This window comes from Kinneretia sp. DJ1R-11 (genome assembly GCF_025717595.1).
In the GTDB taxonomy this organism is placed as follows: domain Bacteria; phylum Pseudomonadota; class Gammaproteobacteria; order Burkholderiales; family Burkholderiaceae_C; genus Paucibacter_A.
Genome location: NZ_JAJIRR010000012.1, coordinates 55,660 through 169,228 on the forward strand (window position 1 = coordinate 55,660; position 113,569 = coordinate 169,228).

A 113,569-nucleotide genomic window follows, 5' to 3' on the forward strand; every position below is an offset into this window, starting at 1 on the left:
CGGATGGGTGACGGTGACCACCAGCATGGCTTGGAAGAGGTCAGGGAAGCGCGTGCACAAGGCCTTGATGCGTTTGAGCGCCTGGGCCGGCGAGCTGCGGTGGCCGGGGGCAATCCATTTCACCTCGTCGTTGGCCTCGACCAGCTCGGCTTCGAGGATGCGGATCCGGGTCAACAGGTATTCGCAGTCGCGCGCGGCCATGGCCTGCAGTTCCGCTTCGTCGTCGCTTTCGGCGTGGGGGTAGCGCTCTTGCACCATGCGCGCGAGCGCTGCCTCAAGCTCGGACAAGGTGGGGGCAGGGGCTTCAGCCATGGCGGGACCTGGGAAAGCGGCACGAAGCCAGGGTTTCGGCTGCGGCGCTCAGAACTTGAGGCTTGCGCCGTCCCGTGACGGTTTTTCGACCGGCCCGCCCGGGCTTGTCCTAGGGTGCAAGGCGCGGCCGGGCTGGTCACAATGCCCGGCTCTGTCTTGTCATGCAGTCCCTCCACAAGCCAGCCTGCTTCGCCACACTGCACACGACACGGACCCCGTATGAGCACTCAAGACAGTTTCCTGAACCGGCGCGGCTTTGTCGCCGGGTCCCTGAGCTTGGGGGCTGCCTTGGCCCAGGCTGCTGAACCGGTCGCGTCTGTGACGCCCTTGCCTCCTGGCCGCCTCGACGCCCTCGATCTGCAAGGCGTTCAGCAAGGTCTGACCAGCGGTCAGCTGAGCGCTGAAAGCCTGACCCGCCATTACCTGCGCCGCATCAATGCGCTGGATCGCCAGGGGCCGCAGCTGCGTTCGGTGATCGAGCTCAACCCGCAGGCGCTGGCGCAGGCGATCGAGCTGGATCGCGAACGCCGCGACAAGCGCCGCGGCCCGCGCGGTCCGCTGCACGGCGTGCCGGTGCTGCTCAAGGACAATATCGCCACCGCCGACGCCATGAGCACCACGGCCGGCTCGCTGGCGCTGGCCGGTCTGCATGCCAGCCGCGATGCCTTTCTGGTCACGCGCCTGCGCGCCGCCGGTGCCGTCATCCTCGGCAAGACCAATCTCAGCGAATGGGCCAATATCCGTTCGAGCCGCTCGACCAGCGGCTGGAGCAGCCGCGGCGGCCAGACCCGTCACCCCCATGTGCTGGCGCGCAACCCCAGTGGCTCCAGCTCCGGCTCGGCCGTGGCCATGGCGGCCGGCCTGTGTGCCCTGGCGGTGGGCACCGAGACCGACGGCTCCATCATTTCACCGGCCAGCATCTGCGGCATCGTCGGCCTCAAGCCCACCGTGGGCTTGGTCAGCCGCAGCGGCGTCATACCCATCTCGGCCAGCCAGGACACGGCCGGCCCCATGACCCGATATGTGCGCGATGCCGCTGCCTTGCTGCAGGTCCTGGCAGCGCCCGACACTGAGGACCGCGCCACCGCCGCCGCGCCCAAGCCAGCCGATTACCTCACCGGCTTGCGCAAGGAGGCCCTGCGCGGTGCCCGCATCGGCGTGCTGCGCGGCGCCCAGCCGCCCCAGCCCCAGGTCAATACCTTGTTCGACGCGGCCCTGGCCGTGCTCAAGGCCCAGGGGGCAGTGCTCATCGATCAGGACCTCAAGATCCCGCACCAGGAGAAGTACGGCGACAGCGAAATGACCGTGCTGATGCACGAGTTGAAGGTCGGCCTGGCCGAATACCTGGCCGCCTACCAGCCCGATGCGCCGGTCAAGGACCTGGCCGGCCTGATCGCCTGGAACCAGGCCCATGCCAAGACCGTCATGCCCTTCTTCGATCAGGAGTTGTTCGAGATGTCCCAGGCCACTCAGGGCCTGGACAGAGAGGTCTACCGCAAGGCGGTCGAAAACAACCTGCGCTACGCCCGCAAGGAAGGCTTGGACGCCATGTTCGCCGAGCACCAGCTCGACGCTGTGGTGGCGCCCTCGGGCAATCTGGCCTGGCTCACCGATCCCTTGCTGGGCGATCACTTCACCGCGGGTGGTTTCACCTCGCCCTTTGCCGTGGCCGGTTACCCGCATCTGACGGTGCCCATGGGCTTGGTGGGCGAGCTACCGGCTGGTATTTCTTTCGGCGGCCTGGCCTGGCAGGAAGCCAAGCTGTTGGCCTACGGCTATGCCTATGAGCAGGCCAGTCTCAAGCGGGCGGCGCCGAAGTTTTTGAGCAAGGTCTGAACACGGGCCGCTTGGCACCATAGGAAAAGCCCGGCGTGACCGGGCTTTTTTGCGCTGGTTCGCAGGCTCAGCCTTCGCGCAAGCATGCGCTCAGGCCTGAACGAGGCACAGGATGCTGCGCAGGCAGGTGAGGCTGATCGCTATCGGCCATCGCGCAAGCATGCGCTCTGGCACTGAACGAGGCACAGGATGCTGCGCAGGCAGGGTGCTCTGTCCACATCAGCCTTCGCGCAAGCATGCGCTCAGGCCTGAACGAGGCACAGGATGCTGCGCAGGCAGCATCCTGTGTCCACGTTCAGTCCTCGTTGTTGAAGACGNCATCCTGTGTCCACGTTCAGTCCTCGTTGTTGAAGACGAGCTTGACTTCGTGGTGCTGCTTTTCGCCGCTGGCTTCGAAGCGCCAGTCCATCAAGGCGTTGGTGACCGAACGGTCGAAGATCTTACGCGGTTGCGCTTCCAGGATGTCCACGCCGGTGACCTTGCCGTCGCCGTCGATGGCCATCTTGGCGGTCACGGTGCCGCGGGTGATGGATTGCTTCTCGGCTTCACGCGGGAACTCCGGCGGCACCTTCTTGACGATCTTGGGTGCAGCGTGGGCGCTCAGGGCCAGTGCCACGGTGGCGGCGAACAGGCCGGCAGCGCGCAGCAGGGAAAAGGAGGCGGCGGGAGTGCGGGTGTACTTCATGGTGCGGGTCTCGACTGCTTGTGACAAAGGGATGTGGGGCAAAAAAAACGGACGGGAAACTGGAAGGTGATCAGGCCGGCACGGCGCGGAAGAAACCGACGGCGTCGAGCAGGCGTGAGGAGCTGGTCTTGAGCGCGTCGGTCGAGCGACCGAGCTCATCGACCAAGGTTGTGTTCTGCTGGGTGGTGCGGTCCAGTTCGTTCATGGCGTTGTTGACCACGCCGACACCGGCTGCCTGCTCCTGGGCCGAGTGCGAGATTTCTTCGATCAGCTGACCCATATTGTTGACTTCGTCGACGACGCTGCGGATGGTGACGCCGGCGTTGTTGACCAGGGCGGTGCCGTTCTCGACCTTGACGGACGATTCCTGGATCAGCACCTTGATTTCCTTGGCCGCGGCGGCCGAGCGCGACGCCAGGGCGCGCACTTCGGAGGCTACGACCGCGAAGCCGCGGCCATGCTCGCCGGCACGCGCCGCTTCCACGGCAGCGTTCAGGGCCAGGATGTTGGTCTGGAAGGCAATGCCGTCGATGACGCCGATGATGTCGCCGATCTTGCGCGAGCTGGCGCTGATTTCTTCCATGGTGTCGACCACCTTGGCGACCACTGCGCCGCCAGCCGAGGCCGATTGACGCGCCTTGGTGGCGATGCTGGCTGCGCGACGGGTCAGGTCGCTGGCGCCGTTCAGGTTGGCGGCGATTTCTTCCACCGAGGCCGCTGTGTTTTGCAGGCTGGCGGCCGAGCGGGCCGTGCGGTCCGACAAATTGACATTGCTGTCGGCAATGTCCGAGGAGTTCTGTGCCACTTCACCGGCCGCGTCGCTGACGCTGCTGACCACGCCGGTCAGTGCGGCCTGCATATCCTGCATGGCGCGCAGCATCTGGCTCAATTCGTCATGGCCTTCAGCGTGGATGGCCAGTGTCAGGTCGCCGGCGCTGATGGCTTCGGCTGCGGCTTGGGCACGGCGCGCCGGCAGGACGATGGAGCGGGCAATCACCAGGCCGCCACCAACGCCGATCACCACCGCCACCAGCACCAAGACACCGGTCAGAAGCACGGCATTGCGCGCCATCTCGCCACCGGAGATGGCCAGGTCTCGGGCGCTCTCGAACTGCAGCTCGACCAGGCCCTTGAGGCCTTCTTGGTAGGCTTGCTGAGCCGGGCGCACATCGGTGATCAGGCTTTCACGCGCCTCGTCCGGACTGCCGTCCTTCTGGATCTTCTGGAACTTGGCCACAGCGCCGACAAAGGCGGTCTTGTGCTCACGAACCTGGCGCACTAGGTCTTTTTCCTTGTCGCCGACCAGGCGAGCTTCGACGTCGTTGATCTGCTTGTCGCTCTCGGCCAGGGCGGCTTCGATGGCGGCCTTCTGCTTCTTGATCTGGCGGGCTTCGTCGAGCAGCAGCAGGTCGCGCGAGGCACGGGCGATCACATTGACTTGTTCCTCAAGCGCATTGGCCGAGGCGATCTTGACCAGGCTGGAGTTGGCCGTGAGGTCCAAGTCCTTGGCGAGGCGGTTGGCCGTGTTGGCGCCGTAGCTGCCGATCGCGATCAGCAGAAGAATCAGGAGGCCGTAGCTCACGGCCAGACGCTGGCTGATGCGCAGCTGGGTCAGAAAATTCATCGATGAATCCCTCGTCAAGAACTGCTTGTTGTGGTGGCTGCTGCGCCGGTCCGGCGTGCTGCTGCGGCCGGGCACCCCGGCGGGGCGCTTGCGATGCCTGTGACGCTATCGGCGCCACACACTGAGTTCTTGATGCTGGATTCCATGGATTCCTGAGCGGCCTGTGACATATGTCGCAGTGGCGGCCCGGCGTCCATGAACAGGACGGTTCGGGGTGGGCCGCACGACAAACTGCGGACGCCAGTCTGCCTTCGCCACGCGCTTTTGGCGCAGAGGCGAAGACCGATCGTGTGAACGATTTCGCGCCGCAGCCCGGCGGCATCCCCGGTTCAGGGGCTTGCTGTCGGAGCAAGGGCAGCGAGGCAGTTTCAATCAGGCGGCGGTGCGGAACTGCCTCATATTGGCAGCCAGGCCATGGGCCTGGCCGTGCAGGGCCGCAGAAGCCGCCGTCGACTGCTCCACCAGGGCGGCGTTCTGGCTGGTCATCTCCTCCAGCGCTTGCATGGCGTGCTCGACATGGTCCAGATGGCCCCCCTGTTCCGAAGCACTGGCCTGCAAATGTTCCATCAGGTCGCGGACTTGGAAGACACCTTCGATGATCTCGTTCATCTGTTGTCCGGCGCCTTGGGCGCGGGCCGAGCCGGCTTCGGCCTTGCGCACCGAGGCCGTGATCAGGCTGTTGATTTCTTGGGCAGCGTGGCTGCTGCTCTGGGCCAACTGCCGCACCTCGGCGGCCACGACGGCGAAGCCCTTGCCCTGTTCGCCTGCGCGTGCGGCCTCGATGGCGGCGTTCAAAGCCAGAATATTGGTTTGGCGAGCGATGCCGTCGATCACGCCGGTGATCTCACCGATCTGTTGGGCGGCACTGCGAATCTCGGCCATGTCCTGAACCATCTGCTGCACCGCGCTGCCGCCTGCCGAGGCCTGCTCCGCCGTGGCCGCACTCAGGCGTGCGGCCTGGGCGGCGCTGCCCTGGGTCTGCCGCAGGCTGGCGGCCATGGCGCTCATGCGCTGGCTGGTGGCTTGCAGGCGTGCGGCCGAGCTTTCGGTGCGGCGGGACAGGTCCTGATTGCCGCTGGAGATTTGCGTGGACGTGATGCTGACGCTGTCCACGCCCTGGCGGACGGCCTCCACCATATCGCGCAGGCGCGCTGTCATGGTGCTCAAAGCAGCGTTCATGCGGCCCAGTTCGGTGCGCTGTTCTGCGCCCGTGCGTGCCGGGCTGCTCAGGTCGCCGCGCGCCACGGCCGCGGCGAGATGGACCACATCGCCGAGAGGCCGCGTGATGGAGCGCGTCACCCGCCATCCCAGCAGGCCTGCGGCCGCAACGAGTGCGGCGATCAGCATCAAGAGCTGGCGCCGGCTCTTTAGATACGTCTCATTGGCAAGCCGTGCTTCGGCCTGTGCGGCCTTCAGGTTCAAGTCGGCGAGTTGCAGCAGCAGGCCGCGCGCATCCTCAAAGCGGCGCGCGCCCTCACTGGTGATCAGGTCGATGGCCGCCGAACCGGCACCCACTTGAACAAAGGCTTGCACGCCTTGACGCAAAGTGCTGTAGTGACGCAGCGCCTGGACGGTATCCTTGAACAGCGCATCTTCTTCGGGACTGTGCAGCTGGGCCTCGTAGCGGCCGCTGATCTGCTTCAGTTCTTGATCAACGGCGTCGATCTGGCTCGCCACGGTCGCCACGTGCTCGCGCTCGCTCATGGCCATCAGATAGTCCAGCGAATGACGCCGGGTTGCCAGTTCGGCCAGGCGCAAGCTGTCGGAAACGCCTTGCAGATGGACAGCGCTGATGTTCTGTGCGCTGCTGTCGATCTGTTGCTGGCGCATGATTGAGAATGCACCGAGAAGCGCCAGGGCCGCGGCCAGCAAGCCGAAAGACAGGCTCAGCCTGCGTGCAATGGACCACTCGGTCCGTAACATCCGGGACGCCAGAGGCGAGAACAAGGCCAGAGCCCGTCGAGAAAACATGCCAACTCCAAAATCTGCAGGAACCATGGGCCGGCAGTCTGTAAGTGCTGTGTGACGAGGGCGTTACTGGATCCGTTCCGGGCTGCCAATGCCGCGCGGCCGCGTGAACAATTGCCGCTTCAAATCAATCCACGCGCTGATCCTTGCTCTGCAGCACGTCGACTGGCCGGACATCGGGCGCGCCCAGCGGCTTGTTGCCCCAGGCATTGCGCACAAAGCTGGCCAGTGCCGCTTGCTCGCTGTCATCGAGCAGGCCGGCAAAAGGCGGCATGCCGAAGGGGCGCGGGTTGCCTGCCGTCGAGGGGGCGAAGCCACCGCGCTGGATGATGCGCAGCAGATTGACCGGGCTGGGCATCAGCAGCGCGCGGTTGCCGGTCAGTGCCGGGTAGATGCCGGCCACGCCCTGACCTTGTTCGCCGTGGCAGCTGGCGCAATGGTCGGCATAGAGTTGCGCGCCTTGCTCGCGTAGCTTCAACTCCACACGGCGCTCGGGCACTGCGGCGGGCTTGCTGCGTTGGGGTAGGGCCTGCAAATAGACGGCCATGGCGGCCAGATCGGCGTCACTGAGGTGCTGGGTGCTGCCGCGGATCACCTCGCTCATGGGCCCGAGCGCGCTGGCCTGATCGTTGCGGCCGCTTTTCAGCCATTGCTGCAGGGCCGGCGCGCTCCAGCTGGCGACGCTGCCTTCCGCTGCATCGTGAAGCGAGGGCGCGTACCAGCCCAATGCATCGAGCATGCTGCCGGAGAAGTCGTTCAGGCCGGCGGTGGCGCCGAGGCTGTTGCGGCTGGCGTGGCAGGCATTGCAGTGGCCCAGGCCCTGGCTCAGGTAGGCGCCACGGTTCCATTCGGCCGTGCGCTGCGCATCGGGCTGGAACACGGCCGGTCGGAAGTACAGCGCCCGCCAGACCGCCAACGCGGCCTGCGTGTTGTAGGGGAAGCGCAGCTCATGCTCGCGCCGCGGCTGGGCCACGGCGGGCAGGCTTTGCAGGTAGGCGAACAGCGCATCGGCGTCCTGGCGCGTGACCAGGGCGTAGTTGTCGTAGGGGAAGGCGGGCGTCAGCAAGCGGCCGTCGCGGCCGCGGCCGTTGTGCAGGGCGGCCCAGAATTCATCGGCGCTCCAGCGGCCCAGGCCGGTCTCGGCATCGGGCGTGAGGTTGGACGTGAAGACGCTGCCGAAAGGCGTGGGGATGGCGCGGCCGCCGGCGTACTCGGCGCCGCCACGGGCGGTGTGGCAGCCCATGCAGTTGCCGGCGCGGGCCAGGTAGGCGCCGCGCTCGACCAGGGCCGGGCTCGATTGGAACGGTGTGCTGCGCGGCGCGCTTTCGTCCAGGTGGTTGAGGCGCTGCACCGCCAGGGCGGCGAGCAGCAGGCCGGCGCCGAGCGCGCCAAGGAGTTTGGTGCGGAGCTTCATTTACTTCAGCCCCCCGCATTCCATGGGCAGGGTCGCCGGCAGGCTTTCGGCCGGGCGGGCGCCGGCGGGCATGGGCTGGCCGGCCAGCCAGTGCGAGATGGCGTTGATCTCTTCTTCCTTGAGCTGCTTGGCGATCGAGGCCATGCAGTCGGGCGCGACGGCGCGGCGCTGGCCGCTGCGCCAGGCGCCGAGCTGGCCGTTGAGATAGTCGCGCGGCAGGCTCAGCAGGCCGGGGATGAAGGGCTGGACGCCGGTCAGCTGCTGGCCGTGGCATTGCACACAGGCCGGCAGCTTGCGCGCCGGGTCGCCCTTCAGCACCAGCTCCTGGCCGCGGCTCAGGGCCGCAGCCGGCAGGGCCGGGGTTTGCGGTGGCGGGTAGGGCAGGTGCAAGTTGGCGAAGTAGCCCGCCAGCTCGTTCAGGTAGGCATCGCTCAAGGGGTCGACCAGATCGCTCATCAAGCCGTAGTGGCGCCGGCCATCGCGGAAGTTGAGCAACTGCTTGTAGAGGTAGCCCTGCGGCTTGCCGGCCAGGCGCGGGTAGTAGCCGTCGGCCGCGGCGCGGCCCTGCTGGCCATGGCACTGGGTGCAGGCCAGGGCGCGCTGGGCGATGCTGTCTTCGACCATGGCTGGAGCCGCTCCGGCGAGAGGAAACCAGGCCAGGCTCAGAATCATGGCAAACGAGCGCAGCTTACGCATAGGAGCGGGCACCAAAGATGGCCGAACCGATGCGCACCATCGTCGCGCCTTCCAGCACGGCCGCTTCCAGATCGGCGCTCATGCCCATGGACAAGGTGTCCAGGCCGCCGAACAGGGTCAGGTCTTGACGCTTCAAGTCGGCCAGCAGCTCGGCCAGGGCGCGGTGCGGCTGGCGCTGGGCTTCAAAGTCTGCGGCCGCCTCCGGCACGGCCATCAGGCCGCGCAGACGCAGGCGCGGCAGGGCGGCAACCGTGCGGGCCAAGGCGGGCAACTCAGCCGGGGCGATGCCGCTCTTGCTGGCCTCGCTGCTGATATTGATTTGCAAGCAAATGTTCAGCGGCGGCAGCGTGGGCGGTCGCTGCTCCGAGAGGCGCTGTGCGGTCTTGAGCCGGTCCACGCTGTGCACCCAGTCGAAGGCCTCGGCGACCGGCCGGGTCTTGTTGCTCTGCAAAGGGCCGATCAGGTGCCAGGCCAGCTGTGATCGGAGGTCTGCGAGCTCGGCGATCTTGTCCAAGCCTTCTTGCACATAGTTTTCGCCGAAGGCGCGCTCGCCCGCGGCATGGGCCTCGCGCACCGCCGCCGCCGGGAAGGTCTTGCTGACGACCAGCAGGCTCACGCTATGCTGCGCGCGCCCCGCACGCTCGCAGGCCGCAGCGATGCGACGGTGCTGTTCTTGTATGTTGTTCGCTATCGTCGCCATAATGGCCCAGGCTCTTTCTCACAATCATGGACATCACTCAACTGCTCGCATTTTCGGTCAAGAACAAGGCCTCCGACTTGCACCTCTCGGCCGGCCTGCCACCGATGATTCGCGTGCATGGGGATGTGCGCCGCATCAATGTCGAAGCCTTGGAGCACCGCCAGGTGCACGACATGGTCTACGACATCATGAACGACTCGCAGCGCAAGATCTACGAAGAGTCGCTGGAAGTGGACTTCTCGTTTGAGATCCAGGGCCTGGCGCGTTTCCGGGTCAACGCCTTCAACCAGAACCGCGGCGCGGGTGCCGTGTTCCGGACCATTCCGAGCAAGATCCTCTCGCTGGAGCAGCTCAACGCACCCAAGATCTTCGCCGAGCTGGCCCTGCGCCCGCGCGGCCTGGTGCTGGTGACCGGCCCCACGGGGTCGGGCAAGTCCACCACCCTGGCCGGCATGGTCAACCACCTCAACGAGAACGAGTACGGTCACATCCTGACCATCGAGGACCCGATCGAGTTCGTCCACGAGTCCAAGAAGAGCCTGATCAACCAGCGTGAGGTCGGCCCGCACACCATGAGCTTTGCGAATGCGCTGAAGTCGGCGCTGCGCGAAGACCCGGACGCGGTGCTGGTCGGTGAAATGCGCGACTTGGAAACCATCCGCCTGGCCCTGACCGCCGCAGAAACCGGTCACTTGGTCTTCGGTACCTTGCACACCTCGTCCGCTGCCAAGACCGTGGACCGTATCGTCGACGTCTTCCCGGCGGCCGAAAAAGAAATGGTGCGGGCCATGGTTTCCGAATCCCTGGTGGCCGTGATCTCGCAAAGCCTGTGCAAGCTGAAGGACGGCTCGGGCCGGGTGGCGGCGCACGAAATCATGCTGGGCACTTCGGCCATCCGCAATCTGATCCGCGAGAACAAGGTCGCGCAGATGTACTCGGCCATTCAGACCGGCAATGCGGTTGGCATGCAAACGCTGGACCAGAACCTGACCGATTTGGTCCGCCGCAACATCATTGCGCCGGCCGAGGCGCGGGCCAAGGCCAAGTTCCCGGAGAACTTTCCGGGCTAAAGCCCGGAAAGTTCGACGTGACTCATGTGGCGGCAGCCATGTGAGTGACAGCAAAACTTCCCTGGCTGATCTCGGCACCGGCGGCGCACCAGCCTGCTACATTGCCGGCGGTCAAATCAAGCAGACGGTTAGGACGACTCATTCATGGAACGCGATCAGGCCTCGAAATTCATCAACGATCTGCTGCGCCTGATGGTCTCGCGCAAGGGCTCGGACCTGTTTCTGACGGCCGACTTCCCACCCGCCATCAAGGTCGATGGCAAGGTCACCAAGGTCTCGCCCCAGCCCCTGAGCGGCCAGCACACCTTGCAGCTGGCGCGTTCCATCATGAACGACAAGCAGGCGGCCGAGTTCGAGCGCAGCAAGGAATGCAATTTCGCCATTTCGCCGCAGGGCATCGGCCGCTTCCGGGCCAATGCCTTTTTGCAGCAGGGCTCGGTCGGCCTGGTGCTGCGCACGATCCCGGCCGAGCTGCCGACCATCGCCTCGCTCGATCTGCCCAAGGTCTTGCGCGAGGTGGTGCAGTTCAAGCGCGGTCTGGTGATCGTGGTCGGCGCCACCGGTTCGGGCAAGAGCACCTCGCTGGCGGCCATGATCGATGAGCGCAACCAGACCACCTACGGCCACATCATCACCATCGAAGACCCGATCGAGTTCGTGCACCCGCACAAGAACTGCATCGTCACCCAGCGTGAGGTCGGCATCGACACCGACACCTGGGAATCGGCGCTGAAGAACTCGCTGCGCCAGGCGCCCGATGTCATCTTGATGGGCGAGCTGCGCGACCGCGAGACCATGGAGCACGCCGTGGCCTTTGCCGAAACCGGCCACCTTTGCATGGCCACCTTGCACGCCAACAGCGCCAACCAGGCGCTGGACCGCATCATCAACTTCTTCCCCGAAGAGCGCCGCAGCCAGCTGCTGATGGACCTCTCGCTCAATCTGCGCGCCCTGGTGTCTCAGCGCCTGTTGCCGCGCCGCGAGGGCAAGGGCCGGGTGGCGGCGGTCGAGATCTTGCTCAACACGCCACTGGTGTCGGACTTGATCTTCAAGGGCGAGGTCGGCGAGATCAAGGAGATCATGAAGCGCTCGCGTGAGCAGGGCATGCAGACCTTCGACCAGGCCTTGTTCGATCTCTATGAGAGCGGCAAGGTCACGTACGAAGACGCGCTGCGCAATGCCGATTCGGTCAACGACCTGCGCCTGCAGATCAAGCTCAACAGCGAGCGTGCGCGCTCCGGCGATCTGAGCACCGGCACCGAGCACTTCACCATTCTCTGAAGCCGCGGCTGCGGCCCAGCCCAGCCCTGGTTTAGAGTGGTGGCATGAATGCAGCCACTCACCTACCCACCGGCGCCGCCGCGCGCGCCTACGACGCCATCCCCTCGCAGCCCGTGGCCTTTCTAGGCCTGGGTGTGATGGGCTATCCCATGGCCGGCCATCTGGCTCGTGCCGGACACCAGCTCACGGTCTATAACCGCACGGCCAGCAAGGCCCAGGCTTGGGCCGCGCAAGAGGGCGGCCGCGCCGCTGCCACACCGCGCGAGGCAGCGCAGGGCGCGCACATCGTGTTCGCCTGCGTGGGCAATGACGAGGATTTGCGCTCGGTGGTGCTGGGCGAGCATGGTGCGTTCGCCGGCATGGCACCGGGCGCGATTTTTGTGGACCACACCACGGCTTCGGCCGAGGTCGCGCGCGAGCTGCATGCCGAGGCGCGCCGCCTGGGCCTGCACTTCATCGACGCACCCGTCTCAGGCGGCCAAGCGGGTGCGGTCAATGGCGCTTTGACGGTGATGTGCGGCGGCGATGCCGCGCCTTTCGAGCAGATCTGCCCGGTGACCCTGGCCATGGCCAAGGCGGTCACGCGGGTGGGTGAGTCGGGAGCCGGTCAGCTGGCCAAGATGGTCAACCAGATTTGCATTGCCGGCTTGGTTCAAGGTCTGGCCGAGGCGATTGCCTTTGGCGACAAGGCCGGCCTGGACATGAAGCAGGTGCTCGAGGTCATCGGCAAGGGCGCTGCCCAGAGCTGGCAGATGGACAACCGCGGCAAGACCATGGTCGACGGCAAGTTTGATTTTGGCTTTGCCGTCGACTGGATGCGTAAGGACCTGGGCCTGGTGCTCGACGAGGCGCGCCGCAATGGCGCCCGACTGCCGGTGACGGCGGTGGTCGACCAGTTCTACGCCGATGTGCAGGCCGCTGGTGGCGGCCGGCTGGACACGTCCAGCCTGATTCAGCGCTTGAAGTGAGAGCCTGGCGGCACACCCGCGCCGCCCCGATATTGCTTTACTTGCTCTGCGGCTCGACGCGCTTGGGCGTCAGGCGAGCCAGCTCTTCTTCGCTGATGATCTCGAAGGCGCGCACCACCTTCTGTGTGCCGCTGACGCCGCGGGCAATCTCCACGGCGCGGTTGGCCTCGCGTTCGGAGACGCGGCCCATCATGTAGACGCTGCCGCGCTCGACCACCACATAGAAGGCGTTCGAGATCAGGTCACGTGCATCGACCAAGCTGAGCTTGATCTTGCTGGCCAGCGTGACGTCGCTGGCGCGGCTGCTCAGGGAGCTGTTGCCCAGCACGGCGGTTTCATTGAGCACATGGCGCACGTTTTCGACCTCGCCCGCGATCTTCTCGACGCGGGCGCGCTCGGCTTCGCTGGCGACCTCACCGGTCAGCAGCACCATGCGGTTGTAGGCATTGACATTGACATGGCCTTTGTCGCCGACCTGCTCCCGGATGCGCGCAGCCGCTTTGAACTCGATGCCCTCGTCTTCCACCTGGGTGCCCGAGGTGCGGCGGTCGGTGGCGACGAAGGCGCCGCCCATCATGGCGCCTCCCAACACCAATGGGGCGCAGGCCGAGCTGACAAAGGCGGCGCCCAAGGCGAGCAGCAAGACGCTGGTACGGGCAGAGCGTTTCGGAAGCAGTTTCATGGCAGTGGAGTCCGGTGAGATGTGAATGGGTGCTGGCCTGATTACTCGCCCGCACCCAGCAGCTGCAGGTCGACGGCGTCACACAGGCAGTGCGCGAGCAGGCGCTGCGCTTCCGCAACACGGGCGGCGCGGCTGTGGGGCACGCGGATCTGCACATCGGTGTCCTGAAGCAGGGCGCGCATGGGGTCATTGCCTCCACCGGTGAGGGCGATCACGCTCATCTCCTGCGCGTGGGCGGCCTCCAGCACGGGGGCCCAACGGTTCTGCAAGTCAGCCTGCGCTTCGAACAGCAGCAGCAGGTCACCGGGGTGGCCGTGGGTCTGCACCTGCCGGGTCAGCGCTTCTTCGGCGTTGCTGCCATGGGCTTGGGCATCGAGGGCCCAAGCGGCCAGGCCGGGGCGTTCCTGCTCGAAGCGGCCGACCAGCAGGGCCGCCATATAACTGGCATCCAGGGCGGACAGGCCTTGGCCGCAGCAGAGCACGCGGCCACCGCTGGTAATGCCTTCGATCAGCATTTGCGCGGCGTCGGCCAGGGGGCGCGACAGGTTCTCGGCCACCTGGTACAGCAGGTCGGCGCTTTCGAAGAACTGGGTTTGTATTCTTTGCTCTAGCATGTGGCGGGATCATAAGCGAGTGCAGGCAAACCCTGGTTCCACGGTCGCGGCTCCCTTCGGGTGCTGCCATCTGCACCCGTCGGCAGCAGCGGAGGATCAGGCTCAGGCGGAATCGACATCGAAGGCGGCCACCAGCCATTCGATCTGATCGCCGTCGATCGCCACCACATCAAAGCGGCAGGGCGGTGGGCTGGCATGCCGCAGCAGGTAATGCTGGGCCGCGTAAATCAGCCGGGCCTGCTTGCGGCTGCCGACGCTGGCGGCCGCGCCGCCATGCCCGAGTCCGGCTCGGGTGCGAACTTCCACGAAGACCAGGGTGCCGTCGCGGGCGCGCAGAATCAGGTCGACCTCGCCGGCGCGGGCGCTGCGCCCGGCCGCGACCCGATAATTGCGCTCCAGCAGTTGCAGGCCCCGGGCCTGCAGATGGCGCAGGGCCGCATCTTCGCCGGCCTGGCCCAGGCTCTGCCGTGCCGTTGGCGCGCCTGTTTTGGATTCGCTCGCACTTTTCGGAGAAGCCCACTTGAACATCGATGCCTCCCTGCTCCTGCAGGCGGCTGCTGCCGCCGCGGGTGGTCAGCAGTATCCTGCAGCCACACTGTATGTGGTGGCCACACCCATCGGCAATCTGGCGGACATCAGCCTGCGTGCCGTGCATGTGCTGGGTCTGGTCGATGCGGTGGCCTGCGAGGACACAAGGGTCAGCGCCGGCCTGCTGCGCCATCTGGGTCTGCACAAGCCCTTGATCAAGCTGCACCAGCACAACGAGCATGAGGCCAGCGCAGACCTGCTGGCACGGCTGCAGCAGGGCGAGCGCATCGCCTACATCAGCGACGCCGGCACCCCTGCCATCTCAGACCCCGGCGCGGTCTTGGTCGCGGCCGTGGCAGCTGCGGGCCTGCGCGTGCTGCCCTTGCCTGGGGCCAGCAGCACGGTGACCGCGCTCAGCGTGGCAGGTGACACGGCGGCCGAGGGTTTTGAGTTTGCGGGCTTTCTGCCCACCAAGACCGCCGAGCGGCGCAACGCCCTGCAGGCCTTGACCGGCAGCCGGCGCAGTCAAGTGCTGTTCGAGGCACCGCATCGCATTGAAGCGCTGCTGGCTTTGCTGGCCGAGCTTTGCCCCGAGCAGACTGTGACGGTCTGCCGCGAGTTGACCAAGCAATTCGAGACTGTGCACACGGCGCCGGCGGCCAGCCTGCCGGCCTGGCTGGCTGCCGATGCGCAGCGCGAGCGCGGCGAGTTCGTGCTGGTGCTGCATGCCGTGCGTGCCAACCAGGCCGCGGCCGATGAGCTGCCGGCCGAGACCTTGCGCACCCTGGACTTGCTCCTGCGCGAGCTGCCGCTCAAGCAAGCGGTCAGCTTGGCGGCCGAACTCAGCGGTGCCTCGCGCAACCGCCTTTACGACCTGGCCCTGGAGAAGAAAAACAAAGCCCAGGACTGAGCTGTGCGTCCCGGGCTGAATTCAGGCGCCGGCGCTCATTGACCGTTCGCCGTTTTGTCGTTGTGCTTGGCGCGGTGGATCGCCTCGCTCTTGCGGTCTTGCATGCGATGCAGCTGGCGTCGCTCATGGCGGGTGACCGTGCCATCGGCCTTGGCCTGAGCTTCGGCTTGCTGAACTGCCGCCTGGCCTCGTTCCAGGCGCTGCGTTTCCTGCGCACTCAGGGCGCCCGAGGCCGCACCTTGGGCAATGCGGGCCTGCTGTCGGGCCTCGCGCTGGTCGACCCTTGGCGTGGTTGGGCTTGTTTGTGCTTGCGCTGCGCTGGCGAGGCAGCCCAGCAGGGCGGCGCCGATCAGAGACCATTGGATCTTGCGAAGCGTGGCTGCTGCGTTCATGTCGACCTTCTTTCTGGCCCTGGGGGGCCGGGGTTGTGGGTGTGATCAAGCGGCTGCATCGTGCGCCTGATTGAGTCCACAACGGCGTTGCAGCGCCCGGCGGCGACAGCTCGCTTGTAAAGATCGGTGAAGCCTGCGGCCCCTGGGTTCAGACCTCGCGCCGGAGCCGCTGGGCCGCCGAGTTTTGCTTTGGTGTCACTGGCTGCAGTTGGCCGGCACGGGCGAGACCGAAGGGCGGCATGTTGACGTAGATGCTTTCGTGCGCGTCGGCGCGCACAGCATAAGTTTCGTGCCAGATGCCGACCGTGCCGTCGGTGCCGATGGCCTTGTTGAAGGCGGCCCAGGCCGGCAGATGCTGAGATTGGCGGTCCTTGGCATAGGCCAGCAGCTGCTCCATGGAGCGCCAGTACTGCACGCCGATCACCGTGCGCCCGAACCACATCTCCGCGTGCAGCAGGCCGCGTTCGGGTTGTTGGCGCAGCTCGTTCAGCATGCGCGGCATGGCCGCAACCACCGGCCACCATTTGTGCACCCACAAAGGCTTGTTGAGGCGAAGGCCGATCAGGAAGATGACGAAGTCACCGTCAATCTGGGCGGTCATTCTTTGGCGATGGATCATGGGTTTGTCTGAGTGATGGGGCGGGAGTGAGCTCAGTGTCGGCGGCCGGCTTCGCTTTCGGAACTGGCTATATTGCGGGCCGGGTATTCAGATTTGAATTGGAGGCCGCATGGCTCTGGACTGGTCCCAAGTGCAGATATTTCTGACCCTGGCAGAAGCGGGTTCCTTGAACCGTGCGGCGCCGCTCTTGGGCCTGAGCCAGCCAACGCTGGGTCGGCAGCTGGTGGCACTCGAGGAATCGTTGGGCCGCTTGCTGTTCGAACGGCACAGCCGGGGCCTCAGCCTGACCGAAGCGGGCCAGGCCTTGCTGCCGGCCGCGCGGCGCATGCGCGAAGGCGCACAGGAGCTGGCCCTGGCCCTGGCCGCACGCGATCAATCTCTGGCCGGCACCGTGCGCCTGACCGCCAGCGACATCGTCAGCACTTATTTCCTGCCACCGGTGCTGAGCGAACTGCGTCAGCGCTACCCTGAGGTGCAGATCGAGTTGGTGGTCAGCAACGAGCAGGAAGACTTGCAGCAGCGCAGCGCCGACATCGCCCTGCGCATGGTGCGGCCCGAGCAGGACATGCTGGTGGCGCGCAAGCTCAGCGAATGGCCGGTTGGGGTGTTTGCCCATCGCGACTACATTGCGCGCCGAGGGTTGCCGCAGATGAACACCGTCCTGGAACATGATTGGCTGGGCTATGACCGCTCCGACCGCATGTTGCTCGGTTTTGCCGCTGCCGGCACGCCGGTGCAGGCCAGCTTCTTCGGCCTGCGCTGCGACAACCAGGTGGTGCTGTGGGAGTTGATGCGCGCTGGCATGGGCTTGGCGGTTGGGGCACTCGCGCTGGGCGAGCGTGAGCCGCAAGTGCAGCAGGTTTTGCCGGAATTGGCGATTGAGCCCCTGGCGATGTGGTTAACGGCCCACCGCGAGTTGCGCGACACGCCGCGCCTGCGCCTGATTTTCGATGCCCTAGCGACCGCCTTCGCCCGACCCGTTTGAGCGCTACCAGGGGCTTCTGGCACGCCGCCCCTGCGCGGCCGCGCCCGCTCCTACAATGGCCCGCATGATCTCGCGCGAACCCACTCTTGCCCGCCTGGTAGCAGCCCGCAGCCAATTGCTGGAGCCTTACGGCCTCAGCGAACATGTTCTGAGCAAGGCCTTGCGCCTGATCACCGAACACCGGGTTGACGATGCCGACCTGTATTTCCAGACCACCCGTGCCGAGGGCTGGAGCCTGGAGGAGGGCATCGTCAAGAGCGGCTCCTTCAGCATTGACCAAGGCGTGGGCGTGCGTGCCGTCGCCGGCGAGAAGACTGCGTTTGCCTACTCCGACGATATTTCCGAAGCGGCCCTGATGGACGCCGCCCTGACCGTGCGCAGCATCGCCGCCGCCGGCCAGAGCCGTCGCGTCAAGGTGCCCAGCGTCGGCACGGTGGCGCCGAGCCGCTCGCTTTACGGCGCGGCTGATCCGATTGCCAGCCTGGACAGCACCGAAAAGGTGGCCCTGCTGGAGCGCGCCGAGCGCATGGCCCGGGCCAAGGACCCGCGCGTGGCCCAGGTCATGGCCGGCTTGGCCGCCGAACATGATGTGGTGCTGGTGGCGCGCGCCGACGGCACCCTGGCCGCCGATGTGCGCCCTCTGGTGCGCTTGTCAGTCACCGTGATCGCCGAAAGCAATGGCCGTCGCGAGGTCGGCAGCGGTGGTGGTGGCGGCCGTTTCGGCCTGGCCTATTTCACCGACGAGATGATCGCCAGCTATGTCGACCAGGCGGTCAATGCCGCCCTGACGAATCTGGAATCGCGCCCCGCTCCGGCCGGCGAGATGACCGTGGTGCTGGGCCCGGGCTGGCCTGGCGTGCTGCTGCACGAGGCCATCGGCCACGGCCTGGAAGGTGACTTCAACCGCAAGGGCTCCAGCGCTTTTGCCGGCCGCATCGGCCAGCGCGTCGCCGCAAAGGGCGTGACGGTGCTGGACGATGGCACCATCCCCGACCGCCGCGGTTCGCTCAATGTCGACGACGAGGGCTGCGCCTCGCAGCGCAATGTGCTGATCGAGGACGGCATCCTCAAGGGCTATATCCACGACGCCATGAGCGCCCGCCTGACCAAGGTCGCGGCTACCGGCAATGGTCGCCGCGAAAGCTACGCCCATGTGCCTATGCCGCGCATGACCAACACCTATATGTTGGGCGGCGACAAGGACCCCAAGGAAATCATCGCCAGCATCAAGAAGGGTCTGTACGCCAGCAACTTCGGCGGTGGCCAGGTGGATATCACATCGGGCAAGTTTGTCTTCTCGGCCAGCGAAGCCTTCTGGGTGGAAAACGGCCAGATCCAGTACCCGGTCAAGGGCGCGACCATCATTGGTAACGGTCCAGATGCACTGACCCGCGTCACCATGATCGGCAACGATATGCAGCTGGATACGGGCGTGGGCGTCTGTGGCAAGGAAGGCCAGAGCGTGCCCGTGGGTGTGGGCCAGCCGACCCTGCGCATCGAGGGCATGACGGTGGGCGGAACGGCCTGAGCGCTGTTGTGCGCAGACCTCAATGCCTGAATCTGCGCTGAACGCTTGTCAAAAACTGCGTGCTACATTCCAGCTCATGCACTCGCCGAAGACTTATTTCTTTAGCTTTTTTTGGTTCTCCAACCGCACCGGCGGCCGAGAGGCGAGAGCGTAAGCAAGCAACACCAAGCACAGCGCACAAATCTCTAGAAACCGCCGGGTCCACCACCCGGCGGTTTTTTTTCGTCCCTGGCGCGCTGCCCTGATTTCAGAACACGGAAAGTGAGAGTCATGCCCATGAATGCCAAGTCCGCCAAACCGGAAATTCAGGCTGAACGCTGGTACTCGCAAGAGGACAAGACCAGCGCGACCGATGACGAGCGCATCGTCGACATCACGCCGCTGCCGCCGCCGGAGCATCTGATCCGCTTCTTCCCCATTCGCGGCACGCCGATGGAGCAGCTGATCGCCGGCACGCGCCAGAGCATCCGCAAGATCATGAAGCGCAAGGACGACCGGCTGCTGGTCATCATCGGCCCCTGCTCCATCCACGACCCGGCTGCGGCGCTGGAATACGCGCGCCGCCTGCTGGTCGAGCGCGAGAAGTACGCCGACACGCTGGAGATCGTGATGCGCGTCTACTTCGAGAAGCCGCGTACCACGGTGGGCTGGAAGGGCTTGATCAACGACCCCTACCTCGACGAGAGCTACCGCATCGACGAGGGCCTGCGCATCGCCCGCCAACTGCTGCTGGAGATCAACCGCCTGGGTGTGCCGGCCGGCTCGGAATTCCTGGACGTGATCTCGCCCCAGTACATCGGCGATCTGATCTCCTGGGGCGCGATCGGCGCGCGCACGACCGAGAGCCAGGTGCACCGCGAGCTGGCCTCGGGTCTCTCAGCACCGATCGGTTTCAAGAACGGCACCGACGGCAATATCAAGATCGCCACCGACGCCATCCAGGCAGCCGCCCGCGGCCACCACTTCCTCTCGGTGCACAAGAACGGCCAGGTCGCCATCGTCGAGACCAAGGGCAACAAGGACTGCCATGTGATCTTGCGCGGTGGCAAGGCGCCCAACTACGACGCCGAGAACGTGGCCGCCGCCTGCAAGGACCTGGCGGCCTCCAAGCTGGACACCACGCTGATGGTGGACTGCTCGCATGCCAACAGCTCCAAGCAGCACCTGCGCCAGCTCGAGGTGGCGCGCGATGTGGCGGCGCAGATCCGCGCCGGCAGCCAGAGCATCTTCGGCGTGATGGTGGAAAGCCATCTGCACGACGGCGCCCAAAAATTCACACCGGGCAAGGACGATGCCCGCAAGCTGGAGTACGGCAAGAGCATCACCGACGCCTGCTTGGGTTGGGACGATTCCATCGAGGTGCTGGAGGTGCTCAGTGCGGCGGTCAAGGCGGCGCGGACTTGAGGGCTGTGACCTTGGAGCGTGTTCTGAGCCAGAATCAGACCGTCCCAGCCCCGAAAGGCCCGCGATGCGCAGTGAAGTGAAGGTCGTGTTCAGCCCGCTCCAGCAGTTCGATCTGGTGGTGGATGCCGAGGAAGTCTTGAGCTTCGAGGCCGCCCGCAAGTGGCTGGACGAGCAGTACGTCAAGAACGAGTGCGAGCCCATGCGTGGCTCGGGCAAGGTCTTGCTGGCCGACAAAATCCTGGGTGTGGCCGCCGCCGTGGGGCCAGCCGCTTTCGGCGATCCGGCCTGGGCGTTGGACTACGCGCGTGCCACCAGCGGCGCCCTGAGCAAGGCCTTGCTCAGGGTCGATGTGGCCAAGCGGACCTTGTCTTACTGAGCCAGGCCTTTCAGGCCTGAAGCTGAGGTGCGGGCAGCTGCCAACCGAGCTGCAGCGAAGCCAGGCGCAGCGCCGCCACCACCAGCATGCCGCTGAAGAAGGCCAGTTGGCGCGGCAGGCCCAGTGCCCGCAGCAGAAGGTAGGCGGCAATGCCGCCGATGGCGGCGCTGGCGTAGATGTCCCGGCGCAGCAGCAGGGGCACCTGACCGGTCAGCAGATCGCGCAGCACGCCGCCGCCGCTTGCGGTGATGGTGCCCAGCAGCACGACGACCAGGCGTGGCTTGCCGGCCTCTTCGGCAATCTCGGCGCCGCACAGGGCGAACAGGGCCAGGCCCAGGGTGTCGGCTATCACGAGAGCCACATGGCCGCTGGCCAGGGCCTGGCTCCAGTGGCTGGCGGCCAAGGCGGTCAGCAGGGCCGTCATGCCGATCACCTTGATGTAGCGCGTGTCCGTCATCCAGAAGATCGGGTGGCGGCCCAGCAGCAGGTCGCGCAGCGTGCCGCCGCCGATGGCGGTGATGGCGGCCAGCACCAGCACACCGAACAGGTCCAGGCCGGCTTGCATGGCGGCCAGGGCGCCGCTGAGTGCGAACACGGCCACGCCGGCCAGGTCCATCCAGTAGAGGATGGCTCGAGCTTTCGGGGTCAAGTTTTCAGGGTCGGCTGCGCTCATGGGGGGATTCTCTCAGCCTGCTTGGCAGTGGCCGGCCAAAGTCGTGCCGTCCAAATCTTGGCTGCCAGCTCTTGAAGCGTCCGCAGCTGGCCCCACATCCGGCTCACCCGCGCGCGGTGAGTGATCGCCCGCGCCCTTGATTCTTGTTATTCAGGACACGCGCAACGCCATGACACAAAAGCAAACCCATGCCTTCCAGGCCGAGGTCAAGCAGATCCTGCACCTCGTCACCCATTCGCTGTACTCCAACAAGGAAATCTTCCTGCGCGAGCTGGTGTCCAACGCTTCGGACGCCTGCGACAAGCTGCGTTTCGAAGCGCTGGACAAGGCCGAGTTGTTCGAGGACACGCCGAACCTGGAAGTTCGGGTCTCCTTCGACGAAGCTGCACGCACGATCACCATCAGCGACAACGGCATCGGCATGAGCGAGGAAGAGGCGATCGCCCACCTCGGCACCATTGCCAAGAGCGGCACGCGCGAGTTCATGGCCAAGCTCGAAGGCGAGCAGAAGAAAGATGCCAACCTGATCGGCCAGTTTGGCGTCGGCTTCTATTCGGGCTTCATCGTTGCCGACCGCATCACCGTGGAAACCCGTCGCGCTGGGTTGTCGGCGGAAGCGGGCGTTCGCTGGACTTCGGAAGGTACCGGCGACTACGAAGTCGAGACCATCACCAAGCCTGGCCGCGGCACCGATGTCGTCCTGCATCTGCGCGAGGGCGAGGATGAGTTCCTCAAGACTTGGCGCCTAAAGTCGGTCATCAGCAAGTACTCCGACCACATTTCCCTGCCCATCCTGATGAAGAAGGAAGAGTGGGACGCCGAGGCCGCCAAACAGGTGCTCAAGGACGAATGGGAGTCGGTCAACAAGGCCTCGGCCCTGTGGTCGCGCTCCAAGAGCGAAGTCACGCAGGAGCAGTACGAGGAGTTCTACAAGCAGATCAGCTACGACACCGAAGCGCCGCTGGCCCATACCCACAACCGCGTGGAAGGCCGCAGCGAGTACACCCAGCTGCTCTACATCCCCAAGAAGGCGCCGTTTGATCTGTGGAACCGCGACAAGCGCGGTGGCGTCAAGCTCTACGTCAAGCGCGTCTTCATCATGGACGATGCCGAGGCGCTGATGCCGGTCTACCTGCGCTTCGTCAAGGGCGTGATCGACTCGGCCGACCTGCCGCTCAACGTCAGCCGTGAGCTGCTGCAGGAAAGCCGCGATGTGAAGGCCATTCGCGAGGGCTCGACCAAGCGCGTGCTGGGCATGCTGGAATCGCTGGCCGACAGCGAGGACGCGGCCGATCGCGCCAAGTACGCCGACTTCTGGAAGGACTTCGGCCAGGTGCTCAAGGAAGGCGTCGGCGAAGACCATCAAAACCAGGAACGTCTGGCCAAGCTGCTGCGCTTCGCTTCGACCCAGGCCGACGAGGGCGTGTCCCTGGTCGACTACCTGAAGCGCGCCAAGGAAGACCAGGATGCGATTTACTACATCACCGCCGACAGCTTGAGCGCCGCCAAGAACAGCCCGCAGCTGGAGATCTTCCGCAAGAAGGGCATCGAGGTGTTATTGCTGACCGACCGCGTGGACGAGTGGATGCTCTCCCACCTGTTCGAGTTCGAAGGCAAGCCGCTGCAATCGGTGGCCAAGGGCGCCATCGACCTGGGCAAGCTGCAGGACGAGGACGAGAAGAAGAAGGCCGAGGAAGCGGCTGCAGATCTCAAGCCCTTGCTGGACCGTCTGAAAGAAGCGCTGAAGGAGCGCGCCAAGGACGTGCGCGTTTCCACCCGTCTGGTCGACTCGCCCGCCTGTATCGTGGTGGAAGAGGGCGATATGAGCGGCCACCTAGCTCGCTTGCTCAAGCAAGCCGGCCAGGCTGCGCCGAGCTCGCTGCCGACGCTGGAGATCAATGCCGAGCATGCCCTGATCAAGAAATTGGACGGTGCCGCTCAGTTCGACGATTTGGCCCAGGTGATCTTCGACCAGGCGGTTCTGGCCGAAGGCGGTCATCTGGAAGACCCGGCGGCTTATGTGCGTCGCGTCAACGCCATGCTGCTGGGCTGATTGTTCAACGGCTCGCAGCAAGAAAAAAGCCCGCCAATTGGCGGGCTTTTTCATGGCGATGGAGTCGTGCTCAAGCCGAGCGGCGACGGCCAGCGCAAACGCCCAGCAAGGCCAGGGCCACCAGCGACAGCGTCGCGGGCTCCGGCACTTGGTTTGACACCGGAGCGGCGCCAGTCATGGAAATCGAGTCGACAGCAAAGTCGTTGCCATAGCCCCAGTCGAGCCAGCCGCCGCCTTGGTAGTAGCCCGACAGCTGGTACTCGTTCTTCAGTGTGATCTGAGCCGTTGTGGCAGCGCCAGAATTCCAGCTCAAGCTGATCAGGTTCCAGCCGCCTGTGGCAGCCTTGACGATGCCACCGACATTGCTGCCGTTGATCTGCGCCTGGATGGGCACGTTGTAGGGTGCATAGCCTGCGTAGTCGTCCTGCACGTAGAACTGGAGCGTGTAATCGCTGTTGGCGGCAATGTCGAAGACGGAGCTGATGAAGAAGCGATGGTCGGGTTCCGGGCCAGTGCGGGTGCTCAGGTTGAAGTAGGCGCCACTCTGCCCGCCGGAGCCGACAACGCAATTGCCTTGGCCTTGGCAATTCGACCAATACGCATCGCCGCGGGTCCAGCCGTTGAAGCCGTTGTCAAAGCCTTCGCTATAGACAACGCCGGCTTGTGCGGCAGAGGTGAAGAGGCCACCAACGAAGGCCAGGGTCAGGGCGCTGAAGAGTTTTTTGGTTTGCATAAATTGCTCATTCAAAGAAGTGTTGACCAGAACCCAACAGCACAGCGCCATGTTCGGCGCAGCGGCTGGCCGCTGGCTCGACACGGCCTCCGTTCCATGGGGAGAAGGCAACATTCCGTTACAAGTTCCGTGCCAACTTGATACAGCTCAATGAATCAAGGAGTTAGGGCCGCGACCTTGTCGGGCTGCAGAAATCTGTAAAGCTGACCGACAAATTCGTGATCCCAGGTGGTCCATGTGCGGCGCAGTTCCCTAGCGAAAACCCTCGTCGAACTGCACATCGCCCTCGTCGCGGAAGTCATCCACCGGCCGTTCGTCCTTGGGCGTCATCGCCTCCAGTTGCTCGCCGAGCTTGGCGACCTGGTCGTGCCAGTAGTTGGACGTGCCGAACCAGGGGAAGGCCAGTGGGAAGGCCGGGTCGTTCCAGCGTTTGGCCAGCCAAGCGCTGTGGTGGATCATGCGCAAGGTGCGCAAGGGTTCGATCAGGCGCAGCTCGCGGCGGTCGAATTCGGCCACCGTCTCATAACCTTCCAGCACCCAGGACAGCTGCTGGCGCGCCGCCACCTCATCGCCGGACAAGAGCATCCACAGGTCCTGCACGGCCGGGCCGGTGACGGCATCGTCGAGGTCCACGAAATGGGGGCCGTGGTCGGGTGTCCAGAGGATGTTGCCGGGGTGGCAGTCGCCGTGCAGGCGCAGCAGTTCCAAGTCAGGGATGTTGTCGAAGGTGGTCTGGATGCGGCTCAGGCAGGCTTGCACCATGGCATCCCAAGCGGGAAAGACTTCGATGGGCACGCAGTCCAGCGCTACGAGCAGATCACGTGCCATGCGGCCTGGTTCAGCGCCGGCCCAGCGCAGGCGATGCTCGAATGGGCGCTGGCGGCCCACCGTGTGCAGCCGGGCCAGCAGACGGCCGATCCAGCGCAGCACCTCTGGGTCTTCCAGCTCAGGTGCGCGCCCGCCCTGGCGCGGCGTGACGGCAAAGCGCTGGTCGCCGAAATGGGCCAAGGTGGGCGGCTCGCCCGCCAGTTGCAGCTGCGCCTTGACGTCCTGCAGTGCCCAGGGCGCGGCCACCGGCACCTCGGCCTCGGCCAGTTCGCGAGCGAACTGGTGTTCCTCCAGAATTTGCGCGTCGCTCCAGCGGCCCGGCCGGTAGAACTTGGCCACGGCAATGCGGCCGTCCTCCAGATGCAGTTGCAGCACCCGGTTCTCGTAGGAGTTCAGCTGCAGCATGCGGCCATCGCCGTACAAGCCGGCGGCATCCAGCGCGTCCAGCATGAATTCGGGGGTCAGGGAGCCGAAGCTGCGATCCAGATCTGGGTTCATGGGCGGGAGAAAGAAAAACGGCGCCGGACCTTGTTCGGTCCAGCGCCGCAGTATCGCTTGGGCGGGTGAGAGGGGCCGGCTTCAGCGTGGCAGGCGGCCGCCGTAGCGCGGCGAGTCGACCACGTGGCCGACGATGTCGTTGGGGGCTTCGTCCGGATACTGCGCGTCGGCGTTCAGGGGCTCGCCGAAAGGGACGGAATTCTGGAATGCGCTTCCGCCGCTGCGGTGCCCTTGCGCGGGGCTGTGGCGCGGTGGGGTGTCCACCATGCCGTTGTTGTCGAAGCGGCTGTCCGGGGCAAAGAAGGAGTCGTGGAAGACGGCCGAGTCCTGCCACAAGCCTTTGCGGCTGGGGCGACGCGCCGTGCCGCCCTGCAAGCCGGGGCGCGAGGGCGAGACACTGCCCGGCATGGGTGCTGCTTGTGGGCCACGCGAATTGCTGTTGCTGAAGGGCACCAGCAACTGCAACTCTGCCGCGCTGGGCAGATTGTCGATGGCGCAGCGCAGATAGCGCACGCGGCAGGCGCCCAGCACCGATTGCTTGATCTGCAGGCCTCGGCCGGAGATGCCGCGTTCGCTGTCCAGATCCACGGCAGCGAGCACGCGGCCGTTGGGGCTGCAAATCGCAAAGGTGACGTTGATGGCGCCCAGTAGGTCGAACCAGTAGCGTACTTCCTGGGCCTCGGTCGGCTGGCAAAAACGCACCAGCGGCAACTTGGACAGGATCACGTGGTGGGGCAGGGCTTCCTTGAGCAGGCGATAGACGCGCCGCTCATCGCTGCTGAACACCGGGCGAGCAGTCAGCGACCATTCGGTCGGCAAGGGCTTGGTCGGAGGGGCGGAGCGCCTCAGCACCCACAAGAGCGCTACGGCCAGCAGGCCGAAGCCCGAGGCGATCGCGATGATCCACGGAATGGTGCTTTGCATGGCCCTCGACAGCCCATTTGGGTTTGAATTTGCGCCTGTGTTCAGGTGCTTATTACCCGAATGTAGCGCAAGACCATGACATGTAACTGGGTGTATCCCCTGGTTCCGGGGGTACCTGAATCCGGGGTGGTCGAGACTGAAAGCACGCCGAGTTTTTAGCTTTCTTTTGCTTCCTGCGACGGGCTAGATATGAAGGGCGCTGCGGCCGAGTTCAGAGCTTGGCGCTCTTGCCTGCCTCGCCGAGCTTGGACTTGACCTCGGCCACGCCGTCAATGATGTCGCCGATGACGCGGACATGGCGCTTGAACTGGAAGTCGAGTTCGGCCAGATGGCGCTCGATCGCTTCATCCACATGCGAAGACACGGTGTCGGGAGGCAGGCGCAGCCAAGCTTCCGATTCGGAGCCGTCGCGTTCGACTGTGGCGCCGGCATTGCGGGCGATCTTGAGCATGGCCGCGTTTTCGCTCAAAGCGTGAATGAACAAGGTGTCGATGCCGCGGTTGCGTGCATGCAGGGCCGCACATTCGAAGAGGCGAGCACCAAAGCCGCGACCGCGCACTTGCCCCAGCACCGAAACACCGAATTCGGCCATCGCGGCCTTGCCTGCGCGCTGCGGCCGCGGCGCGTAGGCGAGGTGGGCCATGGCGACCAATTCAAGGCGTCGGTTGAAGATGCCCAGCACTTCGTCACGTTCGAAATCCAGGGACATGGCGTAGCGGCTGATCTGCTCGTCGGCAGCCGGGTAGCCGAAACGCAAATAGCGGTCGCGCTCTGCCAGGGTCAGCAGGTGCTGGGCAATGCGGTGGCGGTGGCGGCGCGCCAACGAGCGAATCGGCACCCAGTTGGACATGCGTCGGAAGGCCGCCACCGGGTTCCAGGCCGACGCTTCTTCGGCGGCCGGTGCGGTCTTCAGATCCTTGGCGCTGCTTTCAACATCGGGCTTCATGGTGGGACCCTGGGGCCGTACGTAATAACCCGGATGGTAACCCGTCATCTGATACGGCGTTGCGCCTTGAGCGGCCGATCTTCCTTTCCAAATCAGATGAGTTCCTGCTACACTCGCGGGCTTCCCCTGATTTGGCTGTGGGGAAGAAACCCATGCGCCTTGTGTGAGAGGTCGCGAGATGGGGCGGCGAGCGGTGCAAACCGATGCGCAGGCCTTGTCCCGATAAGCGGCACCGAATGCGGCGGGTGTGGGTATGAATCAGCCATCCGACCGCCGGGCAGAGATTCTGCCGGGCATTCGAAAGAAACTCATGAAGACCTTCAGCGCCAAGCCGGCAGAAGTGACGCACGAGTGGTTTGTGATTGACGCCACCGACAAGGTGCTCGGACGTGTTGCCAGCGAAGTGGCACTCCGTTTGCGCGGCAAGCACAAGGCCATTTACACGCCTCACGTGGACACCGGCGATTTCATCGTCATCATCAACGCAGAAAAGCTGCGCGTCACTGGCAATAAGGCCAATGACAAGGTGTACTACCGTCACTCGGGTTTCCCGGGCGGCATCTACGCCACCAAGTTCAAGGACATGCAAGCCAAGCACCCGGGCCGCGCCCTGGAAAAGGCTGTCAAGGGCATGCTGCCCAAGGGTCCTCTGGGCTACGCCATGGTGAAGAAGCTGAAGGTCTATGCCGGTGACACCCACCCGCATGCCGCTCAGCAGCCTAAGCCTCTCGAAATCTAAGGAGCGGTGATGATCGGAAACTGGAACTACGGTACAGGCCGCCGCAAGTCGTCGGTCGCACGTGTCTTCATCAAGAAGGGCACGGGCCAGATCGTCGTCAATGGCAAGGCCATCGGCGATTATTTCGGCCGTCAAACCTCGATCATGATCGCCAAGCAGCCTCTGCTGTTGACGAACCATGGCGAGACCTTCGACATCAAGGTCAACGTCCACGGTGGCGGTGAGTCGGGTCAAGCCGGTGCTCTGCGCCACGGCATCACCCGCGCTCTGATCGACTATGACGCGACTCTGAAGTCCGAACTGAGCCGCGCTGGCTTCGTCACGCGTGATGCGCGTGAAGTCGAGCGTAAGAAGGTCGGCCTGCACGGCGCGCGTCGTCGGAAGCAGTTCAGCAAGCGCTGATCGATCTTCCTGGTGGGTGGTCTTCACGGACCGCTCACCGCCACTCAGGGCCGCTTTTCAGCGGCCTTGTTTGTTTGTAGGCCCCGGTTCGGTCTCGGTATTGCCAGCACCTGGCATGGGGTCTTGCCGCAAGGTGGGCGTTCTCGCCTGCATTTGCATGGACAATGCCGGCATAACGCCAACATCAGGAATACACATGAGCGCAGTGCTTGAAAATCCCGCCATCGGTGCCGACGAGATGCCCGTGCCGCTGGTCTTCACCGACAGCGCGGCCGACAAGGTGCGCGATCTGGTGGCCGAAGAAGGCAACCCCGAGCTGAAGCTGCGCGTGTTTGTGCAAGGCGGTGGCTGCTCGGGCTTCCAGTACGGTTTCACCTTCGATGAAGCCGTCAACGAAGACGACACCCAGATGAACAAGAACGGCGTGACGCTCTTGATCGACGCCATGAGCTTGCAGTACCTGGCCGGCGCCGAGATCGACTACAAGGAAGATCTGCAAGGTGCGCAGTTCGTGATCAAGAACCCGAACGCGACCACCACCTGCGGCTGCGGCTCGAGCTTCTCGGTCTGACCGACGCTCACGCGCGCTGCGTAAGAAAGCCGCCCTTGAGGCGGCTTTTTCATGGGCGCTTGCCTGTCTTCAGGCGGGGTGCAGCGCGCCCAGAATACGCGGCCCGGCTGCACCGGTGACGGCCGATAGATTGCCAGGCAGGCCGCGCACAAAGCGCATGGCCAGCCATGCGAAGGCGGCGGCCTCGACCTGCATGACTGGCAGGCCGGCCACGTCGCTGCTCGCCACCTCGGACTCGGGCAACAGTGCTTGCAGGCGCCGCATCAGTTGGCTGTTCAGTGCCCCGCCGCCGCAGACCAGCAGGCGGTTCAAGACTTGCTTCTGACCACGAAGGCTGTCAGCGACGGCCCGCGCGCTCAGTTCCAGCAAGGTCGCTTGCACATCCTCGGCTCGAGGGGTGGTCACCAAGCCAGTCAGGTGATGCTGCAGCCAAGCGCGGTGAAACAGGTCGCGCCCGGTGCTGCGCGGCGGTGGCTTGGCAAAGAATGGCTCGGCCAGCAAAGTCTGTAGCAGCTCAGGCAAGACCTGGCCCTGAGCGGCCCAGGCGCCATCGGCGTCGTAGTCCAGTCCGCGCTGCTCGCTGATCCAGGCATCCATCAGGCAGTTGCCGGGCCCGCAGTCAAAGCCGAGCGTCCGCTCGTCGGCCAGCAAGAGACTGATATTGCTGATGCCGCCGATATTGAGTACGCCGAGGCTTTCACCCGTGCGGCCGAACACGGCGCGGTGGAAGGCGGGCACCAGGGGTGCACCTTGGCCGCCGGCCGCCACATCGCGGCTGCGCAGGTCGCAGACCACGGCAATGCCGCTCTGCTCGGCCAGCAGGGCACCGTTGAGCAGCTGGCTGGTATAGCCGATGCCATCGAACTCGCCGGGGCGGTGGCGCACGGTCTGGCCATGCGCGCCGATCGCCTGGATATCGCTGGGGCGCAGTCCACATTGCTCCAGCAACTGGGCCACCAGATCGGCGTAGCTGCGGGCGAGGCCATTGGCTGCCAGGGCGGCGCGATGGAGCTCGTCGGGGCCGCTTTGATTCAGGCTCAGCAGCTCTTCGCGCAAGGCCTTGGCAAAGGGCTGGTGGGCATGGCCCAGCACCTGCATGGCGCCGGCTTCGGAAAAACGAGCCAAAACGGCATCGACCCCGTCCAGCGAGGTGCCGGACATCAGGCCGATGAAGAGCTCACTCATGGGGTGAGGTCCGGGAGCGGCCTGCTGGGAGTGGCGCGGGCAAAACGCGGATTCAGTCGGCGCCCAGCACGCCGGATTCCATGCTTTGTGCCACGGTCAGCTGAGTCTTCACGCTGGCCACGGTTTGCTGGAACTGGTTGCGCGCGTAATTGGGCAAGGTCACGGCTTCGGATGCGCGGGCAATGACGCGTGGGTCCTGGTGGGCACCCTTGACCCGGAACTCAAAGTGCAGATGAGGGCCGGTCGCCCAGCCGGTCGCACCGACGGCGCCGACGCGCTGCCCTTGCTCGATGCGCTGGCCTTTCTTCACGTCGATGCGGCTCAGGTGGGCATAGACGGTGGTGCGATCGCCGTTGTGGCGGATGTGGACCACGTTGCCGAAGCCATTCTGCCAACCGGCAAATTCGACATGGCCATCACCGACCGTGCGCACTGGCGTTCCAGTCGGGGCACCGTAGTCGACGCCGAGGTGACGCCGCCAAGTTTGATGAATCGGGTGGAAGCGCATCGCGAAGCCGGATGTCACGCGCGAGAACTCCATGGGGCTGGCCAAGAAGGCGCGGCGCTTGCTCTGGCCGTCGAAGGCGTAGAAGTTGCCCTTGCCGGTGGCGCTGTCCTTGAACCAGACCGCGGTGTGGCTGCGGCCGTTGTTGACGAACTCACCAGCGATGACGCGACCCGCGGCGCCATTCCAAGTGATGGGTTCGCCATCGGCGGTCAGGCTCTCGTAGACGATGGAGAAGCGGTCGCCCTTGCGCAGTTCGCGGTGGAAGTCGATTTCGCCCGAGAACATATCGGCCATCTGGGTGGCGATGGCGTCAGGAATGCGGGCTTCGTCGGTGGCGGCGAACAGCGAGCTGTTGATGGTGCCGCTGCCGAGGCGGACCTGTGCCTGCAGCGGCGCGGTTTCGATCTTGGCACTGAACTGGCCTTCAGCACTGCGGCTGATGCTCAGGCGGCTGAAGTGGCTGCTTTGCTGATCCGCGGATTCGGCTGGAAATCGTGCCACCAGAGTCTGGACCACGCCCGAGGCGTCAGCGGTCAGCTGCACCATCTTGCCGGCACGGCCTTGCAGCAGGCGCTTGGCCACGGGGTCTTTGCGCAGAAATTCAGCGGCGGCCGGGTCGAAGGCGCCCAGGCGCTTGAACAGGCTTTCGACCGTGTCGCTGCTGCGGGTCAGCTCATTGCGGCTGAGCGCGATCGAGTGGCTGGCCAAGGCGCTGAGTTGGCTTTCCAGGTCGTCGATCTGAATGGCTTCAGTCAGGGTGCGTTGCGGCAAGTCAGCCGCATTGGGCGCCAGCGGGGCGATACCAAAGGCGGTGATTGCAAAGCCGCTGAGCAAAGTGACCACGGCACCGGTCAGGGCTCGCGGGTGCCGCGCGGCAAAGGCCTCGGCTCGCGCCAGAGCCAGCTTCACGTCAATCGTCCGGAGTTTCACGCTGTACGGTTCCCAGGGTCTTCTTGTTGGGGTCAGCATCGCGGATTCACGGTGCTGCCGAAAGAATGTGGTGCCAGGCGCCTGTGGGCCCGTCCACTAGAATCAGCCGCTGTGTCGCCCCCTCCTCAAGGGTGTGCCGTCACAAAACCAGGCGCGAGTATAACGAGCCCATCCTTGCGTCAACGCCACGAAAACCCGATTAATCAGGGCTTTACCCAGGCCCCAGCCGCCCTCATGTCCGAACCGCGAACAAACGCCACGCCCGCTGCCAAGACGCAGTTCCCAGTCACCGATCCCGTGCGCGAGGCCCTGGCGGTCTCCCTGCGAGGCTGTGATGAGCTGCTGCCCGAGTCCGACTGGGTTCAAAAACTGGCCCGCTCCGAGGCCACCGGCGTGCCGCTGCGCATCAAGCTGGGCCTGGATCCGACGGCGCCCGACATCCACATCGGCCACACCGTGGTGCTCAACAAGATGCGCCAGCTGCAGGATCTAGGTCACCAGGTGATTTTCCTGATCGGCGACTTCACCTCCATGATCGGCGACCCATCTGGCCGCAACGCCACCCGCCCGCCGCTGACGGCCGAGCAGATCAAGGCCAATGCCGAGACCTACTACGCCCAGGCCAAGTTGGTGCTGGACGAAAGCAAGACCGAGATCCGCTACAACTCCGAGTGGAGCGACCCGCTGGGCGCGCGCGGCATGATCCAGCTGGCGGCCAAGTACACCGTGGCCCGCATGATGGAGCGTGACGATTTCACCAAGCGTTTCGCAGCGCAGACGCCGATCTCGGTGCATGAGTTCCTCTATCCGCTGATGCAGGGTTACGACTCGGTGGCGCTGAAGAGCGATCTGGAACTCGGCGGCACCGACCAGAAGTTCAATCTTCTGATGGGCCGTCATCTGCAGCAGGAGTATGGCCAGGAGCCGCAGTGCATCCTGACCATGCCGCTTCTGGAAGGCCTGGACGGCGTTGAGAAGATGTCCAAGTCCAAGAACAACTATGTGGGCATCAGCGAGCCGGCCAACTCCATGTTCGCCAAGATCCTGTCCATCAGCGATGAGCAGATGTGGAAGTGGTTCAAGCTGCTGAGCTTCAAGAGCTTGGCCGAGATCGCCGCCCTGCAGGGCGAGATCAACGCAGGCCGCAATCCCAAGGAAGCGAAAGTGTTGCTGGCCAAGGAGCTGACGGCGCGCTTTCACAGCGCCGCGGCGGCCGAAGCGGCCGAGGCCGATTTCAACAACCGCGCCAAGGGCGGCATCCCGGATGAGATCCCCGAGGTCAGCCTCAGCGGCGCGCCCCTGGGCTTGGCCAATGTGTTGAAGTCGGCTGGCCTGGTGGCTTCGAACAGCGAAGGCATGCGCATGATCGAGCAAGGCGGTGTGCGCATCGACGGCGCCGTGGTCAGCGACAAGGGCTTGAAGCTGGAGGCCGGCACCGTGGTCGTGCAAGTGGGCAAGCGCAAGTTCGCGCGCGTCAGCTTGGCCTGAGTTTTTAAACCCAGCTCCAAGCAAAAACGGGAGGCCCGGTGATGAACCGGGCCTCCCGTTTGACTTCCAGCGGCGCGTCAAGCGCGCCTGCCGCGTCTTTCCCTACTTCAGGCTCACCGGCCGCGGGTAGGCGCCCGGCTTGGGCTCGGCGCGCGGCTTTTCGGCCATGGCCTTGTTGAGCGTGGCAATCGCGGCGTCCAGCTGGGCATCACCGCCCAGGAAGCTGGCGCGCGGCGGGTTGTCCACCTCCAGGTCGGGCTTGACGCCGATGCCTTCCACCAGGAAGCGGCCATCGGGTGCGATCTGGCCGGTCTCGGCCGCACGCATCATGCCGTTGTCGATCAGGCGGTTCTGGTCGGACAACCACACGCCCGCACCCGAGGTGGTGGTGCCGATCAGCGGGCCCAGGCCCAGGCGCTTGAAGCCCTCAGCGAAAGTCTCGCCGTCTGAATAGGTGCCTTCGTTCTGCAACACCACGACCTGGCCGCGGAAGGTCTGCTGCATGTTCGAGCGCACCGGTGCGCCGGCCGGCGAGCGCGGCTGCCAGTAGGCCCAGGCGCGGCGCAGCAGCTTCTCCAGCACCCAGCTGTCGATGCTGCCGCCGCCATTGAAGCGCACATCGATGATCAGGCCTTCGCGGTCCACATGGGTGTAGAACTCGCGGGCGAAATCGGCGATGTCGGCCGGGCCCATGGCGCGCAGATGCACATAGCCGATGCGGCCGTTGGACGCCTTCTCCACCGCCTGCGCACGGCCGAAACGCCAGTCGGCATAACGCAGCTGTTGCTCGCGCTGGCGCGCCACCGGCGTGACGATGCGCTGCAGTTCGGGCCCGCCATTGGCCGGCTTGATCTGCAACAGCACCTGCTTGCCGGCCTGGCCGCGCAGCAGCTCCACCTCATGCGCCACTTCATTGGCCTTGCGACCGTTGATGTGGGTGATCAGGTCGCCGTCTTTGAGGCCCAGCTCGGCGCGGGCCAAGGGGCCCAACTCGCTGGGCAGCTCGGGGTCAGCGCGGTAGATGCGTTCGATGCGCAGTCCTTCAGAGGTTCGGTTCAGCTGCGCGCCGAGTCCAGCCAGGCCGGGCTCTTCGGGCGCCTGGCGCTGATCGCCGGCATTGACCTGGCTGTGCAGGGCGCCCAGCTCACCGACCATCTGTGCCATCAGCTCGGCCAGCTCGGCGCGGTCGCTGACACGTTCGACCAGGGGCTCGTACTTGGCACGCATGGCGGGCCAGTCCACACCATGCATGGCCTTGTCGTAGAAGTAGTCGCGGTGCATGCGCCAGCCGTCGGCAAACATCTGGCGCCACTCGGCGCGCGGGTCGGTGGCGATCTGCCAATCGCTCCAACGCACCTGGAACTTGGCGAGTTCCGTCGGCAGCTTGGCACCGGCCTCGCTGAGGATCAGCTCAGGTGCCGTGCCGGGCGCGCCATTGCGTACCACCAGCATTTTCTTGCCATCGGCGCTGAGCTCAACGCTGCGCACATCGCTGGCCACGGTTTCGATGTTGCCGCCTTGGTTGTCGATGGCTGCGGTCTTGAGCACCGATTTGCGCTCACCGCCGGTGATTTCGGCGTCGAGGAACCAGAGGCGCTTGCCGTCGGTGGTCAGGCCGCTGTAGTTGCCGGCGGGCAGGGGCAGTTCGTAGAGCCGCTCACGCAAGCCTGCGAACTGGATGGCGGGCTTGGGCTTGGGTTCGGGTTTCAGCTCTGGCTTCAGCTCGGGCTTGGCGGGATCGGACTTGCCATCGGCCTTGTTGGCGTCGGCGCGTTGTTCGGGTTTCAGCTCCGGCTTGACTTCGGGTTTGGGCTCCGGCGGCTCCAGCTCGTCCTTGGGCGCGAAGGGGAAGCGCAGGCCCGGCTGCAAGGCCAGGGCAAAGAGCTTGCTGCTGCGGTCGAAGTAGGGGCCCATATTGCGGTCGCCCCAGGGCGAGCCGCGGCCGGTGACGGCGAACTGGCGGTTGGAGACGAAGTACAGCCAGCGGCCGTCCGGCGAGAAGGCCGGCGACTCGCTGTCATAACGCTCGCTGCTGACGGTGTGGACCTTGTTGTCGGCCAGGTTGAAAAGCTGCAGCTGATCGCGGTTGCCGTCGACCAGGGCTTGAGTGAAGGCCAGGCTGCGGCTGTCTGGCGCCCAAGTCAGGTTGGCGATGCTGGCGCTGCGGGTGTCGCGCGTGATCAGGCGGCTGTTGTTGCCCTTGAGGTCGCTCAAGTACAGATGACCCTCCTTGTCGCTGTGGGCCAGGTAGCGGCCGTCCGGCGACAGGGCCATGTCCTTGCGCTGAGCGCGGGCGTCGCGGGTGATTTGCTCGGGCTTGCCCAGGCCGTTGGCGGCAAAGCGCCAGACCTCACGTTCACCACTGAAATCGCAGAGCGCCAGCACCTGCTTGCTGTCGGCGCTGAACAAGCCCTTCAGGCAACGGCCATCGGGCGCTTGCGGCAGTTCGGCGCGGCGCAGCTGGCCCAGGCCTTGAGTGGCCAGGCGGCCGCGGCTGGCCAGCAGCACGCGCTCGCCGCTCGGTGCCAGGGCCACATCGGTGAGAAAGTCCTGCGGCTTCTTGACCCAGCGCTGGCGCTGCAGTTCGAAGTCGCCGCTGAGCTGGATGGCGATGGGTTTGGCCGCAGCGTGGGCGGAGCCGGCGTTCAGGTCGATGCGGTAGAGGTCAGCCCCGAGGGCGTAGACCGCCACGCCTCCGTCCACCGAGGCGTGGCGGATGTCCCAGCCTTTGTATGCCGTGTGCTGGCGCAGCTCCTGTCCTTGGGCGTTGACCGACCAGAGATTGACCGTGCCGTCGCGGTCCGAGAGGAAGGCAATGCGCTCGCCCGACGCCGTGCGGTAAGGCATGGGCAGGCGGTCATTGGCGCCCTCGGCAAACAACGGTCGGGCTTCGGCCGTGCTGCTCAGGTCCAGGGTCCAGAGTCGGGCCAGGGCGCCGCCGCGGTACTGCCGGGCGTTGTCGCCACGCAGGCCGTTGCGGGTGAAGAAGAGTTGGCGGCCGTCGCTGCTGATGGCGCCGTCGCTGGCCTGGGCCACGGGCAGGGCACGGCGCGCTTGCGTGACCGGGTCCACGGCATAGAGCTGGGTCACCGGCTGGCCCGTTTGCGAGGGGCCGGAGTAGATCACCTCGCCCAGGGCGCTGAAGCCCCAGACTCGCTGGCCGGCATTGCCTTCCCAGCTCAGGCGCTGCGGCAGGCCGCCTTGCACCGGCATCAAGTAGATATCGCCCGGGCCGTCGTACTGGGCGGTGTAGGCCAGCCAGCGGCCGTCGCGCGAGAGCACGGGTGAGCCTTCCTGGCCGGGGTGGGTGCTCAGGCGCTCGGCGCGGCCGCCCTGGGCATTGACACGCCAGAGGTCGCCCTCGGCCACAAAGACCAGCGAGTCACCCTGCAAGGCCGGCTGGCGGAAGAAGCCTGGGTTTGGGGCGCCTGGGCTGGCGGCCCCCGTGCTCAAGGCGGCGCAGCTCAGGGCTGCGGCCAGGGTCAGGCGGTGCAGCCGAAGCGGAAAGCGTGGGTTCATGCGCGTGAGGCTCGGGTCGCGAGCGCTGAAAGTGAGCGCCGATTATCTTGGCCGCTCGCACGCTCCATGCCCCGTAGAAGCCCCGCTTTGTGCGCAGAGCGCTTGCCCGATCAAGGGTTGGCGATGCCGGCGCTGACATGGCCGGCTGGCACATGAGCGGCGGCGCTGGCGATGTGGCCGGCCTGGTCGTCGAAGAAAAAGTCGGGTTCGAACTCGCGCAGGAACTCGCCCTTGGCCAGGCCGCCCAGGAACATGGCCTCGTCCACCTCGATGCGCCAGTCCATCAGGGTGCGGATGGCGCGCTCATGGGCCGGTGCGCTGCGCGCGGTGACCAGGGCGGTGCGCACCTTCATGCCGCCGCCGCCCTCCTGTTGCAGCCGGTGCAGGGCCTGCAGTACCGGTTTGAAGGGCCCGGCGGGCAAAGGGGTGTTGGCATGGGTGATCTCGTGGCTCTGGAAGGCGTCCAGGCCCTCGCGCTGGAACACCTGCTCGGCCTCGTCGGAGAACAGCACAGCGTCGCCGTCGAAGGCAATGCGCAGCTCATGCGGGTGGGCGCTGGAGGCATGGGCCGAAAGCGGCAGCACGCGTGCTGCGGCCACGCCGGCCTGAAGGGCGCTGCGCACATCGGCCTCATTGGCCGAGAGAAAGAGCTGGGCCTTGAGCGGGCGCAGATAGCGCCATGGCGATTCGCCGCGCGTGAACACGCCGCGCTGGATGTTGAGACCGTAGTGTTCGGCCGAACGGAACACGCGCATGCCCGAGATCGGGTCATTGCGTGAGAGCACCACCACCTCAACCTTGGGTGCGCCATCGGCATTGAAGGCCAGCAGCTTGCGAACCAGGGAGAAGGCCACGCCGGGCTTGGCCGGCTGGTCCAGGCGCGTCTGCTGCAAGGCCATGTAGTCGCGGTCGTTGCCGGCCTCGAAGCGCTGGTTCTCTTCTTCGAAATCGAACAAAGCCCGCGAGGAGATCGCCACCACCAGCTGTCCGTCGAGATTGGCCGGCATGTTTTCGCCTACTTCCTTGTTTACTTCACAAAGCTGTTCATCTGGATGATGGGTAGCAGCACCGCCATCACGATCACCAGCACGACCGCACCCATGCCGACGATGAGCAAGGGCTCCAGCAAGGTCGCCAGGGCCAGGGCGCGACGCTGCACTTCAACGCTGAGCTGCTTGGCGGCACGCTCCAGCATTTGCGGCAGCTGGCCGGTCTGCTCGCCCAGACGGGCGAACATGGCCAGGATGCCGGGGAAGCGTTTCTTGCCGGCCAGGGCCGAGCCGACCGGTGCGCCCTCGCGCACCTGCACCAGGGCATCGAGCGCATCGGCGCGCATGGCATGGTTGGACAAGGTTTCGGCCGCGGCCTGCAAGGCCTTCAGGATGGGCACGCCCGAGCCGGCCAACATGGCCAGGGTGCCGGCAAAACGGGCCGCGTTGTAGCCGCGGGCCAGTCGGCCCAGCAGCGGCACCTTCAGAAAAGCGGCGTCGAAGCGCAGGCGGAAGGCCGGGCGCTTGAGGGCCCAGGACAGGCTCGTGCCGCTGCCGATGGCCACCAACACCATCAGCCAGCCCCACTCACGCACGAAGTCACTGGTGGCCAGCATGGCCACGGTCAGCCAGGGCAGGGCGCGCTTGGAACTGGTGAAGGTGGCGGCGATCTGCGGCACCACATAGGTCACCAGGAAGATGATGATCATGAAGGCGATCAGCGAGACGATGGTCGGGTAGGCCATGGCGCCAATCAGCTTGGCCTTCAGGTCCTGGCGCTCTTCCAGATCGTCGGCCAGTTTCTCCAGCACGGGGCCCAGGGCGCCGCTTTGCTCACCGGCCGCCACCACGCCGCGGTAGACCTCGTCGAACTCACGCGGTGCCGTGCCCAGGGCGCGGGCAAAGCTGGCGCCGGCATTGACCTCGGCCTTGAGCTGCGAGAGCAGCTCACGCTGGCGCGGGTCCTCGCATTCATCGGCCAGGGCCGTCAGCGCCCGCTCCAGCGGCAGGCCCGAGCCGACCAGGCCGGCCAGCTGGCGCGTCCAGACGGCCAGCGCGGTGGTGCTGAAGACGCGGCGCGCAAAGCGGCTGCCGCCGTCCTGGCCCTGCTGCTGCACCGGCTCCAGGTTCAGCGGCACCAGGTTCTGGGCGCGCAGTTGGGCACGCGCGGCGCGCGGGTTGTCGGCCTCGATCAGGCCGCTGCTCGAGCGGCCGGCCGGGTTCAGGGCTTCGTATTTGTAGGCGGGCATGGTGGGCGGCGCGACACCGGGCTCAGGATTCGCGTGTCACGCGCAGCACTTCTTCGACCGAGGTGATGCCCGCGTCGATCAGGCGCTGGCCGTCCTCGCGCATGGAGCGCAGGCCGGCTGCATGGGCAGCAGCCTGAAGCTCACTCTCTGCGGCGCGCTGGTGCATCAGGTGCCGCACGGCTTCGTCGGCCACCATCAACTCATAGACGCCGGTGCGACCCTTGTAGCCGGTGCGGCTGCAGGCTTCGCAGCCGACGGGGTGGTAGCGCCCCTCGCCATCCTGACGTTTGCAGACGGGGCAGAGCTTGCGCACGAGGCGCTGGGCCAGCACGCCGAGCAGGCTGGAGCTGAGCAGGAAGGGCTCGACGCCCATATCGGTCAGTCGAGTGACGGCGCTAGGGGCGTCATTGGTGTGCAAGGTGGCCAGCACCAGGTGGCCGGTCAGCGAGGCCTGGATGGCAATCTGCGCGGTCTCGTAATCGCGGATTTCGCCGATCATGATCACGTCCGGGTCCTGGCGCAGGATGGCGCGCAGGGCCTTGGCAAAGGTCAGGTCGATCTTGGCATTGACCTGGGTCTGGCCGACGCCGGCCAGCTCGTACTCGATCGGGTCTTCCACCGTCAGCACATTGGTGGTGCTGGTGTCCACGGTCTGCAAGGAGGCGTAAAGGCTGGTGGTCTTGCCCGAACCGGTGGGCCCGGTGACCAGCACGATGCCGTGCGGCTGCTGCACCAGGCGCTTGAAAGCGTCCAGCACATCGCCGCTCATGCCCAGGCCTTCGAGCGTGAACTTCGATTCGGTCTTGTCCAGCAGGCGCAGCACGGCGCGCTCGCCGTGGGCGCTGGGCAGGGTGGAAACGCGCACATCGATGGCGCGGCCGCCGATGCGCAAGGAAATGCGGCCGTCCTGCGGCAGGCGCTTTTCGGCAATGTCCAGCTCGGCCATGATCTTCAGGCGCGAGATCAGGGCCGCGTGCAGGCCGCGGTTGGGCTGCACCACCTCGCGCAGCGTGCCGTCGACACGGAAGCGCACCGAGCTGGCACGTTCGTAGGGCTCGATGTGGATGTCGCTGGCGCCGTCCTTGGCCGCCTGCGTCAGCAAGGCATTGAGCATGCGAATGATGGGCGCGTCATTGGCCGCTTCCAGCAGGTCTTCCACCGCAGGCAGGTCCTGCATCATGCGGCTCAGGTCCACCGCGCTCTCGACCTCGCCGATCACCACGGCCGCGCTCGATTCGCTGCCGGCATAAGCGGCATTGATGCGCTCGGCCAGGCTGCTGGCGGCCTCTTGTTCGAAGCGGTCGATCAGGTAGAGGCGCTGCACCTCGGACAGAGTGGCCAGGCTGACCTCGGCCGGCGCCCAGAGCACGAGGCTGGCGCCGTCGTCCTCCAGCAGCACCGAATTGGCCTTGGCGTAGGCGTAAGGCAGGGGATGGCGCATGGCGCTCACTGGCCCACCTTGTCCGTGGCGCCCGCTGGCGGTTTGGCCGTGCCGATGGGAGCGGTGGGGTTGGCCGGCAGCAGCGGCGTGCCGGTGTCGGGCAGGGCGAACTTGGGCTCGGGTTTGACCGATTCCTGCAGGGTGCGGAAATGGTCGTAGCGGTCGAGTGTGATGCGGTCGGCCGCTTCCTGGCTGCGCATGATGACCGGGCGCAGGAACACCATCAGATTGGTCTTGACCCGGCTGCGGCCGGTGTTCTTGAACAGATTGCCGATCAGGGGCAGGCTGCCCAGGCCGGGCACGCGGCCCTCGCTGTCGGCGAACTCGTCCTTGAGCAGGCCGCCCAGCACCAGGATCTGGCCATCGTCCACCGAGACCGTGGTCTCGATCGAGCTCTTCTCGGTCGAGGGGCCGCTGCTGTCGGCCTTGGTGGTCGGGTCGACCGAGGAGTTTTCCTGGAACACCGTCATGCGCACCGTGCCGCCCTCGCCGATCTGGCTGCGGATGCGCAAGGTGATGCCCACATCCTTGCGGTCATAGGTCTGGAAGGGGTTGACCGCGCCGGTGCTGCTGCCACTGCCGGTGTTGGTGTAGGAGCCGGTCACGAAGGGCACCGAGCGGCCGACCACGATCTTGGCTTCTTCGTTGTCCAGGGCGACCAGATTGGGCGTGGACAGCACATTGGCGCCGGCCTCGGTCTCCAAGAAATTGGCGATCGCGCCCAAGGTGTAGCGCTCGCCGAATTTTTTGAGCAAGCCGATATTGAAGCCGGTCGGCGCATCTTTGATGACGCTGGCAATAGCGGTGGTGCCGCCGTAGAGCGCGGCCGAGCCCTGGATGATGTTGCCCGGGCCGGTGCCGAAATTGGTGCCGGCGCCCGTGATGCTGCTGTCGCCTTTGTTGCCGAACAGGTTCTGCCACTGCACGCCGAAATTGCCGCTCTTGCTGGCGTCGACTTTGACGATCAGGGTTTCGACATAGATCTGCGCGCGCCGGCCGTCGAGCTGCTCGACGACCTGGCGGATCTGGCGATACAGCGGTTCGGCGGCCGTGATGATCAAGGCATTGGTCGAGGGGTCGGCCTGCACAAAGCCGCCGGTCGAGGGGCCGGCCGAGGCGCTGACCGGGGTGGTCGCTGCTGCCGAGGCGCCGCTACCGCTGGTGCTGCTGTTGTTGCCTGAGCCAGCGCCGCTTTGCTGCAGTCCGCTGAAATTGCCCGCACCCAAGCCGCCGGCGCCGCTCTGGCCTGCTCCCGAGCTGCTGCCGGAAGCGCCGCCGGCATTGCTATTGGCCGAGAAGGCGGCGCGCAGCACCGTGGCCAGCTTGGTGGCGTCGGCGTTCTTCAAGTAGATGACGCGGATATTGCCGGCCGGGCTGTTGTCCAGCGAAGGCTGGTCCAGCTTGGCGATGATGCTCTTGGTGTAGGCCAGGCGCATCGGATTGGCGGCGCGCACGATCAGGGCATTGCTGCGTGGGTCGACCACCACATTGACGCTGCCGCTGCCGCCTTGGCCGGGCACCGCTGCGGCGGCATTACCGGCTTCGGTCAGGCGCAGCACCAAGGGTGCCAGGTCGGCGGCGACCGCATGCTTGAGCGGCACCAGCTCGATGTCGGTGGCGCCGGCCGTGTCCATGGCGGCGATGATGCGGCCCAGGCGCTGCAGGTTGTCGGCGTAGTCGGTGATGACCAGGCTGTTGTTGCCCGGGTTGGCGTTGATGGTGTTGTTGGGGCTGATCAGCGGGCGCAGCACCGCCACCAGGTTGTTGGCGTTCTCGAAGTTGAGGCGGTAGACCTGGGTCAGGATCTGGTCACCTCGCTCCTTGCTGCTGTCCACGGCCACCGAACCGGCCTGCAGCTTGGCGTCGGCCTCGGGCACGACTTTCCACAGGCCAGCGCTCTCCACCACGGTGAAACCCAGGCCGCGCAGGGCGGCCAGGTAGTTGAGGTAAGCCTCGCGCGGCGTCACCGGCTGCTCGCTGTAGACCGTGACCTGGCCCTTGACGCGCGGGTCGATGATGAACTGGCGGTTCATCATCACGCCCATGGCGCGGGTCACCGCCTCGATGTCGGCGTTGACGAAGTTCAGAGTCACCGGCGTCGGTGCCTTGACGGCCGGGCCGCTGCCGCGCGGCTTGTTGCTGGCGGCCGGGCTCAGGGCAGGCGTGGCCAGCAGGGCCAGGGCCAGCAGGGAGACGCCCGCTTGCTGTCGCCGAGGCGCGATGGGCGCCCGCTTGTCGTCGTTCATGCTCATCCGATCGAAAAGACGGAACGGGCGCCTTGGCGCCGTCCGATGATGTTCAGGAGGTTGTTCAAGGCGGCTTCCCGGCCGGGCGCGGCGGACGCTTCCAGGGTGAAGCGCGGCTTGCCGGCCGTCAGCGTGCCCTGGCCATTCAGCATCAGGGCGCCTTCCAGGGTGCTCAGATTCATCTGGCTGACGTTGCCGACGTCGCCGGTCTGGCCCGGGCTGGCGGGCATCGCCAGCAGGGAAAAACGGTAACTGCCCAGCGGCGCGAGTGTCGAGACGCGGGAAGACAAATTGAGCAGGTCCAGGTCCAGTTGTCCGAATTGGCGCCACTGCCCGCCCAGCCACTCCAGGCGCAGATCGCGTGCGCTCAAGCGCAGCGAGCCGCCCAGCTGCAAAGTGTTCCAAGGCGTGCCCAGGCCCGAGAGCAGGCCCGCCGGCAGACGTGCCAGCCATTCGCCGCTGTTGGCCACGGCCAGCTCGAAGCGGCCCCAGCCCGGGCGCAGCAAGAGTTGCAGCTGGCCATTCAGGCAACAGTCCTGGCGGGCATTGAGCGCCAGGCCCAGGCCTTTGAAACCCAGGGTCCAGCTCAGGCGGCCGGGCAGGATGGCGGCGTCACGGCTGCCCGCACCACCGCTGAGCACCAGCACGCCGCTGCCATTCCAGATGCTGCCGCGGCTGTCGGTGATCAGCACATGTTCATTGCTGGCCGTGGCCAGGCCGCGTGCCAACCAGCTGGCCGGCGCAAAGGCCACGAGGGCAATGCCAGCGCCCAGCAGGGCGCCGGCCACGCTCCAGCGCCGTGGCAGGCTCTGGCGGGCACGCTGCCCCAGGTCTTCGGTGGGCAGGTCCTGCCAGTGACTCGGCGCACCCAGGCTGGACCCGGTCGCGTCGCCGGGGCGCTTGCTTCGCCCGAAACGAAGCGGATTCATGGGGCCGAGCCTCCTTGCAGGCCGAGCACGATGCTGCCGCTGAAGCCCTGCGGGCCGCGCTGCAGCTTGGCCTCCAGAGGGCGGGCACGGGCGGCGCTGCGCGCTTCGCCCAGCCAAGCCTGCAAGGCCTCGCTGCTGACGCCGTTCAGGGTCAGCACGGCGCGGTCGCCGCTGAGCTGCAAGCGGGCCGCCGGGCCCAGGTGTTCGCTGGCTGCCTGCAGGGCTTGGGCGGCTTGGGCGGCGGGCACGGCCGGGGCGGCGCGCAAGGTTTGCGCTTCCTGCGCCAGGGCCTGCATGTCCTGCAGCTGACGCTCCAGGCTTTCCGCCTGGGCCGGAGCCTGGCTCAGTGTGCGCCAGGCCGGCTGAATCGCCACGAACCAGAGCAAGGCCAGACCCAGCAGCAGGGCGATCAGCTGCGCGGCCTTGCGCTCGCGCTCGCCCATCTGCTGCCACTGCGCTTGCGCCTGAGCTTGCAGGCCGGCCCAGGGTGTCGGTTTCTTGTCGATGCTCATGTCTTGGGCCCGGGCGAGGCCAGGGCGGAAAGGGCGTTGCGGACCGCAGGCGCATCGGCGGGCAGGCGGCTCAGGGTCAGCTGGCCTTCGCTGCTTTCCAGCTGCCAGCCTTCGCTGCGCAGCTGGCTGCGGAATTGCTGGATCTGCGCCTCGCTCCAGCCGGCGCTGGACAGTTGCAGGCGGCCGGCTTCGAAGCTCAGGCTGTCGGCCGGGCCGCGGTCTTGGGGCCAGGCGGTGGCGGCCGCAGCCAGCAGGGTTTCCAGATCCTTGTCGCCGCTGCGGCCGGCGCTGGCGCGCAGGCCGTCGATTTCACGCTGCATCTGTGTCGGCGCGTCCAGCACCGCACGCACATGCGGGAAGGTCTGGGTCAGGGTCTGGGTGATGGCAGCGCGCCGGGCCTTGAGCTGGGCGTTTTGCTGCCAGGCGGCCAGGTTCATGCCCAGCAGCTGCACGGCCACGAGGCCGGCAAGGCCAATGCGCACCGGGCGCCACTGGCGACGCATCAGGCCGCGCGAGAGCTGGCGCAGGGCGCGGATGCCGCGGGTGCGCGGCGCCAGTTCGAATTGGCGCAGATTCCAGGGGCAGTCGATCACGCTCAGCGCGCGCTGGGCGCGGCTCAGCGGCGTGACCGCCGTGCCCAGCCAATGTTCGGCCGCTGCCGCCACCTCGGGTGCGGCATGCCACTGCGAGCTCTGCACCAGGGGCGCCGGGAAGAGCTGGCGCGTCAGGCTGCCCTCCAGCGGCAGATTGCTGACCCCCTCGGGGTGGCTCCAGCGCAGGGCCACCGGGCTGAATTCCTGGCCGGTGCTGTAGAAATAGCCGCGCGGCGGGCTGCCGGGCCAGCTCAGGGGGCAGACTCGGTCGACCACGATCTGCGCCGCTTCCAGCGCCGCCAGCTGCGCTTGCAGCCAGGCACGCGAGCAGACGGCGACCCAGGCGCTATCGCCGCCCTGGGCTTCGGCTTCGATGGCAAAGTGCAGGCTCTCGGCGTCGTCGAGCAAGCTGTCTTCCAGCAGGCCGGCCAGGGCGCTGCGCATCTGCCGGCCGGCGCGCGGCAGGCTGACGCGCTGCCAGGCCACGTCGGACTCGGCCGGAATGGCGATCACCAGGTCGGCGTGCGGCAGTTGGGTGGCCGGCAGGCTGCCTTGCGCGCTCAGCTCGCGTCCGTCGGCACTCAGCACATAGTCGATGTCGGCTGCGGCCTCGCCGCCACGGCCGAGACCGGTCGCTCGGCCCAGGCCGTCGACGGTCGGGGCAGGGCGGCCTTGGGCATGCAGGCGGCTGCGCGGGGGCAGGAACAGGAGCAGAGTACTCATGGAGACGGGGGAAGCGGGCGCATTCTAGGTGGCGTATTTTGCGGGATCATGTGGAATCAATCAGTTAGCGCTTCTCTCTATGAAACGCCGGGCCCGGGCGACCTCGCGCGGCGCTTCACTTCCGGGTTTCCTGCAGCTGGTTGACGCGTTGGCGCTCGATCACCAGCATTTCCAAATTGCGCCTTTGTACCAGGGCGCGTTCCTCCATGACCCGTTCGTCCAGGCGCAGCCGGCCCTTGATGATGAAGAAGGCCGACTTCACATCGGCCCGCTCCGCGCTCAGATTGGCGTTGCTCGGGAAGTAGCTGGCCGCGTCTTGCAGCTTGCGCAAAGGCTGGGTCTGGCGTGCGCGCACCAGGCGCTCGGCCGAGGCCAGGTCCATGCCGTCATAGAGTGCGGCGATGACCTCGCGTGGCGCGGTGTTGAGGTTGACCGGCGTGGCCTGGGGCAGCAGGGTCAGCACCGGGCGCAGGCGTTCGATGGTTTCGGGCGTCAGGCCGAACCAGGCCAGCTGGTCGAGATTGCGCGGTGGTAGCGGTGGGTTTTTGTTGTCGGCCGCGTTGGCCTGGCTCTTGCTGCCGTCCTTGCTGTCGGCGGACTGGCGCAGCTTGCGGATCAGGGTCTGTGCACTGCCGGGCGGCGCGCCGACGCTGTCGCACAGACGCTCCAGCACCCTTTGCTCGAGTGCAGGGACCTCGGTGCCGCCGAGCAGATTGCGAAGGTTGTACTGCGCCTGGGCATCCTGCAGGCTGCCTGATAGAAAAGCCTCGGGCCCGCTGTCTTCTTTGTTGTCGGCATCGGCGGCCAGAAAGGTGGACAGGCGCGCTTCGGCCAGGGGCACGGCCCAGACCTCGCCGAGGTGGTCGACCGGCTCATTGAGGTTGGCGCGCGCATCCTCGCGCAAGATCAGGCGTGCCCAGTCGAGCACGCCTTGCAGGATCCAGGCGGACTGCGCCCGGGCCCGCTCGGCCGCCTCGATCTGCACCGCCCGGTATTGGCGCCAGACCATGGCCGAAGCCAGGCTGGCCACCAGGGTGACGATCAGCATGGCGGTCAGCAAGGCTGCGCCTGCTTGTCCGCGGGGCCGGCGTTTGATCATGATTGCGGCCCGAGGATGATCTGGCGCGTCAAGCTGCCGTTGAAGCCGCTGTCGGGTGAGAACTGCAACACCATGCGCACGCCGCTGGGCAAGATGGCTCGCCTCGGGCCGCTGCCGTCCTTGTCGTTCGATCCCTGGCCCTGGCCTTGCCCCTGCCCATCTGCGCCCTTGCCGGGGCCGGATGCCCCTGGCCCTGGCGGCGGCGGGATGTTGTCGCTGCCATTGCTGACATCGTCGCTGGACTGGGCATTGCTCCAGCCATTGCCTCGGTAGAAATAGAGCTGCCAGGCACTGATCCCCTCGAGCGTGCTCAGCTGGCCGCGGTCCTGGGCTTGCAGACGCAGGCTGCGTTCATAGGTTTGCCCCAGCTCATTCGCGCCCTGCTGCAGCGGGCCTTCCCAGCGCAGCAGCCGCCCCTCGCGCAGGCTCCAGACCACCACCTGCAGGCCCTGTGGCTGTTGGCGTGTCAGGCGCAGCGAGGCGCCGTCAAAGGCAATCGCCGGCACGCTGCCGCTGTCCTGCACGGCGCGCAGGTCGCTGTCCCATTGCGCCATCACGGTCTGCAAGCGGGCGCTGTGGTCCAGGTGGGCCTGGGCCACTTCCCGGCTCTTCAGCAAGCCATTGATGCCGCTCCAGGCCATCACGGTCATCAGGCTCATGATCAGCAGGGCCACCATGACTTCGATCAGGGTGAAACCGGTCGGCGTGTGGCGGCCGATGCGCATCAGAAGCGCCCCATGATGGTGGAGAGCGTCAGCAGGGTGCGCTCGCCGTCGCCGCTGATCAAGGCATCGACGCGGCGGAAGTTCGGGTTGGGCGTGGGCCGGACGACCATGCGGCCGCGGTAGGCCTGGCCGAACTGTTCGCAGCTGAAGTCGCTGTCGCCGATGCCGGGGAATTGTTTGCCCAGGCGCAACTCGGTCAGCTGGTTCTCGGCGCACCATTGAGCGGCGCTCATTTCGCGCAGGCGACTGGCGTTGTCGGTCAGCGAGCCCGCGGCCTTGACCCCGGCTGCCAGGGTGATGGCGACGATCACCAAAGCGACCATCACCTCGATCAAGGTGAAGCCGCGCGGTGCTGCTTTCAGGCCTGTGCGCCTCATGGCGCCGGCACCGGGCTGACGCTGAAGGGGGCCAGGCCGTCGGTGCTCAGTTGCAGGCGTTGGTTTCCCAGGCGCAGCTGGACTTGCTGGGCGCCAATCATGGGCTCGGGCCCCAGGCGCACGCTGCGCGCATTGCTGATCTCTGCGATCACGCCCTCGGCCAGCCATCGCCTGGGCAGCTGGATGCGTTCGGGCAGGCCCTGAAAGCGGAAGTGGTCGCGGGCATTTTGTTGCAGAGGCAGCCATTGCACGTCGAGGCCGGCGCTGCGGCTCTCGGCCCTGGCGGTCTCGAACAAGGCGACCAGGCGTTCGGCCTCGCGTTCGAGCTGGGCTTCGGCTGGGTCACGCATGGCCATGCTGATGGCGGCCGAGGCGATCGCCACCATGGCCACCACCACCAGCAGCTCGATCAGTGTGAAGCCGCGCTGCGCTTGCAAGCGCTTATTGCCAGGAACCGAGGTCGGCGTCATTGCCTTCGCCACCCGGGCGGCCGTCGGCACCGAAGCTGTAGATGTCGATCTCGTTTTTCACGCCGGGGTTGGCGTACTGGTAGGGGTTCTTCCAGGGATCGAGCGGCAGCTTGTCGATGTAGGGCTTCCAGTTGGCGGGCGGCGTGCCGGTGGTGGGCTTGCGCACCAGGGCTTCGAGGCCTTGTTCGCCGCTGGGGTAACGGCCGTTGTCGATCTTGTAGAGCTTGAGTTGCTGCATCAGGTCGTTGATGGTGGCGCGGGCGGCCGTGACCTTGGCTTCATGCAGGCGGTCCATCACATTGGGCACGATCAGGGCCCCCATCAGCCCGATGATGAGGAACACGACCATGATCTCGATCAGGGTGAAGCCCCGGGCGAGGCGGCGAGAGTTCGTTGTATTCATGTGAACGTGACGGGCTGCGTGGTGAAGAAGGGTTAGCACCGGGGCCGGGGGCCGCGGATCAGCAAAGCGCATGAATCATAATCTCCCCATGCTTGCACGAATGATGGCTTTTTTGGTGTGGGGTTTGCTGGCTTGCAGCGTCGTCTATTGGCTGATCCAGCTGATGGCCCGGCCTGTGGCGGCGCCTCTCCATGCCCAGGCGGTGCTCGAGCAGCGCAGCGGTACGGCCGATCTGACGCGCTTGTTCGGTGCCGCGCCTGTGGCCGCGCCCGAAGTCGCCTTGCCCGCAGACAGCCGTTTCAGCCTGCTTGGGGTGGTGGCGCCCAGGAATCTGCAGGCCAGTCAGGCGGGCGAAGGCGTGGCCTTGATTGCTGTTGACGGCGTGCCGCGCACCGTACGCATCGGCGCGGTGTTGGATGGTGAGCTGCGCTTGCTGTCGGTTCAGGGCAATTCCGCGCAGTTGGGTCGCGATGGCGTGGTCAGCATGACACTCAATTTGGCGCCTCCGCTGCCGGCTGCCACCGGTTCCTTGCCCCCTGCGGCCAATTCGCCGACCGTGCTCGGGGGCCAGCCCATGTTGCAGGGTGAACCGGCCCAAGCGCCATTCCGTCCCGCTCTGCCGCCCGGCCAGCCGCCGGCACCCGGTGGCCTGGACTCCAACGCCCTGCCTACGCGCTGAGGCGCGGCTCGCTGCCGCTGTCACGGTAGGCGCCGCTGAGCGAATCGAAGCCGCTGCCTGTGTTCGGGCCGCGCGGCTCGGCGAGATCGTGCAGATCGGTCAACAAGGCGGCGGCGCTGCGAATCATGGGCCAGGCCAAGGCGGCTCCGGTGCCGTCGGCGCTGTCCATGCCCAGCTCCAGCAAGGCCGAAGCGTGGAAGGTGGCCAGGGCTTCGTCCAGGCCGCGGTGCACATGGCTGCGGCAGAACACGGCGTAGTCGGTCACCGGCGCAGCAATCTTGGCGGCCAGCTTGAGCGCGGCGCAGGCGGTGATGCCGTCGATGATGATCAGATGGCGTTTGGATGCGGCCACCAGCATGGCACCCACCATCACGGCAAGCTCGAAGCCACCGAATGCGGCCAGCACTTCCATCGGGTCGCTGACTTCACGGTGGCGCGCTTGCGCCGCCTGCAGCACGCCGAGGATGTGGGCGAGCTCGTCCTGACGCATATCGGGGCCGGACAGCACGAAATCGCGCACCGGCTGGTCCATCAAGCGCGACAGCACCAGGGCGGCGCTCTCCGCTGAGCCCTGACCCATGCCGGCACAGGCCAGCACATTGCCCGGCAGGTTGTCCGAGATTTCCATGCCCACCCGGACCCCGGCATGGGCTTGCTCCAGCGTCATGGCCGGGCCGGTGCGGGTGTTGCGGGTGCCGTGGGCGATCTTGCGCGCCATCAGACGGGCATGCGGCGCCAAGGATTCGGCGATGCCGCAGTCGACCACGGCCAGTTGCAGGCCTTGCAGGCGGGCAAACACTGAAACCGGCAGGCGGTTCTGCAGGGCGAGCTGGGCCTGCTCACGCGTGCTGCGGCCCCATTGCTGGCCGATGCGGTCCACCACCAGGCCATGGTCGGCGGCGAACAAGGCCAGTACCGGGTCGCGGAAGCGCGGGGTCAGTGAGTTCTGCACCAGACCCAGGCGCACCGCCAAAGGCTCCAGCTCGCCCAGGCCGCCGGCGATGGCGGCATGCCGGTCGACGCGGTCGCGCAAGGCCTTTTCCAGTTCTGGGTTGGCGGTCGGCGAGATCAGGGACTGGTGCAGGGACATGGGAGTTGGTCAGCTCACCCTGAGCGGGTGCGGGCGGCTGCATTGTCGTGCCTGCGAGGTCTGCTGCCATCCGCACTTGCCCTGCGGCAGGCGGGGCAGTGCGGTGGCGCTGCGTCAGCGCAGGAAAAGTTGATAGACCGGGTTGTTGCTTTCGTCTTCGAAAGGGTAGTTCAGCGAGTTCAGAAAGTCGCGCAGCGCCGCATTGTCACCGCGTGGCACCTGGATGCCGACCAGGATGCGTCCGTAGTCGGCGCCCTGGTTGCGGTAATGGAAGAGGCTGATATTCCAGTCCGGGTGCATGCTGGACAGGAAGCGCATCAGCGCGCCCGGCCGCTCGGGAAAGATGAAGCGGTAAAGGCGTTCGTTGCGCGCGAGCTCGGAGCGGCCGCCCACCATATGGCGCAAATGCTGCTTGGCCAGCTCGTTGTCGGTCAGGTCCAGGGCCTGGAAGCCGCCCTTGGCAAAGGCGCGTGCCAGCTTGGCTGCTTCCTCTCGCTTCTGGGTGGCCACGCCAACTAGGATGTGGGCCTGGGTTGAATCGGAGATGCGGTAATTGAATTCGGTGACGCTGCGCGGTCCCAGCAGTTCGCAGAAACGCTTGAAGCTGCCGCGTTCCTCGGGAATGGTGACGGCAAACAGCGCCTCGCGGTGCTCGCCGACCTCGGCCCGCTCGGCGACGAAGCGCAAGCGGTCGAAGTTCATATTGGCGCCGCAGGTGATGGCGATGAAGGTCTGGCCCTTGCAAGCGTGCTCGGCCGTGTACTGCTTGACCGCCGCGACGCCCAGTGCGCCAGCGGGCTCCAGAATGCTGCGCGTGTCTTCGAATACATCCTTGATGGCGGCGCAGACGGCGTCGGTGTCCACCAGCACAAAGTCATCGACCAGGGCCCGTGTGATGCGGAAGGTCTCTTCGCCGACCAGCTTCACGGCCGTGCCATCGGAGAACAGGCCGACATCGTTCAGCAGCACCCGCTTGCCGGCCCGCACCGAGCGGACCATGGCGTCCGAGTCCTTGGTCTGCACGCCGATCACCTTGATCTCGGGGCGCACCGCCTTGATATAGGCGGCCACGCCGGAGATCAGCCCGCCGCCGCCGATGGCCACAAAGATGGCGTCGATCGGGCCGGGATGCTGGCGCAGCAGCTCCATGGCGATGGTGCCTTGGCCGGCAATCACATCAGGGTCGTCAAAGGGGTGGACAAAGCTCAGACCTTGGGCTTTTTCCAGTTCCAGCGCGTGGCCATAGGCGTCGGTGAAGCTGTCCCCGAAGAGCACCACTTCGCCGCCGTGGCTTTGCACCGCGTCGATCTTGACCTTGGGCGTGGTCACCGGCATCACGATCACGGCCCGGCAGCCCAGCTTCTTGGCCGACATGGCCACACCTTGGGCATGGTTGCCAGCTGAGGCGCAGATCACGCCCTGGGCCAGCTGTGCGGCGCTCAGATGGGCCATCTTGTTGTAGGCGCCGCGCAGCTTGAAGCTGAACACCGGCTGCTCATCCTCGCGCTTCAGCAGCACCTTGTTGCCCAGGCGCTTGCTCAGGCTTTTGGCTGCTGTTAGCGAGGTCTCTTTGGCGATCTCGTAGACGCGGGCGTTGAGAATGCGCTGCAGATAGCTGTTGTCGGAGGGAGTCAGGTCGGGCATGCCGGCCGCAGCCACGGTCTTGGCGACGGGTTTGCGGGTGTGGCGGGTGCCACTCTTGAGCGTGCGGGCGGGGCCGGCCATGGGGTCTCCGATACAGATCTGTTGCGGCGCAACATGATAAGCCAGGCTTGTATGGGGCCGATTCCAGCTCGGCTTGGCGCAGTTTTGGCCAAAAAAAACCCGAGCTTTTGCAAGCTCGGGTTGAATCCACCATGGAGGCGGTGGAGGAGACAAACGGTGCGAAGTTGCGGGCTGCTAGGGTTTTGACGCCGGCTGGCTGCGCGCAGAAGGTTCGCTTGGCTAGAATTTTAGCTGCTGCAATTGCTGCGGTGCAATATTTTGTCGGTTTAAATTAGTCCAAGAGCTCTAGTGCCAAGCGGCCAGGGCTCATCACTTTCGTTTGGAGCACGCGCGATGGAATGCACGATCAACTGGATGGGCGCCGAGGGTATGGCGTTTGTCGCCCAAACCGGCAGTGGTCATTTGCTGACCATGGATGGCGCGCCGCAAGGTGGGGGTCACAATTTGGCCCCTCGGCCGATGGAAACTGTCCTGGCTGGCACCGGCGGCTGCACGGCTTACGACGTGGTCTTGATTCTCAAACGGGGCCGGCATGATGTGCGTGGCTGCCAGGTCCAACTCAAGGCTGAACGCGCCGAAACCGACCCCAAGGTCTTCACGTCCATCCACATGCATTTCCTGGTCACTGGCCGAGGTCTCAAGCAGGATGTGGTGGAACGGGCGGTCGCGCTGTCACATGAAAAATACTGTTCGGCCAGCATCATGCTGGGCAAGACTGCGGCCATGACGACTTCGGTCGAGCTGATCGAAGGCTGAGTGTGACGTTGGCGCCGGCTGTTTTCAGATCCGGTGCGCGGTGCTTGTCATCAGTCGAGCCGCGAAGCGCATGAGCGACTTGACCGGTGCCGGCAAAGACTGGGCCCCGGCGGCCTCGGCCTCGGCGGCGTGGCGCGCCTCTTCCAATTTCATCTGTGCCACGATGGCCCGCGAGGGCAGGTCGGCTTCCGGCAGGCGTTGCAGGTGCGAGGCCAGATGCTGCTCGACTTGACGTTCGGTCTCCACGACAAAGCCCAGGCTGACCCGGTCGCCGATGAGGCCGGCCATGCTGCCGATGGCAAAGGCGCCGCCGTACCACAGCGGGCACAGGTGGCTTTTGTGGCTACCCAACTCATCGAGCCGCTGCTGCGTCCATGCCAAGTGGTCAACCTCTTCTTGAGCTGCAGCCTTGAAATGCTGGCGCAGTTCCGGGTCGCGGCTGAACAGGGCTTGTGATTGGTAAAGCGCCTGAGCGCAAACTTCGCCCACATGGTTCACCCGCATCAGAGCTCCGGAAAGTCGGGCCTGTTCCGCGCTGAGTTGCACCGGATCGCAGGACCTGGCCGGTGATGGGCGGGCGGCAGCCGGGGCGGCGAAGACGGTGCGAAGACCGTGGTCGATGCTCGTCAGCACTCGGTCCAAAGGGCTGAGTCGGGATGCGGCGATGTGTGGGCGTGTCATGGGCGGGCTGTGAGCTTGAGCTTGAGCTTGAGCTTGAAGTTTAGGTGCCTCAATGTGAAGTTTCGTCGCCTGAGCCCAGAGGGGGCGATCCATAGGGTTTATGAATGGTTTGTGAACAAGCTTTCTCGTTGTATGTCAACAACGCAAACCCTGAATATGACAATGGAAGGTGTTCTGCCGCCTCATTCGTCTTGTGTAATACGGCAACTTCCGCTGCAGGGGGTTGGCGCAGCGGGCTTGTCGGGAATGGTCAGGCAGCGATGTCGGAGTTTCCGGTCCCACACGGGGAGGTCGGCTCAAGCTGATCTGGAGGCGTCTTTTTGGCAGGGCCCAACTTTCGTGGATGAGCCCTTACATATTTTTTGTGGAGTATCGAATGAAGAAATCTATCGTTGCACTGGCAGTTCTGGGTTCGTTCGCGAGCGTCGCTGCTGCCCAATCGTCGGTCACCCTGTTCGGCGTGGCTGATGCTGCAGCTCGCTACAACAAGGCCGCCGGCAAGACCGTCAAGTCGCTGATTTCCGGTGGCAACACCACCAGCCGTCTGGGCGTGCGCGGTACGGAAGACCTCGGCGGCGGCCTGAAAGTGTCGTTCTGGCTGGAAGGTCAGGTCGACTACGACCAAGGCACCGCTGCTGCAGCATTCTGGGGTCGCCGTTCGACCATCAGCCTGACCGGTGAGTTCGGTGAAGTGCGCGTGGGCCGCTTCAAGTCTGCAGCACGCCTGCACATTGAAGACTTCGATCCCGCTTCGACCACCGGTCTGGGTGATATCACCAAGGTTTACAGTGCTCTGGGAAGCGGAGTCGACCTGTCGCGCTTCAGCAATCAAGTGACCTACATCCTGCCCTCGAACCTGGGTGGTTTCTACGGCGTTGGTGAAGTGGCTGCTGGCGAAGGCGTGGATTCCGGCAAGCAATTTGGCGGCCGTGCAGGCTACAAGGCTGGCCCCTTGCACGTCAGCGTTGCCCTGTCGAACGCCGGTGCGACCAAGAAGTACAAGGTCACCAGCGTCGGCGGTTCTTACGATCTGTCGGTTGCCAAGCTGAACGCTCTGTACACGACCAACAAGTTCGGCACCGCCGAGCAAAAGATCTTGACCCTGGCTGCCACCGCTCCGGTCGGTGCAGGTCTGGTTTGGGGTTCGTGGACAAAGTCGGATGCCAACACCGCAGCCGAAGCCATCTCTGGCGTGGGCGACGCCACCCTGCTGGCCGGTGGTTACATCTACAACCTGTCCAAGCGCACGGCTCTGTACACCACCGTGTCCAAGATCGAGAACAAGGGCAAGGCCCGTTTTTCTCTGGCCAACTCGCCTGCCGTCGCCAACGGCGGTGGTTCGGGTGGTTTCGACGTCGGTATCCGTCACAGCTTCTGATCGATATCGCACAGGCTTTCGGGCCTTGTCTGCAAAAGCCGCCTTCGGGCGGCTTTTTTCATTCTTGCACCTGCCTGACGGAGGGCGGGAGGGTTTGCGCCTGTAGGAGTGCCGCAACAATAGGGTCGCTCCTCGAAGTCCATTCGCACAGAATGGTTGAGTCGACACAAGACGTTCACAACAAGGAGACAACGATGAAAAAGACTGCTGTGGTCCTGGGCCTGCTGGCCGCTTTCACGTCCGCGAGCTGGGCACAGTCCAGCGTCAGCTTGTATGGCATCTTGGATGTCGGCGTGCGCTACACGAGCAACTCAGGACTGAGCGCAGCCACCAAGGGTGACTCCTTGTCGCAGGTGATCCCCGGCGGCATGTCCAACAGCCGCCTTGGTGTCAATGTCACTGAGGATATGGGTGGTGGACTCAAGGCCATCGCCAACTTGGAGCATCGGCTCAATTCCGACACTGGCACACAAACTGCGGCCGAATTCTGGCGTCAATCGTGGGTAGGTTTGGAGTCCAAAGAATATGGCCGCTTGACCCTGGGCCGCCAGTACAACGTCTTGTTCGATGTCTACACGAGCACCTTCTCGTCGTACAAGTATTCTCCGTACATCGAGATTTTCCGACCTGAAACCGTCATGGCCATGGCTGGACGCCAAAGCAATATGGTCAAGTACTTGGCCGAATCGGGCCCCTTCCGGGGTGAAGTGCAGGTCGGTGCCGGGGAAGGCACCAGCCCGGACAAGACATTTGGCGCCATGCTGCGCTATTCCAAGGACGAACTGGCCTTTGGCGCCGGCGTGCTGGACGTCAAGGACACGGCCGGGCGCAATGTGCGTGGCTTGACCGTGGGTGCTGCCTACACGGCCGGCCCCTTGTACGTCAACCTGTCCTGGGGGCAGAACAAATTTGACCTGGGTACGGATGTGCTCCAGGCTGCCTACACCAACAACTACACCATCAGCCCTTCTAGCCGCCTCAATGCAGCCGGGCTGGACGTGAAGAAGCGTGACATGCTGGCACTTGGATTCACCTACCAGTTCAGCAAGGAGCTGAACCTCGGTCTGCAGGGCTGGTATGCCAAGCAAACCCACCATCGCCGCGCTGGCAGCAGCAAAGCTGGTTTTGCTGCCGCGGTGGCTGACTATGCCTTGTCCAAGCGTACAGATCTCTACGCAGAGGCTGACTACTCCAAGCTTGGAGGTGCTGTCAGTTTTGACAACACGGCCAAGAACCGGGTCGGCCTGACGACCGGCATTCGTCACCGTTTCTGAGGCAAATCCATGTTTGAATCCAGGCCGCCGTGTGCGGCCTTTTTTTATTTGCGTTCAGGCATTTTGGAATGACCACTTCTTTGCACTGCCGTTCATGGGTTTTGTCCGCTTGCCTGCTCTTGCTCCTGGCGGCTTGTGCCAGCCCGCCTGCGCCGCAGTCGCTCATGCCTGAACATTTGTCAGCCTGGTCGGCGCGCTCCCTTCCGGGCAAGCGATTGACTGACTATTCCTTCGTGCAGCGCGGCGGTCGTGCCTGTGTGCTCGGTCAAGCCAAGCAGTCGGTCAGTCTCTGGCGCCGGCCGTTGGACCTTGCCGCTGCTCAGGTGGAGCAGCTTCGATTTGATGTCTGGATCGGTGATCATGCGCAGCAGGCCACGGTGACGGCGGCCGAGACTGATGACGCACCGGCACGCATTCTGCTGGGCTTCGACGGCGACGAGGGGCGCCTGTCCATGGCCAATCGCATGCAGTTCGAACTGGTGCGCACCTTGACTGGGGAGGCACCTCCATTCGCCACGCTGATGTATGTCTGGGATGCAACAGCGCCACCGGAGACCTTGGTGGTCAGTGCGCGCAGCGACCGCATCCGCAAGATCGTTGTGGGCTCAGGTCGCAAGGGGTTGCCTGCCTGGCATCAGATCCAGCGTGATGTGCAGGCCGACTACCAGCGTGCGTTTGGTGAAGCGCCCGGGCGCCTGGTTTCACTGGCCCTGATGACCGATGCCGACAACACCCGCAGCCGCGCTGAGGCCTGCTATGGCGAAATTCTGATGCTCGACGATGAGGCGCGGCCTTTGGAGGGTAGCTTGCGCTTTTGAGGCGATTGCTTGGCGCGCATCGGGACTTTCCCGTTTGTGGTCGAGCGTGCTCTTCGCCATCATGGCGCGGGCTTCACTGCCGCCGAGAAGGCGGCTGGCAGCCTATTGGATTCAATCACTGAACGAGCCGAGCCCTAGGAGGCCCGGACGCGGCTGATTCGTGCATGGGGGTGAGCCGAGCGCTTGACCGTGTCGGGGTCAGCATTCGTAGCGGCAGACTTCCCTCAGATCCGACATGCTAGTTTTCATTCTTCGCCGCCTGGTCCAGTCATTGATCGTGATGCTCACGGTGGCCTGCGTGTCCTTCATGCTGTTTCAGTATGTGGGCGACCCCGTCACCAATCTGCTGGGCCAGGATGCCACACAGGAGCAGCGCGAGTCCTTGCGCCGCGATCTGGGCCTGGATGCGCCTTTCCCGGTGCAGTTCGCCCGATTCGTCGGCAATGCGGTTCAAGGTGAGTTCGGTTTGAGCTTGCGTCAAGGGCGCAAGGTCTCGGACCTTATCGCCGAACGTCTGCCGGCCACGCTGGAGTTGGCTTTGGTGGCGGGGTTGATTGCCCTGGGTGTGGGCATTCCACTCGGCGTCTACGCGGCCTTGCGGCGGGGCAAGGCGAGCTCGCAGCTCTTGATGATGCTGTCGCTGCTGGGCGTTTCCCTGCCGACCTTTCTCATCGGCATCCTGCTGATCCTGGTGTTCGCGGTCTGGCTGAAGTGGCTGCCCAGCTTTGGCCGCGGTGACGTCGTCGCCTTTGGCAGTTGGACCACGGGCTTGTTGACCGTCGATGGCCTGCGCCATGTGCTCTTGCCTGCCATCACGCTGTCGGTGTTTCAGCTGACCCTGATCATGCGCTTGGTGCGCTCTGAGATGCTGGAGGTGCTGCGCACCGACTACATCAAGTTCGCTCGCGCACGCGGCCTGAGCAACCGGGCGGTGTACTTCGGCCATGCCTTGAAGAACACCTTGGTGCCTGTGATCACCATCACCGGCCTGCAACTGGGCCAGCTGATTGCTTTTGCCATCATCACTGAGACGGTGTTCCAGTGGCCGGGCATGGGCCTGCTCTTCATCCAGGCGGTGCAGTTCGCCGACATCCCGGTCATGGCCGCCTATCTGTGCCTGATCTCCTTCATTTTCGTCAGCATCAACCTGCTGGTGGATTTGCTGTATTTCGCGGTCGACCCGCGTTTGCGCACGCAGGGCAAGGCCCATTGAGTCGCTTGAATCTGCCAAGCTGCCCCGACCCTGATTCCAGAGAAGCATCGAACCGATGAGCCACCCTTCAAGCCCGCCCGTGCCCGCCGCACCGAATGCGCTGCAGCGCTTTTTCGACGGCGACGTTTGGCATTCCTTTCGCAGTTCGCCGGTGGCTATGCTGGCCGCCGTGATCGCGCTGATTTGTATCTTCTGCGCGGTGTTTGCCGAGTTCGTTGCACCCCATAACCCTTTCGATTTGGCTTCGTTGGAGCTGATGGACTCGCGCCTGCCGCCGGCCTGGATGGAGGGGGGCAGCAGCAAGTACCTGCTCGGTACCGACGATCAGGGGCGGGATATCCTCTCGGCCCTCATGTACGGCGCCCGCATCTCGTTGTTCGTGGGCCTGGCTTCCGTGTTCTTGAGCATGGTGCTCGGGGTCGGTCTGGGCTTGCTGGCGGGCTTTGTCGGCGGCCGGATTGACGCTCTGATCATGCGCGTCTGCGATGTCATGCTGTCCTTCCCGTCCATTCTGATCGCCCTGCTGATAGACGGGGTTGGTCGCGCCATGTTCCCAAACGCACACGACACTTTGGCTTTTTTGGTGTTGATCCTGGCGATCTCGCTGACGGGCTGGGTGCAGTACGCCCGCACGGTGCGCGGCACCACCATGGTCGAGCGCAACAAGGAGTATGTGCAGGCGGCGCGCGTGATCGGTGTCACGCCGCTGCGCATCATGCGCCGCCATGTGCTGCCCAATGTGCTGGGCCCGGTGTTAGTGCTGGCCACCATTCAGGTGGCCTCGGCCATCATCACCGAGGCGACCCTGTCTTTCCTCGGTGTCGGCGTGCCGCCCACCAGCCCCTCACTGGGCACCTTGATCCGTGTGGGCAACGACTTTCTGTTCTCTGGCGAATGGTGGATCACCATCTGGCCCGGCGCCATGCTGGTGCTGATTGCCTTGTCGGTGAACCTGCTCGGGGACTGGTTGCGCGATGCGCTCAATCCCCGCCTGCGTTGAATTGCAAACTTTCCTGCCCATGAGCACACCTTTGCTTGAGGTCCGCCATCTGCGGGTCGAATTCCCCACCCGGCGCGGCACTTTGCTGGCGCTGGACGACATCAATTTCGACATCGCGCCGGGAGAGATCCTTGGCGTGGTGGGCGAGTCGGGCGCCGGCAAATCGCTGACCGGCGCAGCCATCATCGGCTTGCTGGATCCACCGGGGCGCATCGCTTCAGGCGAAATCCTGCTGGAGGGGCGGCGCATCGACAACCTGCCCTACGAGCAGATGCGCAAGATCCGCGGTCGTCAGATTGGCGCGATCTTTCAGGACCCGCTGACCTCGCTGAACCCGCTCTACACCGTCGGGCAGCAGCTGATCGAAACCATCACCACCCATCTGGACCTGAGCCAAGCTCAGGCCCGCGCCCGCGCCATCGAGTTGCTGGAGCAGACCGGCATTCCGGCTGCAGCGGAGCGCATCGACCAGTACCCGCACCAGTTCTCGGGCGGCATGCGCCAGCGCGTGGTGATCGCCCTGGCCTTGGCCGCCAGCCCGAAGCTGATCGTCGCCGACGAGCCGACCACGGCGCTCGATGTCTCCATCCAGGCGCAGATCATTGCCCTGCTCAAACGCATCTGCAAAGAGCAGGGCGCGGCGGTGATGCTGGTCACCCATGATATGGGTGTGATTGCCGAGACCTGCGACCGCGTGGCCGTGCTTTACGCTGGACGCGTCGCCGAGATCGGCCCAGTGCACGATGTCATCCACAAGCCGGCCCACCCCTACACGGCCGGCCTGATGGGTTCCATCCCGGCCATGGACGAGGACCGCGAGCGTCTGCTGCAAATCGATGGTGCCATGCCGCGGCTCAATGCCATCCCGACTGGATGTGCTTACAACCCACGCTGCCCTCGAGTCTTCGAGCGCTGCCGCAAGGAGCGGCCCGAGCTGGTCCGTGTCGGCGCGGGGCGTGCTGCGTGCTGGTTGCATGCGATGGCGTCCGAGTCCGAACTGGAGGGTACGCGATGAGCCGGCCCCTGGTGGAGGTCAAGGACCTCGCGAAGATCTTCGATGTGTCGCCGCCCTGGTTGAATCGGGTGGTGGAGCGCAAGCAGCGCCAGTTTGTCCATGCTGTGGACGGCGTGAGCTTTTCCATTGAACGCGGCAAGACTCTGGCTCTGGTTGGAGAGTCGGGCTGCGGCAAGAGCACGGTCGCGCGCCTGCTGGTGGGTTTGTATGAGCCGACCCGCGGCAGCGTCGAGTTCGACGGGGCGGACACCGCCAAGACCTTGGCGTCCAGCGGCGCCCTGGCCTTGCGTCGGCGCATGCAGATGATTTTTCAGGACCCCTATGCGTCGCTGAACCCGCGCTGGAAAGTGCAGGACATCATCGCCGAGCCCCTGCGTGAGCATGGATTGATTGTTGGTCTGGAGGCTCAGCGTGCTCGTGTGGCTGAGTTGTTGCAATCGGTGGGTTTGACGGCAGCCGACCGCGAGAAGTTCCCGCACCAGTTTTCCGGTGGTCAGCGTCAGCGTATATCGATTGCTCGAGCCTTGGCCACGCAGCCGGAATTCCTGGTCTGTGACGAGCCGACCTCGGCCCTGGATGTGTCCGTTCAAGCCCAGGTCTTGAACATCATGAAGGACCTGCAGCGCGCGCGCGGGCTGACCTATCTCTTTATTTCCCACAACCTGGCCGTGGTCCGTCATGTCTCCGATCAGGTCGGTGTGATGTATCTGGGGCGGCTGGTCGAGCTGGCGGACAAGGCTGATTTGTTTGCGCGACCACGGCACCCGTATACCCGCATGCTGCTGGATGCGATTCCAGACATTCACATGAGCGGTCGTTCACGCACCCCCGTACAGGGCGAGGTGCCCAACCCACTGAACCCGCCCAGTGGCTGCAGCTTCCATCCGCGTTGCCCCCATTCCGGCCCGCGCTGCAAGGCCGAACGACCGGCCTTGCTGGAGATCAAGGGTGTCCGCGTGGCCTGCCACGCGGTGGAGGAAGGCCGGGTCTGAATGTCGCCGCGTAGCAGCGCCCTGGATGCTCAACGCATCAGGGGCGCGCGGCGCTGGCAGCTGGCGCTGCAGCCTTGCCTGTTGTTGGCTTGGGCTGATGGAGCGGACCTTTTTGGCCGCAGGCGCTGAGCAGGCTCAAGCTGAAGCACAGCGCGAGCGCAGTGCGGCGGCGGCCCAAAGACCTTGGCGGGTGAGCGGTGCCGGCCTGCGGGCCTACACTGCGGACTTCCTTGTTGTTTGCTTTCATGGCCGCAGTTTATCGCCGCGTGCCGTCAGCTCTTGCCATCATGTCGCAGCCGTCCGCCCCCTCGTCCTCCCTTGTTCCCGCCGCTACACCGCTCAGCGACGCAGAGTACCAAGCGTGCACCCGCCGTGTGCTGGACCAAGTCGAGGCGACCGTGGACGCCTGGCTGGACGCCGACTTCATTGACATCGACAGCCACCGCAGCGGCGGCCTCTTGGAGCTCAGCTTTCCCGGCGGCAGCAAGATCATTTTGAACACCCAGGCGCCGCTGCAGGAGTTATGGCTGGCCGCGCGAGCCGGGGGCTTCCATTTTCGACACGTGGACAGTCAATGGCTGGACACGCGCAGCGGCGTTGAGTTCCATCAACTGTTGTCAGAGCTGGCCAGCGCCCAGGGCGGTAAGTCACTGCAATTCAAGGAGTCCTGACGGTACCCTTTGGGCGTCGCCAGTAAGGCCTAGCGCTTGAACAGATCCAGGATGCTCTTCTTCTCGTCTTCGCTGGCGGCGCCCGGCAGCTTGCCTTCAGACTGAGTCAGCTCGCGCACGCCGGCCGCGCCGGAATACTCGTCGTAGTACCACTCACCGTTGCGATTGACCACGCCTTCAGGTGCCGTCATTTCGCTGACTGCCACGCCTTTCAGTGCCTGGTTCATGTACTCGATCCAAATCGGCAAGGACAGACCACCGCCGGTTTCCCGGTCGCCCAGCTTTTTGGGCTGGTCGTAGCCCATCCACACCACGGCCACCACCTCCTGCTGATAGCCGGCGAACCAGGCGTCCATGGAGTCATTGGTGGTGCCGGTCTTGCCGTAGATGTCAGGTCGCTTGAGTTGGGCCTGCGCCTTGGCCGCGGTGCCACTGCGTGTCACTTCTTGCAGTAGGCTGGTCATCAGGAAGGCGTTGCGCGCCTCGATCACGCGGCTGTCTTCGCCCAGGTCCAGCTGGGGCGCTTCGTAGAGCAAGCGGCCTTTGTTGTCAGTGAGCTTGGCGATCAGCTGCGGCGTGATGCGGTGGCCGCCGTTGGCGAACACGGCGTAGCCTTGCGCCATTTGCATCGGCGTCACCGAACCGGCGCCCAGGGCCATGGTCAAGTAGGCGGGGTGTTTCTCGGCCTCGAAGCCAAAGCGGGTGATCCAATCCTGCGCGTAATTCACGCCAATGGAATTGAGCACCCGGATCGACACCATGTTTTTGGACTTGGCCAGGGCCTTGCGCAAGGGCAGGGGGCCGTCGAAGGTGCCGTCGTAGTTCTTCGGCTCCCAAGGCTGGCTGCCAGTGGTGGATGCGTCGAAGAACAGCGGTGCGTCATTGACGACGGTGCTGGGTGTGAAGCCCTTTTCCAGCGCCGCCGAGTAGATGAAGGGCTTGAAGCTGGAGCCAGGTTGGCGCCAGGCCTGAGTCACGTGGTTGAACTTGTTCTTGGCATAGTCAAAGCCGCCGACCATGGCCCGCACACGGCCGTTACGCGGGTCGAGCGAGACGAAAGCGCCTTCCACCACGGGCAGCTGGGTGATAGTCCATTCTTCCTGGCTCGGCTTGTTTGCGATCGGCGCCTTCACCACGCGGATGATGGCGCCGCGACGGACGCGGGTCTTGGGGTTGCCGTTCTCGGCCAAACCCGATGTGGCCGGCCTCAAGCCCTCGCCAGTGATGGTGACGGTTTCACCGCTCTGCAATGCGGCTACCACCTTCTTTGGGCTGGCTTCCAGCACCACGGCGGCCAGTAGTTCGTCATTGGCCGGGTGGTCGTTCAGGGCTTCGGCAACGCGGCTGTCCAGCTCGGCCGGGTTTGCGGGCAGATCGGCGTAGGCCTCCGGGCCCCGGTAGACCTGGCGCCGCTCAAAGTTGAGGATGCCGCGGCGCAGTGCTCGGTAGGCCACGTTTTGCTCTTCAGCTTTGAGCGTCAGATAAACATTGAGACCGCGCGTGTAGGCTTCTTCGCCGTATTGGCTGTAGATCAACTGGCGCGCCGCTTCGGTCACAAACTCGGCATGGCTGGGCGTTTCATTGGCTGGGCGCAGGCGCAGCTTCTGTGCCTTGGCGCTGTCGCGTTGCTCTTCAGTGATGTAGCCGTTCTCCAACATTCGCTCGATGATGTACTGCTGGCGTATGGTGGCCCGTCGTGGGTTGTTGATCGGGTTGTAGGCGGATGGAGCTTTGGGCAGTCCGGCCAGCATGGCCGCCTCGGCAATCGTGAGGTCCTGAATCGGCTTGCTGAAATAGACCTCGCTGGCGGCGGCGAAACCATAGGCGCGATGCCCCAGAAAGATCTGGTTCATATAGATCTCGAGGATCTGCTCCTTGCTCAGCGCGTTTTCGATCTTCAGTGCCAGCAAAATCTCGTAGATCTTGCGGGTCAATGTCTTCTCGGTCGATAGGTAGAAATTGCGCGCCACCTGCATGGTGATGGTGGAAGCGCCTTGGCTGCGCGACTCTGTGAAGTTGGCCAGGCCGGCGCGTATCACGCCGAGATAGTCCACGCCACCGTGTTGGTAGAAGCGCGCATCTTCGATCGCCAGCACGGCGTCCTGCATAACCTTGGGAATTTCCTTGATGGGCAGGAAGTTGCGTCTTTCGTCGCCAAATTCGGCCAAAAGTGTGCCGTCATTGGACAGTACGCGCAGCGGCAACTTGGGACGGTAATCGGTCAGGCCGCTGATGTCGGGCAAGTTTGGGTAGGCAGTGGCCAGGGCCATGGCCACCAGCATCAGCACCGCAAAAGTCCCTGCTGCGGCCAAGCCGAGCAGCCAAGTCAGGACCTTGAGCAAGACATGGGCGGCTGGCTTGCTCGCGGTTTGCCGAGTCTCAGATGTGGGCTGCTGCGGGGAGTTCTTCTTGGCGTCGCTCATGGGCCTCCGGATGGGTCGGCGCATTATAGGAAGGGTCGGTTCGAGCCGCGGACTTCGGTGAATCCAGTTTTCGCGCGCAAATGAATCGGAGGTTTTGCCTGCTTGTCCGGCTCTGGCCCCCAGCTTTTGGGCGAGAGAATTAGGCGGAACAGATTCCTGCGATTGGCTTGCAGGCCATAGAAAAGGCGAGTTTCTCGGTGTTTTTCGGGGCATCCAGACCGACTGCGCCCGTGTATGTTACGCAACGAGCTGTTACCAGCTGTGACCGCTTTTCATTGGGCGATCAACACCTTTGCTGCTAGCATTCAAGTAACTTATTAACAGTCCGGCGCACAAACGTTGGGGGATTCGCGTCATGGGCATACTTGACGTTTTATTGGGTCGAAAGCATCCGCCGATGATTGGCCTCGATATCAGTTCGTCGAGTGTCAAGTTGGTCGAGCTGGGCCAAAGTGCCAGTGGTGAACTGGTGTTGGAGAGATTTGCTACTGAGTCTTTCGAGAAGGGCTGGATCACTGACGGCCAGATCGAGAAATTCGACGAAGTGGCAGATGCGGTGCGGCGCGTGGTGGCGCGCAGTGGTAGCCGTACCCGAGATGCGGTGTTGGCGATGCCGCAGTCGGCCGTCATTACCAAGAAAATCATGTTGCCAGCTGGGCTGCGCGACGAGGAACTGGAGATCCAGGTCGAGGCTGAAGCGAATCAGTACATTCCCTTCTCGCTTGATGAGGTGAGCCTGGATTTCTGCGTGATCGGGCCCAGTCCTACGTCGGTAGGTGATGTTGAGGTCCTGATCGCCGCCTCGCGCAAGGATCGCGTGCAAGATCGCCAGGGCTTGGCTGAAGCGGCCGGTTTGCGTCCTGTTGTCTTGGACATTGAGTCGCACGCCTCGCGCATGGCCATGGGTCGCTTGATCGCCAACCTGCCGAATGCAGGCAAGGACGCGCTGGTGGCTTTGTTCGAGATTGGTGCGGACACGACCAGCCTCAAGGTGCTCCGCGATGACGAGATGCTTTACGACCGCGATCAGGCCTTTGGTGGCTCGCAGCTGACCCAGCTGATCTCACGTCAATACGGCTTCTCTTTCGAGGAGGCTGAGCAGAAGAAATTGTCGAACGACCTGCCCGAAGACTTTGAGGTCGCGGTGCTCAATCCTTTTGTGGACAGCCTGTCTCAGGAAATCGGCCGTGCTTTGCAGTATTTCTTCACCAGCACGCCGCACCACAAGGTGCACTACGTGATGCTTGCGGGTGGTACGGCCACCTTGCCGGGTCTGAAGGAGCGCGTGACTGAGTTGACCGGCTTTGCCTGCATGGTTGTCAACCCATTCGAGAATATGGAGCTGGGTTCTTCGGTGCGCGAGCAGAAGCTGCGCCGTGAAGCGCCGGCCTATTTGACCGCTTGTGGCCTGGCGATGCGGAGGTTCTACCAGTGATCTTGATCAATCTGCTTCCCCATAGGGAAGAGAAGCGCAAGCGCCGGAAGAGTGCATTTTTTGCCGGCTTGGGTTTGTCTGCTTTGGTTGGTGTCGGTCTCTTGATGGCTGGCTATGCCTTGTATCAGCATCTGAGTGCTGAGCAGCGCAGTCGCAATCAATACCTGAATGACCAGATCGCTAAGCTCGATGAACAGATCAAGGACATCGCCAATTTGAAGTCTGAGCTCGAGTCGCTGAAATCGCGTCAACGGGCAGTGGAAGATCTTCAGAGTGATCGCAACACACCGGTGCAATTGCTCAATGAGTTGGCCAGATATACGCCGGAGGGCGTGTATCTGACGGCGATACGGCAGTCCGACAAGGTGGTGACCATTAGTGGCATTGCCCAGACTCAGGAGCGCGTTTCGGAGTTCATTCGCAACACTTCCCGAAGTTCAGAGTGGCTGGAGCGACCTGATTTGGTGGAGATCAAGGCGACCAATTTAAGCACCAGCGGCAGAGATCAAAAGCGCCTGAATGAGTTTTCCATGAAGGTGTCAATAAAGGAACCGGTCCGTGAAGCCGCGCCCGGCATCCCGAACAAGCCCGCTGCGGCCCCCAAGTCCTGAAGGCAAGCATGGCCAGTACGTCTTTGAATCTCAAATTTGACCCCAATGCCTGGGCGGCAGAGATTGCGGACCAGTTTCGCGGTCTGAATCCGAATGAGCCGGGTCAATGGCCTTGGCTTCCCAAGCTGACTGCTTTTGTGGGCGTCACGGTCCTAGTGTTGGTTTTGGGCTGGGTGTTCGCACTGTCCGACGAGCAGGCGCACCTCGATGCGGAGGTGGCCAAGGAGCCTGGTTTGCGCCAGGACTACACTGCCAAGTTGGCCCAGGCTGTCAATTTGCCGGAGTTGCGCAAGCAGAAGAGCCAGGTCGAGGAGTATGTGACCCAGTTGGAGAAGCAACTGCCTGGCAAGGCCGAGATGGATGCCTTGTTGTCCGATATCAATCAGGCGGGTGTGGGGCGCGGTTTGCAGTTTGAGTTGTTCCGGCCGGGCCAGGTGCTGGTCAAAGACTACTATGCAGAGCAGCCGATCTCCTTGCGCGTCTCGGGGCGCTATCACGACATCGGCGCATTCGCGGCTGATGTGTCCAACCTTTCGCGAATTGTTACCTTGCACAACCTGAATGTGCTCGCGCCAACGGGCAAGGAATTGGGCAGCGGCACTTTGAGCATGGAGGCCACTGCGCGCACTTACCGCTACCTGGATACGCTGGAAGTGGCAGAGCAGAAGAAGTTGGCGGCCAAGACCGCAGGTGGAGCGAAGAAATGAGCGCTCGAATGAAGCAAGGTCTGGGAACTGCTCATCAAGCTTTCCGTCGCGTCGCCATTTTCGTAGTCGGTCTGGGCCTGGTGGCTTGTTCAGCCGACATGAATGAGCTCCAGCAATGGATGGAGCAGCAACGCAAGGACGCCAGGGCCAATATCGTACCCTTGGTGCCGCCCAAGAAGTTCCTGCCTCAACCCTATGAGGCCAGTTTGGGGGTCGAGCCCTTCAGCCCGCAAAAGCTCAGTGTGGCGGTGAAGCAGGAGGCTTCCTTGCCAAACTCCTTGCTGGCGGCCGAGATGAAGCGGCCAAGGCAGCCATTGGAGGCCTATCCGCTGGACAGCATGTCCATGGTCGGCAGCATCACGCGCCAGAATCAGCGCTATGCCTTGCTGCGGGTGGACAACCTGCTCTATCAGGTTAAGGGCGGTGATTACCTGGGTTTGAATTTTGGACGGGTGATGAAGATCAGCGAAACCGAAATCGGATTGCGAGAAGTCGTCCAGGACGCTGCGGGCGAGTGGATTGAGCGCACCAGTACCCTCCAGCTGCAGGAGAAGGGACGATGAAAAATTTCCAGGAGACATCGAGGATGAGCCATTGGCGCAAATGGGCTACGGCCTCGGCCTTCGTTCTGACGGCGCTGGCCATGGTCGCGCCTGCCCGGGCTCAGACTGCCATCCGCTCCATCAACAGCACCCAGCAATCGGGTGTGGAGGTGGTGCGTATCGAGTTGAGCCAGCCGCTGACGGAGATTCCGCGCGGTTTCACCGTTCAGACTCCGCCGCGCATTGCCATCGACCTGCCGGGTGTGGTCAACGCTGTCGGTCGCTCGGTGGTGGAAATCAATCAGGGCAACCTGCGCTCGGCCAATATCGCCCAGGCCGGCGAGCGTTCGCGGGTGGTGCTGAACCTGCGCACGCCTTCGGGCTACCGCGCCGAGTTGCAGGACAACGCCCTGCTACTGATTCTTGAGACTGCAGCAGCAGCGCCTCAGGCTGCCAATGAGCCGGTGCATTTCTCGCAAAGTCTCAATGCTGAGGCGCAAGCAATTCGTGACATTGACTTCCGGCGCGGCCAGGACAACTCCGGCCGGGTGATCGTCAATTTGCCGAGCAACCAGGTGGGCGTGGACATCCAGCAGCAAGGTCAGAACTTGGTGGTGGAGTTCCTTCGCTCGACCTTGCCGGAAGGCCTGCGTCGCAAGCTCGACGTCGCCGACTTCGGCAGTCCAGTGCAGTCTGTGGTGACCACCCAGAACGGCGACCGGGTCCGCATGGTCATTGAGCCCAAAGGTGCCTGGGAGCACAGTGCATATCAGAGTGACAACCAGTTTGTGCTCGAGGTGCGCCACCAGAAGCAGGACCCCAACAAACTGACCACCGGCCCTGGCTATGCTGGCGACAAGTTGTCCTTGAACTTCCAGAACATCGAGGTTCGGGCCCTGTTGCAGGTGATCGCCGATTTCACCAACTTCAATGTGGTGACTAGCGATACCGTGACTGGCAGTGTCACCCTGCGCCTCAAGGACGTGCCATGGGATCAGGCCCTGGACATCATCATGCAAGCCAAGGGCTTAGGTCTGCGCAAGTCCGGCAATGTGCTGTGGATTGCACCTAAGGACGAGCTCTCCGCCAAGGAGAAGCTTGATCTGGAGGCCAAGGCTCAGATCGCGAATTTGGAACCGGTTCGCACCCAGTCGATCCAGCTGAATTACACCAAGGCGGAGGAAGTCGCCAAGGGATTGAGTGGCCAGAATGCAAGTAGTGGTGGTGGCGGCGGCGGTGGCGCACAGAATCCTGCGCGAATCCTTTCGCCCCGCGGCAGTGTGATCTTCGAGTCGCGCACCAACCAGTTGTTCGTGACCGACATTCCGTCCAAGTTGGAGGAGATCTTGGCCATGATCGCCAAGATCGATATTCCGGTGCGCCAAGTTTTGATTGAAGCTCGTATCGTTGAGGCTGACGACAAATTCGGTCGCTCCTTGGGTGTCAAGTTGGGCAGCGCCGACCTGCGTGGCCTCAACGGTGGGATTCCGGGTTACTCGGTTGGCGGCAACAACTACCTGACCTTGGGCGGTAGCCTGAACGGTATTGCCGGACAGACATTGCAGCCAGGCGGCAGTGTGGGCGTGGACGGCGGAGGTCGTTTCAATACTCAGTTTGTCAATTTGCCGGCCAATGTTTCCTCGGACAGCTTCGGTGGCTCTAACGTCGCTAACTTCGCCTTGTCACTGTTCAATGCCAGTGCCAACCGTTTCTTGAATCTGGAACTTTCCGCATTGGAGGCAGATGGCAAAGGAAAGATCGTCTCCAGCCCTCGCGTTATTACGGCCGACCAGGTCAAAGCCTTGATCGAGCAAGGTGAAGAGTTGCCCTACCAGGTGGCCACATCCAGCGGCGCGACCTCGATTCAGTTCAAGAAGGCCGTGTTGAAGTTGGAAGTTACGCCGCAGATCACGCCGGAAGGCAATGTGATTCTGGATGTGGACGTGAACAAGGATAGCCGCGGCACGCTGACGCCTCAAGGTTATGCGATCAACAACAAGCATGTGAAGACCATGGTTCTGGTCGAGAACGGTGGCACGGTGGTAATCGGCGGCATCTTCACCCAGGATGAACGCGAGAGCGAGTCCAAAGTGCCGGTGCTAGGCGACATTCCCTACCTCGGGAATTTGTTCAAGAGCAAGAGCCGTACTACCAGTAAGACCGAGCTCTTGATTTTCCTGACCCCCAAGGTGGTCAGCGACAGGGCCACGGTGCGCTGAAGCACAAGCGATATCGGGAGAGGCCGTGCGTTCGAACGAGCGGCAATGCAGGAGTTTGCAGAAATGAATACATCGACGGTTTTCGGGTGCTTGTCATGGCGCCGGATGGCAGGCGGGGCTACGGCCTTGTTCTTAGCAGTGACCTTGGCGGCTTGTGGCGGTGGTGGTGGTGATTCCGGGAAGTCTGTGTTTGACCCGGGCACGGGCACAACACCGACCACGCCAAGCACGTTGACAGACCTTGCCATCGTTGCTGACAAGACGGCGGTGCCGAACTCTGGCCTGGAAAATGTGACGTTTACGATAACAGCGTTGACCACTGGTAATGCTGCGTTGACCGGCGTGGAGACGCCGATCACTGTGGAAGTGGATAGTGGGGCCATCGTCACCCCGTCTGCCAAGGTCACAGGCAAGGAGAACGGCAAGATCACTGCCGTGGTTCAAATTACCGACAAGACCAGCCGCACTGTTAAGCTGACGGTGAGTTCGGGAACGATCAAGAAGACCGCTAGCTTTGATGTTGTGGACAGCCTCACGGGTAGCAAAGTAGCCGATCTGCGCATGGTGCTCGATAAAGTGACCATACCCAATGACGGCACCCAAGCGATGAAGTTGACGGTCACCTCTGTCGACGCGTCCAACAGTGCCATCGGCGGCTCGCCGGTCAGTTTGGCGCTGCTTGATTCTTCGGTGGGCGGCTCGGTGGTCAATGCCTTCGGCAAGACCTCGACCGATTCAACCTCGGGGCAGCTGACTGCGGATGTCAGTTTGATCACGAAGAAGGTTAATCGTTCGATCACGGTGCAAGCTACCAGCGGCACCGTGGTGCGCACCATCACTTTTGATGTGATCGAGGCTGTCTCTGTGATTCCCAAGGCCAGCGATTTGACCATGTCATTGAGTCGCACCACTGTTGGCAACTCGGGTACTGAGCCTGTCGATGTGGTGGTGACGGCAGTTGACAGCCTACGCAACGCTGTCAGCGGCATCAAGGTTACCTTCACCGTGGATAGCAATGCCATCTTGGTGCCCGGCAATTTGACTACGGACTCTTCGGGTCAAGCCAAGGCCTCGGTGCTGGTTGGAGCCGATCATTCGAATCGAACCGTTACGGTGACAGCCACCAGCGATGCGCTGGTGCGTCGCGCCTCCTTCAAGGTGACGGGTGCCAAATTGCAGGCTCAACTCCTGCCGGCCACTTTGCGCAACGGTGATATCGGTGCCGTTGAATACACTTTGACGGACGTAACAGGTAATCCGATGCCCGATGTGGCAGTGACAGTGGATAGCAGCCAAGGGCTGCCAGTTGCTTGTGTAGGGAAACCTGGCCCAGCTCCCAGCATTACTGATTTGAAGGGCAAGTATTCGTTTTGCTACAAAGCGACTGGCAGTGGCCCGACTTTGATCAGTGGTTCTGCTGGCGGTGCATCGGTGAGCAGCACCGTGCAGATCGATGCAACCGTGTCCGATGTGCCGGCCGCTATCACGATTGGTTCCGCGACCTTCACGGCATCGCCCGGCGTCGTGGCCGTCAATTCAGTGGGCAGCACCGAGAACCGAGCCGAGTTGCGCCTGCTTTTCCGCAGTGACAAGAATGAGCCCATTCCCAATGTTCGCGCTCGCATCGGCTTCGGCAGCAACAATTCTGGAACTGACGGCGATATCAGCTCAGGCAAGGATAAGGTCATCATTTCAGATGCTACCGGCGTCGCGGTCACCAGCTTCGTTTCAGGCCAACGACCCAGCCCGACTGATCAGGTCAAGGTGAATGCCTGTTTCTCTAAGACCGACACGGTCGAGGCCATCAAAGATTGTCCGGCGGATCGTCTGCGCACAATATCCTTGACGGTGGTGGAACAGCCGGTGTCGGTTTCCATTGGTACCAATTCAGTGATTGGCACCGGTATTAACAAGTTGACCTACTACCAAGAATTCACTGTTTTGGTGGTTGATTCGGCGGGTAATCCTAAGGCCGACGTACAAGTCGGTCCTTTGATTGACCTTGTTTCTTTCCAGAAGGGCGAGTGGGTTTGGGATGCCGGTCTGAAGTTGTGGTTGAAGAACAGTGATGCCAAAGGGCGGGTGGCCTATGTTTGCATCAACGAAGACAGCTCCGCTGGCATCGGATTTAGAAATGGAACCATTGAGACGTTCTCCGAGGATCGCAATGGCAACGGGATTTTGGATTTCGGGGAGGACTCGAACGGCAATGGTGTGCTTGATATTGGGGTTTCCGAAGACGTCAATGGCAACAAACAGTTGGACCCGCGCAAGTCAGATGTTTCTGTGACGATGGTGGGATCCACGAAAACGGACCTCAACGGTTTGGCCGTGCTTCGTATCGAGTATCCCCAGAGCTATGGAAGTTGGGTTGAGTATGCGCTCCGCGTCAGTGCATCAGGCGTTGTGAGCCCCCCGGCATTCTTTGGACGCGTCGCTAAGGAAGGGGATACGCTCCAAACCCTGACTGGCGTTGCGAAAGTTGTCGGTGTGCCAATCGATGCTGTGAAGAACGAGGCGGATCCGCCATTCCGTTTCAGCCCTTACGGCATCAATGTAGGGCCGAATTTCTGTAGCACCGCGAATTAAGTGCCTCTCTTGGCATGGCTCAGCTTTTAGTCGCTCTCGTCGGCATGCCCGGCGGTGGCAAGTCCACCGTCGGACGCCAGTTGGCTCGCCAGCTGGGCATGCGCTTCGTCGACACGGATGCAGAAATCGAAGCGCGGATCGGAGAGCCGATCCGCGTTTTTTTTGAACGTTCGGGCGAAGCTGCGTTTCGCGATATCGAAAGCCAGGTTCTGGCCGAGCTGCTGACCCGCGGCGGCGAGCTGGTCTTGGCCACTGGCGGCGGCATTGTGCTCCGTGACGCCAACCGGCAGCTCTTGCACGACGCCGCCACGGTTCTGTACTTGCGATCGACGCCGGAGGAGCTGTTTCGTCGCCTGCGCCACGACACCCAACGGCCTTTGCTGCAGGTGCGTGATCCTTTGCAGAAGTTGCGTGAGCTCTATGTTCAGCGCAACCCGCTCTATCGCAGCTGCGCGCACTATGTGCTCGAGACGGGTCGACCTTCGGTTCACGGCCTCGTCAATATGGCTTTGATGCAGCTGGAACTGGCGGGTGTGATCGATCCCTCCCGGGTTGCTGCCACCGTAGGCGCCGAACCCTGCTGAGCCAAGTCGGCCCCTAGGGCCAGCCACCGTACACTTGGCAGATGACTGTTTCGGCCCCTCTTCATTCCGCTGTCCAGTGCGTTTCGATTGCACTTGACCAACGCAGCTACGACATCCATATCGGCCCAGGCTTGCTGAGCTTGGCGGTTTCCTGGCAAGGTCTGCCCAAAGCATCTTGTGCGCTGATCGTCAGCAATGAGGTCGTGGCGCCGCTGTATTTGCAGCGCTTGCAAGCCCAGCTCAGTGCCCACTATGCGCGGGTCGAGTTCGTGCAACTGCCCGATGGCGAGCTGCACAAGGACTGGGCCAGCCTCAATCACATTTTTGATCACTTGCTGGCACGCGCCGCGGACCGCAAGACGGTTTTGTTCGCGCTCGGCGGTGGTGTGATCGGCGATATGACCGGTTTCGCAGCAGCCATCTATATGCGCGGCGTGCCCTTCGTGCAGGTTCCGACGACTCTGCTGGCTCAGGTGGACTCCTCGGTGGGTGGCAAGACGGCTATCAATCATCCGCTAGGCAAGAACATGATCGGGGCCTTCTACCAGCCCGAGCGTGTGATCGCCGATCTGGATACCTTGGATACCTTGCCGCAGCGTGAGCTGGCGGCCGGCCTGGCCGAAGTCATCAAGTACGGGCCGATTGCCGATGGTGATTTTCTGTCCTGGATCGAAGCCAATCTGGATGCCCTACTGGCGCGCGACAAGTCAGCGTTGGCCTACGCCGTGAAACGCTGCTGTGAGATCAAGGCCTGGGTGGTGGGCCAGGATGAACGCGAGCAAGGTCTGCGGGCCATTCTCAATTTCGGCCACACCTTCGGCCATGCCATCGAGACCGGCATGGGCTACGGGCAATGGCTGCACGGCGAGGCCGTCGGCTGTGGCATGGTCATGGCGGCCGATCTGTCGGTGCGGAAGGGCTTGATGCCCGCAGCTTTTCTGCCCCGCTTGCGCGAGCTGATCGAACGTGCAGGTTTGCCGGTGCGCGCGCCGCGCTTGGGAGCCGAGCGCTATCTGGAGCTGATGCGCGTGGACAAAAAGGCCGAGGCTGGCGAAATTCGCTTTGTGCTGATCGAAGCCTTGGGTCGGGCCGGCATGCATGGCGCGCCGGATGCGCTGGTGGCTGAAGTGCTCGCTGCCCATTGCGAGTGAGTCCGTCATCCCGGCCCAGTCGCTGAACGCCAAAGTCAACCTAGGAACTCAGCGCACCATGCCACTCGCCCCTTACGCCTGCGACCCTGCAAACAGTCGTGGCCGGCGCCATCCGGAGGCGGCGGCGCCGACCCGCAGCGAGTACCAGCGCGACCGCGATCGCATCATCCACAGCACTGCGTTTCGTCGCTTGGTCTACAAGACCCAGGTCTTCATGAACCATGAGGGCGATCTGTTCCGCACGCGGCTCACACATTCCCTGGAAGTGGCCCAGTTGGGGCGCTCCATGGGGCGAAGCCTGGGGCTGGATGAAGACTTGATCGAAGCGATCGCGCTGGCGCACGATCTGGGTCACACGCCTTTTGGTCATGCGGGGCAGGACGTGCTGGACGACTGCATGAAGGCCCACGGCGGCTTTGAGCACAATCTGCAGTCGCTGCGCGTGGTGGACAAGCTGGAATTGCGTTACCCCGCTTTCGACGGGCTCAACCTCAGTTTCGAGACCCGCGAAGGCATCTTGAAGCATTGCGCGCGCCGCAATGCAGAGCTGCTGGAGGTGGCCGAGCCCGACGGCGTCGCCAGAAGATTCCTACACGGTGGGCAGCCGAGCTTGGAAGCGCAGCTCTGCAACTTGGCCGACGAGGTCGCCTACAACGCCCATGACGTCGATGACGGTGTGCGCTCCGGCCTGCTGACTCTTGAGCAACTGGAGGAAGTGCCCTTGGTGCACTTCTATTTGCGTGAGGCCTTGGTGGAGTATCCGGACCTGGACAGCAAGCGCCTGCTGTTCGAAACGATACGGCGCATGCTCTCGGCTCAGGTCTACGACATCATCGATGCCACTCGGCTTGCCTTGGCGGAAGGCGAGGGCATTGGCAATCTGGCTGCCGTGCGCTCAGCTCCACCGCTGATTCGGTTCAGCCCGGAGATGCGCAAGGCAAGCACCGAGCTCAAGCGCTTCTTGTTTGCCAAGCTCTATCGCCACAGCCAAGTCCAGCAAACCCGACTGCGGGCTGAGCAGGTCTTGCGCGACTTGTTTCGTATCTACACCAGCGAATCGGCGCAGCTTCCGCCCGATTTTGCCGGCTCCACCGACGCTCCACGCGCATGCGCCGATTACATCGCTGGCATGACAGACCGCTTCGCCTTGCGCGAACACCAACGTTTGACGGGCCAGACTCTGTTCTGAGTTGCCTGCGGCGTGGAGCGGGCTCGGTAAAAGGACGGCAGCACCAACTGATGCCATCAATGGATGATTTCTGTCGCCAGTCGCTGTGAAGCCGCTCAAAATAGGGTCAGTGTCATTTAACTCGCCGTTTTTGGAGCAATCACCATGGCTCGCCTCCCACGCTTGCTGCTGCCCGGTCAGCCTCACCATCTGATGTTGCGCGGCAACAACCGCCAGCCCATCGTTCACGCCGATGCGGACCGGCAGCAAGTCTTGGAGTTCCTGCGCGATGGCGCGCGCCAGTACAGAGTTGCCATCCATGCTTATGCGCTGATGGACAACCATTTGCATCTGGTGGCTACGCCTGAAGACGAGCAGGGCATCAGCAAGATGATGCAGTCTCTGGGCCGCCGCTATGTTGCATGGTTCAACCACAAGTACGGGCGGACCGGAACCTTGTGGGAAGGGCGCTTCCGTGCCACGGTCATCGACAGCGAACGCTACTTTCTGGCTTGCATGCGCTATGTCGAACTGAACCCGGTGCGCGCCGGGCTCTGCGCCCTGCCGGAAGACTTTCCTTGGTCAAGTTGCGCCAGTCACCTTGGACGGCGCAGCGATGCTTTGCTCAGCGAGCACCTCCTGTACTGGACCCTTGGCAACACGCCCTTCGAGAGGGAAATGGCCTATCGCGAACTGTTGATGGAAGGTTGCACGGAAGCCGAGCGCCTAAGCATCACTCAGGCCACGCTGAAGGGCTGGCCATTGGGTTCCAGTGGCTTCCTCCGTGCTCTGGCGGATCAAACGCAGCGCCGCGTGCAGCCGCAAGCCCGAGGTAGGCCGCGAAAGCTGGACGTTACAAGCGAACCATCTGCGCCTTCAATCATCTCGAAAAATTACTCTGACCCTATTTAATTGAGCGGCGATCAGTTGATTAGATATAAACAGACTCTGACCCTAATTCTTTTTGCTTGAGGCTTTTGCTGCAGCGCATTAATCTCCGTCTCCGTAACTGAATTACGTCGGAGAGTGCCATGAGCCAGAACGCAGCAGACCATCAAGCCGAGATCCAAGATCTGGCCGCCCACGGCATGTACCGGCCGCAGAACGAGAAAGACGCATGCGGCTTGGGTTTTGTGGCACACATCAAGGGTCAGAAGGCGCACTCCATCGTTCAGCAGGGTCTGAAGATTCTTGAGAACCTGGACCACCGGGGCGCTGTCGGTGCTGACAAGCTGATGGGCGACGGCGCCGGCATCCTGATTCAGATCCCCGACGAATACTTCCGTGCCGAGATGGCCAAGCAGGGTGTGGAACTGCCGCCCCCTGGCGAGTACGGCGTCGGCATGATCTTCATGCCCAAGGAGCACGCCTCCCGCCTGGCTTGTGAGCAGGAGTTGGCCCGCGCCATCAAGGCCGAGGGTCAGGTCTTGCTGGGCTGGCGCGATGTGCCGGTCGATGCCGAGATGCCCATGTCGCCGACGGTGCGGGACAAAGAGCCCATCATTCGCCAGATCTTCATCGGCCGCGGTCCGGACATCATCGTGCCCGATGCCTTGGAACGTAAGCTCTATGTGATCCGCAAGACCGCGTCGAGCGCCATCCAGGCGCTGCAACTGACGCACAGCCGCGAGTACTACGTGCCCAGCATGAGCTGCCGCACCATCATCTACAAGGGCCTGTTGCTGGCCGATCAGGTGGGCAGCTACTACAAGGACCTGGCCGACCCGCGTGTGGTCTCCGCCATCGCTCTGGTCCACCAGCGCTTTTCCACCAACACCTTCCCCGAGTGGCCGCTGGCCCACCCCTACCGCATGGTTGCCCACAACGGCGAGATCAACACGGTCAAGGGCAACTTCAACTGGATGCGTGCGCGCGAGGGCGTAATGAAGTCGCCGGTGTTGGGTGAAGATCTGAACAAGCTTTACCCGATCAGCTTCGAGCACCAGTCCGACACGGCCACCTTTGACAACGCTCTGGAACTGCTGACCATGGCCGGCTATCCCCTGGCCCATGCCGCCATGATGATGATCCCGGAAGCCTGGGAGCAGCACGAGCATATGGACCTGCGCCGCCGGGCGTTCTACGAGTACCACGCCGCCATGATGGAGCCCTGGGATGGCCCGGCCGCCATGGTCTTCACCGACGGCCGCCAGGTCTGCGCCGCGCTGGATCGCAACGGTTTGCGCCCAGCCCGCTACTGCGTCACCGACGATGACCTGGTCATCCTGGCCTCAGAGTCCGGCGTGCTGCCCGTGCCCGAGAACAAGATCGTCAAGAAGTGGCGCCTGCAGCCCGGCAAGATGTTCCTGATCGACCTGGAGCAGGGCCGCATCATCGATGACGAAGAGCTCAAGAACCAGTACGCCAACGCTCGGCCCTATCGCCAGTGGATCGAGAACGTGCGCGTCAAGCTCGACGATATCGACGTGGCCGACACCTCGGCTGCCAGTTTCAGCGCCAGCCTGCTCGATCGCCAGCAAGCCTTTGGTTTCACGCAGGAGGACATCAAGTTCCTGATGGCGCCTATGGCCGCCACCGGCGAAGAAGCCCTGGGTTCCATGGGCAATGATTCGCCGCTGGCCGTGCTGTCGAGCAAGGACAAGCCGCTGTTCAACTATTTCAAACAGTTGTTCGCTCAGGTGACCAACCCGCCGATCGACCCGATCCGCGAGGCCATCGTCATGTCGCTCAACAGCTTCATCGGCCCCAAGCCCAATCTGCTGGACATCAACGCGGTCAACCCGCCCATGCGCCTGGAGGTGTCGCAGCCGGTGCTGGACTTCAAGGACATGGCCCGTCTGCGCCAGATCGAGGCCCACACCCACGGCAAGTTCAAGTCCTACGAGCTGGACATTACCTACCCGCTCGCCTGGGGCCACGAGGGTGTGGAGGCGCAACTGGCTTCGCTCTGTGCCGAAGCGGTCGATGCGATCAAGAGCGGCCACAACATCCTCATCATCACCGACCGCGGCCTGAGCGACAGCCATGTGGCAATCCCCGCCTTGCTGGCCCTGTCTGCCATTCACCACCATCTGGTGCGTGAAGGCCGCCGCACGACAGCCGGCCTGGTGGTCGAGACCGGCAGTGCCCGTGAGGTGCACCACTTTGCCGTGTTGGCCGGCTTTGGTGCCGAGGCGGTTCATCCCTACCTGGCCCTGGAAACCCTGGCCGAAATCGCCGCCGGCCTACCGGGCGCTTTGTCTGCCGACAAGGCCATCTACAACTACATCAAGGGCATCGGCAAGGGCCTGTCCAAGATCATGTCCAAGATGGGCATCTCCACCTATATGTCCTACTGCGGCGCGCAGATCTTTGAGGCCATCGGCTTGAAGTCGGACTTCGTGGAGAAGTACTTCCGCGGCACGCCTACGCAGGTCGGTGGCATCGGTGTGTTCGAGGTGGCCGAAGAGGCCATCCGCCTGCACCGCGCCGCTTTCGGTGACGACCCGGTTCTGCACAGCATGCTGGATGCCGGCGGCGAATACGCCTGGCGTGCCCGCGGTGAGGAACATATGTGGACACCGGACGCCATTGCCAAGCTGCAGCACAGCGCGCGCAGCGGCAAGTTCGACAGCTACAAGGAATACGCGCAAATCATCAATGACCAAAGCAAGCGCCACATGACGCTGCGCGGCCTGTTCGAGTTCAAGTTCGACCCTAGCAAAGCCATTCCGCTGGATGAAGTGGAGCCTGCGTCCGAGATCGTCAAGCGCTTCGCCACCGGCGCCATGTCCCTGGGTTCCATTTCCACCGAGGCCCATGCCACCCTGGCCGTGGCCATGAACCGCATCGGCGGCAAGAGCAACACCGGCGAAGGTGGCGAGGATCCGGCGCGTTATCGCAACGAGCTCAAAGGCATCAAGATCACGGCAGGTACCAAAGTGTCTGATGTGATCGGCAACAAGGTCATCGCCGTCGACTACGAGCTCAAGGAAGGCGATTCGCTGCGCTCCAAGATCAAGCAGGTGGCTTCGGGCCGCTTCGGCGTCACCACCGAATACCTGGTCAGTGCCGATCAGATCCAGATCAAGATGGCGCAAGGCGCCAAGCCGGGTGAGGGTGGTCAGCTGCCCGGCGGCAAGGTCAGCGAGTACATCGGCATGCTGCGTTATTCGGTGCCGGGCGTGGGCCTGATTTCGCCGCCGCCGCACCACGACATCTATTCCATCGAGGACCTGGCCCAGCTGATTCACGATCTGAAGAACGTGAATCCCAAGGCGGATGTGTCGGTCAAGCTGGTCTCGGAAGTCGGCGTGGGCACCATCGCCGCCGGCGTCACCAAGGCCAAGGCCGACCACTTGGTCATCGCCGGACATGACGGCGGCACGGGCGCGTCGCCCTGGAGCTCGATCAAGCATGCTGGCACACCCTGGGAGCTGGGCCTGGCTGAGGCGCAGCAAACCCTGGTGCTGAACCGTCTGCGCGGCCGTGTGCGCGTTCAGGCCGACGGCCAGATGAAGACCGGCCGCGATGTGGTCATCGGTGCGCTGCTGGGCGCTGACGAATTCGGCTTTGCCACCGCGCCGCTGGTGGCCGAAGGCTGCATCATGATGCGCAAATGCCACCTCAACACCTGTCCGGTCGGTGTGGCCACGCAAGACCCGCTGCTCCGTGCCAAGTTCACCGGCAAGCCCGAGCATGTGGTGAATTACTTCTTCTTCGTCGCCGAGGAAGCGCGCCAGATCATGGCGCAGCTGGGTCTGCGCAAGTTCGAGGATCTGGTCGGCCGCAGCGATCTGCTGGACACCAAGAAGGGCATCACCCACTGGAAGGCCAAGGGCCTGGACTTCAGCCGGGTCTTCCATCGCCCGGCGCTGGCGGCCGATGTGGCCCGCACGCATGTCGATGTGCAAGACCATGGCTTGGACCGCGCTTTGGATGTCAAACTGATCGAGAAGTGCTTGCCTGCCTTTGAGAAGGGCGAGAAGGTGCAGTTCATGCAGGAGGTCAGCAATGTGCGCCGCACGGTCGGCGCCATGCTGTCCGGCGAACTGATCCGCCGCCGTCCTGAGGGCCTGCCTGACCACACCATCTTCATCCAGATGGAGGGCACGGGTGGCCAGAGCTTCGGCGCCTTCCTGGCCCAGGGCATCACCTTCTACTTGATCGGTGACGCCAACGACTACACCGGCAAGGGCTTGTCCGGCGGCCGCGTGGTGGTGCGGCCCAGCATCGATTTCCGTGGTGATGCGACGCAGAACATCATCGTCGGCAACACCGTGCTTTACGGCGCAACGCGCGGCGAGGCCTTCTTCCGCGGCGTGGCGGGTGAGCGCTTTGCGGTGCGGCTCTCGGGTGCCTCGGCCGTGGTCGAGGGCACGGGTGACCATGGCTGCGAGTACATGACCGGCGGCACCGTGGCTGTGCTGGGCAAGACCGGTCGCAATTTCGCTGCTGGCATGAGCGGCGGCATTGCCTATGTGTTCGATGAGGACGGCCAGTTCGCCAAGCGCTGCAATACCAGCATGGTCGCCTTGGACAAGCTGCTGCCTTCGCACGAGCAGGAAGCCACCGTGGATCGCGCCGTCTGGCACCACCTCGGCGACGCGGAGGCGCAGACCGACGAAGCCATTCTCAAGAAGATGTTGGAAGACCACCACCGCTGGACCGGCAGTGCACGGGCCCGCCACATCCTCGACCATTGGGCTGAGTCGCGCGCCAAGTTCGTCAAAGTCTTCCCGCACGAATACCGCCGGGCGCTGGGCGAGATTCACGCGGCCAAGCAGGCGGCTTCGACCATTGAGAACGCCAAGGCTCCGGCCGGTGCCAAGCCTGCCGTCAAGGTTTGAGCGGGGCTGGCCCCATCAGTGTCGAGGCAAATCTGGGTCGGCAATCAAAAATGACTCTGACCCCAATTTTGAAATTTTAAGAGCCAGAGTTCGAAAAACGACTCTGACCCTAATTAGTGCTAATTAGTGAAATTCAGGAGCGAAGCATGGGCAAGGTTACGGGCTTCATGGAGTTTGAGCGGCTGGAGGAGGGCTACGAGCCGGTCGGTGCGCGGGTCAAGAATTACAAGGAATTCGTGATTGGCCTGAGTGTCGAACAGTCCAAGCAGCAGGCTGCGCGCTGCATGGACTGCGGGACACCGTTTTGCAACAACGGCTGTCCGATCAACAACATCATTCCGGATTTCAACGACTTGGTGTACCAAGGGGATTGGGCCAATGCCATCACCATCCTGCACAGCACCAACAACTTCCCCGAGTTCACCGGCCGCATCTGCCCCGCGCCCTGCGAGGCGGCCTGCACGCTGAATGTCAACGACGACGCGGTGGGCATCAAGTCCATCGAGCACGCCATCATCGACCGCGCATGGGCCGAAGGCTGGGTGCAGCCGCAGTTGCCCAAGTACAAGACCGGCAAGACCGTGGCCATCGTCGGCTCCGGCCCGGCCGGCTTGGCGGCCGCCCAGCAGTTGGCGCGTGCCGGCCATAGCGTGACCGTGTTCGAGAAGAACGACCGTGTTGGCGGCCTGCTGCGCTATGGCATCCCCGACTTCAAGATGGAGAAGTCCCACATCGACCGCCGCGTTACGCAGATGGAAGCCGAGGGCGTGGTCTTCCGCACCGGCGTGCTGGTCGCCTCCATGCCGGAAGGCTCCAAGGTCACCAACTGGGCCAAGCAGAGCATCAGCCCGGACGAGTTGAAAGCCCAGTTTGATGCCGTCCTGCTCAGCGGCGGCTCCGAGGCCAGTCGCGATCTGCCGGCGCCCGGCCGTGAGCTCAGCGGCATCCATTTCGCGATGGAATTCCTGCCGCAGCAGAACAAGGTCAATGCGGGTGACAAGCTCAAGGGTCAGATCCGAGCCGACGGCAAACATGTGGTCGTGATCGGCGGCGGTGACACAGGCAGCGATTGCGTCGGCACCAGCAACCGCCACGGCGCCAAGAGCGTCACTCAGTTCGAGCTCATGCCCCAGCCACCCGAGGTGGAAGACCGCCCTCTGACCTGGCCTTACTGGCCGCTCAAGCTGCGCACTTCCAGCAGCCACGAGGAGGGTTGCGAGCGCGAGTTCGCCATTTCGACCAAGGAGTTTGTCGGTGAAAAAGGCAAGCTGACCGGCGTCAAGACCGTGCGCGTCGAATGGCAGGGCGGCAAGATGGTCGAGGTGCCGGGCTCTGAGCAGATCATCAAGGCCGATCTGGTGTTCCTGGCCATGGGCTTTGTTGCTCCGGTCGCCACCGTGCTCGATGCCTTTGGCGTCAGCAAAGACGCACGCGGCAACGCCAAAGCCAGCACTGATTTCAGCGGTGGCTACAAGACCAATGTAGACAAGGTCTTCGCTGCTGGAGATATGCGTCGGGGCCAGTCCCTGGTCGTGTGGGCGATCCGAGAAGGACGTCAAGCGGCCCGTGCAGTGGATGAGTTCCTGATGGGGCGCAGCGACTTGCCTCGTTGAACGTCCAAGCCCCGAGGGACCGGCGCTCGCGGGCCCAGGATCAGCAGGGAAGCTTGGGGCCCGAAGGTGGCCCTTGACTGCGCCAGCGTGGGGGTTCGCCTTCTAGGAACTCGACTTCCACGCAAAGGCGTGCACCCTGTTTCGAATGAAGGCCGAGTCCGTCGCTGGCCATGCGGCCGACAAACGCGGATCGAATGGCTTCAATGAATGCGTCTGGTAGAGCTCCCGGCTTAAGCTCGATGGCGTCGACTTGCCCCCGGCGGCCCAAAATCATCGTCACTTGGGCACTGGCGTGCCCACCGGGCAATGGGCTGTCGGGATGTTCGATCATCAGCCCTGATTCGTACAGGCTTGGACTGTCCGTTCGAGCCTCGGTCTGGAACTCATCCTTGCCGGCTGGGCTCATGCGCTCGGGCTCAGCCGAGGTCTGCCGAACCGGATCCAGCGGGCTCCCAGGCTCTTTTGTGTTTGCAGGTCCAAGCTCGAGCACGTCGTCCGTCACTTCATTCTGAGGCCCAGTGTGCGCAAGTTCGTCGTGCAGCAGGCGAAGCTGCACACTTTGGACAGTCGCTTTTGATCCGCTGGCTCGCTGAGTCGAGGTCAGTGCATCCACGCCCCAAAAGGCCAGCGCATGCAGGCTGAGGGCCAATATCACACTGGCCCCCAGCGCTTTGTGCCGCGTGCTTTGCTCAGCCATGCGACCGAACAGTCCGGGTGGCGCTCACTGCACCGACAGCTCGCGCCATGAGATACGGCCGGCGGGGTCGACGCGCCCGCGCGGAGGTTGCGGGCTCACCTTGGTCTGCGCATTGGTCAATCGGGTAATGGAAACCAGCTTGTTGTTGGGAAGCTTGATCACCACCGGCCGTGTGGCTAAGGCCGTGCCCAGGGACAGGCTGGTGATTCCGTTTGTGGTCGGCGGTGGCGCGCCATTGCGGTAGTCGAAGTAGTTGATCCAGCTGGAGCCGCCGACACTGCAAACGCCTGAGGCATCCACCACATTGGAGTTCACCGTCAGGATGCCTTGCACCAGCATCGGGTCCAAGGTAACTCGCTCGCGTGTCACTGGCAGATCCACATACCAGCCATTGTTCGTGGCCAGATTGACGGTGGCCGGTGTGCCATTCGAGCGCACCGACTCTCCCGGCGTACAAAAAGTCGAGGCGGCCGGACAAGTGGTGGTGGTCAGGGTCTGCATGACGAACTTGTTGGCAGGAGTACGAGGGTTGAGGAAGTCACTCGAGTTCAAACGATCCTTGATGGCGTAGATGCTTTGAGGGGTGCTGTCGCTGAGGTCGGAGACACCGAGGTAGCGCCCCGTTCCCACATAGACCATGGCATAGCCGTCCACATCGCCCAATTCCGGCCGCGAGGTGATCGGCTGGGCTGCGCCACCCTCCGACACCAAGGTCGCCAGCCGTTGGGCCTCATAGCCCGCAGGAGCGATGTTGTTGTTGATGTCAAAGCGCCAAACATTGCCCAGATTGTCTCCACCGTAGACACGCAGAGCTAGGTTGTTGAGGTCCGAGTTGTCGGCCCAGGCGCGAATGAAGCCGAGTCCGCTGGGCGTGGTGGTCGAACCGACCGGCAGATTGGCCACCTTGGTTTCGATGCCATTGGGAATCGCCGCCACCTGCATGCCTGTCGCTGCATCGAGCACGAACAGGCGACCATTGCCATCGCCGGGCGATACGTTGTTGTAGCCTGAGGGCACGATCACCACCCAGGTGCCGTTGGCAAGTTTGGCGATCTCGGCTTTGCCGATGGTGTAGCCGAGGTTGTTGTTGGTGAATTCCCAGAGCGGCTTCGGATTGGCTGGGTCGGTGACGTCGATTGCGTAGTAGGCACGACCGCCGGCCCCCAGGCCTGCGACCAGCAGCGTTCGCCATTGGCCGCCAATGTTTACGTCCTCGATCACTGGGCTGCCATCGACGAAGTACTCATGGTCATTGGCATAGCCCTTGTCGGCCAGCTTGTACAGTTTGGGCAAGACCTGGGTGGGCACGTAGGCCCAGGCTTCTTCACCGGTTTCACCGAAGAACGCATGCAGCATGCCGTCGTTGGCGCCGACATAGACCATGCCTTTGCGCGTAGAAATGGCTTCCGAGGCGCTGAAGTCTGCATAGCCAGTGTCGGCCAAGTGCAGCTGCGGTTGTTTCACATACGTGGCTTCGGAGTTGATGATGTCGCCGAGCACATGCTTGCGTTCACGGTAGTACTTGCCGGGGTTGCTGACCGGGCCCTCGTTGCTGCGGTCTCCGCGCAGGAAGCGCACCAGATTTTCGCCGGCGGCACTGGCCTGATCTGCAGCGGACAAGCAATTGGCACCAAAGTTGCAAAACTGTGACAGACCACGACCTGCGGCGGTAATGTTGGCCGTTTGGAAGTAAGCCTTCTCGCTGGCGGTCATGGTGGTCCAGTCGAAGGCCTTGCGCTTGCTGGCGACCGAACCGTCGAACATATAGATGGTGCGGGTGGCGCTGGCATTCAGCAAGTCGCGGGCTGACCAGTCGGCCGCGCCGGGCATGATGGCGCCGGAACTGAGATCGATGCGCTGTGCCTTGAGTTCACCGGTCCATTCGCCAGACACAAAGTTGGAGACGAACACCTGATTGTCACCGGCCGAGATGTTCGGGTTGCTGGTCGTGGCGGCAGCCGACGCGCCAACCTCCGCATCGATGGATGCCAGTGCATTGGACAGCCCTGCGTAGAGGGTTGAGGGATCACTGGCGCTGAAATAGCTGCCGCCACCGTTCACGGCAGCGTGCCAGAGATCGTCGATGGTGGTCAAGGTGTTGTTGACCGGCGTCGGCCAATTGCAGTCACCCGAGTTTTGCCAGGTGCAGACACCTCCGGCGATGTTCGGTGTGCTGCCCTGAGCCACGGCAAAGTAGTCGCCGCTGGTCGCGGTCATGTAATCCGCCCGGAACTGCATATAGCCCGATGCACCCAGTCCCAGGGTGTAGGTGATCATGCGCTGAACTTCGCTTGCTGTGCCATTCCCACAGACATCGGCGCCGGTGCCTGAACCGCTGGTACAGGCGGCCGAACCATTGGTCCCGGTGCGCAGATCGGTCTTCTGGAAATAAGCCGACACGTCGGCCAGGGTGTCGCTGGTGGCATTGCCGTCTAGCTTGGGACGCGGCAAGGTGCCGTCCTGGTCGCCCAATGCGGTGGTGCCGTCCAACTGGGTCAGTGTGATGTCTTCATTCCAGAACCCATCAGTGGACAGAATGGTGAAGTTTCGTTGGCAGGAGTACTGCACCGGATCCACGATGGTTTCGCCATTGAGCGTGCCCGTCCTCTTGCCCGCATAAAGCCGACCGGCAGTGTCCAGTGCCTTGCGCAAAGGCGTTGAGCCCGAGGGTTTGGCCGCGATCAAGCGGCTGAACCAGGTGGCTTTGTCGTCGCCACTGAAGGTCTTGAGATTTAGGAATGCATTGCCCTGGCTGTTGTTGATGCTCAGGTAGCCGACCCGATAGTCATCCTGGACGCCGGCAAAAGCCAAGCTGGTCGAGGACTTCATCATCTGCATGCGGGTTCGGTAGTAGGTCCACCAGTTCGCAAAGTTGGTCATTTCCTCTGCGTAAGTGCAGGTGGCACCGGCGCAGTCCTTGCGCGTGGCGGCCTTGGGATAGCTGGTGCGGCTGGGAACAATGTCCACCCGCTCGAAGCTCCCCGGATAGCCGGCTGCGGTGCCTGGCTCGGCAGGCACTGCGGCTTGGTAGCCACTGAAGGCGGGCGTTCCCGGACTGATGGTCAGGAAGCAGCTATTGGGTGTCTTGGCGATAGAAATCGCCCCTGGGTTGGCGACGCCTGCCGGAGCGGTGATGGTGACGGTTCGGTTGGACAGTGTGGCGCTGAAGCCCGAGCTGCCCGTGTTGATTCGGCTCGTCAGCGATGCAGCGAGGTCGCTGCGTATGTATTCGCTGCTGGTGGCACTGGAAAGAATATTGACGCCATTGACTCGAAACGACGTGATGGACATGTAGCAGCTGTTGCCGCCCGCGGTGTTGATGGCCGAAATGGTGACGACCGCTTGAGCGCGCACCTCGGCGCTGGCAGGAATTCCGGCTACGCCTGCAGTAAAGTACTTGCTCGGGAAGCGCACATAGGCATAACTGCTGTTGCGTACGGCTTGGCAAGAGCCACTGCTGGGCGTTGCCGCACGGGCGTTTTCGTCGCTGTCGCACCAGCGTACGGGGGCTGGATACTTGTAGATCCCGGTGGCGCTGGATTGGCAGTTTCTCAGATTGACATCGTCACAGTACTCGGCCGCGTTGATCTTGTAATAGTGCGGACCCCAATCTTGTGCCACGGTGCTGGCGTTGTCCGGTGCGCCTCTGGCCTTGAAGCCGCTGCCGCTGGCCGAACTTTCCCGGTAGGTGCTGTAGTCCTTGTTGTTGACCGTGCCTGGCAACACATAGTTGTCATTGCGAAGGCAGTCGGTGTAGCTGCTGTCCGTGCACCACTGCATATCAGGAAACTCGGTCAGCAGATTGATCGAGCTGGTGCTCTGGATGCCATAGGCATCGTTGGCCACCGAGGTCCAGCCTCCGGTGTTCGCCGAGGTCATGCTGGACCAGCTGACGCCGGTTGCGTTCACCGGGGGCAGGTAACGCGTGGCCGGGTTGTAGGCCATGCCATTGAAGCTGGAGCTCAAGAAGGGCGGGTGACCACGCCGACTGTTGAAGCTCGGGGCCGAGCCCGTCCAGCAGGCTTGGCTGCTGTTGCCGTTGCGGCAGCAACTGCTGTCGAAACTTCCGCTGTCAGTGACGGTGGCGCCTGTGGTCCGGCATAGGCGCGGGTCAGGGTTGCCCGTGGCGTTGATGTGGTCGGGCATGAAGTCAAAACCCATGGATCCCGAGTCATCCAAGACAAACAGCAAATTGGGTTTCACAGCATTGGGCGAGGCCACGACCAGAGGCGTCTGCGAGATATCGGTGGTTCCCGCATACAGGCCTTGGCTGCCAATCAGCAGAGCCAAGCCCAGGCCCAAGGAAGTCAGGCGTGTGCGAGTGTTCATGGGGGGCTCCAATTCATTTCGGTCAACTTGCACAAGGCTCACAGGGCCACGATGGCCTGGGCGAAACCGACGGTATTTCGTGGGCCCAGCACGCGGGCCGTGATGCGGTAATAGATGGCATCAGGGACGCCTGAGGGCTTGCCGCCGCCGGCGCTCACGCTGGTGCCCGAGGTCACAGGAAAGGGGTTCGCCTCACAGCCGATGCCAGCCACGCCTGAATTCGGATCCCCCGTGGCATTGCACAGCCGGTGGATGATGAAGGACACACGGTTGCCGGCGGCATCGGTGGCCAAGGTGGTCACGCGGTTGGTCGGCACCAGCACCGTGGTCCAGTACTGCTCCCAGTTCTGGCCGGCGGCCGGGTTCTGCTGCATGGCGACATAACCGACCGGCTCCCCGGCTGCAATGGTGATGTTCTGAAACAGTCGTGTACCGAAGTTGTTTTGCTCCAGCCAGGCAATCGCGCTTTCGATGCCGACATTGGCTGACTGCAGGGCCGACTGTTGAAAGGCCAGATTGCCGGCCACCTTGTTGCTGCTGAGTAGGGAGCGCATCAGGCCGATGGCGGCCAGAGACATGGCCACCAGGACAATGATGGCCAGCATCAGCACGATGCCTGATTGCCGGCCGGGCCTTGGCTGTGGGCCAGGGCCGCGATGTTGCGAGCGTGAAGAGTTGGCGTTCAGCATGATGCGTTGTTCCGTAGCGGCACCACGGCTTCGAAAACCCGGTAGCGATAGCGCTGCCAGTCAGCATTGCCGCTCAGATTGATGGCCAGGTTGGCGCTGCCTGCCCAGACGGGCGAGTTGGCTGCGACGGTGACAGCGGTTTTTTCCAGCTGCCCGCTGCGTGTCGTGATGGCCAGACGCAGGCCCAGGACGGCGCTCCAGCTGAGGCAAGTTGCAGCAGGTTGGGTCTGGTCGAAGGTGTCGCCGGCCCGTACATACTGCATGCGCAGGCTGACCACGTCGTCAATGATGGGCACCCAGTTGACTGTGGCTGCATTGGTGCAGTTCTGGGCCATGAAGTTGCACTGTGTCAGGCGTCCGCCGCGCACGGCATACACCAGTACCTGGGGGGATTGGCCGAGATTGAAAAGAACTTCGGGCGTGGCGACACCACCAGTGGTGACCGCGACATTGGCGCCTACCGGGATCGCGGCCACCCGGTCCATCTGGACGGTGCAGGCCGCCGGAGGAACGCGCCAAGCGGCTATGACGAAGTCGTTGAGATTGAAGGCGGTCGGCGTCGCGACGGGATAGTTCAATGCGCTTGGTGTCGGAATGATCAAGGTGCCCTCGGGCGAGCCATTGCCGCTGCCCGAGATCACGAGCAAAGTGTCGGTGTTGGCGTCGCCGGCTGGAATCGACGCGTGGTTGATGAAGACTCGTCCGAGGCCGTTCAGCTGGGTTCCCCCCGGCATCAGCAGATTGCAGCCGAGCAGGTGGCGATTCGAAATGCCTTGCCCGCTTTGGCGGATGTCGCGCTGCAGCTGCGCCACGGCCAACGCGCCATTGGTTTGGGCGTCGTCGCCACTGGTGGCGGTGCGCTGACCTTGGTTGGACAAGGAAAACACCTGCATGACGACGATCACGGCAATCATGCCTAGCACCAAGCCGACCATCAGCTCGATCAGGCTGAAGCCGAGAGTCGAGCGTCGCCGCAGTGAAGCGGCGTGCGGAATTTGAAGAGAAGCATTCAAAGGAGGACTCCTCTTTCTTATTTGATTTCGGTGACCATGAGCAGTTGGTGTGGAGTACTACCCAGGTTTTCCCCGGGAGCCTCCCACTTCACGGTGACCGTGACGCGCACGCTGTCCGTCAGCACCGGTCCCCCTGGGGCGCTGGCCGGCAGAGGCGGGATGGCCACCATGGTGACCACCGGCTGATTGGCCTGTGCACCGGGCAAGACGGCCACCACCTTGTCACGCCAAGCTTTGTAGCCATCGCCCAGGTCGGCGCTGCCGTACTTGGTTTTCATCGCGGCGAGCGTGCGGTCGCCCATCCACAGTTGGCCGATCAGTTCGTTGGCCAGCAAGGCGGCATCAGACCGGAACTTGGCTTGCCCGGCTTGCTTGACCGCTGTGGCTTGCAAGCCGACCAGTCCAAGTACGCCCAGAGCAAAGACCAGCAAGGCCACCAGCACTTCGAGCATCATGAATCCGGCCAGGCCAGATCGAGCTGTGTTCGCTTGTTTCATGGAAGTGTTCCCGTCGAAGACTCAGCAAGCCTGCGGGTCGCCGGCGGCGAGATTGGGGTTGCACAAGCGAATCTGCCCAGCCGTGCTGATGAGAATGCGCAGGCAGGTGATATCTCCGCCTGCGGAGACGCAGCTGCCAGACGCGCTGGGCGGGCTGACGTTGATCGTGACGTCAGCGGCTGGTACCGGATTGAGACGTCCCACGCCATTGAAGACCAAGGAGGCGACACTGGCATTGACCTGCACGCCTGTTGAGCCATCACCGGCCGGGCGGCTGTGCAGGATGCGCGGTGCAACGCTGTCGGAGAACGCCGCCGCACATTGACCGGCCACCGAGTCGGCCACCGTGTTGGCATTGATCATATTGACCACCCAGTTGGTGCCGGTGGTGGCAATGGCGCATGAATTGGTCAAAGAGCTGGTCAGTTGAAAACGCACCAAGGTGTTACGAGACACCGCTTCTGCTTTGGCCAATTGCAGTCCATTGGCGATGGCGCTGGCGGCGGTTCGAATACGCGTGTTGGCCAACCAATCGCTGAAGTTGGGCGCCGCCACAGCCATGAATATGGCGAGCAAGGCCAGGCTGACCACCAGTTCCACCAATGTGAAACCACGCCTTGCGGCGCGGCGACAGCGTGCGGTCTTCAGCATGTTCCGTCCTGCTTGGTGGCCCAGCAGTTGTTGGGGTTGGGCAAACTCCAGCCACTGGGTACGTTGACCGTGACCTTGGTCCCGGACTGGTTGACCGTGTAGGTGAATCCCGCCATGGTGTCCTTACCGACCGCTTGCAAGGTGAAGGCAGTGGCACTGGAGGCCGAGCAAGAAAACGTGAAGTACTTGCTGCTGCTGGTGTCACTGTTGCAGTCGGGGGCACCGGCGTAGGTTCGGAAATCGAGAAAGTACTGCTCCAGTCGTACTTGCTTGACAGCCAGAGGCGAGGTGGCCTCGGGCACCTTGCCACGGGTTACGTAGTTCTTGTAGCTGGGAATCGCCACTGCCGCCAGGATGCCGACGATGGCCACCGTGATCATCAACTCGATCAGGGTGAAGCCGCGGGCTGGGAGCTGCAAGTGCGGGTTTGCTTGGCGTGACATGGGGGGGGCTCCTGTTTGGAAATCATTTTCGGCCGCAGCATTTCGCTTGTGTAGCCGCCTATCAGACTGTCCCTCGCGCTGGTCGGAGCCAGGCCCGGAAATGTGAACTATTTGGGGTGCTTCTCGGTGGCTCGGTGCGCGATCGGTGTTTCCCCTATGATGTGATCTTTGTCAATCACGGGCCTGTGCCCGCCTGCCCGAGGCTCATGGCCCCCTACTCATCCACTTCCATTTCCGCACCAGAAACGCCTCTGATCGAATTGCGTGATGTCAGCTGCGGTTACGGCGACCGGGTGATTCTGGAGCGCGTGAATCTGCGCATCCCGCGCGGTAAGGTGCTGGCCTTGATCGGCACCAGCGGCGGTGGCAAGACCACGGTATTGCGGCTCCTGGGTCGGCAGATCAAGCCGATTTCTGGTCAGGTGCTTTTCGACGGCGTGGACCTGGCAGGTTTGAACCTGGATGAGCTCTATGCAGTTCGCCGGCGCATGGGCATGTTGTTCCAGTTTGGTGCCTTGTTCACCGATCTCACGGTGTTCGAGAACGTGGCCTTCCCGCTGCGCGAACACACCCGCCTGCCTGAGCCCATGATCCGAGATCTGGTGCTGATGAAGCTCAATGCCGTCGGCCTGCGTGGTGCGCGTGATTTGCTGCCGTCCGAGATTTCCGGCGGCATGGCGCGCCGTGTGGCCTTGGCGCGAGCCATTGCGTTGGACCCGGATTTGGTGCTCTATGACGAGCCGTTTGCCGGCCTGGACCCGATCTCGCTGGGCGTTGCAGCGCGCCTGATCCGCGATCTCAACGATGCGCTGGGCCTGAGCAGCATCATCGTCTCCCATGATTTGCACGAGACCTTTGCCATCGCCGATGAGGTGGCCATGATCGCCAATGGGCGCGTTGTGGCACAAGGCACGCCCGATGAGCTGCGCCATAGCAGCGATCCCCTGGTACAGCAATTCGTCGGCGCGCATGCGGATGGTCCGGTGCGCTTCCATCAGCCGGCCTGTCCGGTGGCCGAGGATTTTGGCCTGGGAGCGGCAGCATGATGGTCAATTTTTCGGCCACCATCGGCCGTAGCGTGCGTCAGCAATTGGTCGACCTGGGTTCCAGCACACGGCTGTTCCTGCAATTGCTGGCCCGCTCACCGGCTGCCCTTCTGCGCTTCTCGCTGGTGCGAGAGCAAATCTACTTTTTGGGCAATCGCTCGCTGTCCCTGATTGGGGTCTCGGGCCTATTCGTCGGTTTCGTGCTGGCCTTGCAGGGCTACTACACATTGCAGCGCTATGGCTCGGCCGAAGCCGTGGGCCTGCTGGTGGCGCTGAGCTTGGTTCGCGAGCTGGGGCCAGTGGTCGCGGCCCTTCTGTTTGCCGGGCGCGCTGGTACATCGCTGACGGCCGAAATCGGCTTGATGAAGGCAGGCGAACAGCTGACCGCCATGGAGATGATGGCTGTGGACCCGCTGACTCGGGTGCTTGCCCCGCGTTTTTGGGGCGGCTTCATCGCCATGCCCTTGCTGGCGGCGCTGTTTTCGGCGATCGGCATCATCGGTGGTTGGCTGGTGGCCGTGCCCCTGATCGGCATCGATGCCGGCGCCTTCTGGTCGCAGATGCAGGGTGGCGTCGACGTGTGGGCCGATGTGGGCAATGGCGTCGTCAAGAGCCTGGTTTTTGGTGTCACCGTGACCTTTGTGGCCTTGTTGCAGGGCTATGCCTGCAAGCCCACGCCCGACGGCGTGGCACAGGCGACCACGCGCACGGTGGTGATGTCGTCGTTGGCGGTCCTGGCACTGGACTTTGTGCTGACCGCGATGATGTTCTCGATTTGATTTGTAGGGGTAGAGGATGCAAGCCTCAAGGCATGATGCATGGGTGGGTTTCTTTGTGCTGCTGGGCGGAGCGGCCTTGCTGTTTCTGGCCCTCAAGGCCGGCAACCTGCTGAGCCTGAACTTTGACGAGACCTACCAGGTCACGGCCAAGTTCGACAATATTGGCGGTCTGAAGTCGCGCGCGGCGGTCAAGAGTGCGGGCGTGGTGATCGGTCGAGTGGAATCCATCACCTTCGACGACAAGAGCTTCCAGGCCAAGGTGGTCATGAAGCTCTATAAGAACGTCGCGTTCCCCAAGGACAGCTCGGCCAAGATCCTGACGGCCGGCCTGCTCGGTGAGCAGTACATCGGCTTGGAAGCCGGCGCCGACGAGAAGAACCTGGCTGCGGGTGACAACATCAGCCAGACCCAGTCGGCCGTGGTGCTGGAAAACCTGATCGGCCAGTTCCTGTACAACAAGGCTGCGGATTCCGGCACGCCGGCCGGCGGAGCCAAGCCATGAGTACTTGGAGTCGCGGCTTGCGCCAACTTCTCCTGGTCTTGGGCATCGTCTTGCTCAGTGGCTGTGCCAGTCTGCGCGGCCCCGGTGCACAAGGGCAAAAGCTGGACCCCTGGGAAAGCTGGAATCGCAAGGTCTTCAACTTCAACGAGGCGCTGGATGCCAGCGTGCTCAAACCCGTGGCCACGCTCTATAGCGATGTGGTGCCGGCGCCAATCCGCCAGGCCGCCGACAACTTCTTCAGCAATGTGGCCGATGCATGGTCTGCGGTGAATCTGCTCTTGCAGGGGCGTTTCAAGGCCAGCGTGGAGCAGGGCATGCGCTTTGCCGTCAACTCGACCCTGGGTTTCGCCGGCCTGCTCGATATTTCCACCGAAGTCGGTCTGGAGCGCAAGAGCGAAGACCTGGGCAAGACCTTCGGGGTCTGGGGCACGGGCACCGGGGCCTACATCGTCTGGCCCTTGTTCGGCCCGTCCTCCTTGCGAGACACCCTGGCCCTGCCTTTCGACCGCATCGCCACTTCGCCAACCCTGGTTGTCAAGGATGGCTACAGCAAGACTGCGCTCGGTGCGCTGCAGCTGATCAATGCCCGTGCCAACTTCCTGCGTGCAGGTGAGATGCTCGACGGCATCGCCCTGGACAAATACACCTTCATCCGCGACGCCTACTTGCAGCGTCGCGGCAGTTTCGGCAATGACGACGAGTACGAGGTGCTGACACCCGAGCCAGTCGGTGCGCCCGCTTCCAGCCCGCAGGCCGGGCCTTGATCGGTTCCGCGCCCCCGCTTCAAAGGAATGATGAAATGAATGTTTTGCGACGTGTCCTGAATCGCGGCTTGCTGGCCGCTGCCTGTGCCCTCAGCCTCGGTCTGCCCCTCCAGCCCGCCCTGGCCGCTGACGCCAGCAGCCCCGATGGCTTGATCCGCCAGCTGTCCCTGGAAACCTTGGAGTCGGTCAAGACCGACAAGGCCATCCAGGGCGGCGATTTGCAGAAAATCATCAGCTTGGTCGACGGCAAGGTCATGCCCCATGTCAACTTCCAGCGCATGACATCTTCCGCGGTCGGTCGCTTTTGGCGCCAAGCCACGCCCGAGCAGCAGCAGCGCTTGCAGGACGAGTTCAAGACCCTGTTGGTGCGCACCTATGCCGGTGCGCTGACCCAGGTCAAGGACCAGACCATTGCTTTGCGGCCGCTGCGAGCATCGCCCAGTGATGCCGAGGTGGTGGTCAAGACTGAGATTCGCGGCAAGGGCGATCCGATTCAGCTCGACTACCGTCTGGAAAAATCCGGTGCCGTCTGGAAGATCTATGACGTCAATGTGCTGGGCATCTGGCTGGCCGATCAGTACCGCAACAGCTTCTCGCAAGAGATCGGTGCCAATGGCATCGATGGCTTGATCAAGGTGCTGACCGAACGCAACCAGAAGGCTGCAGGCGGCAAAGCCTGATGAACAGCGCGGCAAGTCTCTCCAGCATGCTGAAACTGCCGGCCTCGGTGCGACTTGACGAGGCCGGCCGCCTGTGGCCGGCATTCAATCAAAGCCTGCGTGCCGAGTCGGCCCAGGTGCGTAGCGCGGCAGGCACCGAGCTGCATCTGAGCGCGGCCGAGTTGCAGCACTTTGACTCGGCGGTCTTGACGCTCCTGATCAGCGCTGGCCGCGTCTGTGCGGCCGAGGGGCTGCACCTGCGCGTGCATGAGGTACCGCCCAAGCTGCAAGAGCTGGCGCGTGTCTATGGCGTCGCCGAACTGTTGTGGCCCGAGCTGCTCAGCTGATATAGCGTTTGCCGCGCAGATTGCGCTTGATCTCTTGCAGCATGGGCCGCAGGTCAGCGCCCAGGCGCAGGGCCACGCCGGTGGTCAAGATGTCCACGGCGGTCAGGTGCAGCAGGCGCGACACCATGGGGCTGTAACGGTCATAGTCCTCGGGGTGGTCGACCGCGAGTAAGACCTGGCCAGCGCTTAAGCCCAGCTGCGCCAGCGGTGAGCCGCTGGCAGTGATGATGATGATGGTCGCGCCCTTCTTGCGCGCGATCTCTGCTGCATCGAGCAGGTCGCGGCTGCGGCCGGAATTGCTGATGATGACCGCGCAGTCGCCCGGCTGAAGCATGGTCGCACTCATCAGCTGAACATGGCCGTCGCTGCAGGCGGCCGTATTGATACCGAGGCGAAAGAACTTGTGCTGTGCATCCTGCGCCACGATGCCCGAGTTGCCGACGCCGTAGAACTCGATGCGTCGATGGCTCCGCGCTGCTTCGGCCAGCGCATTGATCGCGCACTCGAAGGCATGGCTGGCCGCGTCGTTGCGGTAGTGAAGCAGGGCAGCGACCGCGTTGTCCACCACCTTGACGATGAGGTCGGCCGGCTTTTCATCCTCGTCCACCGCCCGGTGCACAAAGGGCACGCCTTCGTTGACGCTGCCGGCCAGCTTGCGCTTGAAGTCGGTCAGGCCGTCATAGCCGACGCTGCGGCAAAAGCGCACCACGGTCGGCTTGGAGACATGGGCTCGGTCGGCCAGTTCACTGACCGGCAGGTTGGCAAAGGCCCGTGCGTCACCGAGCAGCAGCTTGGCCACCCGCTGTTCGGCCGGCGGCAGGGCCGGCAGGGCGGCCTTGACGCGCTCGAGAATACTCATACCTGCTCTCCTGCCGGGCCGCCCCAAAGGAGGGCAGCGCCCCCTCGGGGGGCAGCGAGCGGAGCGAGTGTGGGGGCAGGCATCATGCTTCCTCGGACCAGGTGAAACCATCGCGCGCCACCAGAGCGCTGGCCGCAGCCGGGCCCCAGGAGCCCGCGGTGTAGGGGCGGGGGCCGTTGTTGTCCTGCTTCCAGGCGTCGAGGATGGGCTCGACCCATCGCCAGGCCTGCTCTTGCTCATCGCTGCGCACGAACAAGTTCAGGCGGCCGGCGATGGCGTCCAGCAGCAGGCGTTCGTAGGCGCCGACGCGGTTGGTGGCGAAGGCCTTGTCGAAGTCCAGGTCCAGGGACACTGGCGACAGCGCCTCGCCATGCGCGCCACCCTTGGCGGCCAGCAGTTGCAGCTCCAGGCCGTCTTCCGGTTGCAGTTTGATCACCAGGCGGTTGGCCTGGTTGGTGCCCGGGAAAATCGGGTGCGGCACGGGGCGGAAGTTGATGACGATTTGCGCGTCTCGGGCCGCCAGGCGTTTGCCGGTGCGCAGGTAGAAGGGCACGCCGGCCCAGCGCCAGTTCTGCACCTCGGTGCGCAGGGCGACAAAGGTTTCGCAGTGGCTGTCGGCCGGCACCTTGGCTTCGTCCAGATAACCGGGTACGGCCACGCCGCCCACCGTGCCGGCGCGGTACTGGCCGCGCACCACATCGCGGGCCACGCTCTCCGGCGTGAAGGGCTTGAGCGAGCGCAGCACCTTGAGCTTTTCGTCGCGGATGGCATCGGCATCGTTGGTCGAGGGCGGCTCCATGGCAATCATGGTCAGCAGCTGCAGGGCATGGTTCTGAATCATGTCGCGCAGCGCGCCGGTGCCGTCGTAGAAGGCGCCCCGCGTGCCCACGCCCAGCTCTTCGGCCAGGGTGATCTGGATGTTGGCGATGCTCTCGCGGCGCCACAGCGGCTCGAACAGCGCGTTGCCGAAGCGCAGGGCCGAGAGGTTCTGCACCGAGGGCTTGCCCAGGTAATGGTCGATGCGGAAGGCCTGGCTTTCCTTGAAAACCGAGCGCACCACGGCGTTGATCTCTTGGGCGCTGGCCAAGTCGTGGCCCAGGGGTTTTTCGAGCACCACGCGCACGCGCTCGTGGTTCAGGCCGGCTTCGCCGAGCTGCTGGCAGATCTGGGTGAAGAGGTGCGGGCTGGTGGCCAGGTAGAGCACCACGGTGTCGGCACTGCGCTCGTCCAACCAGTCCTTGAGGCGCTGGTAGTGCTCGGGCTGGGACAGGTCCATGCGGCGGTAGTGCAGCAGGGCAGCGAAGCGTTCGAACTCTTCTTCATTCGGGCGCTTGGAGCCGTCCACCTCGCGGAAGCGCTCCTTGAGCCATTCACGGTAACGCTCGTCACTCATCTCGTCACGGGCCACGGCCAAAATGCGGCCGCCGGCCGGCAGCTTGCCGTGGCGGAAGGCCTGGAACAGGGCGGGCATGAGCTTGCGCCAGGTCAGGTCGCCAGTGCCGCCGAAGAAAACGAGATCGAAAGACATGAGATGGGCCCTGTTGCGGTTCATCGAAAAAATGAACCCTTGATGTAACAAAGTTTCTGGAATTATGATGCATGAGTTTCGTAATTCGGTCAATGCGGCCGGCCTTTTTTACGGCGCTCATGGGGGTTTGCGCTCAAGTGCGGCTGTAACCGAGGCTCAGGCTTGCTGCGACAGGGACTGCGCAAGAGCGGTTCTAATGGAGGTTTGAACCGCTTTTTGGAGTGCCCCGTGAATCAGCTCGATCAACTCAAGTCCCTGACCACCGTCGTCGCCGACACCGGCAACTTTCTGCAGCTGGCCCAGTTCGCACCGCGCGACGCGACCACCAACCCCTCGCTGATCCTGAAAGCGGTGCAGTCGGCCGATTACGCGCCCCTGCTCAAGGACACCGTGGCCGCCCATCAAGGCAAGCCGCTGGACGAGATCGTCGACCAGGTGCTGGTGCGTTTCGGTCTGGAGATCCTCAAGGTCGTGCCGGGCCGCGTGTCGACCGAAGTCGATGCCCGCCTGAGCTTTGACCGCGCCGCCACCGTGGCCCGCGCGCGCCGCATCATGGCCTTGTACGAAGCCGCCGGCATCGGCCGTGAGCGCGTGCTGATCAAGATCGCCGCCACCTGGGAAGGCATCCAGGCTGCCGCCGAACTCGAGCGCGAAGGCATCCACTGCAATCTGACCCTGCTGTTCTCCTTCTGCCAGGCCGTGGCCTGCGGCGCGGCCGGCATTCAGCTGATCTCGCCCTTCGTCGGCCGCATCTACGACTGGTACAAGAAGAGCGCCGGTGCCGCATGGGACGAAGCCGCCCAGGCCGGTGCCAACGATCCGGGCGTCAAGTCGGTCGCCCAGATCTACAACTACTTCAAGAAGCACGGCATCCAGACCGAGGTCATGGGTGCGAGCTTCCGCAATGTGGGCCAGATCCAGGCCCTGGCCGGCTGCGATCTGCTGACCATCAGCCCCGATCTGCTGAGCCAGCTGCAGGCTCTGGATGCGCCGCTGCCGCGCGCCCTGGATGCCGACGCCGCGCGCGCTGCCGACATTGCCGCTGTTTCCTACGACGAAGCGGGTTTCCGCTTTGCCCTCAACCAGGATGCCATGGCCACCGAGAAGCTGGCCGAAGGCATCCGCCTGTTTGCCATTGACTCGGCCAAACTGGATCAGATGATCGCGAGTTGAAGATGTCCCCAGCACCGCATCTGCGTTGTGACCAAAGCCCGGCCTGGGCCGCTCTGACTGAGCGTTATCAGGCGAGTGGCCAGCATTTCGATCTGCGCCAGGCCTTTGCGGCCGAGCCGGCGCGCTTCGAAACCTGGTCGCTGCAAGCACCCGAGGTGTTTGCCGATCTGTCCAAGAATCGCATCGACACGCCGACCTTGCAGCTGCTGCTGCAGCTGGCGCGCGATTGCGGCCTGGAAGCCCAACGCGATGCGCTGCTGGCTGGCGCGCCGGTCAATCTGACCGAAGGCCGCGCTGTGCTGCACACGGCCCTGCGCGCGCCCGCCGGCCAGGGCTTGCACAGCGATGAGGTGCAGGCCTCGCTGAGCCGCATGCTGGCTTTTGCCGAAGGCGTGCGTGACACGGCCACCAGCGGCATCCGCGATGTGGTGCACATCGGCATCGGCGGCAGTGACCTCGGCCCGGCCATGGTGGTGTGCGCCTTGCAGGCCTACACCCAGCCGGGGCTGAAGTTGCATTTCGTCTCCAATGTCGACGGCCATGATCTGGCGCCGCTGCTGCCCCAGCTGAATCCGGCGACCACGCTGTTCGTGATCGCCTCCAAGACCTTCACCACCCAAGAGACCCTGGCCAATGCCCTGGCGGCGCGGACCTGGTTCCTGGCCGCCGGTGGCACGGATGTGGCGCGCCACTTCGTCGCCACCAGCAGCAACACCGCGGCCGCTGCGGCTTTTGGCATCACCACGGCCTTCGGCTTCTGGGATTGGGTTGGCGGTCGCTATTCGCTGTGGTCGGTGATCGGCCTGCCGATCGCCATCGCCATCGGCGCAGAGAACTTCCGCGCCCTGCTGGCCGGCGCCCATGCCATGGACCGCCACTTCGCCGGGGCGCCGCTGGAGCGCAATCTGCCGGTGCTGCTCGGTGTGCTGGATCTTTGGTACCGTAACTTCCATGGCTTCAGCAGCCGCAGCGTGGCACCTTACCACCAGGGCCTGCGCCGTCTGCCGGCGTACTTGCAGCAGCTGGAGATGGAAAGCAATGGCAAGGGCGTGGACCTGCAGGGTCAGGCCTTGCCCTACGACACCAGCCCGGTGGTCTGGGGCGAGGCGGGCACCAACGGCCAGCATGCCTATTTCCAGATGCTGCACCAGGGCACGGATGTGATTCCGGTCGAGTTCATCGCCGTGAAGCGCCCGAACTTCGGTGCCCATGTGGCGGGCGATCTGGAGGCCTGCCTGCAAGACCAGCACCGCAAGCTGCTGGCCAATTGCCTGGCCCAGTCTCAGGCCCTGATGCAGGGCAAGAGCTTTGAAGAAGCCCTGGGCGAGAAGGCGCCGACCGCCTCGGCCGAGCTTGACCCGGCCACCGTGGCCCGCCACCGCAGCTTCCCCGGCAACCGGCCCAGCACCACCCTGGTATTGGATCGCCTGTCGCCGTCGTCGCTGGGCGCCTTGATCGCCCTCTACGAGCACCGGGTCTTCGTCAGCGGCGCGCTCTGGGGCATCAACAGCTTCGACCAATGGGGTGTGGAGCTGGGCAAGGCCTTGTGCAACAGCCTGCTGCCGCGCCTGAGCAGCGGCGATGCTGCCGGGCTGGATGGCTCGACCGCCGGCCTGCTGCAACACCTCTTGTCCGAGTGAACCTGTGAACATTGTTTTTGACTTCGGCGGTGTTGTGTTCCGCTGGCACCCGCCCAGCTTTCTGGCTCGCGTCTGGCCGCAACGGGTTGCGGACGAGGTTCAAGGCGCGGCCGTCGCGGCCGAGTTCTTCGAGAACTACGGCGGCGACTGGGGTGCGTTTGATCAGGGCTTGATCGATGCACCGACCGTGATCGAGCGCATTGCTGCGCGCACCGGCTGGCCGGCCGAGGAGGTGGCGCAGGTGGTGGCGGCCGTGCCCGATGAATTGCAGGCCCAGGCGGGCACCGTGGCCTTGATTGAAGCGCTGAAACAGGCGGGCCATCGCCTGTTCTTTTTGTCCAATATGCCCGAGCCCTATGCTGATCATCTGGAGCGCAGCCAGCCGCTGGCGCAGTGGTTCGAGCAAGGCGTGTTCTCGGGCCGGGTCAAGGTGTCCAAGCCGCGTGCGGAGATCTTTGATCTGGCTTGCCGCCAGTTTGGCGTGAACGCGCAAAGCTGTCTCTTCCTCGATGACCATCCGGCCAATATCGAGGCGGCCCAAGCCCTGGGGTGGCAGACCTTGCTGTTCCGCACGCCAGAGCAGGCGCGCGAGGAGCTGCAGGCGTGTGGCCTGTTCAGCCCCGTGGCTCAGTGAGGTAGCGAGTCGTCCTCGACCGGCGGGCTGGCAGCCACGCGGAATTCTTCATTGGCCCAGGCGCCCAAGTCGATCTGACGGCAGCGTTGGCTGCAAAAAGGCCGCCAGCTGTTGCTGGGGGCAAAAATCGAATCGCCACCGCATTGGGGGCAGCGCACGATGCGGGGCTTGGCTTGGGAATCCATGGTCGGGTCGGGTTCGGAAAGCAGTGCTCGGACGAGCATCAGGCGCAAAGCGTCAGCTCGAAGCTGGCGTCCTGGTGGGCGGGCTTGAGCCGGCCCTCTTCGTCCTGACGCATCAGGCGGATGGACACCATCAAGCGATGTCCGGTGATCTCGGGCACCAGGCCCAGGCTGGGGTCCAGGCGCATGCGCAGCAGCTGGTAGCTGCGGCCGGCGCCCAGGCTTTGCTGGAACTGGCCGGCCACGGCCGCCACCTTGTGCGCGGAGCCGCTGTCGCGCAGCAGACCCAGCAGCACCTGCAAGGCCTCGGCCAGCGGCATCAGGCTTTGGGTCCACTGCATCAGGTCATTGCGACGGCGTGCCGGCAAGAACTGCTGCCAGGTGTAGTAGGCGGGAAGGTCGAATTCGCAGGTGCCGCCTGGAATGCTGATGCGGCTTCGGATGCTCATCAGCCACTCATTGCTGGTCAGCACATGGCCGGCCTTGCCGGAGAGCTTGTTGAGGCCGTCGAAGGCATGGTCGATGCGGGCGATGACTTCATCGAGCACGCTCTCCGCGATCGCCGGGTTGCCGCGGTAGCCGTTGAGCTGCGCCTTGTGGCGCTCCAGATCCTTGAGCAGGTCGGACTTGAGATCGGCCCGCGAGGCCACGTCCATGATCTCGAAAATGGTGACCAGGGCGAAATGGTGATCGAGCGGGGTTTCGCGCGCCATCAGCTGTCCGAGTCGATCGAACAGATGCTCCAGGCGCAGCATCGTGCGGATGCTCTCGTTGAATGGGTACTCGTATAGGACCAAGGCGGCCATCCCTGTCGGTCAGCGTTGCTCGCAAGCGGGGCGCGGCTGCGCTCCCAAGGCGGTGATTGTTTCACAGCCAATCGCCGCCCGACGCTTCAGTGCTTCAGGGCATGCGCTATTTTGTGGGTCGCCAGTGGCGAGCGAGGGTCAGGACTTGCCCCCGCAGCGCGTCCAGACTCAAGCCTTCGTTGTGAATGAGGGCGTCGGCGCAGGCGCGTCGTTGCGCGCGTGTGGCCTGGGCCTGCAGCACGGCTTGCACGGCCTCCCGGCTCAGCGCCGAGCGCTGCATGACGCGCTCGATCTGCAGGGCCTCGGGGCAGTCCACCACCAGCACCCGGTCAAGGCGTTGGCGCCAGCGGCCCGATTCGACCAGCAGGGGCACATCGAAGACGATCAAGTCGCTGTCGGCTGCGGCCTCCGCACGGGCCGTCTCGGCGCTGATCATGGGGTGGAGGATGGCCTCCAGGCGCTGCCTCGCTGCCGGATCGCTGAACACCAGGGCGCGCATGGCGCTTCGCACCAGACCTTCTTCGGTGCTGACCATGGCTGGTCCGAATTCGGCCGCCAATGCCGGCAGGGCAGGGCCGCCTGGGGCCGTCAGCTGGCGCGAGATCGCGTCGGTGTCGATCAGGCTGGCACCAGCTTCGAGCCAGAATCCGGCGACCGTGCTCTTGCCACTGCCGATGCCACCGGTCAGGCCGATGCGCATAGCCCGGTTGCGCTTCAAACCCAGCCCAGCCAGCCCATCACACGTTCGGGCCCAGCAAACAACACGACGAAACCGCCGCCGGCCAGAAAAGGGCCGAAGGGCACATAGCGGCCCTCGCGCAGGGCCGAGTTCATCTTCATGGCGATGCCGACCAGGGCGCCGATCAGGGACGCACCCAGCACGATGGGCAGAATCATCTGCCAGCCCAGCCAGGCACCCAGCGCGGCCAGCAGCTTGAAGTCACCATAGCCCATGCCCTCCTTGCCGGTGGCCAGCTTGAACAGCCAGTAGACCGACCAGAGCGAGAGGTAGCCGGCCAGTGCGCCGATCAAGGCGGCATCCAGGGGCAAGGTGTAGCCCAGCAGCGCTGAGCTCAGGCCCGCCCAGAGCAGGGGCTGGTTGATCGAGTCGGGCAGCAAGGTGGTGTCCCAGTCAATCGCGGCCAGGGTCAGCAGGGCAGCACCAAAACCGCACCAGAGCAGGGTCTCGGGCCGTGCGCCAAAGCGCCAGGACAGGGCCGCGAACAGCAGGCCGGTGGCCAGTTCGATCAGAGGGTAACGCTTGGAGATGGTCGCCTTGCAGGACGCACATTTGCCGCCCAGCCGCAGCCAGCCCAGCAGGGGCAGGTTTTCATGCCAGGCCAGTTGGTGGCCGCAATGCGGGCAGCGCGAGCGTGGTGTGGCGATGCCCAGGTGGGGCAGCTTGTCCATCTGCTGCGCCAGGGCCGTAGCAGCACTGGCCAGGCCGGCCGCTTCGGGCTGGCGCCAGGCGGCGGCCTTTTGCAGCTCGGCCGCATCGCTGAGCTGGGCTGCCGAATCGGCCAGCCACTGGCGCTCCATCATCAGGGGCAGGCGGTGGATCACCACATTGAGGAAGCTGCCGATGCACAGGCCCAGCAGGCCCAGCATCAGGGGGCTGAGCAGCCAGGCGTAGTCATCCGGATTCATGAACATGCTTCAGACCACCTGACCGAGCTTGAAGATGGGCAGGTACATGGCGACCACGATGCCGCCGATGATGGTGCCCAGGAAGACGATGATGAAGGGCTCCATCAGGCTGGACAGGGCATTGACGGCCTCGTCCACCTCGTCCTCGAAGAACTCGGCGGCCTTGCCCAGCATGTGGTCCAGCGAGCCCGACTCTTCGCCGATCGAGGCCATCTGGATGACCATGGTCGGGAAGATGCCGGTGGTCTGCATCGAGGTGGTCAGAGCCGTACCGGTCGAGACATCGCGCTGGATCTTCTCGGTCGCTTCGGCGAACACGGCGTTGCCGGCGGCACCACCGACCGAGTCCAGTGCTTCCACCAGGGGCACGCCGGCGGCGAACATGGTGGACAGGGTGCGGGTCCAGCGCGCCACGGCCGACTTGTAAAGCAGGTCGCCGAAGATGGGGATCTTGAGCAGCAGCCGGTCCATGGTGTGTTGCATCTTGACCGAGCGTTTCCAGCTCTGGAAGAAGAAGTAGAGGCCGCCGCCGATGCTGCCGAAGATCAGGTACCAGTAGGAGACGAAGAACTCCGACATGGCGATCACAGCCAAGGTCGGCCCGGGCAGGTCGGCGCCGAAGCTCTTGAACACGTCCTTGAAGGCGGGCACGACGAAGATCATGATCACCGCCACCACCACGAAGGCGACCACAAAGACCGCGATCGGGTAGGTCAGGGCCGACTTGATCTTGTTCTTCAACGCGACCGTCTTCTCCTGGTAGATGGCCAGGCGGTCGAGCAGCGACTCCAGGATACCGGCTGCTTCACCGGCCTCGACCAGATTGCAGTACAGCGCGTCGAAGTAAAGCGGTTGCTTGCGCAAGGCATTGGACAGGCTGGTGCCGGTTTCGACGTCTTGTTTGATGTCGTTGAGCAGGCGGGTCAGGCGCGGGTTGGTGCTTCCGCGGCCGACGATCTCGAAGGACTGCAGCAAGGGAACGCCGGCCCGCATCATGGTGGCCAGCTGGCGGGTGAAGACGGCGATGTCTTTTTGCTTGATGGCCTTGCCGCCACTCATGCGGCGCTTCTTGACCTTGTTGACCAGAATGCCTTGGCGGCGCAGGGTGGCGCTCACCATGGCCTCGCCTCCGGCGCGCAATTCACCACGCACGATCTTGCCGTTGCGGTCCTTGCCTTCCCATTCGAACACGAACTCACTCGCGCTCTTGGCTGCCGCACTAGTCGCCATACCACCTCCTGGCCTCAGGCCCTTGTTTCCGCCTTGGCGCGAAAAGTCTATTCATTGGTTGCCGCCAGCACTTCTTCGAGCGTGGTCACGCCGGCCCGCACCTTGACCAGGCCGAACTGACGCAGATCGCGCACACCCTCGGACTGGGCTTGGACGGCGATGTCCATGGCCGAACCTTCGGCCAGGATGATGCGCTGGATGGCCTCTGTGATGGGCATCACCTGGTAGAGGCCGACCCGGCCGCGGTAGCCGCTGTTGCAGCTGTTGCAGCCGACCGCCCGGTACTGTTTCCAGCTGCCGTCCAGCTCTTCTTCCTTGAAGCCGGCGCGCAGCAGTGCATCGCGCGGGTACTCGGCCGGTGCCTTGCAGTTCTCGCACAGGCGACGCACCAAGCGTTGAGCCGTGATCAGCAGAACGCTGGACGCGATATTGAAAGGCGCCACGCCCATGTTCAAGAGCCGGGTCAAGGTCTTGGGCGCGTCATTGGTGTGCAAGGTGGACATCACCATATGGCCGGTCTGGGCGGCCTTGATGGCGATGTCGGCCGTCTCCAGATCGCGGATTTCGCCGACCATGATGATGTCTGGATCCTGGCGCAAGAAGGACTTCAGCGCGGCCGAGAAGCTCAGGCCAGCCTTGTCATTGACATTGACTTGGTTGATGCCGGGCAGGTTGATTTCGGCCGGATCTTCGACCGTTGAGATGTTGACGCCGGGCTGGTTGAGGATGTTCAGGCAGGTGTAGAGCGACACGGTCTTGCCGGAGCCGGTGGGCCCGGTGACCAACACCATGCCGTAAGGTCGGCTGATGCAGGCCAGCAGCCGCTCTTTTTCGATCTTCTCGTAACCCAGGGCATCGATGCCCAGTTTGGCCGAGGAGGGGTCGAGAATACGGATCACGATCTTCTCGCCGAACAGGGTCGGCAAGGTGCTGATCCGGAAGTCGATGGCTTTGGCGCCGAACTTGAGCTTCATGCGGCCGTCTTGCGGCACGCGGCGTTCGGCGATGTCCAGGCGCGACAGCACCTTGATGCGCGAAGCCAGCTTGTCCTTGATGGCGATCGGCGGCTGGGTGATCTCGCGCAGCTCGCCGTCAACCCGGAAGCGCACACGGTAATGGAATTCGTAAGGCTCGAAGTGCAGGTCGGAGGCGCGCAGATTGATGGCGTCCACCAGCATCTTCTGCAGGAAGCGCACCACGGGCGCATCCTCGACATCGGCCAGTTCGGCCGCGGTTTCCTGCGGAGCCGCGTCTTCCTCGGCGATGTCGAAATCGAAGTCACCCCCGGTGATGGTTTCCAGTGCCTCGCTGGCACTGCTGCTGGTGCCGGCCAGCAACTTCGCCAGCTTGTCATGTTCGACGATCACCCATTCCGGCGTCAGCTGGGTGGCGAACTTGATCCGCTCCACCACGTCCTGATCGGTCGGATCGGCGCCGCCGATGAACAGCCGGCTGCCGCGCCGCCCCAGCACCACCACCTGGTATTGCTGGGCCAGCTTGTTGTCGATGATGTTCTGCGGCATGCGCTGAACATCCATGGCATTCAGGTCCAGCAAAGGCACGGCCAGTGCTGTGGACAGGGTGTGGGCCAGGTCGGCCGAGCTGACCAGCCCGGCGGCGATCACCGAATTGACGAAACTGGTTTTCTTCTCGCGCGCCTGGCGCATCAGGTCTTCGGCCGCTTTGGCCTGCAGCTTTCCAGCGTGCACAAGCATGCGCGCCACGCCAGAAAGGGCGGACTGAGGCGGCTCGGCCAGGGTGGGTTCCACGGTGTAGTTCAGACTCGCAGGGCTAATGGACAAGAGGGGCAGATGGCGCCGGCAGAGCCAGCGGCTTGCGTCGCGGCAAGCCAGTCAGGACTGTAAACCGAGCGAGGCCGGAGTTTGCCCCGTGGGACCGGTCCAAGTGCACGATTTGACCCCGGGTTAGCCCGCGTGGATGCCCGAAAAAGCAGGTCAATTGCTCGCTTGCCCTGGGTCTCAAAGTGGACCTGTGACGCTGTCATGGTGCGCTGCCAAGGGCAGCCAAACACTGACCACACAACCCTGTCCTGGCGCACTGTCCAGACTCAACCGACCCTGCATCAGCTCGACGATTTCCTTGGCGATGCTCATGCCCAGGCCGCTGCCCAGCTGGGTGCCCGACTTGTCGGCGCGGTAGAAGCGGTCGGTCACTTGCGTCAGCTCCTCAGGGCTCATGCCGATACCCTGGTCCTGCACCTGCAGCAGCGCGCCGGCGTCCTGCTTGCGCAGCCGAAGTTGCACAGGTCCGCCCATTGGTGAGTATTTGTAAGCATTGGAAAGAATGTTCCTCAGCACCTGTTGTAGCTTGCCGGGATCAACGTGAACCAACCAGTCACCGGGTTCGCTGTCCAGCGTAGCCCGCTCCCGTCCATCGGGCACCGCATAGTCGGCCAGAGTCTGCTCCACCAGAGGATGCAGTGGCACCGTGCTGAATTCGAAATCGCGGCCGCGGCGTGCTTCGATGCGTGCCAGGTCCAGCAGTTCGTTGAGGATGGCCATCATGGTCTGGCACTGCCGGTAGATGCGGGCGAGCAGCTCCTTCTGCCGCTCGATTGGCATGTCCCGCATCACCAGCAGCTCGGTGAAGCCGTAGATGCTGACCATGGGCGTGCGCAGCTCGTGGGCGGCGGTGCTCAGGAATTCGCTCTTCATGCGGTCCACTTCGAATTGGTGAGTGACATCGCGGACCTGCAACATGGACGAGACCTCAAGGCCGTCACCGGGCTGAAGGCTCAGGGTCAGCACCCGCGGGCTCGGTGTCGCCAAGCTCAGGGTCAGGGCCTTGCAGCGGAGAGCCTCTGCGTTGATGTCGATCCCATCTGCGCCTTGCTTGGCTTGCAACAGGCCCAGCAATCCCTCGAGACCCAGGCCGAGCAGCTCACTGTCGCTCAGGCCGCAGAGCTCGCCGAACGCTGGGCTCGCGTAGCTGAGGCGCTGCTGGGCGTCGAAGGAGACGAAGCCGTCCGGGCTCAGCGCGAAGATGGCCGCCAGTTGCTGGCTGCGTTCGCGCATCTGGGCTTGCACCCTCTTCAGTTCGTCAATGTCCTGCAAGGAGCCGGCCATGCGCCGGTGTTCGCCGCAGGCATCGCGGAAGACTTTGGCGCGTGAACGGAACCAGCGGTAAGCGCCGCTTTCGGTGCGAAGGCGGAACTCCACGTCGTAAGGTCTCAGGTCTTCCAGTGCTGCGGCCAGGGCCTGCATGGTGCGCTCCCGATCGTCGGGATGCAGGCGCTGGTCGAAGGCCAGCAGTCCAGGCTCAATGGCCCCGGGTTCGTAGCCAAGCAGGCGGTAGTACTGCGGCGACCACCACTGGGCTTCACCATGGGTGTCGAGATGGTCCCAGAGCCCGTCGGATCCACCCTCCAGCGCCAGAGCAAAGCGCTCGTTGCGATCAGCCAGCTCGGCCTTTGCCTGTCGCAGGTCCAGAGTCATGGCCTCGGCAATGCTGAGCGCACGGCTGCGCCCGATACCCAGCAGCCAGACCACGACCGCAGCCAGCAAGCTCATGATCACACCGCCCACGCCTGCCCAGAAGGGCTTACCTTCGACCACCAACTGTTCGAACAGCGCCGTGCTCTGAATGCGCAGCAGCAGGGTCTGGCCACCGACCGGCAGTTCCAGTTGCTTGAGGAACATGGCCTGGGCAGACGCTGTCGCGGTGTTGGCCTCGCCCACTTGGAAGACCGCCCGGAGCTCGCCCGCTCCGGGTTGATTGAGCAACTGAAAGTCCAGCAAGCCTTGGGTGGTGGCACCAATGCCAGCCAGCAGTTCCTCCACCACGATGGGTGTGTAGAGCAAGCCCTCGGTGGCCGCCAGGCGCTCGGCCTCGCTGTTCAGCACGGCGCCTGAGTGGTGCAGCGGCAGCAGGTAGAGAAAGCCATTGCGCCGCGCCGCATCCTGAACCAGCTCGATGCGGCCCGACAAGGTGGGCAGGCCCGTCCGGTAAGCACGCTCCACCGCTTGTCGCCGTACCGTCTCCGAGCCCAGGTCAAAGCCCAGTGCTGCTTGGTTGTTGCTCAGCGGCTCGATGAACTTGATGACAAACAGATCGTCAGCAGCTCCCCCACCATGAATCTTGAAGTCCGGCGCTGCATCGGCTTGCTCGCGCAAGATGAAGTTCTCCAGCTCGCTGCGCTCGACGCGCTGGATGTAGCCGAAGCCGCGTATGCCCGGGAACTCCAGCGGCAAGTTGTAAGCACCTACAAAGCGGGCGAACTCCTGGCGGCGCAGGTTCAGGCCGGCGGCGTAATGGGCCGCGAGGCCGCGCAGGCCATAGGTCGGCAACTCGAAGCGTCGACGCACATCCTGCTCCAACAGCTCGACCAGATGGTCGAAACGGGCCTGGGCCAGGCCGCGCGTGCTGTGGATTTGGTACTGCACCGCCGCGCCGCTGATCAGCAGGCCGAGGCCCAGGGTGAGCAAGGTGGCCCAGAGCGGCGGCCAGACGCGCTCGCCCAAACGCGCACCGAGGCTGAGGTGCGCCTGGCGCAAGCCGCGCCAGGTCAGCAGGGCGACCACCGGCACGGTGTAGGTCAGCAGCTCGGCCCAGATCTGGCTGGCCCAGCTATAGCCTTGCCCCAGGGGCGCCAGCATCAGGTGATGCAAGGTGGCCATCAGCAGTAGCAGGCCCGTGATCTCCAGTGCGACCCGGCTGGCCAGGCGCGAGCGGGCACGCCATTTCATGCGATCGGCGCGGGTGATGCCGGCTCCGGCTGCAGACTGGGCAGGCGCACCATGGCCGTTGTGCCCTCACCGGGCTGGCTGAGCAGGCCCAGGCTGCCGCCATGCAGCTCAACGATCTCCTTGACGATGCTCATGCCCAGGCCGGTGCCCAGGATGGTCCCGGATTTGTCCGCGCGGTAGAAGCGCTCGGTGACATGGGACAGCTGTTCGGCGCTCATACCGATGCCATGGTCTTGCACCGACAGCGCGACCTGTGGTGGGCGTCCATCGATGCCCGCCTCCTGGGCCAGCTCCACGCGCACAAGGCCGCCTCCGGGCGAGTATTTGTAGGCATTGGAGAGCAGATTGCGCAGGACCTGTTGCAGCTTCTGGCGGTCCGCGTGGACGCGGCAGGGCAGGGCGGGCAGACTCAGTTCGGGCAGCTCCCGCGCTTCGGGTGGGCTGAAGTCCTGCACCACCTCCGAGACCAGGGCACTGAAGTCCAGCACTTCAAGCTCGAAGTCCTGGCCGCGCCGCGCTTCGATGCGCGCCAGATCCAGCAGCTCGTTGAGGATGGCGATCATGGACTGGCACTGCCGGTGGATGCGGCCGAGCATTTCCTTTTGGCGCTCGGGCGGCTGTTCGCGCATCAGCAGCAGCTCGGTGAAACCGAAAATGCTGGCCATGGGCGTGCGTAACTCATGGGCCGCGGTCGAGAGGAATTCGCTCTTCATCTGCTCGACTTCGACCTGGTGGGTCACATCGCTGAGGTGCAGCAACTGGGCGGCGGCGCCGCCGGCGCTGGTCACGCCCTCATGCAGGGCGAGCTCGAGCACGCGCCGGGTCGGGCGCTCGAGCTCGATGCGCAGCTTGCCCTGGCGCAGCTCCTGAATGCTGACGGCGCGCGCGTCGGCACCGCGCAGGCTGAGCAGGCAGCCGAGCAAGGCCTCCTCGTGCAGGCCCAGGGCCTGCTCGGGGGCCAGCGCGGCCAGGCGGCTGAAGGCCGGGCTGACATAACGCGTGATGTGCTGGGCGTCAAAGGACACAAAGCCATCGGGGCTGAGTGCGAAGATGGCCGCAAGCTGCTCGCCACGCTCGCGCAGGCGCTGGATCAGTTCCTGCACCAGTTGCAGCAATGCGGCGCTTTCCTCGCTGCTGCCAGCCACGGTGGACTGCGGCGTTCTCAGCTGCGGCGCGGCAAAATCCTGCAGCAGTTGGCGCATGGTCTGCATGGCTTGGGCGCGGGCTTGCAGCTCTTCCTGCAGTCGGTCGTCGAGTGCCTGCTGCTGGCTGATGTCGCGGAAGGCATAGACCCAACCGCTGCCGCCGGCGATCTCGGTGCGGCTCAAGTCCAGCACATGGGCGCCCTGAGCACTTGGATTGAGCCGAAGCCTGGCCTTCCAGCTGCCCTGCTGAGGCAGCGCCTGGCTGTCCGCCAGGTCCACCAGGTCCGGCAGCACGGCCTGGATGCGCTGGCCCAGCAAGCTATCGGCCGGGCATTCGAGCAGGCTGCCAAGCACGGGATTGGCCAGCAAGATTCGCCCCTCGGCGTCGGTGGTGGCAATGCCGTCGCCAATGGCGCCCAGGGTGACGGCTGCGCGTTCGCGCTCCAACTGCAGCGAGCTGGCAGCTTGGTTGAGTACTTCGAAGGTCTGACGGAACTCGAGCGGTGCATCCTCGGTCTGCATGGGACTGAGCGCGCCGCCCGAAACCTTCAACTGTTCACCAAAGGTGCGGATCTGACCGAGGTTGCCGAGCCAGCGGTTGAGCGGCCACCAGACCATGGCCAGGCCGGCCAAAAGGCTGAGGCCGCCGAGGCCGACGGCCACCATGGACTGCTGCCAGAAGGTGTTGGCGATATGGGCGGTGTTGAAGCGCAGGCGCAGCACGCCGTAGTCCTTGCCGCCAGCGACGATGGACAGATTCAGCTCCGGCAGTTGTTCGCTGACCGCCTCGCTCAGCCAGCTGGGCACGCGCAGCTCGGGGTCCTCGCGCGCGCTGCGTTCGATTCGGCCACCCTTGAGATCGATGAACAGGGCGGCGCTGATGTCCGAGTGCTTGGAGGTCCGGGTGAGCGCCCGCTCGATGGTGTCGTAGTCGCCGATCACCGCCGACTCGGCGACCGCCGGGCCAAGCAGGCTGATCAAGGTGTCGGCCGAATCCTGGGCGTTGCTGATGCTGCTGCTGAAGCTGCGGGACGCATACCAGCCGAGCGCCCCGCCCATGAACAGCAGAAGGGACAGCAGATAGAGCAGAAACACCCGCCCGATCAGGCTGGAGGGCAACAGTCGCCCCAGCAGATGCTTCAGCCTAGGCATCGCGGTTTCCGCGCTTCATCGCACTTGCGCCGGCGCACTTTGGTAGAAGCGTCGGTAGGGCGCATATTCGCTGCCGTCCGAGGCGATGAAGTAGGCCTCCTCGGTCAGACCGATGTGCTTGGACACCTCCTGAAGAATCGCCTGCCCTTTGGGGTCCTTGTGCATGCCGGCAAAGGCGCGTGCGACTGCCTGTACATCCTTCTCTGGAACTTTGGCTGACGCCATCAGCGCCAGATCATGCAAGGGCTCGGAGCTCCAGAGCACGCGGTACTTTTTCCCTTCACGTCGGCCATAGTTCTCCGCCAACTGCGAATTGACGCCGGCTGCTGCGACCTTGCCGCTGAACAGCTGGGCCAAGGCCCCATCGGTGTTGCCGGCGAACACCACCTTGGCGTCGATCTTGCGGTTGATCAGCTGGGCATAGGGCACTTTGTAGGAGACAAAGGCTTCCGGCCCGGGGTAGACCACATCCTTGCCGGCCAGCTGGGCCAGCTCGGTCACGGGCGAGTCGGCCGGTACGATCAGCTGACCCTGGATGGCCGGAGTGAGGCGCCGACCGATCACCTTCCAGCCCAGCTTTTCGCGCTCCGGGCTGAACAAGTGGTTGCTGAACACGAACTCCACTTCCTGGGCCAGCACATAGGCCGTGGTGTCGGCCGAGGTGCGGCCGATCTTCAACACCAAGCGCACGCCGGCTTTCTCCGAGACATAGGCCATGATGGGATTCCAGTAGTCCGCCGTCAGCGCAATGCTGGCCTGGTTGACTGGAGAGAATCGATAGCTGGGCTCGTCGGCAGCGAGCGCGCTGGTGCCGCTCAAGCCCAAGCCAAGCAGGCTCAGGCAGGACAGCAGGCGGCGGCGCAGGCTCTGGAATGCGTTGGCGCTCATGGCGGGGCTCCCGTTTGAATGTGCTCGTGGTTCAGAAGAAATCGATGTTGGACCCGCCGCCAGCGTCGCCGGAGCCCGTGCTGGACTGAGCCCGCTCCTGGCGCTTGCCAGAAGCCGCCGCAGCCTTCTGTTGCGCTTTGTTCAGCAGCTCGTTGACGGCGGCGTCGTCGCCCAGGCGGAAGGTACTCAGCACTTCGGCCAGCGTTGCCGCCTGCTGCTGCAGCTCATCGGCGATCTGGCTCGAGCGCTCCGCCACATGGACGTTCTGGCGCGTCACCTCGTCCAACTCTTTGACGGAGGCCGTCACCACCTCAATGCCTTGCGCATGTTCGGCGTTGTCGGCGGTCAGGCTTTCGAACACCGTGCCCACGCTTTTCACCGAGCTGACCAGCTCTTCCATGGTGCTGCCTGCGGCACTTGCCAACTGGGTGCCGCGCTCGACGGTTTCCATGGACGCTGTGATCAGGTTCTTGATTTCTCGCGCGGCTTCGGCCGAGCGCCCGGCCAGGCGCCGCACCTCGCTGGCCACGACCGCAAAACCCCGACCTTGCTCGCCCGCACGGGCCGCTTCGACCGCGGCGTTCAGGGCCAGGATATTGGTCTGGAAGGCGATCGCGTCGATGGTACCGATGATGTCGGTGATGCGGCGCGAGGACTTGTCGATCTCCTCCATGGTGTTGACCATCTGCGTCACCACTGCACCTCCGCGCACGGCCAGCGCCGAGGAGGCATGGCTCAGCTCCCGTGCTTCCTTGGAGGCCCGTGCGCTCTCCTGCACGATCACCGTGATCTGCTCCAGGCACATGGCGGCGTCCTTGAGGCCATTGGCCGTGCGGTCGGTGCGTGCCATCAGCTCGCCGCTGCTGTCGCCGACTTCTTGGGCCACGCCGTGCACACTGACGGTCGCGTCGCGCACCTGGCGCAAGGCGGCCGCCATACGGCCCTGCACATGCTTGAGGCGCTGGCCGACTGCGGAGTCGGTGCGCACCACATCGAGGTTGAGACGGATCGGGCCGTCTCGGCCCATGGCGTTGACCAGGAATTCGAGCTCGAAACGTTCGCTAGCGCGGCGGTGCATTTCCATGGCTGCGTGC

At 63.9% G+C, this 113,569-nt stretch carries 101 protein-coding genes (2 of these 101 running past the window's edge); 45 read left to right on the plus strand and 56 right to left on the minus strand.

Annotation, left to right across the window (positions count from 1 at the left end; genetic code table 11):
• Positions 1–312, minus strand: the 5' portion of a protein-coding gene (locus LNV23_RS18270) for a hypothetical protein (RefSeq protein ID WP_263564293.1). The gene continues 201 nt to the left of window position 1, outside the view; 312 of the gene's 513 nt are visible here — the first part of the coding sequence; its start codon is at positions 310–312; its stop codon lies off the left edge, out of view.
• A 219-nt stretch (positions 313–531) separates the two neighbouring features.
• Between LNV23_RS18270 and LNV23_RS18275 the strand changes: the two genes are divergently transcribed.
• Positions 532–2,148: an amidase gene (locus tag LNV23_RS18275; protein WP_263564294.1), complete on the plus strand. Its 1,617-nt coding sequence runs from the start codon at positions 532–534 to the stop codon at positions 2,146–2,148.
• A 334-nt stretch (positions 2,149–2,482) separates the two neighbouring features.
• Here LNV23_RS18275 and LNV23_RS18280 read toward each other — a convergent pair whose 3' ends face one another.
• The 6 genes from LNV23_RS18280 to LNV23_RS18305 form a co-directional block, all read right to left on the minus strand.
• Positions 2,483–2,833, minus strand: coding sequence for a TonB family protein (locus tag LNV23_RS18280; RefSeq protein WP_263564295.1), 351 nt, complete (start codon positions 2,831–2,833; stop codon positions 2,483–2,485).
• Positions 2,834–2,903: 70 nt separating this feature from the next.
• A complete protein-coding gene (locus LNV23_RS18285; RefSeq protein WP_263564296.1) occupies positions 2,904–4,457 on the minus strand; it encodes a methyl-accepting chemotaxis protein in 1,554 nt (517 codons plus the stop codon).
• 372 nt (positions 4,458–4,829) lie between these two features.
• A complete protein-coding gene (locus LNV23_RS18290; protein ID WP_263564297.1) occupies positions 4,830–6,428 on the minus strand; it encodes a methyl-accepting chemotaxis protein in 1,599 nt (532 codons plus the stop codon).
• Between the two features lie 124 nt (positions 6,429–6,552).
• Complete coding sequence (locus tag LNV23_RS18295; RefSeq protein ID WP_263564298.1) at positions 6,553–7,839, minus strand: c-type cytochrome; 1,287 nt, start codon at positions 7,837–7,839, stop codon at positions 6,553–6,555.
• Complete coding sequence (locus tag LNV23_RS18300) at positions 7,840–8,463, minus strand: c-type cytochrome (protein WP_318023254.1); 624 nt, start codon at positions 8,461–8,463, stop codon at positions 7,840–7,842.
• Between the two features lie 64 nt (positions 8,464–8,527).
• On the minus strand, positions 8,528–9,235 hold the full coding sequence (locus tag LNV23_RS18305; RefSeq protein ID WP_263564299.1) for a YggS family pyridoxal phosphate-dependent enzyme: 708 nt from the start codon (positions 9,233–9,235) through the stop codon (positions 8,528–8,530).
• A 26-nt stretch (positions 9,236–9,261) separates the two neighbouring features.
• Here LNV23_RS18305 and LNV23_RS18310 point away from each other — a divergent pair, with 26 nt between their 5' ends.
• From LNV23_RS18310 to LNV23_RS18320, 3 genes are all read left to right on the plus strand, one after another.
• Complete coding sequence (locus LNV23_RS18310) at positions 9,262–10,305, plus strand: type IV pilus twitching motility protein PilT (RefSeq protein ID WP_263519049.1); 1,044 nt, start codon at positions 9,262–9,264, stop codon at positions 10,303–10,305.
• Between the two features lie 144 nt (positions 10,306–10,449).
• A complete protein-coding gene (locus LNV23_RS18315; RefSeq protein WP_263564300.1) occupies positions 10,450–11,586 on the plus strand; it encodes a PilT/PilU family type 4a pilus ATPase in 1,137 nt (378 codons plus the stop codon).
• A 44-nt stretch (positions 11,587–11,630) separates the two neighbouring features.
• Positions 11,631–12,554: an NAD(P)-dependent oxidoreductase gene (locus LNV23_RS18320; protein ID WP_263564301.1), complete on the plus strand. Its 924-nt coding sequence runs from the start codon at positions 11,631–11,633 to the stop codon at positions 12,552–12,554.
• Positions 12,555–12,591: 37 nt separating this feature from the next.
• Here the strand turns inward: LNV23_RS18320 and LNV23_RS18325 are convergent, their stop codons facing one another.
• From LNV23_RS18325 to LNV23_RS18335, 3 genes are all read right to left on the minus strand, one after another.
• On the minus strand, positions 12,592–13,236 hold the full coding sequence (locus tag LNV23_RS18325; protein WP_263564302.1) for a BON domain-containing protein: 645 nt from the start codon (positions 13,234–13,236) through the stop codon (positions 12,592–12,594).
• 41 nt (positions 13,237–13,277) lie between these two features.
• Positions 13,278–13,850 carry an SIS domain-containing protein gene (locus LNV23_RS18330; protein ID WP_263564303.1) on the minus strand — a complete coding sequence of 191 codons (573 nt, stop codon included), beginning with the start codon at positions 13,848–13,850 and terminating at the stop codon, positions 13,278–13,280.
• Between the two features lie 102 nt (positions 13,851–13,952).
• Positions 13,953–14,378 (minus strand): YraN family protein, encoded by a 426-nt coding sequence (locus LNV23_RS18335; protein WP_263564304.1) that lies wholly within the window; start codon positions 14,376–14,378, stop codon positions 13,953–13,955.
• Between LNV23_RS18335 and rsmI the strand changes: the two genes are divergently transcribed.
• Positions 14,371–15,288 carry a 16S rRNA (cytidine(1402)-2'-O)-methyltransferase gene (rsmI, locus tag LNV23_RS18340; protein ID WP_263564305.1) on the plus strand — a complete coding sequence of 306 codons (918 nt, stop codon included), beginning with the start codon at positions 14,371–14,373 and terminating at the stop codon, positions 15,286–15,288. The genes LNV23_RS18335 and rsmI overlap by 8 nt on opposite strands.
• Positions 15,289–15,323: 35 nt before the next feature.
• Here rsmI and LNV23_RS18345 read toward each other — a convergent pair whose 3' ends face one another.
• Together LNV23_RS18345 and LNV23_RS18350 are read right to left on the minus strand one after the other, a co-directional pair.
• Positions 15,324–15,680, minus strand: coding sequence for a hypothetical protein (locus LNV23_RS18345; RefSeq protein WP_263564306.1), 357 nt, complete (start codon positions 15,678–15,680; stop codon positions 15,324–15,326).
• 148 nt (positions 15,681–15,828) lie between these two features.
• Positions 15,829–16,281, minus strand: a complete 453-nt coding sequence (locus LNV23_RS18350) for a DUF4188 domain-containing protein (protein ID WP_263564307.1) — start codon at positions 16,279–16,281, stop codon at positions 15,829–15,831.
• Positions 16,282–16,408: 127 nt separating this feature from the next.
• Here LNV23_RS18350 and LNV23_RS18355 point away from each other — a divergent pair, with 127 nt between their 5' ends.
• From LNV23_RS18355 to LNV23_RS18370, 4 genes are all read left to right on the plus strand, one after another.
• A complete protein-coding gene (locus LNV23_RS18355; protein ID WP_263564308.1) occupies positions 16,409–17,284 on the plus strand; it encodes a LysR family transcriptional regulator in 876 nt (291 codons plus the stop codon).
• 64 nt (positions 17,285–17,348) lie between these two features.
• Entirely contained in the window at positions 17,349–18,812 is a 1,464-nt protein-coding gene (tldD, locus tag LNV23_RS18360; protein WP_263519039.1) for a metalloprotease TldD, read from the plus strand.
• Positions 18,813–19,088: 276 nt separating this feature from the next.
• Positions 19,089–20,216, plus strand: coding sequence for a 3-deoxy-7-phosphoheptulonate synthase (locus tag LNV23_RS18365; protein ID WP_263564309.1), 1,128 nt, complete (start codon positions 19,089–19,091; stop codon positions 20,214–20,216).
• A gap of 64 nt (positions 20,217–20,280) precedes the next feature.
• A complete protein-coding gene (locus LNV23_RS18370) occupies positions 20,281–20,592 on the plus strand; it encodes a hypothetical protein (protein WP_263519037.1) in 312 nt (103 codons plus the stop codon).
• A 10-nt stretch (positions 20,593–20,602) separates the two neighbouring features.
• Here LNV23_RS18370 and LNV23_RS18375 read toward each other — a convergent pair whose 3' ends face one another.
• Positions 20,603–21,265, minus strand: a complete 663-nt coding sequence (locus tag LNV23_RS18375; protein WP_263564310.1) for a trimeric intracellular cation channel family protein — start codon at positions 21,263–21,265, stop codon at positions 20,603–20,605.
• Positions 21,266–21,434: 169 nt separating this feature from the next.
• Between LNV23_RS18375 and htpG the strand changes: the two genes are divergently transcribed.
• On the plus strand, positions 21,435–23,318 hold the full coding sequence (htpG, locus tag LNV23_RS18380; RefSeq protein ID WP_263564311.1) for a molecular chaperone HtpG: 1,884 nt from the start codon (positions 21,435–21,437) through the stop codon (positions 23,316–23,318).
• Between the two features lie 70 nt (positions 23,319–23,388).
• Here the strand turns inward: htpG and LNV23_RS18385 are convergent, their stop codons facing one another.
• The 4 genes from LNV23_RS18385 to LNV23_RS18400 form a co-directional block, all read right to left on the minus strand.
• The gene (locus tag LNV23_RS18385; RefSeq protein ID WP_263564312.1) at positions 23,389–24,051 is read right to left on the minus strand and encodes a PEP-CTERM sorting domain-containing protein; all 663 of its coding nucleotides are present in this window, start codon (positions 24,049–24,051) and stop codon (positions 23,389–23,391) included.
• A 252-nt stretch (positions 24,052–24,303) separates the two neighbouring features.
• Entirely contained in the window at positions 24,304–25,377 is a 1,074-nt protein-coding gene (locus LNV23_RS18390) for a serine/threonine protein kinase (RefSeq protein WP_263564313.1), read from the minus strand.
• Between the two features lie 81 nt (positions 25,378–25,458).
• Positions 25,459–26,301 carry a DUF2726 domain-containing protein gene (locus LNV23_RS18395; RefSeq protein WP_263564314.1) on the minus strand — a complete coding sequence of 281 codons (843 nt, stop codon included), beginning with the start codon at positions 26,299–26,301 and terminating at the stop codon, positions 25,459–25,461.
• 211 nt (positions 26,302–26,512) lie between these two features.
• Positions 26,513–27,247: a GNAT family N-acetyltransferase gene (locus tag LNV23_RS18400; protein WP_411910596.1), complete on the minus strand. Its 735-nt coding sequence runs from the start codon at positions 27,245–27,247 to the stop codon at positions 26,513–26,515.
• 310 nt (positions 27,248–27,557) lie between these two features.
• Here LNV23_RS18400 and rplM point away from each other — a divergent pair, with 310 nt between their 5' ends.
• The 3 genes from rplM to erpA all read left to right on the plus strand — a co-directional run bounded on the left by rplM (position 27,558) and on the right by erpA (position 28,959).
• Positions 27,558–27,986 (plus strand): 50S ribosomal protein L13, encoded by a 429-nt coding sequence (gene rplM / locus LNV23_RS18405; RefSeq protein WP_263519023.1) that lies wholly within the window; start codon positions 27,558–27,560, stop codon positions 27,984–27,986.
• Between the two features lie 9 nt (positions 27,987–27,995).
• A complete protein-coding gene (gene rpsI / locus LNV23_RS18410; RefSeq protein WP_263519022.1) occupies positions 27,996–28,388 on the plus strand; it encodes a 30S ribosomal protein S9 in 393 nt (130 codons plus the stop codon).
• Between the two features lie 196 nt (positions 28,389–28,584).
• Positions 28,585–28,959: an iron-sulfur cluster insertion protein ErpA gene (erpA, locus tag LNV23_RS18415; protein WP_263519021.1), complete on the plus strand. Its 375-nt coding sequence runs from the start codon at positions 28,585–28,587 to the stop codon at positions 28,957–28,959.
• A gap of 69 nt (positions 28,960–29,028) precedes the next feature.
• Here the strand turns inward: erpA and LNV23_RS18420 are convergent, their stop codons facing one another.
• Positions 29,029–30,144 (minus strand): anhydro-N-acetylmuramic acid kinase, encoded by a 1,116-nt coding sequence (locus LNV23_RS18420; protein ID WP_263564315.1) that lies wholly within the window; start codon positions 30,142–30,144, stop codon positions 29,029–29,031.
• Between the two features lie 52 nt (positions 30,145–30,196).
• Positions 30,197–31,561 (minus strand): M23 family metallopeptidase, encoded by a 1,365-nt coding sequence (locus LNV23_RS18425; RefSeq protein WP_263564316.1) that lies wholly within the window; start codon positions 31,559–31,561, stop codon positions 30,197–30,199.
• 255 nt (positions 31,562–31,816) lie between these two features.
• Here LNV23_RS18425 and tyrS point away from each other — a divergent pair, with 255 nt between their 5' ends.
• Positions 31,817–33,070 (plus strand): tyrosine--tRNA ligase, encoded by a 1,254-nt coding sequence (gene tyrS, locus LNV23_RS18430; RefSeq protein WP_263564317.1) that lies wholly within the window; start codon positions 31,817–31,819, stop codon positions 33,068–33,070.
• 102 nt (positions 33,071–33,172) lie between these two features.
• On the opposite strand, the gene LNV23_RS18435 is transcribed toward tyrS, so the two are convergent.
• The 13 genes from LNV23_RS18435 to gspG form a co-directional block, all read right to left on the minus strand.
• The gene (locus LNV23_RS18435; protein WP_263564318.1) at positions 33,173–36,589 is read right to left on the minus strand and encodes a S41 family peptidase; all 3,417 of its coding nucleotides are present in this window, start codon (positions 36,587–36,589) and stop codon (positions 33,173–33,175) included.
• 110 nt (positions 36,590–36,699) lie between these two features.
• Positions 36,700–37,596 (minus strand): 5'-nucleotidase, encoded by an 897-nt coding sequence (locus tag LNV23_RS18440; protein ID WP_263564319.1) that lies wholly within the window; start codon positions 37,594–37,596, stop codon positions 36,700–36,702.
• 20 nt (positions 37,597–37,616) lie between these two features.
• On the minus strand, positions 37,617–38,828 hold the full coding sequence (gene gspF / locus LNV23_RS18445; RefSeq protein ID WP_263564320.1) for a type II secretion system inner membrane protein GspF: 1,212 nt from the start codon (positions 38,826–38,828) through the stop codon (positions 37,617–37,619).
• 22 nt (positions 38,829–38,850) lie between these two features.
• Positions 38,851–40,269, minus strand: coding sequence for a type II secretion system ATPase GspE (gspE, locus tag LNV23_RS18450; RefSeq protein ID WP_263564321.1), 1,419 nt, complete (start codon positions 40,267–40,269; stop codon positions 38,851–38,853).
• A 5-nt stretch (positions 40,270–40,274) separates the two neighbouring features.
• Positions 40,275–42,515 (minus strand): type II secretion system secretin GspD, encoded by a 2,241-nt coding sequence (gspD, locus tag LNV23_RS18455; protein WP_263564322.1) that lies wholly within the window; start codon positions 42,513–42,515, stop codon positions 40,275–40,277.
• A gap of 2 nt (positions 42,516–42,517) precedes the next feature.
• Positions 42,518–43,444 (minus strand): type II secretion system protein N, encoded by a 927-nt coding sequence (locus tag LNV23_RS18460; RefSeq protein WP_263519011.1) that lies wholly within the window; start codon positions 43,442–43,444, stop codon positions 42,518–42,520.
• A complete protein-coding gene (locus tag LNV23_RS18465; protein ID WP_263519010.1) occupies positions 43,441–43,956 on the minus strand; it encodes a type II secretion system protein M in 516 nt (171 codons plus the stop codon). The genes LNV23_RS18460 and LNV23_RS18465 overlap by 4 nt, the downstream gene beginning before the upstream one ends.
• Positions 43,953–45,272: a type II secretion system protein GspL gene (gene gspL, locus LNV23_RS18470; protein WP_263564323.1), complete on the minus strand. Its 1,320-nt coding sequence runs from the start codon at positions 45,270–45,272 to the stop codon at positions 43,953–43,955. The genes LNV23_RS18465 and gspL overlap by 4 nt, the downstream gene beginning before the upstream one ends.
• Before the next feature lie 115 nt (positions 45,273–45,387).
• On the minus strand, positions 45,388–46,371 hold the full coding sequence (gene gspK / locus LNV23_RS18475; protein WP_263564324.1) for a type II secretion system minor pseudopilin GspK: 984 nt from the start codon (positions 46,369–46,371) through the stop codon (positions 45,388–45,390).
• On the minus strand, positions 46,368–47,096 hold the full coding sequence (locus tag LNV23_RS18480) for a type II secretion system protein GspJ (protein ID WP_263564325.1): 729 nt from the start codon (positions 47,094–47,096) through the stop codon (positions 46,368–46,370). Before LNV23_RS18480 ends, gspK begins: the two co-directional genes overlap by 4 nt.
• The gene (gspI, locus tag LNV23_RS18485) at positions 47,096–47,473 is read right to left on the minus strand and encodes a type II secretion system minor pseudopilin GspI (protein WP_263564326.1); all 378 of its coding nucleotides are present in this window, start codon (positions 47,471–47,473) and stop codon (positions 47,096–47,098) included. Before gspI ends, LNV23_RS18480 begins: the two co-directional genes overlap by 1 nt.
• Entirely contained in the window at positions 47,470–47,943 is a 474-nt protein-coding gene (locus LNV23_RS18490) for a pilus assembly FimT family protein (RefSeq protein WP_263564327.1), read from the minus strand. The genes gspI and LNV23_RS18490 overlap by 4 nt, the downstream gene beginning before the upstream one ends.
• Positions 47,915–48,346, minus strand: coding sequence for a type II secretion system major pseudopilin GspG (gene gspG / locus LNV23_RS18495; protein ID WP_263519000.1), 432 nt, complete (start codon positions 48,344–48,346; stop codon positions 47,915–47,917). Before gspG ends, LNV23_RS18490 begins: the two co-directional genes overlap by 29 nt.
• An 88-nt stretch (positions 48,347–48,434) precedes the next feature.
• Here gspG and LNV23_RS18500 point away from each other — a divergent pair, with 88 nt between their 5' ends.
• Positions 48,435–49,025 (plus strand): hypothetical protein, encoded by a 591-nt coding sequence (locus tag LNV23_RS18500; protein WP_263564328.1) that lies wholly within the window; start codon positions 48,435–48,437, stop codon positions 49,023–49,025.
• Here the strand turns inward: LNV23_RS18500 and LNV23_RS18505 are convergent.
• Together LNV23_RS18505 and ilvA are read right to left on the minus strand one after the other, a co-directional pair.
• A complete protein-coding gene (locus LNV23_RS18505; RefSeq protein WP_263564329.1) occupies positions 49,015–50,115 on the minus strand; it encodes a nicotinate-nucleotide--dimethylbenzimidazole phosphoribosyltransferase in 1,101 nt (366 codons plus the stop codon). The two genes, LNV23_RS18500 and LNV23_RS18505, sit on opposite strands and share 11 nt — an antisense overlap.
• 114 nt (positions 50,116–50,229) lie before the next feature.
• Complete coding sequence (gene ilvA / locus LNV23_RS18510) at positions 50,230–51,759, minus strand: threonine ammonia-lyase, biosynthetic (RefSeq protein WP_263564381.1); 1,530 nt, start codon at positions 51,757–51,759, stop codon at positions 50,230–50,232.
• Between the two features lie 414 nt (positions 51,760–52,173).
• Here ilvA and LNV23_RS18515 point away from each other — a divergent pair, with 414 nt between their 5' ends.
• Entirely contained in the window at positions 52,174–52,596 is a 423-nt protein-coding gene (locus LNV23_RS18515; RefSeq protein WP_263564330.1) for an OsmC family protein, read from the plus strand.
• Positions 52,597–52,620: 24 nt separating this feature from the next.
• On the opposite strand, the gene coq7 is transcribed toward LNV23_RS18515, so the two are convergent.
• A complete protein-coding gene (coq7, locus tag LNV23_RS18520; protein ID WP_411910597.1) occupies positions 52,621–53,277 on the minus strand; it encodes a 2-polyprenyl-3-methyl-6-methoxy-1,4-benzoquinone monooxygenase in 657 nt (218 codons plus the stop codon).
• Positions 53,278–53,653: 376 nt separating this feature from the next.
• Here coq7 and LNV23_RS18525 point away from each other — a divergent pair, with 376 nt between their 5' ends.
• The 7 genes from LNV23_RS18525 (at position 53,654) to LNV23_RS18555 (ending at position 60,967) form a co-directional block, all read left to right on the plus strand.
• Positions 53,654–54,655, plus strand: coding sequence for a porin (locus tag LNV23_RS18525; RefSeq protein ID WP_263564331.1), 1,002 nt, complete (start codon positions 53,654–53,656; stop codon positions 54,653–54,655).
• A 194-nt stretch (positions 54,656–54,849) separates the two neighbouring features.
• Positions 54,850–55,929, plus strand: coding sequence for a porin (locus LNV23_RS18530; protein ID WP_263564332.1), 1,080 nt, complete (start codon positions 54,850–54,852; stop codon positions 55,927–55,929).
• 164 nt (positions 55,930–56,093) lie between these two features.
• Entirely contained in the window at positions 56,094–56,747 is a 654-nt protein-coding gene (locus tag LNV23_RS18535; RefSeq protein WP_263564333.1) for a DUF3047 domain-containing protein, read from the plus strand.
• 235 nt (positions 56,748–56,982) lie between these two features.
• On the plus strand, positions 56,983–57,960 hold the full coding sequence (locus LNV23_RS18540) for an ABC transporter permease (RefSeq protein ID WP_263564334.1): 978 nt from the start codon (positions 56,983–56,985) through the stop codon (positions 57,958–57,960).
• A gap of 55 nt (positions 57,961–58,015) precedes the next feature.
• Complete coding sequence (locus tag LNV23_RS18545; protein WP_263518987.1) at positions 58,016–58,960, plus strand: ABC transporter permease; 945 nt, start codon at positions 58,016–58,018, stop codon at positions 58,958–58,960.
• Between the two features lie 19 nt (positions 58,961–58,979).
• Entirely contained in the window at positions 58,980–59,975 is a 996-nt protein-coding gene (locus tag LNV23_RS18550) for an ABC transporter ATP-binding protein (RefSeq protein WP_263564335.1), read from the plus strand.
• Positions 59,972–60,967, plus strand: a complete 996-nt coding sequence (locus LNV23_RS18555; RefSeq protein WP_263564336.1) for an ABC transporter ATP-binding protein — start codon at positions 59,972–59,974, stop codon at positions 60,965–60,967. Before LNV23_RS18550 ends, LNV23_RS18555 begins: the two co-directional genes overlap by 4 nt.
• A gap of 37 nt (positions 60,968–61,004) precedes the next feature.
• Here LNV23_RS18555 and lptM read toward each other — a convergent pair whose 3' ends face one another.
• On the minus strand, positions 61,005–61,214 hold the full coding sequence (lptM, locus tag LNV23_RS24105; RefSeq protein WP_411910598.1) for an LPS translocon maturation chaperone LptM: 210 nt from the start codon (positions 61,212–61,214) through the stop codon (positions 61,005–61,007).
• Between the two features lie 40 nt (positions 61,215–61,254).
• On the opposite strand from lptM, the gene cyaY reads away from it, so the two are divergent.
• The gene (cyaY, locus tag LNV23_RS18560; RefSeq protein ID WP_263564337.1) at positions 61,255–61,638 is read left to right on the plus strand and encodes an iron donor protein CyaY; all 384 of its coding nucleotides are present in this window, start codon (positions 61,255–61,257) and stop codon (positions 61,636–61,638) included.
• A 29-nt stretch (positions 61,639–61,667) separates the two neighbouring features.
• Here the strand turns inward: cyaY and LNV23_RS18565 are convergent, their stop codons facing one another.
• Positions 61,668–64,061 (minus strand): penicillin-binding protein 1A, encoded by a 2,394-nt coding sequence (locus LNV23_RS18565; protein ID WP_263564338.1) that lies wholly within the window; start codon positions 64,059–64,061, stop codon positions 61,668–61,670.
• Between the two features lie 355 nt (positions 64,062–64,416).
• Between LNV23_RS18565 and LNV23_RS18570 the strand changes: the two genes are divergently transcribed.
• From LNV23_RS18570 to LNV23_RS18625, 12 genes are all read left to right on the plus strand, one after another.
• Positions 64,417–65,496, plus strand: a complete 1,080-nt coding sequence (locus LNV23_RS18570; protein ID WP_263518980.1) for a pilus assembly protein PilM — start codon at positions 64,417–64,419, stop codon at positions 65,494–65,496.
• Complete coding sequence (locus LNV23_RS18575) at positions 65,493–66,107, plus strand: PilN domain-containing protein (protein WP_263564339.1); 615 nt, start codon at positions 65,493–65,495, stop codon at positions 66,105–66,107. The genes LNV23_RS18570 and LNV23_RS18575 overlap by 4 nt, the downstream gene beginning before the upstream one ends.
• 8 nt (positions 66,108–66,115) lie before the next feature.
• Positions 66,116–66,814 (plus strand): type IV pilus inner membrane component PilO, encoded by a 699-nt coding sequence (locus tag LNV23_RS18580; protein WP_263564340.1) that lies wholly within the window; start codon positions 66,116–66,118, stop codon positions 66,812–66,814.
• A gap of 98 nt (positions 66,815–66,912) precedes the next feature.
• Positions 66,913–67,377, plus strand: a complete 465-nt coding sequence (locus LNV23_RS18585) for a pilus assembly protein PilP (RefSeq protein WP_263564383.1) — start codon at positions 66,913–66,915, stop codon at positions 67,375–67,377.
• Positions 67,378–67,400: 23 nt separating this feature from the next.
• Positions 67,401–69,575, plus strand: a complete 2,175-nt coding sequence (locus LNV23_RS18590; protein ID WP_263564341.1) for a type IV pilus secretin PilQ — start codon at positions 67,401–67,403, stop codon at positions 69,573–69,575.
• 63 nt (positions 69,576–69,638) lie between these two features.
• Positions 69,639–72,164: an Ig-like domain-containing protein gene (locus tag LNV23_RS18595; RefSeq protein WP_263564342.1), complete on the plus strand. Its 2,526-nt coding sequence runs from the start codon at positions 69,639–69,641 to the stop codon at positions 72,162–72,164.
• Positions 72,165–72,178: 14 nt separating this feature from the next.
• On the plus strand, positions 72,179–72,748 hold the full coding sequence (locus tag LNV23_RS18600; protein ID WP_263564343.1) for a shikimate kinase: 570 nt from the start codon (positions 72,179–72,181) through the stop codon (positions 72,746–72,748).
• Between the two features lie 41 nt (positions 72,749–72,789).
• On the plus strand, positions 72,790–73,899 hold the full coding sequence (aroB, locus tag LNV23_RS18605) for a 3-dehydroquinate synthase (protein WP_263564344.1): 1,110 nt from the start codon (positions 72,790–72,792) through the stop codon (positions 73,897–73,899).
• A 58-nt stretch (positions 73,900–73,957) separates the two neighbouring features.
• Positions 73,958–75,088: a deoxyguanosinetriphosphate triphosphohydrolase gene (locus tag LNV23_RS18610; RefSeq protein ID WP_263564345.1), complete on the plus strand. Its 1,131-nt coding sequence runs from the start codon at positions 73,958–73,960 to the stop codon at positions 75,086–75,088.
• A 144-nt stretch (positions 75,089–75,232) separates the two neighbouring features.
• Complete coding sequence (locus tag LNV23_RS18615; protein WP_263564346.1) at positions 75,233–75,979, plus strand: transposase; 747 nt, start codon at positions 75,233–75,235, stop codon at positions 75,977–75,979.
• A gap of 119 nt (positions 75,980–76,098) precedes the next feature.
• Positions 76,099–80,856, plus strand: coding sequence for a glutamate synthase-related protein (locus tag LNV23_RS18620; protein WP_263564347.1), 4,758 nt, complete (start codon positions 76,099–76,101; stop codon positions 80,854–80,856).
• Between the two features lie 146 nt (positions 80,857–81,002).
• Positions 81,003–82,469: a glutamate synthase subunit beta gene (locus LNV23_RS18625; RefSeq protein WP_263564348.1), complete on the plus strand. Its 1,467-nt coding sequence runs from the start codon at positions 81,003–81,005 to the stop codon at positions 82,467–82,469.
• A 40-nt stretch (positions 82,470–82,509) separates the two neighbouring features.
• On the opposite strand, the gene LNV23_RS18630 is transcribed toward LNV23_RS18625, so the two are convergent.
• The 7 genes from LNV23_RS18630 to LNV23_RS18660 are packed head-to-tail and all read right to left on the minus strand — an operon-like array spanning position 82,510 to position 90,788.
• Positions 82,510–83,166 (minus strand): hypothetical protein, encoded by a 657-nt coding sequence (locus tag LNV23_RS18630; protein ID WP_263564349.1) that lies wholly within the window; start codon positions 83,164–83,166, stop codon positions 82,510–82,512.
• 24 nt (positions 83,167–83,190) lie between these two features.
• Positions 83,191–87,495 (minus strand): pilus assembly protein, encoded by a 4,305-nt coding sequence (locus LNV23_RS18635; protein ID WP_263564350.1) that lies wholly within the window; start codon positions 87,493–87,495, stop codon positions 83,191–83,193.
• 38 nt (positions 87,496–87,533) lie between these two features.
• Positions 87,534–88,184, minus strand: coding sequence for a pilus assembly PilX family protein (locus LNV23_RS18640; RefSeq protein WP_411910599.1), 651 nt, complete (start codon positions 88,182–88,184; stop codon positions 87,534–87,536).
• Complete coding sequence (locus tag LNV23_RS18645; RefSeq protein WP_263564352.1) at positions 88,178–89,197, minus strand: PilW family protein; 1,020 nt, start codon at positions 89,195–89,197, stop codon at positions 88,178–88,180. Before LNV23_RS18645 ends, LNV23_RS18640 begins: the two co-directional genes overlap by 7 nt.
• Positions 89,198–89,214: 17 nt before the next feature.
• Complete coding sequence (locus LNV23_RS18650; RefSeq protein ID WP_263564353.1) at positions 89,215–89,694, minus strand: type IV pilus modification PilV family protein; 480 nt, start codon at positions 89,692–89,694, stop codon at positions 89,215–89,217.
• Between the two features lie 21 nt (positions 89,695–89,715).
• Positions 89,716–90,345: a GspH/FimT family pseudopilin gene (locus LNV23_RS18655; protein ID WP_263564354.1), complete on the minus strand. Its 630-nt coding sequence runs from the start codon at positions 90,343–90,345 to the stop codon at positions 89,716–89,718.
• Entirely contained in the window at positions 90,339–90,788 is a 450-nt protein-coding gene (locus tag LNV23_RS18660; protein ID WP_263564355.1) for a type IV pilin protein, read from the minus strand. The genes LNV23_RS18655 and LNV23_RS18660 overlap by 7 nt, the downstream gene beginning before the upstream one ends.
• Before the next feature lie 206 nt (positions 90,789–90,994).
• Here LNV23_RS18660 and LNV23_RS18665 point away from each other — a divergent pair, with 206 nt between their 5' ends.
• From LNV23_RS18665 to LNV23_RS18690, 6 genes are read left to right on the plus strand one after another with little or no spacing between them, the layout of a single operon-like run.
• On the plus strand, positions 90,995–91,834 hold the full coding sequence (locus LNV23_RS18665; protein ID WP_263564356.1) for an ABC transporter ATP-binding protein: 840 nt from the start codon (positions 90,995–90,997) through the stop codon (positions 91,832–91,834).
• A complete protein-coding gene (gene mlaE / locus LNV23_RS18670; protein ID WP_263564357.1) occupies positions 91,831–92,613 on the plus strand; it encodes a lipid asymmetry maintenance ABC transporter permease subunit MlaE in 783 nt (260 codons plus the stop codon). Before LNV23_RS18665 ends, mlaE begins: the two co-directional genes overlap by 4 nt.
• Before the next feature lie 16 nt (positions 92,614–92,629).
• Positions 92,630–93,115 (plus strand): outer membrane lipid asymmetry maintenance protein MlaD, encoded by a 486-nt coding sequence (gene mlaD, locus LNV23_RS18675; RefSeq protein WP_263518946.1) that lies wholly within the window; start codon positions 92,630–92,632, stop codon positions 93,113–93,115.
• A complete protein-coding gene (locus LNV23_RS18680) occupies positions 93,112–93,879 on the plus strand; it encodes an MlaA family lipoprotein (RefSeq protein WP_263564358.1) in 768 nt (255 codons plus the stop codon). The genes mlaD and LNV23_RS18680 overlap by 4 nt, the downstream gene beginning before the upstream one ends.
• Positions 93,880–93,914: 35 nt before the next feature.
• Entirely contained in the window at positions 93,915–94,559 is a 645-nt protein-coding gene (locus LNV23_RS18685; protein ID WP_263564359.1) for an MlaC/ttg2D family ABC transporter substrate-binding protein, read from the plus strand.
• Positions 94,560–94,585: 26 nt separating this feature from the next.
• Entirely contained in the window at positions 94,586–94,885 is a 300-nt protein-coding gene (locus LNV23_RS18690; protein WP_263564360.1) for an STAS domain-containing protein, read from the plus strand.
• On the opposite strand, the gene LNV23_RS18695 is transcribed toward LNV23_RS18690, so the two are convergent.
• Both LNV23_RS18695 and zwf read right to left on the minus strand, forming a co-directional pair.
• On the minus strand, positions 94,878–95,738 hold the full coding sequence (locus tag LNV23_RS18695; RefSeq protein WP_263564384.1) for a MurR/RpiR family transcriptional regulator: 861 nt from the start codon (positions 95,736–95,738) through the stop codon (positions 94,878–94,880). The genes LNV23_RS18690 and LNV23_RS18695 overlap by 8 nt on opposite strands.
• Positions 95,739–95,826: 88 nt before the next feature.
• Positions 95,827–97,272: a glucose-6-phosphate dehydrogenase gene (gene zwf / locus LNV23_RS18700; protein WP_263564361.1), complete on the minus strand. Its 1,446-nt coding sequence runs from the start codon at positions 97,270–97,272 to the stop codon at positions 95,827–95,829.
• A gap of 228 nt (positions 97,273–97,500) precedes the next feature.
• On the opposite strand from zwf, the gene tal reads away from it, so the two are divergent.
• From tal to LNV23_RS18715, 3 genes are read left to right on the plus strand one after another with little or no spacing between them, the layout of a single operon-like run.
• The gene (gene tal / locus LNV23_RS18705; protein ID WP_263564362.1) at positions 97,501–98,445 is read left to right on the plus strand and encodes a transaldolase; all 945 of its coding nucleotides are present in this window, start codon (positions 97,501–97,503) and stop codon (positions 98,443–98,445) included.
• 2 nt (positions 98,446–98,447) lie between these two features.
• On the plus strand, positions 98,448–100,085 hold the full coding sequence (gene pgi / locus LNV23_RS18710; RefSeq protein WP_263564363.1) for a glucose-6-phosphate isomerase: 1,638 nt from the start codon (positions 98,448–98,450) through the stop codon (positions 100,083–100,085).
• Between the two features lie 4 nt (positions 100,086–100,089).
• On the plus strand, positions 100,090–100,719 hold the full coding sequence (locus LNV23_RS18715) for an HAD family hydrolase (RefSeq protein ID WP_263564364.1): 630 nt from the start codon (positions 100,090–100,092) through the stop codon (positions 100,717–100,719).
• Here the strand turns inward: LNV23_RS18715 and LNV23_RS18720 are convergent.
• From LNV23_RS18720 to LNV23_RS18765, 10 genes are all read right to left on the minus strand, one after another.
• Positions 100,713–100,904 carry a DNA gyrase inhibitor YacG gene (locus LNV23_RS18720; protein WP_263518931.1) on the minus strand — a complete coding sequence of 64 codons (192 nt, stop codon included), beginning with the start codon at positions 100,902–100,904 and terminating at the stop codon, positions 100,713–100,715. The genes LNV23_RS18715 and LNV23_RS18720 overlap by 7 nt on opposite strands.
• A gap of 38 nt (positions 100,905–100,942) precedes the next feature.
• Positions 100,943–101,698: a cell division protein ZapD gene (zapD, locus tag LNV23_RS18725; RefSeq protein ID WP_263564385.1), complete on the minus strand. Its 756-nt coding sequence runs from the start codon at positions 101,696–101,698 to the stop codon at positions 100,943–100,945.
• Positions 101,699–101,813: 115 nt separating this feature from the next.
• Positions 101,814–102,407, minus strand: a complete 594-nt coding sequence (gene coaE, locus LNV23_RS18730) for a dephospho-CoA kinase (protein ID WP_263564365.1) — start codon at positions 102,405–102,407, stop codon at positions 101,814–101,816.
• 14 nt (positions 102,408–102,421) lie between these two features.
• Positions 102,422–103,354, minus strand: coding sequence for a prepilin peptidase (locus tag LNV23_RS18735; RefSeq protein WP_263564366.1), 933 nt, complete (start codon positions 103,352–103,354; stop codon positions 102,422–102,424).
• Positions 103,355–103,363: 9 nt separating this feature from the next.
• Positions 103,364–104,584, minus strand: a complete 1,221-nt coding sequence (locus LNV23_RS18740; RefSeq protein ID WP_263564367.1) for a type II secretion system F family protein — start codon at positions 104,582–104,584, stop codon at positions 103,364–103,366.
• Positions 104,585–104,631: 47 nt separating this feature from the next.
• Positions 104,632–106,299, minus strand: a complete 1,668-nt coding sequence (gene pilB, locus LNV23_RS18745) for a type IV-A pilus assembly ATPase PilB (protein ID WP_263564386.1) — start codon at positions 106,297–106,299, stop codon at positions 104,632–104,634.
• Between the two features lie 264 nt (positions 106,300–106,563).
• A complete protein-coding gene (locus LNV23_RS18750; RefSeq protein WP_263564368.1) occupies positions 106,564–109,290 on the minus strand; it encodes a CHASE domain-containing protein in 2,727 nt (908 codons plus the stop codon).
• Complete coding sequence (locus tag LNV23_RS18755; RefSeq protein ID WP_263564369.1) at positions 109,287–111,587, minus strand: sensor histidine kinase; 2,301 nt, start codon at positions 111,585–111,587, stop codon at positions 109,287–109,289. The genes LNV23_RS18750 and LNV23_RS18755 overlap by 4 nt, the downstream gene beginning before the upstream one ends.
• A gap of 15 nt (positions 111,588–111,602) precedes the next feature.
• Positions 111,603–112,475 (minus strand): phosphate/phosphite/phosphonate ABC transporter substrate-binding protein, encoded by an 873-nt coding sequence (locus LNV23_RS18760; protein ID WP_263564370.1) that lies wholly within the window; start codon positions 112,473–112,475, stop codon positions 111,603–111,605.
• Between the two features lie 31 nt (positions 112,476–112,506).
• A protein-coding gene (locus LNV23_RS18765) for a methyl-accepting chemotaxis protein (RefSeq protein WP_263564371.1) crosses the window boundary here: on the minus strand, positions 112,507–113,569 show its 3' portion. It continues 482 nt past the right edge of the window; only the last 1,063 of its 1,545 coding nucleotides appear in the window; the start codon falls outside the window, past its right edge — the gene reads right to left on this strand; it ends in the stop codon at positions 112,507–112,509.

Bases quoted from the DNA above. Each gene is read 5' to 3' on its own strand.
- LNV23_RS18515 (WP_263564330.1), top strand. From the start codon at position 52,174: ATGGAATGCACGATCAACTGGATGGGCGCCGAGGGTATGGCGTTTGTC.
- LNV23_RS18545 (WP_263518987.1), top strand. From the start codon at position 58,016: ATGAGCCACCCTTCAAGCCCGCCCGTGCCCGCCGCACCGAATGCGCTG.
- LNV23_RS18655 (WP_263564354.1), bottom strand. From the start codon at position 90,345: ATGCTGAAGACCGCACGCTGTCGCCGCGCCGCAAGGCGTGGTTTCACA.
- LNV23_RS18330 (WP_263564303.1), bottom strand. From the start codon at position 13,850: ATGCTAGAGCAAAGAATACAAACCCAGTTCTTCGAAAGCGCCGACCTG.
- LNV23_RS18760 (WP_263564370.1), bottom strand. From the start codon at position 112,475: ATGAGCGCCAACGCATTCCAGAGCCTGCGCCGCCGCCTGCTGTCCTGC.
- rpsI (WP_263519022.1), top strand. From the start codon at position 27,996: ATGATCGGAAACTGGAACTACGGTACAGGCCGCCGCAAGTCGTCGGTC.
- LNV23_RS18625 (WP_263564348.1), top strand. From the start codon at position 81,003: ATGGGCAAGGTTACGGGCTTCATGGAGTTTGAGCGGCTGGAGGAGGGC.
- aroB (WP_263564344.1), top strand. From the start codon at position 72,790: ATGACTGTTTCGGCCCCTCTTCATTCCGCTGTCCAGTGCGTTTCGATT.
- LNV23_RS18585 (WP_263564383.1), top strand. From the start codon at position 66,913: ATGAATGAGCTCCAGCAATGGATGGAGCAGCAACGCAAGGACGCCAGG.
- tldD (WP_263519039.1), top strand. From the start codon at position 17,349: ATGATCTCGCGCGAACCCACTCTTGCCCGCCTGGTAGCAGCCCGCAGC.
- LNV23_RS18650 (WP_263564353.1), bottom strand. From the start codon at position 89,694: ATGAAACAAGCGAACACAGCTCGATCTGGCCTGGCCGGATTCATGATG.
- LNV23_RS18325 (WP_263564302.1), bottom strand. From the start codon at position 13,236: ATGAAACTGCTTCCGAAACGCTCTGCCCGTACCAGCGTCTTGCTGCTC.
- tyrS (WP_263564317.1), top strand. From the start codon at position 31,817: ATGTCCGAACCGCGAACAAACGCCACGCCCGCTGCCAAGACGCAGTTC.
- LNV23_RS18370 (WP_263519037.1), top strand. From the start codon at position 20,281: ATGCGCAGTGAAGTGAAGGTCGTGTTCAGCCCGCTCCAGCAGTTCGAT.
- LNV23_RS18480 (WP_263564325.1), bottom strand. From the start codon at position 47,096: ATGCGCATCGGCCGCCACACGCCGACCGGTTTCACCCTGATCGAAGTC.
- LNV23_RS18390 (WP_263564313.1), bottom strand. From the start codon at position 25,377: ATGAACCCAGATCTGGATCGCAGCTTCGGCTCCCTGACCCCCGAATTC.
- LNV23_RS18500 (WP_263564328.1), top strand. From the start codon at position 48,435: ATGCTTGCACGAATGATGGCTTTTTTGGTGTGGGGTTTGCTGGCTTGC.
- LNV23_RS18755 (WP_263564369.1), bottom strand. From the start codon at position 111,587: ATGCCTAGGCTGAAGCATCTGCTGGGGCGACTGTTGCCCTCCAGCCTG.
- LNV23_RS18295 (WP_263564298.1), bottom strand. From the start codon at position 7,839: ATGAAGCTCCGCACCAAACTCCTTGGCGCGCTCGGCGCCGGCCTGCTG.
- gspE (WP_263564321.1), bottom strand. From the start codon at position 40,269: ATGCGCCATCCCCTGCCTTACGCCTACGCCAAGGCCAATTCGGTGCTG.
- LNV23_RS18385 (WP_263564312.1), bottom strand. From the start codon at position 24,051: ATGCAAACCAAAAAACTCTTCAGCGCCCTGACCCTGGCCTTCGTTGGT.
- LNV23_RS18620 (WP_263564347.1), top strand. From the start codon at position 76,099: ATGAGCCAGAACGCAGCAGACCATCAAGCCGAGATCCAAGATCTGGCC.
- LNV23_RS18335 (WP_263564304.1), bottom strand. From the start codon at position 14,378: ATGTTCAAGTGGGCTTCTCCGAAAAGTGCGAGCGAATCCAAAACAGGC.
- LNV23_RS18615 (WP_263564346.1), top strand. From the start codon at position 75,233: ATGGCTCGCCTCCCACGCTTGCTGCTGCCCGGTCAGCCTCACCATCTG.
- LNV23_RS18395 (WP_263564314.1), bottom strand. From the start codon at position 26,301: ATGCAAAGCACCATTCCGTGGATCATCGCGATCGCCTCGGGCTTCGGC.
- htpG (WP_263564311.1), top strand. From the start codon at position 21,435: ATGACACAAAAGCAAACCCATGCCTTCCAGGCCGAGGTCAAGCAGATC.
- LNV23_RS18595 (WP_263564342.1), top strand. From the start codon at position 69,639: ATGAATACATCGACGGTTTTCGGGTGCTTGTCATGGCGCCGGATGGCA.
- coq7 (WP_411910597.1), bottom strand. From the start codon at position 53,277: ATGACACGCCCACACATCGCCGCATCCCGACTCAGCCCTTTGGACCGA.
- LNV23_RS18420 (WP_263564315.1), bottom strand. From the start codon at position 30,144: ATGAGTGAGCTCTTCATCGGCCTGATGTCCGGCACCTCGCTGGACGGG.
- LNV23_RS18345 (WP_263564306.1), bottom strand. From the start codon at position 15,680: ATGAACGCAGCAGCCACGCTTCGCAAGATCCAATGGTCTCTGATCGGC.
- zwf (WP_263564361.1), bottom strand. From the start codon at position 97,272: ATGTCTTTCGATCTCGTTTTCTTCGGCGGCACTGGCGACCTGACCTGG.
- LNV23_RS18570 (WP_263518980.1), top strand. From the start codon at position 64,417: ATGGGCATACTTGACGTTTTATTGGGTCGAAAGCATCCGCCGATGATT.
- pilB (WP_263564386.1), bottom strand. From the start codon at position 106,299: ATGCTTGTGCACGCTGGAAAGCTGCAGGCCAAAGCGGCCGAAGACCTG.
- LNV23_RS18580 (WP_263564340.1), top strand. From the start codon at position 66,116: ATGGCCAGTACGTCTTTGAATCTCAAATTTGACCCCAATGCCTGGGCG.
- LNV23_RS18750 (WP_263564368.1), bottom strand. From the start codon at position 109,290: ATGAAATGGCGTGCCCGCTCGCGCCTGGCCAGCCGGGTCGCACTGGAG.
- LNV23_RS18275 (WP_263564294.1), top strand. From the start codon at position 532: ATGAGCACTCAAGACAGTTTCCTGAACCGGCGCGGCTTTGTCGCCGGG.
- LNV23_RS18555 (WP_263564336.1), top strand. From the start codon at position 59,972: ATGAGCCGGCCCCTGGTGGAGGTCAAGGACCTCGCGAAGATCTTCGAT.
- gspK (WP_263564324.1), bottom strand. From the start codon at position 46,371: ATGATCAAACGCCGGCCCCGCGGACAAGCAGGCGCAGCCTTGCTGACC.
- LNV23_RS18300 (WP_318023254.1), bottom strand. From the start codon at position 8,463: ATGGTCGAAGACAGCATCGCCCAGCGCGCCCTGGCCTGCACCCAGTGC.
- LNV23_RS18550 (WP_263564335.1), top strand. From the start codon at position 58,980: ATGAGCACACCTTTGCTTGAGGTCCGCCATCTGCGGGTCGAATTCCCC.
- lptM (WP_411910598.1), bottom strand. From the start codon at position 61,214: ATGAAAGCAAACAACAAGGAAGTCCGCAGTGTAGGCCCGCAGGCCGGC.
- LNV23_RS18735 (WP_263564366.1), bottom strand. From the start codon at position 103,354: ATGAATCCGGATGACTACGCCTGGCTGCTCAGCCCCCTGATGCTGGGC.
- LNV23_RS18290 (WP_263564297.1), bottom strand. From the start codon at position 6,428: ATGTTTTCTCGACGGGCTCTGGCCTTGTTCTCGCCTCTGGCGTCCCGG.
- LNV23_RS18365 (WP_263564309.1), top strand. From the start codon at position 19,089: ATGAATGCCAAGTCCGCCAAACCGGAAATTCAGGCTGAACGCTGGTAC.
- LNV23_RS18525 (WP_263564331.1), top strand. From the start codon at position 53,654: ATGAAGAAATCTATCGTTGCACTGGCAGTTCTGGGTTCGTTCGCGAGC.
- LNV23_RS18640 (WP_411910599.1), bottom strand. From the start codon at position 88,184: ATGCTGAACGCCAACTCTTCACGCTCGCAACATCGCGGCCCTGGCCCA.
- LNV23_RS18630 (WP_263564349.1), bottom strand. From the start codon at position 83,166: ATGGCTGAGCAAAGCACGCGGCACAAAGCGCTGGGGGCCAGTGTGATA.
- LNV23_RS18685 (WP_263564359.1), top strand. From the start codon at position 93,915: ATGAATGTTTTGCGACGTGTCCTGAATCGCGGCTTGCTGGCCGCTGCC.
- gspI (WP_263564326.1), bottom strand. From the start codon at position 47,473: ATGAGGCGCACAGGCCTGAAAGCAGCACCGCGCGGCTTCACCTTGATC.
- LNV23_RS18490 (WP_263564327.1), bottom strand. From the start codon at position 47,943: ATGACGCCGACCTCGGTTCCTGGCAATAAGCGCTTGCAAGCGCAGCGC.
- LNV23_RS18535 (WP_263564333.1), top strand. From the start codon at position 56,094: ATGCCTGAACATTTGTCAGCCTGGTCGGCGCGCTCCCTTCCGGGCAAG.
- LNV23_RS18440 (WP_263564319.1), bottom strand. From the start codon at position 37,596: ATGCCGGCCAATCTCGACGGACAGCTGGTGGTGGCGATCTCCTCGCGG.
- LNV23_RS18720 (WP_263518931.1), bottom strand. From the start codon at position 100,904: ATGGATTCCCAAGCCAAGCCCCGCATCGTGCGCTGCCCCCAATGCGGT.
- LNV23_RS18315 (WP_263564300.1), top strand. From the start codon at position 10,450: ATGGAACGCGATCAGGCCTCGAAATTCATCAACGATCTGCTGCGCCTG.
- LNV23_RS18465 (WP_263519010.1), bottom strand. From the start codon at position 43,956: ATGAGCATCGACAAGAAACCGACACCCTGGGCCGGCCTGCAAGCTCAG.
- gspG (WP_263519000.1), bottom strand. From the start codon at position 48,346: ATGAATACAACGAACTCTCGCCGCCTCGCCCGGGGCTTCACCCTGATC.
- LNV23_RS18285 (WP_263564296.1), bottom strand. From the start codon at position 4,457: ATGAATTTTCTGACCCAGCTGCGCATCAGCCAGCGTCTGGCCGTGAGC.
- erpA (WP_263519021.1), top strand. From the start codon at position 28,585: ATGAGCGCAGTGCTTGAAAATCCCGCCATCGGTGCCGACGAGATGCCC.
- LNV23_RS18505 (WP_263564329.1), bottom strand. From the start codon at position 50,115: ATGTCCCTGCACCAGTCCCTGATCTCGCCGACCGCCAACCCAGAACTG.
- LNV23_RS18690 (WP_263564360.1), top strand. From the start codon at position 94,586: ATGCTGAAACTGCCGGCCTCGGTGCGACTTGACGAGGCCGGCCGCCTG.
- LNV23_RS18530 (WP_263564332.1), top strand. From the start codon at position 54,850: ATGAAAAAGACTGCTGTGGTCCTGGGCCTGCTGGCCGCTTTCACGTCC.
- LNV23_RS18680 (WP_263564358.1), top strand. From the start codon at position 93,112: ATGAGTACTTGGAGTCGCGGCTTGCGCCAACTTCTCCTGGTCTTGGGC.
- mlaD (WP_263518946.1), top strand. From the start codon at position 92,630: ATGCAAGCCTCAAGGCATGATGCATGGGTGGGTTTCTTTGTGCTGCTG.
- mlaE (WP_263564357.1), top strand. From the start codon at position 91,831: ATGATGGTCAATTTTTCGGCCACCATCGGCCGTAGCGTGCGTCAGCAA.
- gspL (WP_263564323.1), bottom strand. From the start codon at position 45,272: ATGAGTACTCTGCTCCTGTTCCTGCCCCCGCGCAGCCGCCTGCATGCC.
- gspF (WP_263564320.1), bottom strand. From the start codon at position 38,828: ATGCCCGCCTACAAATACGAAGCCCTGAACCCGGCCGGCCGCTCGAGC.
- LNV23_RS18665 (WP_263564356.1), top strand. From the start codon at position 90,995: ATGGCCCCCTACTCATCCACTTCCATTTCCGCACCAGAAACGCCTCTG.
- pgi (WP_263564363.1), top strand. From the start codon at position 98,448: ATGTCCCCAGCACCGCATCTGCGTTGTGACCAAAGCCCGGCCTGGGCC.
- LNV23_RS18565 (WP_263564338.1), bottom strand. From the start codon at position 64,061: ATGAGCGACGCCAAGAAGAACTCCCCGCAGCAGCCCACATCTGAGACT.
- LNV23_RS18320 (WP_263564301.1), top strand. From the start codon at position 11,631: ATGAATGCAGCCACTCACCTACCCACCGGCGCCGCCGCGCGCGCCTAC.
- LNV23_RS18310 (WP_263519049.1), top strand. From the start codon at position 9,262: ATGGACATCACTCAACTGCTCGCATTTTCGGTCAAGAACAAGGCCTCC.
- rplM (WP_263519023.1), top strand. From the start codon at position 27,558: ATGAAGACCTTCAGCGCCAAGCCGGCAGAAGTGACGCACGAGTGGTTT.
- cyaY (WP_263564337.1), top strand. From the start codon at position 61,255: ATGTCGCAGCCGTCCGCCCCCTCGTCCTCCCTTGTTCCCGCCGCTACA.
- LNV23_RS18435 (WP_263564318.1), bottom strand. From the start codon at position 36,589: ATGAACCCACGCTTTCCGCTTCGGCTGCACCGCCTGACCCTGGCCGCA.
- LNV23_RS18590 (WP_263564341.1), top strand. From the start codon at position 67,401: ATGAGCCATTGGCGCAAATGGGCTACGGCCTCGGCCTTCGTTCTGACG.
- LNV23_RS18635 (WP_263564350.1), bottom strand. From the start codon at position 87,495: ATGAACACTCGCACACGCCTGACTTCCTTGGGCCTGGGCTTGGCTCTG.
- gspD (WP_263564322.1), bottom strand. From the start codon at position 42,515: ATGAACGACGACAAGCGGGCGCCCATCGCGCCTCGGCGACAGCAAGCG.
- LNV23_RS18280 (WP_263564295.1), bottom strand. From the start codon at position 2,833: ATGAAGTACACCCGCACTCCCGCCGCCTCCTTTTCCCTGCTGCGCGCT.
- LNV23_RS18400 (WP_411910596.1), bottom strand. From the start codon at position 27,247: ATGAAGCCCGATGTTGAAAGCAGCGCCAAGGATCTGAAGACCGCACCG.
- LNV23_RS18460 (WP_263519011.1), bottom strand. From the start codon at position 43,444: ATGAATCCGCTTCGTTTCGGGCGAAGCAAGCGCCCCGGCGACGCGACC.
- LNV23_RS18350 (WP_263564307.1), bottom strand. From the start codon at position 16,281: ATGACCGCCCAGATTGACGGTGACTTCGTCATCTTCCTGATCGGCCTT.
- LNV23_RS18660 (WP_263564355.1), bottom strand. From the start codon at position 90,788: ATGTCACGCCAAGCAAACCCGCACTTGCAGCTCCCAGCCCGCGGCTTC.
- LNV23_RS18600 (WP_263564343.1), top strand. From the start codon at position 72,179: ATGGCTCAGCTTTTAGTCGCTCTCGTCGGCATGCCCGGCGGTGGCAAG.
- LNV23_RS18305 (WP_263564299.1), bottom strand. From the start codon at position 9,235: ATGGCGACGATAGCGAACAACATACAAGAACAGCACCGTCGCATCGCT.
- LNV23_RS18540 (WP_263564334.1), top strand. From the start codon at position 56,983: ATGCTAGTTTTCATTCTTCGCCGCCTGGTCCAGTCATTGATCGTGATG.
- LNV23_RS18355 (WP_263564308.1), top strand. From the start codon at position 16,409: ATGGCTCTGGACTGGTCCCAAGTGCAGATATTTCTGACCCTGGCAGAA.
- LNV23_RS18610 (WP_263564345.1), top strand. From the start codon at position 73,958: ATGCCACTCGCCCCTTACGCCTGCGACCCTGCAAACAGTCGTGGCCGG.
- ilvA (WP_263564381.1), bottom strand. From the start codon at position 51,759: ATGCCCGACCTGACTCCCTCCGACAACAGCTATCTGCAGCGCATTCTC.
- LNV23_RS18740 (WP_263564367.1), bottom strand. From the start codon at position 104,584: ATGGCGACTAGTGCGGCAGCCAAGAGCGCGAGTGAGTTCGTGTTCGAA.
- coaE (WP_263564365.1), bottom strand. From the start codon at position 102,407: ATGCGCATCGGCCTGACCGGTGGCATCGGCAGTGGCAAGAGCACGGTC.
- LNV23_RS18375 (WP_263564310.1), bottom strand. From the start codon at position 21,265: ATGAGCGCAGCCGACCCTGAAAACTTGACCCCGAAAGCTCGAGCCATC.